This is a genomic window from Pontibacter beigongshangensis (assembly GCF_014332515.1).
Lineage (GTDB): Bacteria > Bacteroidota > Bacteroidia > Cytophagales > Hymenobacteraceae > Pontibacter > Pontibacter beigongshangensis.
The window spans coordinates 1-115,343 of record NZ_VFSD01000006.1; the positions used below are offsets into that span (position 1 = coordinate 1).

Consider the following 115,343-nt stretch of genomic DNA (forward strand, 5'->3'; position numbering starts at 1 on the left):
TCTTTATTTTATACAGACTTAAATCATACAGAATGAGAAAAATACTACTATTGTTGCTTGCCTCTTCCTTGGCAGTGAGCCTGACAAGTTGCGATAAAGAAGAAGCTGTTTCACCCAATATTTTCCCTTCTGAGGAGCAGTATCAAACCTTCCTGAGTAGAGAGGAACCATCTTTTAGCGGTACCATGGATGAAAAAATGTTCAATTGGACATATGGCCATCGTAACTTTGAATTTGGTGGGACCTTTGTCAAAGGTACTCTAATGTGTGATGTCGGCACTGATAGAAAGCGGGGCTTCAGTTTGAGTTCATCAGAAGCAGGAAAGTCTTTTACCCTTCATTTTCCTTCCTATAACTACAACTCAACAGAGGAAATTGACTGGGTATTTGAAGTTGGCAAAAAGCAGTTCGGCCACCGAACAGAGGATTTTAGCCTTGTGATAGAAACTGATGGCAAATACTACTCTAGCGGTAATGATCCTAAAGCCAATCACATAGAGATAGTGAAGGTCGAGAAGTATGATGAGATCTGGCACGATGCTGAGGGAGTACCGTACGTGAATGATAAAAAATTGCGTATGTGGTTTAAGCTTGAGACTTTGCTCTCATCCTGTGGCAGCTGTTCCGAAAAGGACTCTATTGAGGTGAAGGGGTTAATGATAGTTGAAGTGCCTTCTTTTGAAGGTAGCTGATGTTGACTCTGCAACCGCCGCCCGGAGCGTGTGCAGCAAGCTATACGGATAATTACCATTGTTGTGAACAGAAGGAGCGGGCGTCAATTAAAGTGGTGTTTTCTCTGAAACGGCCTGCTTCTCCGTATACGCCCTAAAACCCTTTCTATGAAACTGACAGAGAAAAATACGTTTTGGCAGGCGATCGGTATGGGAGCCATTGCGGGCATGCGCTCCATGTCGGCCCCTGCCCTTATCAGCCACCACCTGCACAACAAGCCTTCCTACATGCTGGCAGGAAGTCCGCTGCGGTATTTGCAGCACAATTGGGTTGCAGCCGGATTAAAAGTGTTGGCTGCCTCAGAACTGGCCGGCGATAAAATGCCTCAAGCCGCTGACCGGATCATCTGGCCATCGCTGGCAGCACGCGCTGCCTCTGGCGCCTTGGTAGGAGCCACCGTTTTTGCCACCCACAGGCAGAAGCCGCTGGTGGGGGCACTGGTTGGGGCAGCAGCGGCCATAGCAGCCACCTACGCCAGCTTTTACGGTCGAAAAGCCCTGGGCAACCACACCAGCCTGCCCGATGCCGCCTGGGGTGCAGTAGAAGATGTGATCACGATTGGCGCCGGCTGGGCTATCTCGAGAGGGTAGCGGCAGGCTTTGGTTGCGCCATGTGGGCCGGCAGCTTGGCACGAGAGGAGTAAAGCCTGTTTTTGGCACCCAGGCGGCCCTTAGGTTTGCGTGTTCCTATATTTCTGAAACTGATGTGGCCGGTCTTCCGGCATCTGAAAGAAGGGAGGCCGGGCCACAGGCTCCTGAGCTACTTTTTAAATGGAGGTGAGGCGGCAGCTTTTAGGCCTGCCTTGGCGGGCAATCATGCACCAGGCTAATTCCGGAAATTGTGTTGCAGGCTTTATAAACCAGTGTTTCCAGGCAATAATATGGCAGCTTTTATGATTTTTTTCAGTTGTCCTAAACTACTGACCTTTAGTGGGCTAGGCTGCCGGGTGGCAATCTGGCGGATTTTCAGCTCCTGCTTCAGCCAATGGTTGAGGCATTTTTTTTCTATATTTAGCAAATCAAGTACCATCCTGAAACCTCAAAAGGAAACCGAATTCCTTACCCGATACCGCATTTTTAGATAAATCGAATGGAAAACCTGATCAGAATACATGTGCCGATATCTGTCTCCTACCCGGCCCTGGAAGGGGTGCTGAAGCAACAGATGCAAGGAGAATATATTCCGAAACCGCAGCCAGGTGCCACCGAATCGCCTTATGCCCAGATTCTGGATGTGGGTATTGCAGGCAGCAGCGCCGGAGCCAACACGATTATCCTGCATGTAAAGCTGAGAATTCTTCGCACCATTATGAAGCGCGACCAGGTGGACCTGTATACCGTGGCAACTGTTGGCTACGACAACGCCTCACAGCATCTGTTTGTCCGGCAGTTTAAGGTAGAGTCCAAGACCACCAGCAGCTTTTACAATATCGGCCTGGAAACGCTGGTAAACAAGGTGGCCTATAACCAGATTATCCAGCGGACACGCGTGAGCCTGAAAGACATTATCTCGGCGCAACTACAGAAGGCAAATGCGCTGCTGAAAGACGGTCTCAACGTAAAGGGACTGAAACTGCTGGGTGCCGTAGAGCAGGCACTGGTACAGGACATCGCACTCCACACAGATAAAGTGACGCTAACCTTCGAGCTACAAGCCAATGTGGAAGCGGAGGTTTTCGACCTGGTTAGCCTGATGCCTCCTAAGAAAACCCAGGTGAATGAACTGACCTGAGTCGGCCTCAGTGCCAGCACGCTCGGTTGCCAAAGGTCGGTTGCTGGTTGTAAAAAGCTGATCCTTCTTGAAGTTCGCTCCGGTCATTCATTTGCAGATCTTCTCATCTTCAAATCCCCAAATGGAATTATTAGCACATCAGCACAATAATCCATTAGCACATTAACCAAATTATTCGGATGAAAATGCCCTCCCGGAGGCAGATTTCCTGCTGCTGCCCCTGAGCTAAGCCACCGCCTGGAGCCGGGCAGACCTGATGGCCTTGGAAGTCACCAGTTCCTGCAGGCACTCAATCCAGAGCGGGCTGTCGTTCAGGCTCTCCACCAATTGCCAGTGGGTGCCACCATGCGCCTCGAAAAGCTCTTTGTACTCATGGCCAACTTCTATGGTCGTCTCCAGGCAATCGGCTATAAACGAGGGCGCAAATACCAGGGCCTTTTTAATTCCTTTTGCACTAAGATCTTTGATCGTGTCTTCGGTGTAAGGCTGTATCCAGGGCGAGCTGCCGAGCCGCGACTGAAAGCAGACGGTGTAGTTCTTCGCGGCGAGGCCCAACTGGGCGGCCAGCAGGCGGCTGGTTTCGTAGCACTGCGCCCGGTAACAGAACTGGTTGGCCTGGGTAAAGGAGCTCGTGCAGTGGGCCTGGTCGCAGCTGGTTACGCCGTCGTCTTTGTGCAGCTGTCGCACCGGCAGGCCGTGGTAGGTAAACACAACGTGGTCGTAGGTGGCAGCCTCCAGGTATTTTCGGCCCAGGGCAGCAAACGCTTCCGTAAACTTAGGCTCAGACAGAAAGTTGTTCACAAACCGCATCTCCGGAATCTCCTGCCAGCTTTTCACCAGCTCCATCACCTTCTGCTGTACGGAGCCCGTAGTAGCCGAGGCATATTGCGGGTAAAGGGGAAGCACGATGAGCTTCGATACTTTTGCTGCCTTGAACCGCGCCAAAGCATTTTCGATAGACGGGCTCTGGTACCGCATCGCCAGTTGTACGTCATATGCCTCGCCCAGGGCCTTTTGCAGTAGTTCCTCTACACGATACCCATAAACTTTCAGCGGAGAACCCTCCGGAGTCCACAGCTCCTGGTAAATTTTGGCCGATTTAGGTGCCCGCGTAGGCGCGATAACCAGGTTTACCAGCAGCCACCTGTTCAGGTACGGAATATCCATTACCCGTTCATCCATCAGGAATTCGCGGAGGTATTTTCTTACATCCGGCACCGAAGCGCTGTCGGGGGTGCCCTGGTTCACTAATAACACGCCTGTTTTACCTATATGACTCATGGTAGGTTTTTCTGATTTGGGTGCAAAACAAGTTGTTTCGTCGCGAAACCGGAATGAGGCGTGTCAGCCAGGAAAGTGACCTTCGTCATCAGTCCCGTATGCTGGGTGTAACCAGAGCAGGAGCAGCATCAGCAGCTACAGAAGCTCTGGAGGGGCTTTTTCATTAGCATAATTTGGTTGTTGATTGCTGATTGTTAATTTTTGTTGGTTGGGTGGCTGACTTATTTAATGTTGCATGGCTGGTAGAAAAGGGCTCTCTTTTTGCCATATGGTGGAGGACCTGGTGGTCGGGATGCACAGACCCAAAGCTGTGCAGAAATCCCGCTCATCCTTCCATCCTGAAAATCCGGATTCAGACAATAAGACTTTCCATCATGCATTGCCAAAAAACCTCTGGAGGGGGTTTTTCATTAGAATAATTCAGGAGCGGAGCTTGGTTTTAGCTGGTTTCGCTGATGAAGGTCAATAAATTTCCCGCTCATTGTCATTTCTACTGCACGCCATGCTACCGAAATTTGCACTATTCAAAATCGAATACCTTTTTCAACTTAGATAATTGCCGGAGATGGATTTACAGAAAGAAGACTTGATAAGAAAATACAATGTGCCTGCCCCCCGCTACACCAGCTACCCCACCGTGCCTTACTGGGATACCCATGTGCCGGAGGCCAGCCAGTGGATGCAGGTGGTGAAGCGGACATTTTCGGAGTCTAATGCCGAGAAGGGGATTAGCCTGTACCTGCACCTGCCTTTCTGCGAAGTGCTCTGTACCTACTGTGGCTGCAACAAGCGCATCACCAAAAACCACGGAGTAGAAGACCCCTATATCAAGGCCATTTTGAGTGAGTGGCGGCTTTACCTGGCGCAGTTTCCAGAGAAGCCCATCATCCGGGAGCTCCACCTGGGCGGGGGCACGCCCACGTTTTTCAGTCCTGAGAACCTGCGCCTGCTGCTGGAGCAACTCTATGCCGATGCCGAACTGCACCCCGAAAGAGAATTCAGTTTTGAGGGGCATCCCAACAACACCACCACCGAGCACCTGCAAACGCTTTACGACCTGGGCTTCAGGCGGGTGAGCTACGGCATCCAGGATTTCGACCAGAAAGTGCAGCTGACCATAAACCGCATTCAACCTTACGAGAACGTGGAACGCGCCACGCTGGAGGCCCGCCGCATCGGCTACGAATCGGTTAACTTCGACCTGATTTACGGCTTGCCTTACCAGACGCTGAAAAGCGTAGGCGAAACCATCGACAAGGTGGCGCAGCTTATGCCCGACCGGATCGCTTTTTACTCTTATGCCCACGTGCCCTGGGTAAGCCCCGGCCAGCGCAGCTACACCGAAAAAGACCTGCCCGACAATGCCGAGAAACGCGCCCTTTACGAACTTGGCCTGGAGAAATTTAAAACGCTCGGCTACACCGATATCGGCATGGACCACTTTGCGCTGCCGCAGGACTCGCTCACGCTGGCGCTGCAGAACAAAGAGCTGCACCGCAACTTTATGGGCTACACCACCTGCCAGACAGACCTGCTCATTGGCTTGGGCACCTCCTCAATCAGCGATGCCAAATATGCCTACATGCAGAACCTGAAGAAGGTGGAGACTTATAAGGAAAGCGTGTTGAAAGGCGAGATGGCGATTCTGAAGGGCCATTTCTTAACCGACGAAGACCTTACGCTGAAAGAAGCCATACTCGATATCGCCTGCAAAGGAGAGCTACGGCTGACCGAAGAAATACTGCAAACGCTGGATGCGGATGCCTTGGTGGAGCTGGAGAACTTTGAGGCGGAGAAACTCATTTTAAGAACCAATAATCTACTGCAGGTAACAGACCTGGGCAAAGCGTTTATCCGCAACATCTGCAAGGTTTTCGACCGGAAACTGAAGCAGGTGGTAAAAGACAACGAGCAGGTATTCAGCAAAGCCATTTAACCTTTAGCCAAAGTAACAGGACCAGTTTTAAAATTCCTGAATAAACAATGGGTGCGCCGGTTTAAAGACTGGTGCGCCCATTTTTCATCTATCAGGCAAATACAATTAACAAAAGATGGCCGGGAGTAAAAAGGCTCTTCGGATCATGCCTGCAAATTCTCCGGAACAGAATGTCTTCCGGTCTATTACAAGTCCGTAGTTACCCTGCGGAAGACCATAGACAGCAGCCGGGCCTAATCCTTACAAGTATTTTCCCAAATTCTGAAAGTTCTCTGATTCAGTAGATTATGAGGCTGAAATAAGTTGATATATACAAAAGCATTAGCAACATCAGCAGCCATAACTGCTCCGAGGGGGCATTTTTATTAGAATAATTCAAGATGTCCTACACATCCTGAAATCCTGGCAGAGGCAAAATTCCTGAGTCATTCCAAAAAATGATTTATATCACTTTTTAGAATGACATCTGTTCTTCTGCACCCAAAACGCACTTTCTACTTTTGTAAAATAACTTAACGAAAATTGAGATGGAAGCCGCACTCCAAACCAATATTCAGACTTGTTATCATTGCGGGGATTCCTGTAACGATGAGCCGATTGTGGCGCACGACAAGGCCTTCTGCTGCGATGGTTGCAAAACTGTTTACGAACTCCTCGAAGAGAACAACCTCTGCACCTATTACAGCCTGGAGCAGACACCAGGCATTTCCGGTAAGCAACCGCTCGCCGAGTCGCGCTTCGCTTACCTCGACGATGCCGGCGTAGAAACGCAACTGGTAAACTTCCGCAGCGACACCATCAGCAAGCTCACGTTCTATATTCCGCAAATGCACTGCAGCTCCTGTATCTGGCTGCTCGAGAACCTGTTTAAGCTGAACCCCGGCATTTCGGAATCTACCGTTAACTTTATGCGGAAAGAGCTTTCGCTCACCTTCTTCCACCAGCAAACCTCGCTGCGTGAGGTGGTGCAGCTGCTGGCCCGCATAGGCTACGAACCAGCCATTACGCTGGCCGACACCGATGGCAAAAAAACGACCAGGTACAGCCGCACCATCATCTATAAGCTCGGCATCGCCGGTTTCTGCTTCGGAAACGTCATGCTGCTGGCCTTCCCTGATTACCTGGCCGTAACCAACAGCCTGCAGCGCAGCTTTGGCTCCTTCTTCGGATACCTCAGCCTGATTCTGTCTATCCCAGCCATGTTTTACAGCGCCCGTGGCTTTTTCACCTCGGCCATAGAGGGGCTGAGGCAGCGCATGGTCAACATCGACCTGCCGATTGCTACCGGCCTGCTGGCGCTTTTCTTTGTGAGCATTTACCAGATCGTTACAGGCACCGGCCCCGGCTACCTCGATTCCTTTACCGGCCTGGTATTCTTTATGCTGATCGGCAAATATTTCCAGCAGAGAACTTACGATACGCTCTCCTTCGACAGAGATTATACTTCTTACTTCCCGGTATCGGTCACGGTGCTGAAAGACAACCAGGAGGAAGAATCCATACCGGTGCGTAACCTGAAAGTGGGCAACCGCATCCGCATCCGGAACCAGGAACTCATACCGGCCGATGCCATGCTGCTGCGCGGCACCGCCATGATCGACTACAGTTTTGTGTCGGGCGAGTCGGAGCCGGTGGAGAAAGTGGTAGGCGAGATTATTTATGCAGGCGGCCGCCAGGTAGGCGAGAGTGTGGAGTTGGAAGTAGTGAAAGAGGTATCGCAGGGCTACCTGACCCAGCTCTGGAACGACAGCGTGTTCTCGAAGCAGGAGCAGGCGCAGAACGTGGGTACCTACGCCAACGCAGCAGGCAAATGGTTCATTATCGCCATTATGATTATTGCGGCTGGCACGCTGGCTTACTGGGTGCCACGCGACCTAACCATGGCCATGAACGCCTTTACCTCCGTGCTGATTATTGCCTGCCCTTGTGCCTTGTCGCTGGCTACGCCGTTTGTGCACGGCCATACGCTCCGGGTTTTCGGCAAAAACAAGTTCTTCCTCCGCAACACCGCTGTGGTAGAAACACTGGCAAAAATAGATACTGTGGTGTTCGATAAAACCGGCACACTCACCGAGCCGAGCGCTGCCGAAGTCACTTACAAAGGCAAGGCGTTGACTCCGGTGCAGGAGCAAAACATCAAATCTGTACTGAGCCACTCCACGCACCCGCTCAGCCAGCGCATCTTCCAGAGCATGCCCGGCACAACAACTTCTGTGCAGAACTTTAAGGAATATGCGGGCAAAGGCTTGGTAGGGGAGGCGAACGGGCAACTGGTGCGTCTCGGCTCGGCGGCCTACCTGGGAATAAACGCTGCCAATGCGCACGACAACTTGCAAACGGCCGTGTATGTGTCGGTAGATGGTGTGCTCCTGGGCTACTACACTTTTTATAACGTATATCGCGAAGGCCTGACAGATATTCTGGAGGGGCTGCAGGATAAAAAGATTGCGGTGCTCTCCGGCGATAACGACCACGAAACCGAACGCCTGCGGGAGCTGCTGGGAGAGAAAGCCTCGCTCAATTTTAACCAGTCGCCCATGCAGAAGCTGGAGTACATTCAGCAGCTAAAGCAGCAACAGCAACGGGTGCTGATGGTGGGAGATGGCCTTAACGATGCGGGAGCCCTGAAGCAAAGCCACGCCGGCATAGCGCTCACCAACAGTATCACCAACTTTTCGCCGTCCTGCGACGCCATTCTGGATGCCACCGCCTTTAACAAACTGAGCAAATTCCTGGCCTTTTCCCGGAAAACGATGAAGATCATCCTGGCCGCATTTGCGGTGTCGCTTTTCTACAACGTTATTGGTCTGACGTTTGCTGTGCAAGGGCTTTTCACGCCTATTGTCTCGGCCATTATCATGCCTATCAGCACACTCAGTGTAATCGTCTTCGCCTCCCTTTCCGTTAAAATTGCCGCCAAACGCGCCGGCCTATAAACCACACAGACCCTGCAGGAATAATTTTTAACTCTCAACTCTTAACTAAAACGGCCATGTTCATCATCTTTTTATTAATCGGGATAAGTGTGCTGGTGGCTGCCGGCTTCCTGGGCGCTTTTCTGTGGGCTGTCCGCTCAGGCCAGTACGACGACGACTATACACCCGCCGTGCGGATGCTGTTCGAAAACGAGGTCGGTGGCAGCAACAAGCCTGCAGGCAATAAACCACCAGCCAGGCATACCTGATGCTGCTGATGACAATCACCACCAAAGCTGACCTTCGTCATCTTTCAGGAATTCTGATTTTTTCAAATTTGCATGATAATACCAATAGTATTTAAGTAAGAAATCATCAAATCAACACATTATTTCAATCAATTAAATGGAGGACACCGCACATGTCAACTAATGTAGCTGAAGCTTTAGAACAGGATCCGAGGAGTATTTCGCCACCGAAACAGAAAGACCCCGGCAAACCTGACACGTTTTTTTACGACAACAAAATTGTCCGGGACTTTGGGATAGCCACTGTTTTCTGGGGTATTGCCGGTATGCTGATAGGCGTTATCATAGCGTTTCAGCTGGCTAACCCCGATATGAACATGGGTACCCAGTATACTACCTTCGGGCGTGTAAGGCCACTGCACACCAACGCCGTTATTTTCGCCTTTGTGGGCAACGCCATCTTTATGGGCGTGTACTACTCGTTGCAGCGCCTTTGCAAAACCCGCATGTACAGCGACCTGCTCAGCAAGATCAACTTCTGGGGCTGGCAGCTGATTATTGTGGCGGCCGTTATTACGCTTCCGTTGGGCATGACAACTTCTAAAGAGTATGCCGAGCTGGAGTGGCCTATAGATATTGCCATCACGCTGATCTGGGTGGTGTTTGGCTGGAACATGTTTGGCACCCTTGCCAAACGACGTGAGCGACACATGTATGTGGCCATCTGGTTCTACATCGCCACGTTCCTGACGGTGGCCGTGCTGCACATCGTAAACTCTTATGAAATTCCGGTAACGTTCTGGAAAAGCTACTCTGGCTACGCCGGGGTGCAGGATGCGCTGGTGCAGTGGTGGTATGGCCACAACGCAGTGGCATTCTTCCTGACAACGCCGTTCCTGGGCCTGATGTACTACTTTCTGCCCAAAGCGGCTAACCGCCCGGTTTATTCGTACCGCCTTTCCATTATCCACTTCTGGTCGCTGATCTTTATCTACATCTGGGCCGGTCCGCACCACTTGCTGTACACTTCGCTGCCTGACTGGGCACAGTCGCTGGGGGTTGTATTCTCTATCATGCTGCTGGCTCCAAGCTGGGGCGGTATGATAAACGGTTTGCTGACCCTGCGCGGCGCCTGGGATAAGGTGCGTGTGGAACCGGTTCTGAAGTTTATGGTCGTAGCGATTACGGCCTACGGTATGGCCACATTCGAAGGCCCCATGCTTTCGCTCAAAAACGTAAACGCCATTGCCCACTTCACCGACTGGATCGTAGCGCACGTGCACGTAGGCGCCCTTGGCTGGAACGGTTTCCTGACTTTTGCCATGCTTTACTGGCTATTCCCACGCCTCTACAATACCAAGCTGTTCTCCAACAAACTGGCTAATACACACTTCTGGCTGGGGACGCTGGGTATTTTGTTCTATGCCATCCCGATGTACTGGGCCGGTTTCACGCAAGGCCTGATGTGGAAACAATTCACAGCAGAAGGCACTCTTCAGTATTCTAACTTCCTGGAAACAGTGCTGCAGATTGTGCCGATGTACTACCTGCGCGGCATAGGTGGTATCCTGTACTTGAGCGGTGTGTTCCTGATGATGTATAACCTGTACAAAACGGCCAAGTCTGGTTCTTTAGTAGCCAACGAGCCGGCTGTTGCACCAGCCAGAGTGAAGGAAGAAAGCCATAATGCCGGCCACTGGCACAGCTGGATCGAGAAGCGCCCTACGCAAATGGCTATCTGGGCAACGGTGGCTATCCTGATTGGCGGTCTGGTAGAGTTTATTCCGGCTTTCGTCATCAAATCGAATGTGCCGACCATTGCCAGTGTAAAACCTTATACTTCGCTGGAGTTGCAGGGGCGCGACCTGTACATTAAAGAAGGTTGTGTGAACTGCCATACCCAGATGGTAAGACCGTTCCGCTCCGAAACAGAGCGCTATGGCGAGTACTCCAAGGCAGGTGAGTTTGTGTACGACCACAACTTCCTGTGGGGCTCCAAGCGTACCGGTCCGGACCTGCACCGTGTGGGTGGCAAGTACCCGCATTCCTGGCACTACCACCACATGCTCGACCCAACCTCTATGTCGCCGGGCTCTATTATGCCTGCTTACCCGTGGTTGTTTGAGCAGGACGTGGATCTGAGCACCACCCAGGATAAACTGAGAGTACTCAAAAAGCTGGGTGTGCCATACGAAGACGAGTACATCGCCAACGCTAACGAGGAGCTGATGAAGCAGGCTGAACAGGTAACAGCAGACCTTGCGAAAGAAGGACTGGAAGTGAGGCCAGAAACCGAAATCGTAGCCCTGATCGCCTACCTGCAACGCCTGGGCACCGACATTAAAGTGAAATCAGAAGAATAGAAGCTAGATACTAGATTGTAGATGTTAGATTATCTGAGAGTATGGGATTTGAAGCTTGTTGAGAGTATCAACCCAAACTTAGTGCCTCCTATTTTCAGAAAGAAACATCTACAATCTAACATCTAGAATCTAACATCTAAAATCTAAAGAAAATGTACAAGAACGTTTTGCAAGCCATTGATGGCATCGAAATATATCCACTAATCTCGTTCACGATCTTCTTTGTGTTCTTCCTGGGCCTGCTACTTTATGTAACCCTGATGGACAAAGGATATGTGCAGGAAATGAGCAGCTTTGCCTGCGCACCCGATGAGGACACAGACGCAACCCTAGGAGTCTCAAAACCATGAATACAGTAGCTAAACTATTAAAGAACAGCAGCCTGGCTTTGGTGGCAGGGCTGCTCCTGCTGGCAGGAACTTCTGCGGAGGCACAGGACGCCATAGAAGGCAAAAAGATTTTCGAAGCCAACTGCGCGGTATGCCACAGCATGGAGGCCGATGTGGTAGGCCCGGCGCTGAAGGATGTGCACAAGCGACGGGGAGAGGATTGGCTGGTAAAGTTCATCAGCAACTCGCAGGAACTGGTGCAGGCCGGTGACCCGGATGCCGTAGCGGTATTTGAGAAATTTAACAAAATGCCGATGCCGGCTTTTGAAGGCTCGCTTTCGGATGCTGACATCACCAATATTATTGCCTACATAACCGAAGCAAGCGAGGCTCCGGCCGCCGTAACGGCAGATGCGCCGGCAGCACCTGCAGCTTCAGCTTCTCAGCCTGCTGCCGCTGAAAGCAGCGTTGCGTTCATGGACCTGCCTCCTGTGGTGTTTTTTGTCATCGGGCTGATCGGGATAATCCTGATATTGGTGGTGGCGCTTATTTATATGCTGGCACGCCTGCTTGTGCCCATGATGGGCGACAGCCTACATGATGAGGACTTCCGTGAGTCGTGGGCCGGACGCCTTATTTTCCTGTTCCGGGGCGACATGGCGCTGATGACCGGTAAGGCTAAAGATGTCATTCACGGGCATCACGATTTTGATGGTATTCAGGAATACGACAACGACCTGCCACCCTGGTGGAAAACCATGTTCTATGCCTCCATCGTGTTTGCGGTGGTGTATATGCTGCACTACCACGTATTTAAGACTGGTGCCCTACAGGCCCAGGAGTACGAGATGGAAGTGGAGCAGGCCGCTCTTTTTGCCGCGCTGCATGCCGATGATCCGAATGCCGTAACAAACTACGAGGCGTTGACCGACCAGGCAGCCCTGGAGGCTGGTAAAACCATCTACGCGCAGAACTGCGCCGCCTGCCACGGACCCGAAGGGCAGGGCACGGTTGGGCCAAACCTTGCCGATGAGTACTGGCTACACGGAGGCGATGTAAATGATATCTTTAAAACCGTGAAATACGGGGTGCCAAGCAAAGGAATGGTGCCATGGCAAGGTAAACTCACCAAAGATCAGATGCTGGAAGTTAGCAGCTATATACTTTCGTTGCAAGGATCTAACCCGCCAAACCCGAAAGAGCCGCAAGGGGAGAAAATGTAATTGAGTAGTTTTAATTAGAAATTCAGGATTAGGAACAGTTTAATAGGTGATTTTGATCATTCTTCTCAAGCACCGCACCTTCTAATTTTGAATTTCTAATTATTCATAGAACCGGCAGGACTAATATCCGCACAAATTAAAACTGCCATGGCAAGTAAAATTAACACAGCACCTGATGAATTCAGGGATCATATCTCTACGGTAGATGCCGACGGGAAACGGGTATGGGTATACCCCAAAAAGCCGAAAGGCAAATTATACGATTATCGCAAATGGGTGAGCTATGCCTTGCTGGCATTTCTGTTTGCAGGGCCATTTATTAAAATAAACGGGCTTCCGCTGCTGATGCTGAATGTGGTGGAGCGCAAGTTCGTGATTTTTGGCGTACTTTTCTGGCCCCAGGATTTCTTTATACTGGTGCTTGCTTTTCTGGCCCTCACGGTGTTTATAATTTTGTTCACTGTCGTGTACGGTCGCATTTTCTGTGGCTGGGTCTGCCCCCAGACTATTTTTCTGGAGATGGTGTTCCGCCGGATCGAGTATGCCATAGAGGGAGATTACACCAAGCAAAAGGCCCTGGACAAAATGCCCTGGAATGGGGAAAAGCTATGGAAAAAAAGTGCTAAGACAGCTGTTTTTCTGCTAATCTCCTTTATCATTGCCAACACTTTTTTAGGCTATATCATCGGAATAGAGGAGTTGCAGAAGATCGTGATGGAAGGCCCGGTTAACCACGCAGTAGGTTTTAGTTCTCTGGTGGTTTTTACAGGCGTTTTCTATTGGGTGTTCGCTTATTTCCGGGAACAGGTTTGTACCATCGTTTGCCCCTATGGCAGGCTGCAGGGTGTTATGCTCGACAAAAAAAGCCTGGTGGTGGCCTACGATTATGGCCGCGGCGAACCACGCGGCAAGCTGCGCAAAGGACAGGAACGCACCGATGGCGACTGTATCGACTGCAACCAATGCGTGCAGGTGTGCCCAACGGGTATCGACATCCGCAACGGAGCGCAGCAGCTGGAGTGCATTAACTGCACGGCCTGCATAGATGCCTGCAACGACATCATGCGCTTGATCGACAAGCCGGAGGGCCTGATCCGGTACGACTCCGAAGAAGCGATTGCTGAAGGGAAGACCTGGACCCTGTTCACGCCTCGTGTACTGGGCTACTCGGCCATTCTGGTGTTGCTGCTATCTGCCCTTTCCGCACTGCTTATTGTCCGCGACGATGCCGAGGCAACCATACTTCGCACGCCGGGGCAGCTGTACCAGAAAACGGAGCAGGGCACGGTTAAGAATCTTTACAATATCTCTGTCATTAATAAGACAAACCTCGAAATGCCGCTTACGCTCAGGTTGCTTACCGGCGAGGGCAGTATTCAGGTGATTGGCAGCGAGCTGGTGTTGCCGGCGCAAGGCATGGCAGAAGGAGTATTCTTTGCTGAAATACCAAAAGATCAGCTGCAGGGCATGAACTCCAAGATAGAAATAGGCGTGTACCATGGCGATGAACTGATCACGACGCAGGATACGAAGTTCCTGGCACCGGCCAAGTGATTTGGGAATGAGTGAATTTTGAATGAGTGAATGGGTGAATGTATACGTGGAAGGCATAGTGAAAATCCGGTTTAAGGCCACTATCGCTTATTTCAGGCAAGTTTTTTAGATAAGAAAAGCATGACGACTTCAGATAATCAACCTAAAAATAAATTTACGCTCTGGCCTTATGCCATTGTGGTGTGTATGGTGCTTTTCATGGGCTACATTGCCTCTTTTGTGTACAAGGCCATGAACCTGGATGTAGACCTGGTGAGCAAAAACTACTATGAGCAGGAAATCGCCTATCAGGAGCACATCGATAAAGTTGGCAGGACAGCCATCATAGGCGATGTAGCTATCACCTACAACGAGCAGGACCACGCGTTGCTGTTGCAATTGCCGGAGACGCTGAGAGGGAAGCAGGTGAGAGGCAGAGTAACGCTTTTCAGGCCTTCTAACGACCAGTTGGACCAAGAGCTGCCTTTGCAGCCGGGAAGAGACATGAGCCAATTAATTGAAACGCAGGATATGGAGCGCGGGCTCTGGAAAGTGCGGGTAAACTTCAGCGAAGGTGAGCATACTTATTATACAGAAAAAACCATCCAACTAAAATAGCCATGATCTGGGCCGGATTTTTATTTGGATTATTAGGCAGTTTCCATTGTGTCGGGATGTGCGGCCCTATAGCAATGGCTCTACCATTTGTCGGGAGTTCCGGCTGGCGTTACTACGCAGGCCGGCTCCTGTACAATGGTGGAAGAATTATTACTTACGCGCTATTAGGCGCTTTGGCCGGTGCCTTCGGGCAGTCGCTGCAGCTGGCAGGATTACAGCAAACTGTTTCTATCGCATCGGGCGTTCTGATTCTGTTGCTGCTGGTGTTGCCAAACGCCCTTAAAAGCAAAACAGCCAGCGCCATCGGTACAGACAAATTGATGAACTGGGTGCGGCACAGGCTGGGATATTATTTTAAGAGGAACTCGCTGGGCTCTCTGTTTATGGTAGGTTCGCTGAACGGGCTGCTGCCTTGCGGGTTCGTATACATTGCGCTGGCCGGGGCCATCAGTGCGCCGGGTGTAGGCGGTGCCATGCTCTATATGACGCTGTTTGGGCTGGGTACTTTTCCGCTCATGTTCCTGGTGTCGTTGTCAGGTAAGCTGATCAGCCTGAAGGTCCGGGCTGGCTTTAACAAAACAGTTCCTTATGTTGGGGCCTGCCTGGCGGTGCTGTTTATTATGCGGGGCTTAGGCCTGGGCATACCCTACTTAAGCCCTAAAGTGGTGGAAACTGAAGATCACAAGACTGAGATGAGCTGCTGCACAAAGCCGGTGGCCTCACAACATCAGGCACAATAAAATAAAGCTCGATTTACATGCCAGGAGTTTTGCCAAATTCAAAACTAGAAATACTAAAAGCTTGCTTTCAGCTTTCTCTGACAGCGGGGAGCACTTTGTTCAACTATTGAATGGCTCAGGCTGATAGAAATAACACTTTGCATATCTAACCTAAACCTTACAGCTATGTGCAACTCAAAGAGAATAAAGCGTGTGCTGGTGCCGGTGCAGGACAATAAGGTTGGCGAAGACTTGCTGCGTTTTGCCGGGAGCCTGGGGGCGGCGCTGGGAGCAGAGCTGCTGTTGCTGCACACCAGCCAGCTGAAAGAACTCACCTTTACCCAGCAGAGCAGGGGCATACAGGCTTTGCGTGCCTTTGGGGAGCGGATTCTGTCGCAGCTCAGGCAGGTGGCTACACCGGTTTCTTTCGACTGTGTGGTGCGGCCCGGCAATCTAAGCGAGTGCGTTACTGCGGTGGTGCAGGATTACCAGATCGACCTGATCTTGATGGAAACATGCCCCCTGCACCAGGAGGAGGAGCAGGCAGACCCGAACCATGCGGCGGTCATTATGGAAATGGTGTCCTGCCCCGTGCTGGTGGTGCCCTGCACAGCCAGGTTTCAGAAACTGGAAAACCTGGTGTTTGCCACCGATTTTACCGACCAGGAGGACCGGGTGCTCAACCAGATTGTAGCTTTTGCAGCACAGGCAGGAGCAACCCTTACGCTGGTGCAGGTCTACGGAAAAGCAGAGCGCCAGCACTTGAGCAGCTACAAAGCGGCCATGCAGGAAACAGAGAAACAGTTGCAGGGGCAGGAGGTGAATTTTTTACTGCTGGAAGAAGAGGACGTACTGGAAGGCATCAGCGATTTTGCTGAAATGGCCCAGGCCGACATGCTCATTCTGGCCACACAGGACAACTACCTGCTCAGTCGGCTATTCAGCAGCAACTACACCAAAACCATGGCCTACCATACCCGTAACCCCATCCTGACTTTCAGGCAGCTCAAGAAAAAGCCTTGCTCCGGCTCCTGCATGAACTGCATGAAGAGCCAGGGTAGCCGGCCGGACATGAACGAGGCGCTGACGTTTGTTATTTAGGGAGTTGCAGGGCTTTCTTGTCTCTTCTTAAGACAGCAGCAGCAGCAGCAGCAGCAGCAGGAAATAGGCCTCTGGAGGGGCAAAATCATTAGCATAATTTGGAGGGATGTCTGTGGTGGAGTACTCTCTGTATAGGCGCTGTTTCGGATCACCTGATCGGAAGCAGCGCTTTTGCTTTTAAATTCAGGGGTAAATGCGCTGGAGTTTCGTAAACCTCGCAGCGTGTGCAGCTCCTGCGAGTGTTTCTGTTGGGAGAGCTGTACTGGCTTCTCAGACGCTCGCAGGAGCTGCGCACGCTGCGAGGTCTTGGCTACTTTAGTTGAAATCAAATCTAACATGGCGCGAGCGTCCTTGCTCGTGACGACTACTCCGCGGCCTCTGGCCGCTTTGGTACTTCAGTAATGATAGAAGCCTCATAAAATAAAGCGCCGGTTAGAATGCTGGCACTATTTAAGCTGGCACAAATGTTCAATTGGGGGAACAACAGAATCACTTTTATGTAAAGGTTCGGAAGCGATTTCCACTCCAGCGTAAAGTGCGGCCTTTGCTATTGCAGCATGCAGGTTTACCTGTCGGGTCTTTAGCAGCAGCAGCAGCAGCAGGAATACCCGCTGGAGGGGCTTTTTAATTAGAATAATTGGTCCGAAACCCGACGAGCCATCTAGTTTCGGGCACAATTCCTTTAATCAACCTTTGCCACATAATACTTCCTGCTGCACCTGCTACTTACTGCACTACCATCGTTAATGTTTATCTGGTACGCAGGCAAGTGCGGCCGGGTCAAAAGAAAAACCACTCCGGCAGTTTAGCCGGAGTGGTTTTCAGGTAACATGTGTAGTAACTAACTATTGCCGGATACTACCTAGCAGCCTTCTTGTCTTTCACGGAAGGATAATCAGCTAACGAAACATCTTCATCTTCTTCCAGCGACCAACCGGTTTTAAGACCGATAATGAACCAGGCGAGGGCCAGTACACCGCCTGCAAAAATAGTGTCGCCAACTACGCGGAGCCAGCGCAGGATGTTCATGGTGTCGGTTTGCAGGAACTCCATGGAGCGGGCGTACCACAGGCCGTACTCCACGCTGGCCCAGGTTTGCATCAGGCCTATCGGCAACACACTGATCAGTACCATCAGCAGCAGGCCTACGTTTATCGACCAGAAGGCGAAGCTGATCACACCGTCTTTCCAGCGGCGACGGGCGGAGAGGCCTTTGAGCACGAATAACATCAAACCGATACCAAGTATGCCATACACACCAAACAGGGCCGTGTGCGCATGAACCGGTGTGGTATTAAGCCCCTGCATGTAGTAGAGCGCAATGGGCGGGTTAATCACGAAACCAAATACACCAGCGCCCAGCATGTTCCAGAAAGCCACCGCTACGAAGCAGTAGATAGGCCATTTGTAGGCTCTGATCCATTGGGTGGAGCGGCTGATCTTCAGGTTGTGGTAAGCCTCGAACCCGATCAGCACCAGCGGCACTACCTCCAGGGCACTAAAAGTAGCGCCGAGGGCCATTACAGCAGTTGGCGTGCCACTAAAGTACAAGTGGTGGAACGTGCCGATAATACCGCCAAATAGGAAGATAATGGTAGAGAAAAGCACGGTGGCGGTGGCCATTTTGGTGTCCAGGAGGCCCATGCGCACAAACAGGAAGGCGATAACCACGGTGGCAAACACTTCGAAGAAGCCTTCTACCCACAGGTGCACTACCCACCAGCGCCAGTACTCGGCAATGGCCAGGTTGGTGTGTTGCCCCCACATCAGGCCGGCGGCATAGAAGAGAGCAATGGCAGCCGAAGAGATCAGGAACATGCCCAGCAGGTGGCGGCCTTCCACATCGTTTCTAAAGGCCGGCCAGATAGCACGCACCATCAGCGCCAGCCACACAAACAAGCCTACCAGCAGGAAAATCTGCCAGAAACGACCAAGATCTACGTATTCGTAGCCCTGGTGGCCGAACCAGAAGTTTTCGGTATAGCCCAGTTTCTGCATAATGCCATACCACTGCCCGGCCAGGGAACCGGCCACAATAATGAGCAGACAGATGAACAGGAAGTTAACGCCCAGCTTCTGGAACTTAGGCTCGTAACCCGAAACGGCCGGGGCAATGTAAAGGCCCGTAGCCAGCCAGGAAGTAGCGATCCAGAAGATGGCCAGCTGCACGTGCCAGGTGCGGGTAATGGAGTAGGGGAGGTAATCGGCGAGCGGGAAACCGTACAGCGCCTGCCCTTCCACACCATAGTGCGCCGTGACCACTCCCAGCGTTACCTGCACCAGGATAAGCGCCGTCACGATCCAGAAATACTTGAGTGTGGCCTTCATAGATGGCGTGGCTTTCAGGCCCAGCAACGGGTCCTGCTTTGGCAGTCTGGAATGGTCAATTTCCTCCTCCTTGTTAGAAGCATAATAATAGGCCAGCATGCCCACGCCGGCAATCAGGATAATCACACTGAAGCCTGTCCAGATAATGAGGTCGCTGCTGGGGCGGTTGGCCACCAGTGTTTCGGCGGGCCAGTTGTTGGTGTAGGTAATCTTTTTGCCGGGGCGCTCGGTTACGCAGGCCCAGGAAGTCCAGAAAAAGAAGGCGTTGAGCTTCTGCATCCGCACCGGATCTTTGACGGTGTTGTCGGCCATGGCATAGGCGTCGCGGTGTTTGGCCAGGGCCGGATCGTCGGTAAACAAGCCAGTGTAGTGCTTGCTCACGTCTGCAATAGCCTCGGCGCGCAGGTCTGAAATGGTTAGCAGGCCTGTTGCCGGGTCGTAGGTATTGGCGCGGATCTGCTTCTGCAGGCGGGCCTGCAGCTGTGCCTGTGTTTCCTCGTCCAGGTTGTCGTAGTTTGTTCCTTTTGCTTCCTGGGCCCAAGTGTCGAGAAAGAACATTGCCTCTTTGTGCAGCCAGTCGGCGCTCCAGTCGGGAGCAACATAGGCACCGTGGCCCCAGATGGAGCCTAACTGCTGCCCACCCGTGGACTGCCAAACGTTTTGCCCGTCTTTGATATCCTGCTCGGTGAAGATTACTTTGCCGGAAGTGGTGACGACCTGTACCGGAATAGGGGGCGCTTCTCTGTAGATCTCGATGCCGTAGTACCCGAGCACGGCAAAGGAGCCAACAATTACGGCTATAAAACCCAGCCATAGATTTCTGTATTTCATAAAAATAGTAGTTAGTGTTTAATAAGTATTAGAAGATTAGTTGCTGAAGAGGTTGTATTAAATGACTCACGTTCACATTTCAAATTTCCTAAGTGAGGCCAACACAAAAAATGATCTAGATCACTAATAGAAGATAAAAGGGTCTTTTATTATTTATTTTGCTTCCTGTCTGTATTTAGCAAGGCAAGCCATGGCAGAGGCAGAATGTCCTCTGGAGGGGGATTTTCATTAGAATAATTTTCATCTGATGCCTTCAGTAACAGATTAGTTCTAGGTATTTATATGGAGGGGAATTTTATTTTTTGTAGTTCCTGCTGTTTCTTATTAGTGGCAGTATGATTCGGAGGTTTCACGCAGGTATGATTTGATAGAGAAGAAGAGGTTGGCAGAGCACTCGAATTATTCTAATCAAAAATGTCCTCCGGAGCTCATCTTATAGGGGAAGATAAGGCTTCTATTTCCTGAATTTTGCGCTAGCGCGAGCTTACAGCTCGTACTTTCATTCCAAGGACTTTTCAGAAGAGGCCAAAGCAGGCTGTTTAGTACAGACGCTTAGAAGGCTGTAGCCTTAAGCAACATTTGGTACGAGCGACAAGCTCGCACCAGCGCCCTGCAGGCTGCTATTCCATACAAGGTGAGCTTTTGAGGACACTTCTGCTGCTGATGATGTTCCAGCTTACAAAAGAGAATGCTGCTCCTGCTGTCACAAATGGCACCATTCTCTTTTCAGTAAGCGGCTAAACAAAAACAAGCCATTCCTGCTGCAGGAATGGCTTGTTTTTAAGGCGTTTGAACGGCGCTTATCAGCGACCAGATGGGTGCGTGGCGGCTAAAGCGCCGATTTCTTCGCTAACCGGATTTTGCAATAGGTGATAGCACTGGCGGGCGATTTCCTGCTCTTCGTTTGTAGGTATCACCAGCACTTTCACCGGCGAATCTTCCTTGTTTATTTCCCTGATCCCTTTGGAGCGGATGCTGTTCTTTTCGCTGTCGAATCGGATGCCCAGGAACTCCATTTGCTGGCATACGCGCTCCCGGATAATGGCATCGTTCTCACCAACGCCAGCAGTGAAGACGATCGCATCGAGGCCATTAAGTACAGCGGCATAAGCACCTATGTATTTTTTGATGCGGTAGGCATACAGATCGTAGGCCAGGGCTGCGTTTGTATCGCCGGCGTCCATTGCTTTAATGATGTCGCGCATGTCGGAGAAGCCGGTGAGGCCCAGCATGCCGCTACGTTTGTTGAGCAGCGTGTTCACCTGGTCCGGATCGTAACCGAGCTGGTTGATCATGTGGAAAATAATGGAAGGGTCGATGTCGCCGGAGCGGGTGCCCATAATCAGGCCGCTGAGCGGACCAAAGCCCATGCTGGTGTCCACAGACTTGCCGGCGTCTACGGCTGCCATGCTGCACCCGTTGCCCAGGTGAATGGTAATCATCTTTGCCTCTGGCTTTGCGAGGTACTCCAGCGCCTGCTCCGTCACATACTTGTGGCTGGTGCCATGGAAGCCATAGGCCCGGATTCCCTGCTCTGTATAGTATGCGTTGGGGATAGCATAACGGAAGGCCTGTTCGGGCATGGTCTGGTGAAAAGCAGTGTCGAACACCACTACCTGCCTGGCTTTGGTAAAGATGCGTTCGGCCACTACTATGCCCATGTAGTTAGACGGGTTGTGCAGCGGGGCCAGCGGGAACAGCTTTTTAATTTCAGATTTCACTTCCTCCGTTACGATGGTGGTAGCGGCAAAGCTCTCGCCCCCATGCACCACCCGGTGCCCCACCACATCGATCTCGTCCGGATTCTGGATCACCCCTATCTTGCTGTCGGTAAGAAGTTTTTCTACTTCGTGCAGGCCTGCTTCGTGGTCGGGCAGGTCCAGGATGAGCTGTACTACCTCTTCTTTATCGCCGGCAAGGATCTTGTGGGTTATAACAGCGTTTTCGAGGCCGATCCGTTCTACCAGGCCGCTGCAAACCGGTTTGTCAGTTGGCATTCTGAAAAGCTGGTATTTTATGGAACTGCTACCGGAGTTTACTACAAATATGTTCATGAGTGGTGAGAGGCTAGTGTGTGGCAAGTAAAGTTGCTTTTTCTTGTTGAGCAGGCTGCTTTTCCTGGCTCTGAATGGCGGTAATCACTACTGTGTTGAAAATGTCTTCTACGGTGCAGCCACGGCTCAGGTCGTTTACCGGTTTGTTGAGCCCCTGCAGCATCGGCCCGATAGCCAGGGCGCCTGTTTCGCGCTGCACGGCCTTGTACGTGTTGTTGCCTGTGTTCAGGTCCGGGAAGATGAGGACGCTGGCGCGGCCTGCTACCTCGGAGTTGGGCAGTTTCTGCTTGCCGGTTACAGGGTCTACGGCGGCATCGTACTGGATCGGGCCCTCCACCTTCAGGTCGGGCCGTTTCTGTTTCACAAGTTCCGTAGCCTTGCGCACTTTGTCCACATCCACGCCTTCGCCGGAGGTGCCGGAAGAGTAGGAGAGCATGGCCACTCTCGGCTCTATGCCGAAGCGCTGGCTGCTGTCGGCAGAGGAGATGGCGATTTCGGCCAGCTGCTCTGCGGTGGGGTTCGGGTTCACGGCGCAGTCGCCGAAAACAGACACCCTGTCGGGCAAGCACATAAAGAACACCGACGAAACAACGGATACCCCCGGTTTGGTTTTGATGAACTGCAGCGCAGGCCGGATGGTATGCAGCGTGGTGTGGGCTGCTCCGGATACCATGCCGTCGGCGTGGCCTTTGTACACCATCATGGTGCCGAAGTAAGAGACATCCGACATCATGTCAGAAGCCATCTGGTATTGCAGGCCTTTGCTCTTGCGCAGCTCCATGAGCGTATACACATAGTCCTCGAAGTGCTCGGACTTAAGCGGGTCCACAATGTTGATGCGGTCCAGGTCCAGGAGCAGGCCCAGGCGTTTAACCGAGGCGGAAACTTCTTGCGGATCGCCCAGGATGGTCAGGTTTACAATATCCTGGTTTATGAGGCGTGCGGCGGCTCTCAGTATACGGTCGTCGTTCCCCTCAGGTAGAACAATGTGCTTTTTGCTGCTCTTGGCCCATTTCACCAGCTGGTACTGGAACATGTGCGGCGTCATGCCCTCTGGCTTGTAGGTGATTATTTTCTGGTCCAGCGCCTCCACGTTTACATACTTTTTAAACGTGTTGATGGCGAGCTGAATCTTTTTGTTGTTGTCTGGTGTAATGCGCGACTTGATGTTGCCGATCATGGTGGCCGTATGGAAGGAGCCAGTCTTCACAGAGATAATGGGTACCGTTACCTGAAGTCCTTCCATGAGCCTCACAATCGGCTCGTCGGGCTCAAACTTGCCGGTAAGCACAATGCCGGCCACCTTCGGGTAATTTACCGACTTGTCGGCTTGCAGCGCGCTCAGAATGATGTCGCCACGGTCGCCGGGCGTTACAATCAGCACGTTTTCTTTGATGTGGTTGAGGAAGTTGGGCACCTGCATGGCACCCATAATAAAGTGGTCGGCCTGGTTAGAGAGCTGCTGCTCCCCAAACATCAGTTTTCCGCCCAGTATCTCGTGCACTTCCTTCATAGTGGGGCTTTTCAGGTCCTTGTCTTCCGGTATCACCCCCAGAATGATCTCGGGGTTCAGGTAGTTCTCCAGGAGCCGGTGCACCTCGGCCGCCTGCTCCGGCAGCACTTTATTGGCGATAACGGCCATTACCTGCACTTCGCGGGCGCGGAAGTTGCGCTTGATGGTTTTTACGGCAGTCAGGATCTGGTTATTGGTTTTGTCTTCCCCCGACACCACAATAATTACCGGGGCGCCAAGGTTCTTGGCGATGGTTACGTTGGCATCGAACTCAAAAGCGGTGCCCTCGCCCAGAAAGTCACTGCCCTCTATGACCGTGAAATCGTAGTTTTCCTCCAGCTTCTTAAACCTGCCGATAATGGTGTCGATGATCTCTCCACGATTGCCAGACTCGATTAATTGCTGGGCCTGCTGCTGCGTATACACGTAGGAGTCGTCGTAGCTCACCGGGAGTCCGAAGTGGCTGATGATGGTGTCGATATGCGCATCCCGCTGTTGGCCGGGGTCGTAGTTGATGATCGGCTTAAAGTACCCAATTTTCTGAGCTTTGCCCAGCAGCACATGTACCAGGCCCAAGGCCACTATCGATTTCCCACTATAGGGTTCTGCGGTGGCTATAAATATTGTCTTTGTCATATTGATTGCACTTTAAACAAAGGTAAAGCAGGCATTTCCCTCGGTGTATGATAAAAGTCATTAAGGAAAAAGACATTTCTACTATAAACTGTTTCTGAAACGGCAGGTTACAATTTTCGATTCTGAATTCCAGCTTCAGGCTTTTTTTAGATGTCGGATTTATTTGTCTGATGATTGTGAATCGTCACCGAGGGCCAGTACCCCAACCATAGGGCGCCTACCCCAGGGGTTTTTAGGACGAAGGATGAGCAGGGTTTCTGCACAGCTTTAGGCAGGAGCTTCTCGCCCACCATATCCTTCGCAGCCTGACAATAAAGAAAATCTTTTTCTGCCAGCCATGCAACCATGTAACAAGTAAGCCATTCAACAACCAACAACCAAATTATTCCAATGAAAATGGCCCTCACGAGGCCTCTGCTGCTGATTCGGCTGCTATGCCTTAGGTATTACGCCCACGTCGTTAATTGACCTTTACCTCTCTGAAGTATTGTTTAAAAATAGCAACAGTTTTATCCAGGAGGGCCTGGGTTGGAGGTTCTACGCCATGCAGCCCGTACTCCATGCCCAACGCCTCCCACTTGTGTACGCCCATTTTATGGTAAGGCTGAATCTCAATTTTTTCGATGGTGGTAAAATCTTTGAACCGCTGCCCCAGCTCATGCAGGTATTCTTCCTGATCAGACCAGCCCGGCACCAGCACGTAGCGCAGCCACATGCGTTTGCCGGTAGACTCGCGGTAGTCGGCCACCTTCAGCGTATTGAAGTTCGATTTGCCGGTGAGCCTGTGATGCCAGTCGTCATTGATATGTTTTACATCCAGCAGCAATACATCGGTTTCGGCCAGCAGCTCTTTCGTCTGTTGGTCTATCAACCTGCCATTAGAATCGAGGGCGGTGTTTATGCCTTCTTCGTGCAAGCGTTGGAACAACTTTTTCAGCACTTTCCGGTGCAGGAGCGGCTCTCCGCCAGATACCGTTACCCCACCTTTTTTGCCAAAGTATGGTTTCTGGCTGATGGCTTTCTGCACGATTTCCTCCACATCCAACCAGTAACCGCCTTTCAGTGCAATGGTATCGGGGTTGGCGCAGTACAGGCACTTGAACTGACAGCCCTGCGTAAATATCACCATCCGGATGCCGGGGCCATCGTGTGTGCCAAAGGTCTCGATGGAATGAACATTCAGCTGGTCTGCTTCCACTTCGGTATGCAGCGGCTTTTCTACTGGTTGTAACAGGGCATCATATGTTTTCATAACTCTTTTTTTAGATAGGTGAGAAAAGGAAAAAGAGGGCAAGACCCTCTTCCTCCACATAAATATACCTCAACTATGATACTACATTCTTTCATGGAAGGTCCGTGCAATCACCTCTAACTGGTGATCTTTAGACAGACGGGTAAAGTTTACCGCATATCCGGAGACCCGTATGGTCAGCTGCGGATAGTTTTCAGGATGGTTATACGCATCCAGCAGGGTGTCGCGGTTGAGCACGTTCACATTCAGGTGATGTGCATTTTTCAGGAAGTATCCGTCCAGCAGCGTTACCAGGTTTTCGACCTGCTCCTCACGGGTAGTAGCCAGCGACTTCGGCACAATGGAGAAGGTGTTGGAAATACCGTCCTGGGCGTATCTGTAATCCAGCTTGGCTACAGAGTTCAGCGAGGCAACAGCGCCGTGTGTGTCGCGTCCATGCATCGGGTTGGCACCTGGTGCAAAGGCCTCGCCAGCCTTACGTCCGTCTGGCGTGGTGCCTGTTTTTTTGCCGTACATCACGTTAGACGTAATGGTGAGCAGCGACATGGTCGGCACCGCATTTTTGTAGCACTTGTGGCTGGCCAGCTCTGAGAAGAAGAAGGCGCTCACCTCTTGTGCAATGGCATCTACACGGTCATCGTCGTTACCGAATTTAGGATACTCTCCTTCTGTTCTGAAGTCTACCGTCAGGCCTTCCTCGTTGCGGATGGCTTTAACGTTGGCGTATTTAATGGCAGACAGTGAGTCGGCAATAATAGAGATGCCGGCTGCACCGTACGCCATGTCTATGCCCGGGTCAGTATCCAAGAAAGCGAACTGGGCTTTCTCGTAATAATACTTATCGTGCATGTAATGGATGATGTTCATGGTTTTGGCGTAAACCCGGGCCACCTCTCTCATGGTGAGTTTAAAGTTCGCCATTACCTCATCATAGTTCAGCTCGTCGCTTGTCAGAGCCGGAATTCCTTTTAGGATCTGTGCGCCGCTGTTCTCTTCACGACCGCCGTTCAGGGCCATCAGCAATGTTTTTGGCAAGTTGGTGCGGGCACCGAAGAACTGGATGCGTTTGCCAATTTCCTGGTAAGACACGCAGCAGGCAATGCCGTAGTCGTCGGAGCCACGTACTGTGCGCATCAGGTCGTCGTTTTCGTACTGAATAGACGAGGTGTCGATAGAAACCTGGGCGCAGAAGTTTTTGAAACCTTCGGGCAGGGCGTTGGACCACAGCACCGTCAGGTTAGGCTCCGGTGACGGACCGATGTTGTACAGGGTCTGCAGGAAGCGGAAAGAAGTTTTGGTTACTTTGGTTCTGCCGTCTTCAAACTGCCCGCCAATCGCTTCAGTCACCCAGGTAGGGTCGCCGCCAAAAATCTCGTCGTAAGCGCCGGGGCGCAGGTGGCGCACCACACGCAGCTTCATCACAAACTGGTCTATCAGTTCCTGCGCTTCTTCTTCTGTAAGAAGGCCTGCTTCCAGGTCTTTCTCAAAATAGATGTCGAGGAAAGTGGAGACGTTACCCAGCGACATGGCGGCACCATCCTGCTCTTTTACGGCAGCCAGGTAGGCCATATATACCCACTGCACAGCCTCCCGGGCATTTTCTGCAGGTCGGCCCAGATTAAGGTTATACAGGTTACCGAGTTTTTTCAGGTCGTGCAGGGCAACTATCTGATCAAACAACTCTTCGCGCAAACGAATTTTGTGCTCGTCCATCTCGCCGTCTATGGCTAGTTTGTCAGCTTCTTTTGCGGCTATCAGTTTATTTAAGCCATACAGGGCCAGGCGGCGATAGTCACCTATTATCCGGCCACGGGCATAGTTGTCGGGCAGGCCGGTGAGGATGCCTTTAGAGCGGAATTCTTTTATTTCGGGATCGTAGGCGGAGAAAACGGCGCTGTTATGATCTTTGGTGTATTTGAAAACATTTTTAACATGCTCGGCCACTTCCTGACCCCGTTCGGCCACGGCGCCCTCTACTACCCTGATGCCACCGAATGGCTTCATGGCTCGTTTCAGGAGCTCATCTGTTTGTAAGCCCACCACTACCTCCAGTTCCTGCGCGATATAGCCAGGACCGTGGCTGGTAATGCTGGAGATTTTTTCTGTATCAATCGCTCTGCAGCCGCCTCTCTCACGTTCTTCCTTCATGGCCAGCAGGCAAAGCTGCCAAAGCTCTTTGGTACGTTCTGTAGCTCCTGCCAGGAAAGATGCATCACCTTCGTAAGGCGTCACATTTTTCCGGACAAAATCTTTTACATCAATGCGATCGTTCCAGTTGCCCTTCACGAAAGAAACGCGGTACTCTTCTGTTAAAGCGCTCATAACTAATTGGTTTAATTGAGTCTGTAGTAGTATGGTAAGGTTTGTTTCGGTATTGTGATCAACTGCTGGCAAAGGCTGGCAGTACATGGGAGTCTTGCATCTAATTTACAGATAAACCTGGAATTGCACTATCCATTCTCCGGCTCTGTCTGATACTGTGTTGTTGTAATACAGGGGCCGGCTGGAGTGTTGCACCGTGATTTTGGCGTGGTGCGCATCCAGGAAAAAGTTTGCCCCGATGTCATAAAAATGACCTGTCTCGTCTAATGCTTCCAGGTTTTTGAGCGTGTAGGCCGCCACAGGCTGCACTCTTACTTTGCTGCAAAAATCTTTGGGGAGCAGCAAGCCTGCCTGCGTATACCATACGTTGCCTGTTCCGAACGAGAAGCGCGCGTTGCCGGCTCCTTCCTGTGCTCGCAGACCTTCAAAGGCCGGATTAGCGACGCCCGTGTTCATGATGCCCGTGGTGCGCATGTAGTTGGGGCCAAAGTCGTAGTTGTACAGCACACTGTAAGTGGTTACCGCCATGTTCTTCGATCCTGGTCCAACGGGCAGGTCTGCAAACACATCCATCGACAGTATATTGATGTCGTGCTTATTGGTAACACCTGTAGCGCTCAGGTTTCTGGTGCCATCCCGGTTGCTGTAGAAACCAGCCCCAATGTTGAGCACTTTCTTGCTCCCCATATAAGTGCCCACCCTGAAGGGCAGCACGTTGGCTTCCTGGTCAAACAACTGAAAGTCGGCATACCCACCGAAAGATGCTTTCGGGTTGCCATTGTTGTCTACGGCGGGGCCATCGGCTATGGGCTGTAGATTGGTGGCGAAGGGCTTGTTGATGTGCCCCTGGTAGTGCAACCTGCCCAGGGCGCCTTTGGCATACAAGCCATATTGCCTTATAAACTGATCCGACATTTCCAGGGTTGGCCAGTTAAAGATCGGGGCATCTACCATCAGAAAGTTGAGCGTGCTCGCCGAGGTCATCCGCGAGATGCCTAACCAGTAATGCAGCCCGGCTCCGGCATACAAGGTGTATTTATTAGCCTCTCCGGTGAGCGGGTTCTTGGCAGGAATAATGGCATATTCGTTCCACACATCATGAAAGAAAATCTGCGGTTTCTTGCCTGCTCCAAATCCCCCTGTTCCTGTCGTACCGTTGGCGCCCCCGTTTATGAAGGTCTGGTTGTTGATGCCCAGATGCGTAAAGATAAGATATCTTGGCGAAAGCTGCGCATAAGCAATGGTGCGTACCCGGCGGGCACCTATGTCAAATGAGTGGTCTGTGGGTTCGTTGCCGATCAGGGTGCCAGGGTTGTTCTGCGTGCTCTTTGCCCATATCTGGCTCCAGAAAATAAACCGCACATATTTAGACCCTTCCTCGTTCAGGTTAATCTTCAGCCCTGAGCCATAGTCTGCCGCCCCCTGCGCGCCAGCCCAGGTAGTGGTAAACATGCTTAGCAGCACAAGCGCCCAAAGTTTGAGGAGTTTCATAGGAGTGGTTGCTTTTTGTTATGGTTAATGATCTGGAGCCGGAATCGCTAGCCCTTCTTAATATTCCTAATTTTGAATTACTAATTTCTAATTTAGCGAGGCCCCTTGCTTAGCTCACAAGTACCAGTTCGGGACTCCGTTTTTCAGCTTCCTGCGCTTTCTGCGCCCGCAGCTTATTAATTTCTGCGCGGATAAGGAAAGAAACAGTGAGCGCCACCACCAACAGTCCTGCAAAGAAATAGAGCGTAAAGTTGTAGTTGTTGGATACGGTGCGGGTCCAGGCGGCGAACAGCGGACCAGCCACACCGGCTGCGGCCCAGGCCGTCAGAATATACCCGTGGATAGCGCCCAGCTGCTTGGTTCCGAACATATCGCCGATGTAGGCTGGTATGGTGGCAAATCCACCGCCGTAGCAGGACAGGATCAGGAAGATCACGGCCTGGAACAGGAAGGCATTGGTAATGCCGGGCAATAGGAAGTACGCTACAATCTGGATGCTGAAGAAGATGGTGAACATGTTCGGACGGCCGATGTAGTCGGAGAACGATGCCCAGCCAATGCGGCCCCCACCATTAAACAAGCCCATAATACCCACCATGGTGGCAGCTGCTATGGCCGATAAGCCTGCATACTCCTGTGCCATGGGCGAGGCAACCGAAATAATGGCAATGCCGCAGGTAATGTTGATGAACAGCATGATCCACAGGTACCAGAACCTTTTGGTTTTTACAGCCTCGTTGGCGGTAAGCTGCGAGAGGTCTTCTGCAACTTTTTTGGTGCCTCCTGCCAGGTTTGCCTGGAAGCCTGCCGGCGCCCAACCCTTAGGAGGAGCAGAGAGGTAGCGGGAAGAACCGAAAATCACGAGGAAGAACACGGAGCCCATGATAAAGAAGGTGTTCGCGATGCCCACTGCTGACAGCAGATACACAATTAAAGGGCTGCTGATAAGCGCGGCAAAGCCGAAACCCATAATGGCCAGACCGGTAGCGAGGCCACGCCGGTCGGGGAACCACTTTACCAGCGACGATACCGGGGTAATGTAACCTACACCCAGGCCAATACCGCCAAACACGCCATAGAACAGGTAAAGCAGGTAAATCGACTCCAGCTTAATGGCCAGACCTGAGCCGGCAATGCCTATGCCAAAGAAGATGGCTGCCAGCAGCCCGGATTTTCTGGGGCCGTGTTTCTCTAGGTAATGGCCCAGAAAGGCGGCCGACAGACCCAGGAAAAAGATGGCGATGCTAAACGTGAACTGAGTTTCTTTCAGGCCCCATCCAAACTGCTCGATCAGTGGTTTGGTGTACACGCTCCAGGCGTAAACTGACCCGATCGAGATATGGATGCCAACGGCAGAGGCGGCAATAAGCCACCTGTTTTTCACTTTTGTCATAACGTGCGTTAATTAATGATGTATCCTACTGGCTGGTTATAAAGTGGTGTTATATGCCGGAATGTATGAATGTCATGCTATCACTAATACCGTTTCTCCGGCAGGCCCCTTGTCTGATTGTCCGGGTCCCGCTCCAGCAGGCTACGACCTTCTTCTTAAGCACGAAATCAACAGGGGGGCTTTTCTGGTTAAGCTAATAGATGCTTGCCGCCTCGCTGCTTTTCATTCAGGTAACAGTACAAAGGAACAACCTGAACACCATAGAAAACATGATGCTGATCATTCAGAATAGGTGTATTTGTCATTTTTGGATAGTATATTTTGGAAGGAAAAAGCAGGATTAATGAAAAGTTTTTATTAGATAAAACCGTAGGTTATTAAATTGCAAATGAATGTTAGTTAAGGTTCGCAGACTGTTTTTCCTGAAACGACCGGGTAAGGCTTCAGCAGTAAGGTGCTCCGGAGGTACCTTTTCATTCAAATAATTACTGTAAGGCAGGCAGTTACCCATACCAGGAAAGTGTTTTTTGAAAAGCAGCGGCACACCTTTGCACCCTGGTAAAAAAGGAAATGAGCAAAGCTAGGCTAAGTTCGGGAAGCAGGTTTAAGATATTCCTGCTCCGGCGAAGTACCCTGGTATTGCTCTCCTGAAAAGAGCGCTGTGCGGGAGGCAACTGCGGTACCTATTGGTGGCAGTGCTTCAGGTAGGGCAGGCCTTCTGGAATTTTTTTGCAGGTTTATCGCCGGTTTATTGCTACTTTGCCGCTAAACTAGCTGGCAGTGCAGCTGCCTCACAGCAATTATTTGAATGAAATAGGCCCTCCGGAGCTCGAAAAGTAAGTGGTCTAATTTCTTGTTCAGAGCACTGATGCGAGTTGGCTGCTTATGTTTGCATCCATCAACCATCAAAAAGAGGCATAACAGGTTGTATAGGACAGATGCTTATATTGCCGTAGCTTTCAGAAAAATTTGGTGCGGCCGGCCAGTTCCGGGAATACTTTGCAGGACCTGCTTATCCCCGAACCGCCAAGCTCCCCAGACCCTATAAAAGTGCAGCAAATGGCGCTGTAAGAAAGGTGATGTATATCATAAAATGACCAGGATCATAAATAAAAGAGATGCAGGTCTTTTATCGTTATTTAAATCCAAGCTACCTTTGAACCGTAGAAGCTTTATAAACCATATGAATAATCCTTACACACAAAATTAACTGTAATGAAAAGACCAAACCAACAAATCACGACCATGCTTAAAATCTCTTTGTTCAAACCCTTGCGTATGAGCGTTATAGCGCTTCTCTGTGGCGGAATGCTGGTTAGTTGCTCCTCCGGCGACAGCGAGAGCAATGCCGGAAACGAAGACGTATCAGGACTAGCCCACAACACCCCTGAATCGCCTGCCGAAGACGATGGAAAAGGAGTAGGTCCTGTAAAAACAGTTGAAATAGGGGAGGGAATTGATGAAGCGCTTGCTACGGAAGGCAAAACCATATTCGACGCCAAATGTACGGCATGTCACCAGCTGAGCGACCAGAAAGTGGTTGGCCCTGGCATGGCCGGCGTAACAGAGCGCCGCAAGCCGGAGTGGATCATGAACATGATCGTGAACCCCGAGGAGATGACTAAAAAAGATCCGGTTGCTAAAAAACTGTTTGCCGAGCACCTTATTCAGATGGTAAACCAGGACGTAGACGAGCAGGATGCCAGAGCGATTCTGGAATATCTGAGACAGAACGATCAGAACAGCTAATTGACAATATAAATAAACCCTTCCTTTTTATGGATACGCTAATCAACCAATTAAAAAGAGTAGCCCCTACAGCAACCCTGGTGATGGCCTTGGCGGCCGGTACTGTGCTGCAGAGCTGCAACAGCACCGGCGGTAATGCCAAAGATGGTGCCGTAGATGCTGATGCTGCCAAAGCAGTATACGTGGCCCCCGGCCAGCACGATGAACTGTATTCTTTCCTGTCAGGCGGTTTCAACGGGCAGGTATCGGTTTACGGTATTCCGTCAGGCAGATTACTAAAAGTTATACCGGTGTTCACCCAGTTTGCGGAGAACGGCTACGGCTACAACGAGGAAACCAAGCCCATGCTGATGACATCGCACGGCTTTGTGCCCTGGGATGACCTGCACCACCCGAAGCTCTCTCGAACAGATGGCATGGCTGACGGCAAGTTCCTCTACGTAAACGGCAACAACACCCCGCGTGTGGCAAAAGTGGACTTAACGACTTTTGAAACCGTGGAGATCATGGAGATCCCGAACTCTGCCGGTAACCACTGCTCGCCCTACCCAACCAACAACAACGAGTATATCCTGGCCGGTACCCGCTTTAGCGTACCGCTCGACCTGGAAAAAGGTGGCATTGCAGACGAGAGCCTGGTAGATTATAAAGACAAGTTCAGAGGGTCTATCTCTTTCATCAAAACAAACGAAGATGATGGCCACATGGAGCTGGACTTCCAGATACTGGTGCCGGGCTTCGACTATGACCTTGCCAACGGGGGCAAAGGGCCCTCTAACGACTGGGTGTTTTTTACAACCTACAACACAGAGAAAGCCGGTACCCTGAAAGAACTGGGAGCCTCCCAGAACGATCGTGACTACCTGGCCGCTGTAAACTGGAAACTGGCCGCTAAGTATGCCGCCGAAGGCAAAACGCATGAGATGCCGGCAAACTACTACCACAATACCCTGGATCATGGATCTCATCAGGCTAAATCTACCGTGAAAAAATCGGTGCGTTACCTGCTGCCGGAAGAGTGCCCGGGCATGATGTACCTGATTCCGGCGCCTAAGTCGCCACACGGCATCGACGTAGATCCAACTGGTGAGTACATGGTGGTAAACGGCAAGCTGGCGTCTTCTCTGCCGGTGTTCTCTTTCTCTAAAATGCAAAAAGCCATCGAGAACAAGGAATTTGATGGCGAGGTAAATGGCATTCCGGTATTCAAATATGAGTCTGTGCTGCACGCTGAAGTGAAAGAGCCGGGCCTGGGTCCGTTGCACACCGAGTTCGACGGCAAAGGCTTTGCCTACTCTACCATGTTCGTTTCTTCTGAGGTAGTGAAATGGAGCCTAGAAGACTTCCAGGTAAAAGACAGAATGGATGTTTACTACTCACCGGGCCACCTAATGATCCCGGGCGGCGACACCAAAGATCCCTACGGCAAGTATATGGTGGTGATGAACAAGATCACCAAAGACCGCTACCTGCCTACCGGTCCCGAGTTGCTGCACTCTGCCCAACTGATAGACATCAGCGGTGATAAGATGAAAATGCTTCTCGACTTCCCGACCCTGGCGGAGCCGCACTATGCGCAGGCCATCCGGGCAGACCTGGTAGCGCCGAACAGCGTGAAATTCTATAAGCTGGATCAGAACACGCATCCTGAAGCAGTTAAAAACGAGAAAGACGTTAGTGTGACTCGCGCTGGCAGGAAAGTGAAGGTGAACATGACCTCTATCCGAAGCCACTTTACCCCGGATAACATTGAAGGCATACAGGTTGGCGACACCGTGATCTTCCATGTAACCAACCTGGAGCAGGACTGGGACGTGCCGCACGGATTTGCCATAATGGGAGCCAATAACGCCGAAACCCTGATTATGCCGGGCGCCACCCAATCGCTGAGGTGGGTGCCTAAGCAGGCCGGTATCTATCCATTTTATTGCACTGACTTCTGCTCTGCCCTTCACCAGGAAATGCAGGGATATGTAAGGGTGTCCCCAAGAGGGTCAAACGTTCCGATCAAGTTCTCTACCGGGGAGAAAAAACCGGTTCCTCCCGCAACAGCCAGCGTTGATTAACACGCCCTGAAACGGAATAAAATAGCGGAGGATGCCCCTAAGGCAACCTCCGCTGTTATTTTATACTTTTTCACCTTAAAACTTTTAAAGGATGAAAGCTTACCATAAGCTACTGATGCTAGTAGCCTCCCTATCCTTGGGCCTGCTGTTTCTTTTCCCGATGTGGAAAATATACCTGGAGGCCCCGCAATACCCTGAAGGCCTGGAACTGCATATCTGGGTAAACAAACTGGCGGGCAGTTCTGAGAGTGTGCTCCAGAACTTTAATATCCTGAACCACTATATCGGCATGGAACCAATACATGCCGAGTCTTTTGCGGAACTCAAAATAATGCCCTACATCGTTATAGCCTTTATGGTAGCCGGAGTTATCATAGCCTTTATCGGCAAGCCACGCCTGGTGCTTTACTGGGTTATAGCCCTGATGATTGCCGGCGCCGTGGGTATTACGGACTTTTATTTGTGGCTGCACAAGTTCGGTACCAACCTCAACCCCGAAGCACCGATAAAGGTACCCGGCATGACCTATATTCCGCCTTTGCTGGGTTCCAAGCAACTGCTAAACTTTCATGCCTTATCTTTGCCTGCCTGGGGAAGCCTCGGAATTCTTCTTGCTGTTGTAATAGCAGGACTCGTATACTTCTTTAGCCGCAAAGTTGAATTATACACTGTAAAACGATAAAACTAAAATACACTGTAATGGAAAAGCTAGCCTTATATGGAAGTAGTTTGTTTGTATTGCTGTGCCTGCTGGCAGGTTGCCAGGTAGAGCCGAAACCGATCGCCTATGGCGAGGCCAGTTGCGCGCACTGCAGCATGACGGTTTCAGACAACAGGTATGGGGCAGAACTTGTAAACGATAAAGGAAAGCCTTTCTTTTTCGACTCGGCCGAGTGCCTGGCCGCCTACGTGAATGAACAGCCGGAGCAGGGGCAGAAAGCAGCCTTTCTGATGGTAACCGATTATACTAAGCCAAATGAGCTGATTAATGCCGCAGATGCCTACTTTCTGCAAAGCGAAGCCCTGCCAAGCCCTATGGGAATGAACCTGACCGCCCTAAGCAACGAGGCTACTGCCAATGAAATGCAGCAGGAACATGGCGGGCGGGTGCTCAACTGGGAGCAGGTACTTTTAGCGGTAAAAAACAATGATAAATTTAAGTAACTATTGTGTCCGGATCATCTGTGTGCTAAGCTTGCTGCTCCTGGGGGCCGAAGCTTCGGCTAAAACACTCAGGGTATGCAAGTCGTGCGCCTACACCTCTGTGAAGCAGGCCGTGCAGCAGGCCGGCGCCGGCGACACGGTGCTGGTGGCTGGCGGGCTGTATCAGGAGTCCGGCATTGAAATAACCAAACCCCTTACCCTGATCGGGCAGAACAACCCCGTGATCGATGGCAACTTTACAGGGCAATTAATTACCATTACTGCCGATAACGTAACCATACAGGGCTTCACGCTTCAGAATGTGGCCACCAGCTACAGGCAAGACGATGCCGCCATCCGGGCAAGGCAGCGAAGCAATATCAGAATTCTTAACAACACCATCCTGAACACTTATTTCGGTGTGTACCTGCAATACTCAAGCAACATCGAAATAACAGGCAACGTGGTGAAAGGGGAGAACAAGGGCAGAACAGAATCATCGCTGGGCAACGCCATCCATTTATATCATACCGACGATGTGGAGATAAATGGCAATGATGTGCAGGGGCACCGCGACGGCATCTACCTGGAGGTGGTAAAGAACAGCAAGGTGCACGAGAACATGAGCCACCAGAACATGCGCTACGGCCTGCACTTTATGTTCTCCGATGGCAACACCTACACGCACAACACCTTCCGGCAAAATGGGGCAGGCGTGGCCGTGATGTATACCCAGAATGTGCGTATGGAGCACAACACCTTCGACGACAACTGGGGCGCGGCCTCTTATGGCCTGCTCCTGAAAGAGATAAGAGACAGCAAGATCTTTAACAACACGTTCCGGCGCAACACTACCGGCATCTATATGGAAAGCTCCAGCCGGCTGGACATCAAGAACAACGATTTTGACCGCAACGGCTGGGCGATTAAGCTAATGACGACCTGTTACGCAGACACGTTCCGGCTCAACAATTTTACGGGAAACTCCTTTGATGTGAGCACCAACGGCAACTCCCGCCAGAACTACTTCGAGAACAACTACTGGGAAAAATACACCGGCTATGACCTGAACAAGGACCAGGTTGGCGATGTGCCTTACCGGCCCGTAAGCCTGTACTCCATGCTGGTGGAAAAGGTGCCGCCCGCCGTGATGATGATGCGCAGCTTTATGGTCGACCTGCTGGACAGCATGGAAAAAGTGCTGCCCAGCATCATTCCCGACCAGCTTATTGATGAATACCCCTTGATGAAGAAAATCGATCATGATAAAGATAGAAAATTTGTACAAGTCCTACGGGAAGCTACAGGTGCTCAATAATGTGAGCGTAGCCCTGGACGTAGGCAAAGTTGTATCTATTATTGGCCCGAACGGAGCAGGCAAAACCACCATGAGTAAATGCATACTCGGCATGGTGCTGCCCGATAGCGGGGATATTCTGATGAATGGCGATAGTGTGCTGAACAAGCATGCCTACCGCAGTCAGATAGGCTACATGCCGCAGATTGGCCGCTACCCCGAAAACATGAAAGTGCGCCAGGTGATCGAGATGATCCGCGACATACGCCTGGATGTGAAGGAGGTGGACGAGGAACTGATTGGCCTGTATGGGCTGCAGGAGATGTACAACAAGCGCATGGGCGCCCTGTCGGGCGGCAACAAGCAGAAGGTAAGCGCTGCCCTGGCCTTTCTGTTCAACCCCAAAGTGCTTATACTCGATGAGCCCACCGCCGGCCTGGACCCCATCTCGGCCGAGATCCTGAAATGCAAAATCCTGAAAGAGAAAAAGAACGGCAAGCTGATTATGATCACCTCCCATATTATGAGCGAGATAGAGGAAGTAGCCGATGAGGTGCTGTGCCTGATGGACGGAAAGGTGAAGTTCCACGAAACTATCACCGGCCTGAAGCAGCAGACAAACGAGGAGCGCCTGAGCCGGGCCATTGCCAAAATTATGAATGAGGAGGACTAAACCATGAGCAAGATCATAAAATATGTGCTCTACGACATCGTAAGGAGCAAAATCGTAATTGCCTACACGCTGTTTCTGCTGCTGCTCTCGGTGGGGCTGTTTAACCTGGGCGGCAGCCCCGACAAAGGCTTGCTCAGCCTGCTGAACCTGGTGCTGCTTACGGTGCCGCTTATCAGCATTGTGTTCGGCACCACACATTTCTACAACTCTTATGAGTTTATAGAGCTGCTGGTGGCGCAGCCGATCAACCGCACAAAAATACTGATGAGCGAGTACCTGGGAGTGGCCCTGTCGCTTTCGGCTGCTTTCCTGATCGGGGTGGGGGTGCCGGTGCTACTGTTCAATGCCAGTGCCACCGGTCTGTACCTGGTGCTGACAGGCGTTTTTATCACTTTCATATTCGTGGCGATGGCCTTCCTGGCCTCCGTGATTACCCGCGACAAGGCCAAAGGCATCGGCATTGCCTTGCTGTTGTGGTTTTACTTCGCCCTGATTTATGACGGTATCGTGCTGTTTATCCTCTACACCTTCGGTGATTACCCGCTCGAGTATGCCACCCTGGTGCTGACTGCCCTTAACCCCATAGATCTGGGCAGGATCGTAGTGCTACTGAACCTCGATGTGTCGGCGCTCATGGGCTACACCGGTGCCTTGTACAAAAGTATTTTTGGGAGTGGCTGGGGCGTGATGCTGTCGTTTGGGTTGCTGCTCCTGTGGGTGTTGCTGCCAGTGCTGGGCTCCAGGCGGATATTCTCGAAACGGGATTTGTAAGAACGCAGGCAAAGGCTGATTTTTTTAACAAGAGCAGGAACCACGAAGGGGCGCCTGCTCTTGTTTTTTTCAGGTATCGGACAATTTCTGCAAAGGCCCCATTGCTGCAGCAAAGCTGCCGGAGGGCTGTTTTGATTAGCATAATTTGCCCCGGCCAGAGTTGCGCGGCCAGGTGCGTGCCCTTCAGTCCTGGGAGAAAGGTTTAGTCTCTGCGCTGGTCTATGGCTCCGGCTGAGGTAACTGTATCCACTTCCAGGGCACTGCTGGTATCCGACTCCAGCTCCAGCTGCGGATTGATCTCGTTTCCAGACCCTATCTCCACGTTTTCATCGGTTGTGGTGGCCTCCCGGTTTGTGTCGGTGCGGTTGCCGTCAGAATTTCCGCAGGCAAAGGCAAAGGTGGCCAGCAATAAAAATAGTAGCTGTTTCATATGCGTCTTTTTAGTACCAGTTTTATAAAACGCTCCTGCAGGCAGTTGGTTACGACTTTAGGTCCGAATCTAACAGACAAACCTATTAATCAGCATAAAGGGCAGCTCCTATGTCAGCAGCGCCAGCAGCAGCGATAAGTGCCTCTGAAGGGCCGGTTTCATTCAAATAATTACCTGCAGAAAGGCAATAGATGATACTCCAGTAGAATTAATTGCGTGCCTATAGCCGGTGACTTCACTTTCCGGAACCATACATAGCATCACCTTGAGAAAAACGATACACGTATCATCCCATTTAATTAGCTGTACAAAAGGTGAAACAAGTTGCTGTCTATCATCTATTCTGGGGTATCGATAGAGTTAGCCATTACCAGTTTCGCTTACCATTGCCTGGCATCAGTCCTGACTATCGAATAAATCCCAGCCCCTGGCTTGAGGTGCATTGTGAAAACCTACCGCAGCTACAGGGCAGATGAGGTTGCCAGGTGCATCGAATCAGAAAAAATGCCAGTAGCCCTTGCCTTAGCCTCTCGCCCACAAGATCTTTGACAGGAGGACAAGATGGGAGAGGGAGGGTGAACGTATGGAAGAGACGAAATGCGATTTAATATATAACGTATGAAACAGCAAACGGCCTTGCCAGGTAAACGATGTTTCCTGACAAGGCCGTTTGCTTGCTTACCGCTGGTCGTAATGTGTTGCCTACAACTCGTCAGATGCGTACCACTCGGCAAAGGAGTTCTGGGTTTCCCAGAGCTTCAGGCTGTGGAGTTCTACGTATACGGGCAGGTAGTTCCGGAGCTTTGATTTAAAGTCGAGCAGCATTTTTTCGCAGGTGGGCTGGTAGGGCGTAAGCACCAGTTTATGGTGCAGCCGCTGTAACGTCTGCACCAACTCTGGCGGACTATCCTCCCGCAGCAGCAGCGCATGATCCACGGCATTCAGCAGGCTTTCCTGCACAACCGATTTCAGGTCATCGAAGTCCATCACCATGCCATATTTGGGATGCTGCGCATCAAATACAGGGGTGCCGATGATGGTGACCTCCAGTTTGTAGGAGTGCCCGTGAATGTTGCGGCAGGCGCCGTCATAATTTTGCAACATATGGGCCGCCTCAAACGTGAAGAGGCGGGTCAGTCTGATCTTGCTTCTGGTTAGACTCATCTTTTTAAACAGCTGGTACTTTTTCTAAACGTGCCAGTATTAACTGGTTTTCTGCTTCCAATAATTCATCGAGCATGATCACGCGCCGCTCCAGTTCCTCCTTGTAAAGTTCCGGCAACTTTTCTTTATAGTACTGGATGCCCTGCTGCAGATTGTCCCAGAAGTTCTGCAGGTATTTGTATTGCTTATCGGTCAGCGTTTCCAGCTGCTCAGTTTTCTTGTTCTTCCAGTAGTCCACATACATTTTCAGCTCGTTAATGAACATGTGGGGGCGGTGGCTTTTATTGAGCGCGTTAAATCTTCCATAAATATGGTCTACCATTTCCTGCAGTTTGAACACCCCAGAGAAATAAGCCAGGTTAGGGCCGGGGCAAATGGTAACAGCTTTTACTGCGGCCTTCTTGCTGTCGGTGAAAACCTGCGTGCCCGAATTTGCCAGCCCGTCGCAGAGGCATTCCTTGGCCAGCACCTTCTGCTCCTCGGCCTGGTATACCTCTGGCGCCAGGTCTTGGGCCTGCAGCTGCTCCAGTTTGCGGCGCTGGTATTTGCGCGAGGCCGTGCAGATGGGTTCGTCTGTAAACTCGGTGTTCGACACCAGGTGCTTCTTAATGCAGGGGCTGCCCGGCTTGCCACGGTCTATCCTGAAATTTTTCAGTTGCTCACTTGAGGTGTTGCGCAAGGCATTAAAAGGCACGCCAAGCGGGGAGATCGGGCTCAGGTACAGGTCTTCTTGTCTGGCGTTTACCAGCTGCTGCAGTGTTTCTTCATCTACCGTAGTCGCCTCCGGCACCAGCAGGAAGGGAGTACCCCAGCCAGTTGCGTCCATGCCATAATGCTCCAGCAGGAAGTTGTGCTCCTGGGCTGTGCCGATACCGCCCTGCACCGTTATTTTCTGCGCAGGTATCTCTATGGGAACATGCAGGCCTTTGCTGGCCATGGCTGAGCTGAACAGGCTGTAAAGCTCCATGCGCAGCGCCTCCCGGTTTTGCTTAAACTCCTCCAGTATAGGCCCTATCAGGTAGCCATCGGTGGCAAAGGCATGGCCGCCACAGTTCAGCCCCGACTCGATGCGGAATTCAGACACCCATAATCCTTTTTTTGCCAGAATCTTGCCCTGCACCATGGCAGACCGGTAATCGCTTACTTTTATGATGATTTTTTTCTGGAACACACCCGCCGTGTTGGGCAGGAAGCACGGAAACTGATCTATGTAGGCAAACAGGCGCATGTTCATGCCTGCCGAAAAAACCACAGAAGACTTTACGGTGCTGTTGGCAAAGCCGCGCAGAGCCGCCAGTGCATCAGAGTATTCCTGGGGTAGCAGCTCACCGTTTTTGTTGTAGTTGGCGCGATCGAGCTTGGTCATTATGTTCACGTCGATACAGCCCGGCACCAGGGCGGTGCGCAGCTCCTCCTGCAGCATTTTCTGCAACCACGGAAAACTGGTTTGCTCCATTTGCCGGTACAGCGCTTTGAGCGGAGAGCTTTCGGGCAGTAAGGCAAAGTATTTTGTAATCTGGCTGTCTGGCGTAAACTCCTCCTGCCGCAGTTCCTCCATCTGTATTTTTACCACCTGATCCACCAGATCGAGGCAGGCCGTAATGCGGCGTGCTCTGTAATCTTCTTCTTTATCGGTGATGGGCGTATAAGGCAACTTATACTGCTGGCTATAGTAAGATCGCATCTGTTCAAGCAAGGCGTCGTCGCTCAGCGAGAGCACCGAAGAAATGCCAAAACGGGCTACTTTAAGAGGAGAGTCTACTGAGAAGGACAGCCCCATAACTGGAATGTGGAAATCGTGCGGAGAGGTATGTAACATTGGTTTGTGCGTTTTACTTAAAATAGTTGATGATGTTTAGTAAGTCTGCTTATTTTTCGATCGTGTGCCAACTGGAGTTTCCGGCCTGAAACAGTGCCTGTAAAAAAAGAAAAGCACCCTGCCCGGAACGCAGGTCCAGTCTTTAAACAGTTGCAAGGTAAGGCAGATATATAGTGGCTGGTATGAGTAGCGTCAGTTGAAAATATGACATCGGTCATATTCCATATCCTGCTGCTCACGGCCCGGGATAAAATGGGGAAGTGGGCTGTAAATGACTGACTTAGGTCATTGGAGGGCGATGTTCTTAGGGCTAATATTGCATGCTGAAACAGGTGGGGCAACACTGCTAAACAGGAAGAAGAATGTCAGCAGGTAGCCAGTGACCCTAACGGTGTTCAGAAGATGTTCAACCTAAATGTATCGACCTCATGAAAGCTATATGTGTCCTTTTGCTTATTGCTGTACTAACTTTTTCCTGCACACACCGCCCAGAGCCTGACCTGCATCGCGAAATAGTGCACACCGTAAAAGCTGACCTGACTCTGAACCTGGGAGATCGCTGGCAGGCAGATTTGGCAACCAACCAGAACATACGTGCCATGCAGCGGCTGGTGCAGGTGCATATGCTGCAACCTGACATAAACACGCCGGAAGCCAACCTGGTGCTAAGCAAAACGCTTCAGGGAGAGCTGAAAAATATATTTGCCACCTGCACCATGGATGGACCCGCTCATAGCATGCTGCATGCCTACCTTACCCCATTGGTGGAGGATGTAGAACAGCTGGAGGCAAAAGAGCTGAAAGAGGCGCTTGCCGCCCGCGACCGCATTTCTGCGCAGTTGGAATTGTATAACACTTATTTTAAATAATGTATAGGATAAAGGCCCTCGTCAGGCGTAAAGAGCAGTGGCATGGCACGCTGGTGCGGGCACGGGTAGCCCTGGGCTATTTTGTGCTGGTAGGGGCGCTGGGGCTGCTGCTGCGCTGGCAGGTAGTACATCCTGTTGAAGGATTAAACTACAAGTATTTTTTGCATGCCCACTCCCATGTGGCTCTGTTGGGCTGGCTTTACTGTGCCCTTTTTGCGGCGCTGCTCTACGCTTACCCCCCGAGTACTGTTAAGCAGCGGAAGTTGTTTAAATGGCAGTTCCTGGTTACGCTACTAGCCGTGAACGGTATGCTGCTGAGCTTTCCGGTGCAGGGCTATGCCCTCTTTTCCATCACGTTCTCCACGCTGCATATCCTGGTAAGCTACTGGTTCGCCTGGAGCTTCTGGAAGCATGTACGGCACGATAATAATCTCTGGCAGAAGCACAGCATATCGCTGCGGTTTATTGGCCTGAGTTTGCTGTTCATGGTGTTGTCGAGCATCGGCCCCTGGGCCATGGGGCCAATTATGGCTACCGGCGGAACAGGCAGTGAGCTTTATTTCTCGGCCATTTATTTCTACCTGCATTTCCAGTACAATGGCTGGTTTGCCTTTGCGGTGCTCGGGCTGTTTTTCTGGTTGCTCGATCAGAAACGGATCCCGTATAGCCAGGTGCAGGCAACGCGTATGCTCTGGCTCCTGGGAGTAGCCTGTGTGCCTGCCGTGGTGCTGTCTTTCTTGTGGACGAAGCCTGCGGCTGTCTGGTACTGGGTTGGAGGGGCCGCTGCAGCGCTGCAGGTGTTCGCCCTGGTGCTGTTCCTGAAGCTGCTGTGGGACATAAGGGGTGAGCTCTTGCACCATTTTTCGACCTGGGTTAGAGGTCTGTTCGGGCTGGCGCTCTTCTGCCTGTCAGTAAAGCTTGTTATGCAAATGGCCTCTGCTTTCCCGGCAGTGGCCGATCTGGCTTACCAGGTGCGCTATTTTATTATTGGCTACCTGCACCTGAGCCTGCTGGGGTTTGCCTCTGTTTTTATGCTGGGCTTTTTCCTGCACCAGAAGCTGTACAGGCTAGGCCGGTATGCAAAGCTTGGACTAAGTTTGCTTCTTCTGTTTTTCCTGATAACCGAGGCGCTCTTGTTTCTGCAGGGCACCCTGCTATGGCTGCAGTTGCCGGCGCTACCAGACTTTAACCTGATCATGTTTCTGATGAGCATCGGCATGCCAGCAGGCCTGCTGCTGGTCTTCTTCAGCCAGAAAGGTCTAGGGCGATCCTGCCAAAAGACAGACTGATCAGAAAATAAAAATTAGAAATTTGAAATTATGGTGGCGCGAGCGTCCTCGCTCGTGACTGCTTTTCCGCAGCTCCTGGCCGATTTGAAATTCCTGTGCCGCCACGTAAATTTTCTGCCAATAAAGTTGGATCAGCACTAACCTGTGGTGAGGAAGGAGGTCAGATCTGATGAATTATTCAAATAAAAAATGACCTCCGGAGTTCTTTGCCGCTCCTGATGCCGCCCCGGCTCCAGGTGAGCTGTATTGTAGCGTATGTACTTAGGTTCGCTATGTAGACTGCGACTTAACTTTCCGGAACTATTCTTGGCATCACCATGAGAGAAACGACGCACGTATCACTACATTTTTATAATGAGTATAAAAGGTGAAACATGTTCCGGTAAGTTGTGTAGCTGACTATAGAATGGCTCCCCGGTTATTTTTGAAATAGGCGATTTTGTGGGCAAACATTTCGGCCATTTTCTCAGCACGCCACTTGGCCTCTGCTGCTTTTTCACCGGTAAATAGCTCGTCTACCGTCTTGTTAAAGATGCGGAGCCAGCGCTCGAAGTGCTCGTCGCCCACCGGTAACCTGATGTGTTTGGTGCCCGGGCTGCCCTGGTAGGTGCGTTCATCGAGCAGCACGGTTTGCCAGAACCGGTACATCGTATCCAGGTGCCTTGCCCAGTTATCCCCGATCTTCTCGTCAAATACAGGGCCCAGCAACTTGTCCTGCCGTACTCTTGTGTAGAAGATGTCTACCAGTTCCTTAATGTCTTCTAAACTGTAAATGTCTCTGCTTTCCGGGTTCTTTTCTGTCATGGCTTCCATCTGTTTTATTTTGTGTATACGTAAAACTTTGCATCCCCTGCGCTTTCCTTCGCTTCCCCGGCAGTTTAACTAAATGCCGGAGGAGCAAAGGAAAGCCGCCAAGGGCGCAAAGAATAATGGTTTGTATGACGAATCCTCCGGAGGGATTTCTAACCTGCTTTGTGTGAACCAGGCTTTACGACATGTAAAAATATGAATAAGAGCAGCCAGACTCTCGCAGTGTGTGCAGCTCCTGCGAGAGTCTGAGGGAAGAGTAGCAGCTCTCCCAAAAGAAACACTCGCAGGAGCTGCGCACACTGCGAGGTTTGAGCCAAACCAAATTATTCTAATGAAATTGGCCCTCCGGAAGCGCTGCTACTGCTGCTGCTCATATTTCTACATCTCCAAATCTCCAAATTTTCAAATTCTGAAAAAGAAGACTCTAGCTGCACCCCAGGCTGTTGCCGCAGTTCAGGCACTTGTAGCAGGTGCCGGAGCGGATGGTAATGTGGCCGCAAACGTTGCAGGCCGGCGCATCGCCCATCATACTGGCCAGTACCTGCTGGGTTTGCTCCATTAACACGGTGCGGCTCTGGCTTGCCACTTTATAGGCCTTTCCGTTGGTGGCTGGCGCAGGCTTGGCTTCGGCTGGTGGGGCAGCAGGTGCTTCGGGCTCGGTTACAGGTTCTTCCCGCTGCACGTGCACCAGGTCGGTGCGGTTCAGGTATTCGTAGCCCAGCAACTTGAACAGGTAATCCAGCACCGAGGTAGCCGATTTTATGTTCGGGTGCTCCACGCGGCCGGCCGGCTCAAAACGGGTAAAGGTAAAGCGGTTCACGAACTCCTCCAGCGGCACGCCATACTGCAACCCAAGCGAAACGGCAATAGCAAAGCAGTTCAGGATAGACCGGAACGAGGCGCCTTCCTTGTACATGTCGATAAAAACTTCCCCAACCGTTCCGTCCGGGTACTCGCCTGTTCTAATGTAAACGGTGTGGCCGTCGATCTTCGCCTTCTGGGTAAACCCGTTGCGCTTGTCCGGCAACTTGCGGCGCTCAACCATACGCGCCAACTGCTGACGAAATACGTCGTTGGCCGATTCTGCGAGGATGGTTTTGGCGGCCTGCAATACTTGTTCCGAATTAAACTTAACGTCTGCTGCTTTCTCTGTTACTGCCTCTTTTTCTGCCACTTCGTCTTCTTTGTCAGACTGGCTGCTTTTGGAGGAGAGCGGCTGGGAGAGTTTGCTGCCGTCGCGGTAAAGCGAGCAGGCCTTCAGCCCCAGTTCCCACGACAGTTCATAGCAATGCGCTACTTCTTCCACGGTGGCCTCGTTGGGCAGGTTTATGGTTTTGGAGATGGCTCCAGAGATAAAAGGCTGCACAGCGGCCATCATGTGGATGTGCCCGGAAGCTTTGATAAAACGCACACCTTTGCTGCCGCAGCGGTTGGCGCAGTCGAACACCGGGTAATGCTCCTCTTTCAGGTAAGGGGCGCCCTCCACGGTCATGGTGCCGCAGATGTAGTCGTTGGCTTCTTCGATCTGTTTGTGGCTGAAACCGAGCGCCTGCAGCAAACTGAAATCCGGGCGCTGGTACTGAGCAGCCGAAAAGCCAAGGCGTTGCAGGCAAGCCTCGCCCAGTGTATAGGCACTGAATAGGTTGCTTACATCGTAGGCGGTAGGCAATGCGGCCTCTAGTTTTTCCAGTTCATCGGGCAGCAGGCCCAGGCTCTGCAAGCTTTTCTGGTTAAGGTGTGGGGCATCTGTAAAGGTGAGGTGCCCTTTGGCATAGTTCACGATGGCCTGCACCTGCTCCTGGCTATAGCCCAGCTTCTGCAGCGCCGCCGGAATAGACTGGTTAATGATCTTGAAATAGCCTCCTCCAGACAGCTTCTTGTATTTCACGAGGGCGTAATCTGGTTCCACACCGGTGGTGTCGCAATCCATGAGCAGACCGATGGTGCCGGTTGGGGCGATAACAGTGGCCTGGGCATTGCGGTAGCCATGCTGCTCGCCCTGTGCCAGCGCCTCATCCCAGGCGCGTTGTGCGGCCTGCAGCAGGTAGCCGGGGCAAAGGTCCTGGTCCAGCCCCTGCGGTTTTATGCTAAGCGCTTCGTATTTGTCCCGCTGGTTATAAGTGGCATAGCGGTGGTTGCGGATCACGCGCAACATGGCCTGGCGGTTTGGCTTGTACTTGGCAAAAGCTCCCATGGCAGCGGCCAGTTCTGCGGATGTTCTGTAGGCTGTTCCGGTCATGAGCGAGGTAATGCCGGCGGCCATGGCACGTGCCTGGGCACTGTCGTAGGGCAGCCCCTGTATCATGAGCAGGGCACCGAGGTTGGCATAGCCCAGCCCGATGGTGCGGTAGTCGTACGAGCGTTGCGCCACTGCCTCCGACGGAAATTGCGCCATCAGCACCGAAATCTCCAGCACCACGGTCCAGAGGCGGCAGGCGTGCTCAAAGGCGGCCACATCGAACTCCTGTTTCTCCTGGTCGAAGAACCTGAACAGGTTGAGCGAGGCCAGGTTGCAGGCGGTATCGTCGAGGAACATGTACTCGGAGCAGGGGTTGGAGCCGTTTATTTTTCCTTCTGCCGGCGAGGTGTGCCAGTCGTTGATCGTGGTGTCGAACTGCACGCCTGGGTCTGCACAGGCCCAGGCGGCATCGGCTACCTGCTGCCACAGCTTTCGGGCGGGCACCGACCGAAGCACGCTTCCGTCTGTGCGGGCTTTCAGGTTCCAGTTGCCATTGGCATGCAGGGCCTCAAAAAAAGTGTTGGGCACCCGCACCGAGTTGTTGGAGTTCTGGCCCGATACTGTTTGGTAGGCTTCTCCCTCGTAATCGGAGGCGTAGCCGGCGGCAATCAGCGCAGCTACTTTTTTCTCCTCGTCTTTTTTCCAGTTAATGAATTCTTCGATCTCCGGATGGTCCAGGTCGAGGCTCACCATTTTGGCAGCGCGGCGTGTGGTGCCCCCCGATTTGATGGCCCCGGCAGCCCGGTCGCTCACTTTCAGGAAAGACATGAGGCCGGAGGAGGAGCCACCGCCCGTGAGCGGCTCGTTTTTGCCCCGCACAGAGGAGAAGTTGGTGCCCACCCCGGAGCCATATTTAAAGATGCGGGCCTCCTGCACCAGCAGGTCCATCACGCCACCTTTGCCTGCCAGGTCGTCTTTTACGGACAGGATAAAGCAGGCATGCGGCTGCGGCCGCTCAAAAGCCGAGGTAGACTCTTTAAGTTCTTCGGTTTCGGGGTCTACATAAAAGTGGCCCTGCGCCTTGCCTGCAATGCCATACGAGGCATGCAGGCCCGTGTTGAACCATTGGGGGGAGTTGGGGGCTGTGTACTGGCCCAGCAGCATGTACACCAGCTCGTCGTAAAATACCTGCCCGTCCTGCTCCGACCTGAAGTAGCCGTAGCGGCTGCCCCATTGCTGCCAGCAGTTTACCATGCGGTGCACCACCTGCTTTACCGATGTTTCTGCACCTGTGCTGCCGTCGGGTTGGGGCACACCGGCTCTGCGCAGGTACTTCTGGGCCAGAATATCGGTAGCTATCTGCGACCATTGCGCCGGCGCCTCCACATTGTTTATTTCTGCCACCACATCTCCTTCCGGGTTCCGGATGGTAGAGGAGCGCAGTTCATAGTCGAACATGTCGTAAGCACTGGTGCTTTGCCTGGTAAAGAGTCGGGAGAAGGTCAGGCCTTTGCCTCTCGTTTTATTTTCTTTCATAGATAAGCTTTAATGAAGTTCTTTTTCAATCAGGATAGCCCGGGTAGGGCGGAGGCCCAAGGCACCGGTGGCAGTTTTTGCTCCGGAGGGGCATTTTCATTCAAATAATTTGGCTACTGCTTGTTCACTATTGTTTGTAGATTTTAAAAATCAGGAAGATGGAAGGGCAGTAAAGGAGCAGACGAGGCAGAGCATGATAGCCAGCCACTCCTACCGTCCATCTTCCGACTTTTACCTGCCAAACCTCCTGATGCCTATAAAGGAGTCTAACATCTGCAAACTGGCATCTGGTAAGCTGCAAGGGCTGCAATGCCTCCGGAGGGCCTTTTTCATTAGAATAATTGGGGAAAGAGCCGGCAGGAGCAGCAGGGTGGGCCTGGTCGGGCCCGCCCCTTCTCTTATTCACTCACTCACCAATAAGTGGTTCAAAACTGCTGTTTATTCCGGAATAAAATAATGACGAAGATCATTTTAATAAAAGACCTAGATGTCTTTTATTTTCGATCCATCTTTTTACCTTTACATCATCAAATCAACTTAATCATCATTAAAAAAATAAGAAATGGCAACTACGCAAAATCTTGAAGTGCTGAATGTAACTATCATAGAGCCACGGTTTAAGCACCCTACTATTTTTGAGCGATTCGACAAACTGAAAGGTGGCGAAGCTTTTATTATTCACAACGACCACGACCCTAAACCTTTGTACTACCAGCTGATGGGCGAGCGTGGCAACATATTTAAGTGGGAATACCTGTTGCAGGGGCCGGAGATCTGGGAAGTGAAAATTTCGAAACTGACGCCGGTGGAAGGCGAAACAGTGGGTGAGCTTGTGGCAAAAGATTACCGCAAGGCCCAGGTGTTTAAAAAATTCGGCATCGACTTCTGCTGCGGCGGTAAAAAGTCTGTCGCCCAGGTGTGCGAGGAGAAAGGCATCAGCCAGGATGCCGTGGAGCAGGAGCTGCGCGCCACCGACGAGAAAGAAACCAAGCGTCAGGCAGAATACGAGAACTGGACTCCATCCTTCCTGGCCGATTATATTGTGAACATGCACCACACCTATGTGCGCGAGACTATTCCGGCGCTGTATGAGTACACCACCAAAATTGCGCGGGTACATGGCGAGCGCCATCCGGAGCTGATCGAGATTGTGAAGCACTTTACCAATGTGGCCAACGAGCTGGAGTCGCATATGCCGAAAGAGGAGCGTGTGCTGTTCCCTTACATTAAGCAGCTGGACGAGGCCAAGCAGAAAGGTGTTAAAATAGCGCCTGCCGGTTTCGGTTCTATCCAAAACCCGATTAATATGATGGAAATGGAGCATGAGAATGCCGGAGGAGAGCTCGAGAAAATAAGAGAGCTGAGCAACAACTTTACCTTGCCGGCAGATGCCTGCGCTACCTACACCGTAGCCTTTAAAGCGCTGCAGGAGTTTGAAGACGACCTGTTCCGCCACATCCACCTGGAAAACAACGTGCTGTTCCCGAAAGCCCTGGAGCTGGAGAAAGAAGTTGTAGAGTAGATTTTTGGATTTTGAATGAATGAGTAATTTTTTGAATGAGTGAATGAATTTGTGATTTGTAAATTTGAGAATTTGAAGATTTGAAAATGGCCCTAAATTATCTGCCCCATGGCTTTTATGCATCAGCAAGAGACAACAGGCACAGTAGACCAGGGTTCTTGAAATTTTTTCGACTCATTCCGTCACTCATTCACCATTCAAAAAATGCTCATTCCTTTAAAGATGATGTAAAGCACTTTTCTCGATGACTTTACTTCTAAGAACTCTGGCAGCATTTGCGGTACTTGTGTTAAGAAATAATTAAGCCAAATGCCATGAAAAATATAGTTAAACCCCAGAAACGCGATAAAAATTTAGTGCCACTTTCCCGTGAGCATCACTTCGGACTTCTTTTCTGCTGGAAGATCCGGCAGGGGCTGAAACTCGGAGCCGACCTGGAAGTTATGCGTGCCTACGTGCGCTTTTTCTGGGATAACATATTAAAGGCACACTGCGAGGAGGAAGAGTGGTTGCTGAAAAGACTGGTTCCGAAAAGAGATCTGGCAAGAGTGCGGCTGGAAGAGGAGCACAGGCTGTTGAAAGTGCTTGTGGACCTGGTAGCCGACGGCAGCCCGATGAACAAAGACCTCTTCCGGGTGCTGGAGCAGGACCTGGTAGATCATATCCGGTGGGAGGAGCGCGAACTGTTCCCTTACCTGCAGGCAGTGGTGCACTCCGATGACCTGGAACTTGCCTGCAAGCTGCTGGAACACAAACACAGACCAAGAATTGATGATTACACGCCAGAATTCTGGATAGATAAAAACAGGAAATAAGCTACATGATTATTGCCCCCACCACCCGAATCTCGACACTGATAAAAGAGAACCCGGCTTCTATCGAAGCGATTGCCTCTATCAGCAGCCATTTTGAGAAACTTCGCAACCCCTTACTGCGGAAAGTGCTGGCCTCGCGCGTAACCATAGCCGATGCCGCCCGCATTGGGGGTTGCCGGGTGGAGCAGTTTTATGAGAAACTTCTTCCGCTGGGGTTTACCGTGGCAGCCGGTGCAGTAGCAAGTGCCGTTTCTGAAAGCCAGCCTGTAGCCAAACCTGCCGTGCCGGTTCATATGCCTGCCCAGCCCCTGGTGGAGCTGGATGTGCGGGAAGATATTGCTTCGGGCAACGACCCGTTCCGAAAGATTATGAAGGCCATAGAAGAACTGGACCCAAAGCATACCCTGCTGATCATTAACACCTTTGAGCCAACGCCCCTGCTTTCTATTTTAAAAAAGAGAGGCTACAACCATTTTGTGCAGCAAAAAGAGGAAAAACTCGTTTATACCTATTTCTGGCTGCAGGGCGAGGTGGCAGAAGAGCCTGTTGTTGCAACCGGAACCGCCTCAGACTTTGAGTTTTTACTTAGCCGGTTTGGCGGTAACCTCCGGAAAATAGATGTGCGCCACCTGGAGATGCCGCAGCCTATGGTTACTATTCTGACTGAACTGGAGCAACTGCCTGCCACCGAAGCCCTGTATGTAAAACACAGGCGGGTGCCGCAGTTCCTGTTGCCGAAACTGGCCGAGCGGGGCTTCCAGATAGCCATTAAAGAAATTAGCCCTGCCGAAACAGACTTACTTATTTACAGATAAACCATGCCATGAGCACAGCCACTACTTCTAACTCGCCGGGCAAATGGGTCGTGCTGCCGCACTATGCCTTTGCAGCCCTTGCTTTTGTGGCTTTAAGTATCCTGCTGCTTTTCTCTACAGATGCCTTTGGGGGACACTACTTTCATCCTAAGCTCTTAACACTAACCCATGTGGCGGTACTGGGCTGGGCTACTATGCTCATTTTCGGCGCTCTCTACCAGTTGTTGCCGGTGGTGCTGGAATGCAGGCTCTATAGCGAGCGGCTGGCAATAGCTAGCTTTGTTTTGCTGGCCACAGGCACCATTTCCCTGAGCTACGCCTTCTGGACCTTTCAGGTAGGGTGGGTGATGCACCTGGCAGCCTGTGCGCTGTTTTTATCATTTCTGCTTTTCTCTATAAATGTAACCCAAACAGCCCGCAAAGCTCCTGCATGGACCATCGATGCCGACTTTATCGTGACATCGTCTTTCTGGCTGCTGGCCACAGGGTCGGTTGGCCTGCTGATGGCGCTCAACTTTACGATGGCCTTTCTGCCGGCAGACCATTTACATTACCTGCAGCTGCACGCCCACATTGGTATGGCTGGCTGGTTCCTGCTGCTGATTATGGGGGTTGGTGCTAAACTGATTCCGATGTTCCTGCTGGCGCACCCTGAGAGCACCCGAAAACTGAGCCGGGCCTATTACCTGATCAATGCAGGCTTGGTGCTTTTTGTTTTTGACCATCTGTTCTTCCAAACCGGGCTTTTGTTTTTGTACGCCATATTGGTGGTGGCCGGTGTGGTGTTTTTCCTGCTTTACCTGCACGATGCTTATAAAACAAGGCAACGGCAGGACCTGGACCTGGGCATGCAACAAACCTTTGTGGCACTTGTACTGCTACTGCTGCCACTGGTACTTCTTATGATTGTCAGCAGCCGGGCGGCGCTGCCGCAGAACCTGCTGTCGATTATTTACCTGGTATATGGCATCTCTGTCTTCCTGGGGTTTGTGTCGGCCCTTATTCTTGGCCAAACATTTAAGACATTGCCCTTTATTGTGTGGATGCACGCATACGAGAACCATGTAGGGCGCTACAAAACCCCCTTGCCTAAAGACATGTACCGCCATGCCTGGTTACGCTGGCAAAACATCAGTTACCTCCTTGGCTATGTGCTGTTGGTGGCAGGCGTGCTGCTACAGGTGCAGGCGCTTATCCTGGCTGGCGCCATCGGCTTCCTGGTCACCTCGTTGCTTTACACGGCCAACGTGTACCTCATGCTGTTGCACAAAGTTAAAAATCTAAAACCCTTCAGTTATGGAAACGCAAACGCCTGATCTTGGGCATGAGGTGTTCGAGACATTAAAATATATCATAGACCCGGAAATAGGGATAAACATTGTGGACCTGGGGCTTGTCTACAAAGTAAGCCTGGAAAACGGTGTTCTTTCGGTGGAACTGACCCTGACTACCCCCGGCTGCCCTATGAGCAACACCATCGTGACGGCTGTGGAGCAGATACTGCAGCAGCGCTTTCCGGCCATGCAGGTGCAGGTAGAACTGGTGTGGTCACCACCCTGGACTACCGATATGATTTCGGAGGAGGGTGAGCGGCAACTGAACGGAATGTAGTATTTTTGCAATTGTCTGTCTGGCCTGGTTTCCTCAGCGTAAGGAATAAATGGTATATGAACCGGAAAAGCCATCCTTAAATAAATAGTATTCATTCTGAAGTTGCTGAAATATGTTATCAAAAACAGTAGAATATGCCTTGCGTGCCATTGTTTATGTAGCCCTGAACGACTCCAAAGGGCAGAAGGTAGGGATAAAGGAAATTGCAAACGTATTGGAGCTGCCCCTGCACTTTATGGGCAAAATCCTGCAGGACCTCGTCCGGAAAGGAATAATTGCCTCAGTGAAAGGGCCGCACGGCGGGTTTTATATGCACAGGCCGGCCAGCGATGTGGGCATACTGGAAGTAGTAAAAACCATTGATGGCCTGGAGGCCTTCAAGAAGTGTGGTATGGGCATGAAACAATGCTCTGACAGTCACCCTTGCCCACTGCACGACGATATTAAAATGTACCGTGAGAGGCTGTTGAAAGTATTTAAGTCAAAAACAATTCAGGACCTGGTAGATGGGGTGAACACAGGCAAGTATTTCATCACTAATTTACAGCAGGTAGCGCCGATCGCCTAACTATTTATTAACATAATATTTCAACTATTCATGACGAATATTTTAGCAAAAGGAAGTTTTGCAAGCAAACTCCGGATGATGAATCCCAGCGTCCACCCTCAGGAAGTGGCAGCCATGGAGGAGGCCGTTGCGGAGATCTCAGAACTGAAGCGCGAGAAAAATGTGGTCATCCTGTCGCACTATTACATGGGTCCCGAACTGCAGGTAACGGTGCAAGAGGGAGGCATAGCCGATTTTGTGGGCGATTCTCTGGGCTTAAGTGTGGCCGCCAAAACAGCAGATGCAGCGCATATTATCTTTTGTGGGGTAAAGTTCATGGCAGAAACAGCCAAAATCCTGAACCCTGGTAAGCAGGTATGGCTGCCCAGCTTCGAGGCGGGCTGCTCCCTGGCCGAAAGCATAAGCGGAGCCGATGTGCGTGCCCTGAAAGCTCGTTACCCCGGCGTGCCGGTAGTCGCCTATATCAACACCTACGCCGAAACGAAAGCCGAAGCAGATATTTGCTGCACCTCCCGCAATGCCATGGACATTGCCCGTTCATTTGGAGGGGATAAGCTGATCTTTCTGCCTGACGTATTCATGGGCCGTAACCTGCAGACTCGTATCAAGGCCGAGACGGGCAAAGACCTTATTCTCTGGGATGGCAAATGTGAGGTGCATGAGCAGTTTACACCGCAGCGCATCAATGGACTGAAGCTGGTGCATCCAAAAGCTCAGGTGCTGGTGCACTGGGAGGTGCCCGACGATGCCGTGGCAGAAGCCCTGACAGGCGCAGGCGGTGTGGTAGGAAGCACCTCCGACATTATCCGGTTTGTGGGCGAGAGTGCCAACCGGGAGTTTATTCTTGGCTCCGAGTGCGATCTGGGTGCCACGTTGCGGGGTATGTATCCCGAAAAACAGTTTATTGTACCCTGCATAAAGTGCCCGCACATGAAGCAGATAACGCTGCAACGAACCCTGGACACCCTGCGTGCCATCGGAACCGACAAACAGGAAGCCTACCGCATCAGCATGGAGGAGGAGTTACGCCTGCGAGCCCTGAAACCAATAGAACGAATGCTGGAATTTGCCTGATCATGAAATTGCTGTACTACGACTATGTGGTGTTGGGGAGCGGTGTTGCCGGCCTCACATTTGCTCTAAAGGCAGCTGCTCACGGAAAGGTGGCGGTAGTGTGCAAAAGCGGAATCAGCCATACTAACACCTCTCTTGCACAGGGTGGCATTGCGGCTGCCTGCCGTTTGCCAGATTCTGCCGGTCAGCACGTGCAGGATACCCTGGTGGCCGGTGCCGGCCTTTGCAACGAGGCAGCTGTTCAGTATATGGTGGAAAAGGCTCCCGGGGCTATTGCCTGGCTTCAGGAAACAGGCGTGCTGTTTGACAAGGCTGACAACGGCGACGTGGCGCTGGGGCTGGAAGGAGGCCACAGCCGGCACCGGATTCTGCATGTAAAGGACCATACCGGTTTATCGGTGCAGGCGGCGCTGGTGCAGGCGGCCCAACGGCATCCTAATATTACTGTGCTGGAGCACTGCATGGGAGCAGAGCTTCTTGTGCATGCCCACCCGGCCCCATTTTGCCATGGGGTTTCCCTGGTTAGTTTAGAAGATGATACGACTCTGCATATAGAAGCCAAAGCCGTGGCCCTGGCAACGGGTGGTTCCGGGCAGGTTTATCGGCACACCACGAACCCGGCTATCGCCACCGGCGATGGGCTGGCCATGGCGCACCGCGCCGGGGCAGCAGTCAGCAACATGGAGTTTTTCCAGTTTCATCCTACAGCGCTTTACCAGGTAAACCAGCACCACGACACGTTCCTGATTAGCGAGGCTGTGCGCGGTGCCGGGGCAGACCTGGTGCTGCCCGATGGCAGGCAGTTTATGCACGAGTACCACACACTCGGGTCACTGGCACCCCGCGATGTGGTAGCAAGAGCAGTGCTCAACGAAATGAGGCGACTGGACCACCCTTGTCTTTACCTGGATGCCCGTCATCTGCCGGCAGGGCTGCTACAGCAGCAATTTCCCGTTATCTATGCCAAATGCCGAAGCATAGGAATCGATCCGGACAAGGACCTGATTCCTGTTGTGCCGGCTGCGCATTATCAGTGTGGCGGTGTACAGACCGATCTGGAGGGGCGAACTTCTATTTCCGGCCTTTATGCCATCGGCGAGGTGGCCTGCACGGGTGTGCATGGCGCCAACCGGCTGGCAAGCAACTCTTTGCTGGAAGGCGTGGTGTTTGCCATGAGTGCGGCAGCGCATGCCGTGCAGGCACCCGAAAACCAGGCCCAGCAACAGCACAAACAGCCGTTTGGAAAAATACTCTTTAGCCTGACAGACTCTACCGTAGTGGAGCCACAGGTAGAAGCCCTGAAAAAGGAGTTGCAGGAGCTGATGTGGAAGCATGCCGGCATTATCCGGAACAGCGAGGCGCTGGAGCAGGGCAGAAAAGAAGTGAAGGCTCTTGCCAAAAAGCTGGATAAGGTCAGAGCACAGGTTGGCTTTAGCCCTGCTATCCTCGAACTCTACAATTTGCTTACCGTAGCAAAGCTGATTTTAAAAGCATGCCTGCAACGGCACGAAAGCATCGGCGGCCACTTTATAGAACGCGAACAAAATGCAACGCTGGCAGAATAAAAAGGCAAAAGGAGAAAGAGAATTACTTGCCTTTAAAGTAGAGAGAAGAAAGGGCTAACAAAATGCTTTCCGGGTGCAGCAGTAGCAGCAGCAGCAGCAGAGCCTTCCGGAGGCCGGTTTTTATTAGAATAATCGGGGTATACGGCTGGAGGAATGTTGTGTATATGCCTGACAAAACAGGGCCGGCATCTCTGCCTTAAACTGATGGCCGTATCCTTTTCCATCATTTTTCAGGTGCGATGAGATCGGCCATAGCTGCTGCGAATAGGCCTTTTGATGCACTACAAGCAGCTATCTGATTTACCTCTCCGTTCACTGTCGCCCAACAGCGAACCACAGCCCGGCCGGCCATTCCCCATAGCGCATAAGTCCTGGTTCTGTCGGAGAACAGAGCCAGGACTTATGCGCTAATTATTTCTGCTAAAGGAAATAGCATAGAGCTTACAGGAAATGGCAGGGATGCCGGCTCTCGGTTAATTAGGGGGAAGTTCTCAATTAACGATATAGCCTGCGACTTAACTTTCCGGAATCATACAGGGCATCACCTTGAGAAAAACGACACACGTAGCACGATACACGACATGTTACTATTGGTATAAAGGGTGAAAAATATTCCGATAAGTTGATTCGCTGACTGTAATCAGGACTGTGGCTGGGGCAATAGCAAGATCGGAGTAAATTTGGTGTGCAGCAGTTTTAAGGGGGAAGAAAACATCAGGCTGTTCCCATCTGCCGGCAAGAGCATCATGATCAGCTCCGACCTGCTTAATCGCACAAAACCAGCCATGTCTTCCTGAGCCTTATCAACAAATGCCTGATCCGCTCCGATAGTTTGATTCGGCCCTAAGCCCGGTACGGTAGCTTCTGCACCGGCAGGCACCAGGGCCTGTTCTGTCTGCAGGTGTTTCATTAGCCGGAGCTCTTTCTTTGTATCGGCCAGGTGCTTCAGAAAATTCATGCCTGTATAATACACCTCCTGCTCGTTTGGTTCAGCAAGAAGTGCAACCCGGCTATAAGGGCAAAAGCTGGCTTTGGGCGGTACAACAAGGGTGGGTATACAGGCCTGCGTAAGCGCCTGTAAAACAGGATGGCATTTTATGGAGGCAGTGTCTGTACCCAGGCTTCCTGAACTTATAATCACCAGGTCGGCCTTCACCTTCCGGGCAATGTAGGCCGTTTCGTTTTCGGCCATGGCTGGCCTGAGCAGGCGCGTAATGGATAAGCCGGGCACGAGTTTTAGTTTTCTGGTAAGGTTGTCCATTTTTGTTTGTACTGCCCGTTCCTGCGTCATCTCTTCGGCGTTATCATCCTGCTCCCCATTGAATTTTGCAGGCTCGTACCCATGAAAAATAATCAGGCGGGCGCCAACATGCCTGCATAACTCGGCTGCATATAATGCTATATTACTAGCGTTTTTTGTTAGGTCAGTCGAAAAAAGAATATTTTTCATTTAGAGAATCTGTTTAATATTTATGTAGCTTTTCTTCCTAAAGCAACCCCAACAACTATCCGGTGCATAAGACACTCTCCTGTAAATTATCTTCTGAGTAATGATGTAAAATTAGGCGAACCCGCCGAGGGTCTGAATGACAAGCGGCAGCCTCCGGAGTGATAAATGTCATAAAGCCCAGCGTAGCGGCCATAGTTTTTTTGGCAATTGAAGCCGGAATAGCTATTTTTAGCTAAAATTATTTAGAGATTGGAAGATTCCCTGCATACCGAAAACCATAGCGCGGATAATGTATCCCGATTAAAGGCCGTTATTGAAACGGCCATAGATGGTATTATTACAATCGATCGGAGTGGCATCATAGAAACAGTAAACCCTGCGGCTGCCCGTATCTTTGGCTACGAGCCAGGCGAGATCATTGGTCAGAATGTTAGCATCCTGATGCCGGAGCCGGATCGGAGCCAGCACGACCAGTACATCGAGAATTATCACCGGACAGGCGAGGGGCAGATCATTGGCAAAGGCCGTGAGGTGCTGGGCAGAAAAAAGGATGGTACCACTTTTCCTTTTCTGCTGAGCATCAGTGAGGTTAAGCTAAAAGACAAGTTGATCTTTACAGGGATTGTGCACGACATCAGCGGATTAAAAAAAGCTGAGGCCGCCCTGCGCGAAAGTGAGAATAAGATCACCTCTATTATAGAGGGTGCCGTAGATGGCATTATCACCATCAACACACGCGGCATCATAGAGATGGTTAACCCGGCGGCGGCCCGCCAGTTTGGGTATAAGGTGGAGGAACTTCTTGGCAAGAGTGTAAACATGCTGATGCCGGAGCCGGACAGCAGTCTGCATGATGGCTATATGCACCACTACCACAAAACCGGCGAAAAACGCATTATCGGCATTGGCCGCGAAGTGACGGGCATGCGCAAGGACGGCACCATATTTCCTTTCTTTCTGAGCATCAGCGAGGTAAACCTGATGGACCGGAAAGTATATACGGGTTTTGTGCACGACATTACCAGGCAAAAACTGAACGAGGAGCGGTTGCGACGGTATGCGGCAGAGCTGGAAAGAAGCAACCGCGAACTGCAGGACTTTGCCTACGTTTCGTCGCATGACCTGCAGGAGCCCTTGCGTAAAATCCAGGCTTTCGGCGACAGGCTGAAAACCAAGGATTACGAGAAGCTGAGCGAACAGGGGAAAGATTATGTGGACCGCATGCTCAATGCCGCCTCCCGGATGCAAAACCTGATCAACGACCTGCTCAACTTCTCGAGAGTAACCTCCAAGCAAAAGTCTTTTGTGAAGGTGAGCCTGGACAAGATACTGACGGAAGTGATCTCTGATCTGGAAGTAACCATCGAGAAAACCGGTGCCGAGATCATACGGTCTCCCTTGCCCGAGATCGAGGCGGAGCCAACCCAGATGCGGCAGCTCTTCCAGAACCTGCTCAGCAATTCCATAAAGTTCAGAAAGGAAGACGAGAGCCCGATCATAAATATTTATGCCAGGCATTTGCAGCGTACGGCCCACCTAACGGCCACACCAGGCGACGAAGTAGCAGAAATTTATGTGGAAGATAATGGAATAGGTTTCGATGAAAAGTACCTGGACCGGATTTTTAATATCTTTCAGCGGCTCGAGGGCCAGAAGTTTGAAGGTTCCGGCATTGGCCTGGCCGTGTGCCGTAAAATCGCTATCCGCCACGGAGGTGATATTACCGCTACCAGCCAGCCGGGCGTAGGAACGCGCTTTATTATTACATTAGCCATACGACAACCAGAAGATTAAAGAAGATGCCTGAAAAGAAAACAATTGTGATCCTTATAGCCGACGACGATGCCGAAGACCGCATGATGGTAAAGGATGCATTAGAAGAGAGCCGTCTGAAAAACAATATGCACTTTGTGGAGAATGGCGAGGAACTGATGGACTACCTGCATCATCGGGGAAAGTACACCGACAAAACGCAGCACCCTACGCCCGGACTTATCCTGCTTGACCTGAACATGCCCAAGAAGGACGGCAGGGAGGCACTAAAAGAAATAAAGGCAGACGAACACCTGCGCCTGATTCCGGTAGTGGTACTGACCACCTCGAAGGCGGAGGAGGATATCCTGAAAACCTACGACCTGGGCGTGTCTTCTTTTATTGCCAAGCCGGTAACATTTGCGTCTTTAGTAGATGTCATGAAAACGCTCAGCAAATACTGGTTCGAAATAGTGGAGTTGCCAAAACTGTAGCCTAATAGAATTTTGCATGCCCGACAAGATACGCATACTGCTCGTAGATGACGATGAAGATGATTACATCATCACCCGCGATATTATCCATGACATACCCGAGCGGCATTACCTGCTGGAATGGACCAGCTCGTTTCAGGAGGCGCTCGAACTGATTTCCCAGGAGAGGCACCATATTTACCTGGTCGATTACCGGCTGGGTGCTCATGACGGGCTTGAACTGATAAAAGAAGCTGTAAAAGCAGGAAGCGCAGGCCCCTTTATTCTGCTTACCGGGCAGAGCGACCGCGAAACAGATGAAAAAGCCATGCGCGCCGGTGCCCTCGATTACCTGGTAAAGGGAAAAATAAGCCCTAATGAACTGGAGCGGTCTATCCGATACAGCATTGAACATGCCAAAAGCCTGGCCGTGATTCAGCGGCTCAACACGGAGCTGGAGCAGCGCGTAAAAGACCGGACACAAGAGCTGGCAAAGGTTATCCAGAAGCTGGAGCAGACAAACAAAAGCCTGCACGAAGCGGAGCTGGAAGTGCGCAAGGCCCTGCAGAAGGAGAAAGAGCTGCACGAGCTGAAATCACGCTTTGTAACCATTGCCTCCCACGAGTTCAGAACCCCGTTGAGCACGGTGCTTTCTTCGGCCTCGCTTATCGGCAAATACAAAACCGCTGAAACCGACGACAAGCGGGCCAAGCACGTAGAGCGGATCAAATCGGCGGTGAACAACCTGACCAGCATCCTCAATGACTTCCTGTCTATCAGCCGCATAGAAGAAGGCAAGATCTATAACGTGCCTTCCACCTTCGACCTGGAAGCTTTTGCCTCCGAGATATCGGAGGAGGCGCAGGGAGTGTTAAAGACGGGGCAGCAGATAACCTATGTCCACAAGGGAGAGCAGACAGTGGTGCACCTCGACAAGCAGTTGCTGCGCAATATCTTTTTTAACCTGCTGTCGAACGCCAGCAAATATTCCGGCGAGCACAAAACAATTTATTTCGACACGCAGATAACTGATACCCAAATTATTGTAACGGTGCAGGATCAGGGCATAGGCATTCCGGAAAACGACAAGGTACATCTTTTTACGCCTTTTTTCCGGGCCCAGAATGTTACCAATATTCAGGGTACCGGCCTGGGACTGAACATCGTAAAAAAATACGTGGATATTATGGATGGCACCCTGGAGTACGCGAGCGAGCTCGACAATGGAACCACCTTTACCATAACATTTCCTTTAACCTCTGAAAAATGAAAAAAATACTGCTGATAGAAGATAATCAGGAAATACGCGAGAATATTGCGGAGATACTATCGCTTGCCAATTATGAGATACTGGAGGCGGAGAATGGCAAAATAGGGGTAGACCTGGCAAAAAAGGAGCTGCCCGACCTGATCATCTGCGACATTATGATGCCCCAGCTCGATGGCTACGGCGTATTGCACTTGCTGAGCGGTAACACGACAACCTCTGCTATCCCTTTTATCTTCCTGACGGCGAAGTCGGAGAAAGAGGACTTCAGGAAAGGAATGAACCTGGGTGCGGATGATTACCTGATCAAGCCCTTCGACGACCTCGAACTGCTCGATGCGGTGGAGATGCGCCTCCGGAAAAATGAGGCGCTCAAGGCGGGGTTCAAAAAAAATGCCGAGGGTCTGAACGAGTTTATTCAGGAGGCCAAAGGGCAGGAGAATCTCGACAAGCTGACATCTGACAAACAAAAGCTGCAGCGGTTCAAGAAGAAACAGCCCCTTTTCTCAGAAGGCAATTACCCCAACGCCCTTTACTTTATTAACAGTGGAAAAGTAAAGACCTACAAGTCGAATGAGGATGGGCGGGAATATATCACCAACCTGTATAAGGACGGCGACTTTATCGGTTACCTCGACCTGATAGAGGAGAAGGCCTACCGCGAATCTGCCATGGTAATGGAAGACTCTGAGATTTATGTGATCTCTAAAGAAGACTTTTTTTTGCTGCTGCACAACAACAGGCTCGTAGCCAATAAATTCATTAAAATACTCTCTGACAACCTGGCAGAGAGAGAGGAACGCCTCCTGAAACTGGCCTACAACTCTGTACGGAAGCGTGTAGCGGAAGCGCTGCTGTTTGTGGAGAAGCAGTATAAGACCGAAGGAAAAGAAGGAACCCAGGTGGTGATCTCGCGTGAAGACCTGGCCAGCATTGTAGGCGCCTCCAAAGAAACGGTAATCCGAACGCTGGCCGATTTCAAAGATGAGAGACTGATCGAGAGCCAGGGCAGCAAGATCACCATCATCAACAGCGAAAAACTGAGGCGCATGCGCAATTAGGCCTGCAGCACCAGTACCCCAACCTTGCTTTATGAACCAGTGGCGTAGCCTCGTAGAGGGCTGAGCCGCTGGTTCATTTTTGTTTGAAAAAGCTTCGGCTCATCTTCCCTTAATTCAAATTTCTGGTTTATAAATTCAACAGAAGAATTCTTGCCAGAAAGCAAAAAGCTGCTGCCAACCTGCGGGTAACTTCCCTGCCGGCCCTGTTTATGTAAAGGTATCGGGTAAAGGAGGTTGCCAGCTAGCAGCAGACTGGCCGCGCTGGCAATCGGGACATTTTAGGAAAACCAATTTAATCCACTTCTCATTTTCTCCGTACAATCAACTTCCTTAATAAGTAGTTATATCTGAACCTGAAGAATCAGGCAAAAAATACGGAACCATGAAAGAAGCTCAGTTAAAACACCTTTGGTGGCAGGAAGGGGTCATCTACCAGATTTACCCACGGTCTTTTCAGGATAGCAATGGCGATGGCGTTGGCGATTTGCAGGGCATTATCTCGCGCCTCGATTACCTGGAGTGGCTCGGCATAGATGCCATCTGGATATCTCCCATCTTTTCGTCGCCCATGGCTGATTTCGGCTACGACATTTCTGATTATCAGGGCATCCATCAGCTGTTTGGCACCATGGAGGATTTCGACAAACTCCTGGAGGAAGTGCACCGGCGGGGAATGAAGCTTATCCTGGACCTGGTTCCCAACCACACCTCCTACCAGCATCCCTGGTTTCTGGAGTCCAGGTCCTCGCGCGACAACCCGAAGCGCGACTGGTACATCTGGCACGATGCACTGCCTGACGGATCGGAGCCAAACAACTGGCTCAGTGTTTTTGGCGGCAGCGGCTGGGAATGGGACGAGACCACCCAACAATACTATTACCACGCCTTCCTGAAGGAGCAACCGGACCTGAACTGGCGCAACCCCGAAGTACAGGAGGCCATGATGAACGTGATGCGGTTCTGGCTCGACAAAGGTGTGGACGGCTTCCGGGTAGACGTTATGTGGCACATGGTAAAAGACAACCAGTTCCGCGATAACCCGCCAAACCCGAACTATGAGCCTCACATGGCCACCTACGAGCAGCTTATTCCGGCCTATTCCACCGACCAGCCCGAAGTACACGACATTGTGCGGAAAATGCGGGCCGTGCTTGATGAGTACGACGAGCGCATGATGATCGGCGAGATTTACCTGCCCATCCAAAAGCTAATGACCTATTACGGCAACGAGAACAACGGAGCGCATCTGCCTTTCAACTTTTTGCTGCTCTCGCTGCAGTGGGAGGCCCAGCTTATAGCTTCTAACATAGATATGTATGAGGGCGCGCTGCCCGAGGGCGGCTGGCCAAACTGGGTGCTGGGCAACCACGACCAGCCCCGCATCACCAGCCGGGTGGGCGCTGCACAGGCCAGGGTGGCCGCTATGCTCCTGCTGACGCTGCGCGGCACCCCTACCGTATACTATGGCGATGAGATTGGCATGCGCGATGTGCCTATTCCGCCAGAAGAAGTACAGGATCCGCAGGGCCTGAATATGCCAGACCTGCACCTGAGCCGCGACCCTTCCCGCACTCCCATGCAGTGGGAAGACAGCAGCAATGCAGGCTTTACCGAAGGCAAGCCCTGGCTCCGGCTCCCCGACTACTTCAGAAGAATAAATGTGAAAGTGCAGCAGGATGATCCCTTTTCGATGCTTACCCTGTACCGGCGCCTCATCAAGCTGCGCCACGAGGAACCGGCCCTGAGCATTGGCGACTATATTCCGCTGTACTCCGACCACCAGGTGCTGGCTTTTATCCGCAAGTCAGGCGAACAGCGCTTTCTGGTGGTGCTGAACCTGAGCCACAGGCCGTGCTACTTTAAGCCGAAGCATCACACGTTTACAGGCACAGTGGTACTTGCCACTTTCCCGGAGCGCGAAAATACCACCATAACCGAAAGCATAAGCCTGGGTGGCGACGAAGGTATTCTGGTGAGGCTGGATTCTTAACAGGAGCAGGGGCGGGCTGCCTGCGGTCTGGTGCCTTAGCTTACCTAGGCATAATGGCTGGTGCAGCACCAACGCTGCGCAAGGTCCTTTTTTATTCAAATAATTCAGGGGCTAGCCGCAGCTCTCTTGCAACTGGTGCCCTTCTAAGGCAGGAGCAGATAGCTCGTGAGGGGCCTTTTGATTAGAATAATTGACCAGCAGCGGCAACTCTCTTATCAGAATACCATCTTCACCTTATAGAGAACCAACAAAAGGGGGCAATCTTTTAAAAGAAAAATTAAACTAAAATATAGGTTGATGACGCATATTGGTGCAGCATATTTAGGAAATAATAATTGTGTGTTTACGGTATGGGCGCCTGAAAAAGAGGCCATGACCCTGCACCTGCTGTCTCCCATAAACCGCAAGGTGAAAATGCAACGGCATGAATGGGGGTATTTCAGAGCAGAGGTGAAAGACGTAAACCCTGGTGCCCACTATTATTTTATGCCAGACGGCGAAAAGGACTTTCCCGACCCAGCCTCCCATTTTCAGCCTGAAGGTGTACACGGTCCTTCAGAGGTAGTGGATCACCAGGCCTATGTGTGGCAGGACATTACCTGGCGCGGGCTGCCGTTTAAAGACCTGATTCTGTACGAGCTGCATGTGGGCACGTTTACGCCTGAAGGTACTTTCGAAGCCATCATCCCCCGCCTCGACAGCCTGGTAGAGACAGGCATCAACGCCCTCGAGCTAATGCCCGTCTCCCAGTTTCCGGGTGAGCGCAACTGGGGGTACGATGGCGTGTACCCCTACGCCGTACAGAACTCCTATGGTGGCCCAAACGGCTTGAAAAAACTCGTGGACGCCTGCCATGCCCGTGGCATGGCGGTTTTTCTGGATGTGGTTTATAACCACCTGGGCCCCGAAGGCAATTATTTTGGGCAGTTCGCTCCTTACTTTACCGACAAATACAGCACCCCCTGGGGCGAGGCCATCAACTTCGATGATGCCTGGTCGGATGGCGTGCGCGACTATTTCTCCAACAACCCCTTGCACTGGTTTGAGCATTACCACATCGATGGATTGCGGCTGGATGCCATTCATACTGTATTCGACAAAAAGGCTATTAATTTCTGGGAGTTAACCTATTATAAGGTGAAGTTGCTGGAGCAGAAGCTTGGCCGAAGCCTCTACATGACTGCCGAAAGCGACTACAACAGCCCCAAGGTCATGAAGTCGCCGGAGGTAGGCGGGTTCGGGTTCCAGGCGCAGTGGCTCGACGATTTCCATCATTCGCTTTATGTTCTGCTGAATGAGGACGGTAAAAAGTACTACGAAGATTTCGGGCAGGTGGAGCAGCTGGCAAAGGCGTACTCCGAAGGCTTTGTGCACAGTGGGGAGTTTGTGAAATTCCGGAAGCAGCGCCACGGCGCATCTTCGGCCGGCATTTCTGGCGACAAGTTCATAGCCTTTATCCAGAACCACGACCAGGTTGGCAACCATGTGGGCAGCCTGCGCCTGTCGGCTATTATAGATTTTGAGCGGCTCAAGCTGGCTGCTGCTGCCGTTATGCTGGCCCCTTATGTGCCCCTGTTGTTTATGGGCGAAGAATATGCCGAAGATGCTCCTTTTTACTACTTTGTGCACCACAGCGACGAGTCGTTGATCAAAGCCGTGCAGAAAGGACGTGAAGAAGAGTTTGCAGACTTTAACTGGGAAGCGGTGCCACCAAATCCACAGGCGGAGCAGACTTTTTCGGATTCGACGCTGCGCTGGGAGAAGCGGGAAAGAGGAAGGCACAAAACCATGCTGCACTGGCACCAGGAGCTGATCCGGCTGCGCCGCACCGAGGCGGCCCTGCAATGCTTCGACAAGAACCGCATACAGGTCTATACCATGGGGCAGGAAGGGCTGGCTATGGTAAGGAAAAGCGAAGATGAGCAGCAGCAACTGCTTTGCCTGTTTAACCTGTCTGACGAAACCCTTCCATACACCTTTCCTTCCTCAGCGGCTGATACCTGGAAAAAGGTGCTGGACTCCCGCCAAAGCAAATGGCAGACAGGCAAAGACAAAATTCCAGCCTCACTTCCGGCACAGGCAGCAGGAGGTGAAGATTGCCAGATACCGCCACTAACCGTAACCGTTTATAAGTCAGTAAATAAAATATGAGCCCTGTGCAGTCTGAGCTGAACAGGCGCTGATGCGGCACCATACCGCTATATATAATATAGGGCGCTGCGATTTGTTCTCAGAACCTTCACCTGGCTGGTTGCGCTGTACAACGCCCGTTGAAAGCCTTCGGCTGATGCTGCGGCAGATGGGCCGGTTTCCCGTTTAGGGGTTGCCAGGTAGCGCGTGATCCGGTTTCTCCATCCCTCCATTTACAATTTTCTATGTGCAGGCAGGCTTTCATCTTCGGTGGATGCCTGCCTCTCATAGCTTATTAGCCGGAGCATCAGGCAAGATCTGTTGCATTTTGGACTTTTTTGTTAGGCCTGTTTTTGCTACGCTAAATTATTCAAATGAAAACAGGCCTCCCTGGGTCGTACTGCTCCTGCTGCTCCTCCTTCTTTTCAGAATTCCTCTTTTTCACACCAGCGAGTTGATATTTGCCGATGTCGTAACCGGTCATCACTTTTCATGCATTTACTTGAGCTTTCTTGAAGTAATAGGGTTAGGTGCGATTGTTAACATTAAAAAACTATCAGTTATTAGTTGTCAATTCGGTTTTCTGCTAAGTCTTTTATTATGTAATCTTAAAAATTTTAGAGTAATGATTAAAAAAAACTTATTATGTTATTTTTTGTGTTTTAACCTTAATCATATGAAGATCAAAAAAGTAAACAACATCCTTTATTTAGATAAAAACCTGATAATCAGCAATTTGTAGGATTTGCAAAGCTGTTTTTGACATTTGTATTACTAATGATAATGACCAATAATTTAGTTAATAAGCAGATAATCAATGGGTTAAGAAATAATTGGCAAGGCAGATAAAAATGAAATAAATTTTTATGCGTAAAAAATAAAACATTGATAATCAGTGGTTTAATTAAATGGCTTTGATTGCTGTTAATTCAATAATTCCGTGTGTAAATTTAAAAATCGTTAATTTAACAGAAGATATTGTGTCTTATTTTCAATAAGCATACTTGTATAGTAAAAAATTATTTACTACCTTTTCAACCGCCTTTTGACCAAAGGACAAGAAACAATAGCTTTTTAATAGATGATTCAAACAGACAGACTAAAGCGAGGACTTTATACGCCCGAGTTAGAGCATGACTCCTGCGGTGTTGGATGCGTAGTAGAATTGGATGGAACCAAGACCCATGCCACGGTAAAGGACGCACTCACCATGCTGGAGAACATGGAGCACCGCGGTGCCACCGGAAGCGACCCTGAAACAGGAGACGGAGCGGGAATTTCAGTACAGATACCTCACGATTTTTTTGTGAAGGAACTGGAAGAATTTGCCATTAAGCTGCCAGAACCCGGAGCGTATGGTGTAGGCATGGTTTTTTTTCCTACGCTATACCAGGTTAGGGAAAAATGCCGGAAAGCCTTGAACCTGGGCATCAGGGCGCAAGGCTTTGAACTGCTGGGCTACCGACTGGTGCCGGTTAACGGACAGGTGCCGGGGCACGAATCCAAAGCTGTGGAACCGTATATCGAGCAGGTTTTTGTGAAACCGGCCGACCCGAACCTGCGAGGGGAAGATCTGGAGCGGAAACTGTTTGTGTTGCGTCAATCTGTTTCTCATGAGATCAAAAGAACAGTGGCAGGCGAAAACGGCACCTTCTTTATGGCCAGTTTTTCGGCTCGCACCATTATATATAAAGGGCAGCTCAAAACAGATCAGCTCGGCCGGTATTATCACGACCTGAGCGACCCTGATTTTAAATCAGCGCTGGCCATTGTGCACTCCCGCTTCTCTACCAACACGTTTGCCAACTGGAAGCTAGCCCAGCCTTTCCGGTTTATTGCCCACAACGGAGAGATCAACACCATTAAAGGGAACGTGAACAAGATGAAGTCGAAGGAGGCTTTGATGTCGTCTCCGCTGTTCACCGACGCGGAAATGCAATCGCTGCTGCCCGTTACGAACCCTGAATTTTCTGACTCGGCTAACCTCGATGCCATGGTGGAACTGCTGACACTGGCCGGCAGACCGCTTCCGCATGTGATGATGATGCTCGTGCCGGAAGCCTGGCAGGATAACAAGTTCATGGACAAGCGCCGCAAGGCTTTCTATAAATTCCATGCCTCGCTGATGGAGCCCTGGGATGGACCGGCGGCCCTTTTCTTTACAGACGGCACCCAGATCGGCGCCACCCTCGACAGAAACGGTCTGCGCCCGGTGCGCTACTGCATCACCAAGTCTGGTCGCCTGATCATGGCTTCCGAAACGGGTGCCCTGCCCGTAGATCCGAAGGATGTAATTAAGCGCGGCAGGTTACAGCCCGGCAAGATGCTCCTGGCCGACACCTCCAAAAACAGAATCTACCACGACGAGGAGATCAAGGAAATAGTTTGTAACGACAAGCCATATATGGAGTGGATCGAGCAGAACCGTATCCGGTTACCGCGCATTCCTGACCCACGGGTACCCGTTACAACCGTAAGACCGGAAGCCATACGCCAGACGCAGAAAGCGTTTGGTTATACAGCGGAAGACCTGCGCATGCTTATCCTGCCCATGGCTGTTACAGGCAAGGAGCCTGTTGGCAGTATGGGGTCTGATGCGCCGCTGGCCGTGCTGTCGCGCCAGAGCCAGCATGTGGCCAACTACTTTAAGCAGCACTTTGCCCAGGTAAGTAATCCGCCCATCGACCCGATCCGCGAGCGACTGGTAATGTCGCTTTTCACCAGGGTAGGAGAATCGCTGAACATACTAGACGAGACACCGGCGCACACACGCCAGGTGCATATCCGTCAGCCTGTGCTGAGAAGAGAAGATTACCACAAGCTGCCTTACCTCAAAAAGCAGGGCTTCGAATACCAGATCATCGATGCCACTTTTAATACAAGAGAGAAGGGCTCGCTGCAAAAAGCGCTGGATCTGATTTGTGCCGAAGCAGAAGAGGCTGTCCGTAATGGCAAAAAGGTGTTGGTTATCTCTAATAAAGCCATTAAGACGCAGCGTGCTGCCATTCCTTCGTTGCTGGCTGTTGGTGCCATCCATCATCACCTGATCGAGAAGCGCATCCGTACGAAAACGGGTCTGGTGGTAGAAGCCGGAGATGCCTGGGAAACCCATCACTTCGCCACCATTATTGGTTACGGTGCCAGCGCGGTGTACCCTTACATGGTGTACGATACCATCCAAAGCCTGTATGAGCAGGAAAAGCTTGACAACTCAAAGCCGCTGTCTTTCTATTTCAAGAATTTTATTGAAGCGATCGGAAACGGCCTGCTCAAGATTCTTTCTAAAATGGGCATCAGTACCCTGCAGTCTTACCAAAGCTCTCAGATTTTCGAGATTCTTGGATTCGGGCAGGAAGTGGTACAGAAATGCTTTAAAGGAACGACCAGCCGCCTGGAGGGTCTGAACTTCGAAGACCTGGAGAAAGAGTGCCTTACAAAGCACTTCTCCGCTTTCCAGAACAAAAACGGCATCCTGGAAATGGGTGGCTTTTACCAGTGGAAGAGAACTGGCGAAACACACCTGCTCCAGCCACAGGTTATTCACCTGCTCCAGAAATCATCACGCCTGGGCGACTTTATGTTGTTCAGGGAGTACTCTAAACTCATACGCGAGCATCAGCAGAAAACAGTTACCCTGCGGAATCTGTTCGAGTTCCGTAAGCGCCAGTCGGTTCCGCTAGACGAAGTGGAGCCCGTTGAAAACATCCTGAAGCGCTTTGCCACAGGGGCCATGTCGTTCGGTTCTATCTCGCATGAGGCGCATGCCACGCTGGCCATTGCCATGAACCGCATCGGTGGCAAGAGCAACAGCGGCGAAGGCGGCGAAGACGAGGCTCGTTTCAATCCGAAACCAAACGGCGACTCCGAACGATCTGCCGTGAAGCAGGTGGCTTCCGGCCGCTTTGGGGTAACCAGCCATTACCTGGCCAATGCCGATGAGATTCAGATTAAAATCGCTCAGGGTGCCAAGCCTGGTGAAGGTGGTCAGTTGCCAGGGCATAAAGTAGATCACTGGATTGCTCGTGTGCGTCATTCAACACCAGGGGTAGGCCTGATCTCTCCTCCTCCGCACCACGACATCTATTCTATTGAGGATTTAAAGCAGCTGATCTACGATCTGAAAAATGCCAATCCGAATGCCAGAATAAACGTGAAGCTGGTAGCTGAGGCAGGCGTAGGAACCATTGCCTCCGGGGTGGCCAAAGCGAAAGCCGATGCCATTATGATTTCCGGAGCCGACGGTGGTACCGGAGCCAGCCCGCTGAGCTCTATCCGCCATGCTGGTCTGCCATGGGAACTTGGCCTGGCAGAGGCGCACCAGACGCTTATTAAAAACAACCTGCGCAGCCGCGTGGTACTGCAAACCGATGGTAAACTGATGACCGGCTATGACCTGGCAGTAGCTACCTTGCTGGGTGCAGAAGAATATGGCGTGGCCACGGCAGCCCTGATCGTGGAAGGCTGTATTATGATGCGCAAGTGCCACATGAACACCTGCCCGGTTGGCATTGCCACCCAGAATCCGGAGCTCCGCCAGCTGTTTACCGGCGACCCAGCCCACCTGGTGAACTTCTTCACCTTTATGGCGATGGAACTCCGGCAGGTAATGGCGCAACTGGGCTTCCGGACTATCAACGAAATGGTAGGCCAGTCGCAGGTGCTGAAGGTTAGAACCGACCTGGACCACTGGAAACTGAAAAACCTGGACCTCTCGCCAATACTGTACCAGGAGTATGTTGGTAATAACGTGGGCACTTACCACCAGATTTCGCAGGATCACGAGATTGAGCATGTGCTCGACAGAGAACTGATCCGCGATTTTGAAGCTGGCAAAACGGGTGTGATGGAGTACAAGATCAAGAACGTAGACCGGTCGGTGGGTGCCATGCTATCTTACGAGGTATCGAAGAAATACGGCAAGGCGGGCTTGCCGGAAGACAGCTTCACTGCTGAGTTCCATGGCTCGGCCGGCCAGACCTTCGGCGCATTCCTGGCACCCGGTATCACGTTCAAACTGGTAGGTGAAGCCAACGACTATATCGGCAAGGGCCTTTCCGGCGGAAAACTGATCATCAAACCCTTCAAAGAGTCTAACTATGTAGCGCATGAGCATATTATAACCGGCAACGTGGCCTTTTATGGCGCCACAGCCGGACACGCCTACATTAATGGAATGGCAGGGGAAAGGTTCTGTGTACGAAACTCAGGTGTAGAGGCTGTAGTGGAAGGCATAGGCGACCATGGTTGCGAATACATGACAGGTGGCAAAGTGCTGGTGCTGGGCGAGGTTGGCAGAAACTTTGCCGCCGGCATGAGCGGCGGCATGGCCTTCGTGTTCGATTGCAACAGCACCTTCAACGACCAGTGCAACCTCGACATGGTAGACCTGGAGCAGCCAGATGCATCGGACCTGGCCTGGATCGAGCAGAAGCTGATAGAGCATTACAACTACACCGGCAGCGCGCTGGCGCAAAGGCTGCTGGATAACTGGGAAGAACAGCAGAGCATCTTCCGGAAAGTAATGCCGCACGACCTGAAAAAAGCCATGCAAGTAAGTATAAACGAATCTTTAAAAGTAGTAGCCTGATGGGAAAAGCAGACGGTTTTTTAATATTTGATCGTGAGTTACCTTCATACCGCGATCCGAAAGAAAGAATAAACGACTCGAAAGAAATATACCTGGAGTTTCCGGTACTTAAAACACAGGAGCAGGCGGCGCGCTGCATGGATTGCGGCGTTCCTTTCTGCCACAGTGGCTGCCCCCTGGGCAACCTGATTCCTGACTTTAATGATGCCGTGTACGAGGGCGAGTGGGAACGAGCCGCCGAGATATTGTACGCCACCAACAACTTCCCGGAGTTTACAGGCCGAATCTGCCCTGCTCCGTGTGAGTCCAGCTGCGTGCTCTCTATCAACAAGCCGCCCGTTACCATTGAGCACATCGAGAAATCGATCGCGGAGAAGTCGTTTGAGCTTGGGCTGGTAACGCCGGAACCTCCTAAAAAGAGAACAGGCAAGAAGGTGGCTGTGGTTGGTTCCGGTCCTGCCGGGCTGGCAGCTGCCGCTCAACTTAACAGAGCCGGCCACCTGGTTACGGTCTATGACAAAGCAGAGAAAGCGGGCGGCTTGCTTCGCTACGGCATTCCGGACTTTAAGCTGGAGAAATGGACGATAGACCGCCGGTTGGAGATACTGGAGCAGGAAGGAATCAAGTTTGAGCTGGGCGTGGAGATTGGCAAAGATGTGACGCTGAAGAAGCTGCACAAAAAGTACGACGCCGTTATTCTCTGTATTGGCTCTTCCAAGCCACGTGCGCTCACCATTCCGGGCAACCACCTGAAAGGAATACATTTTGCCATGGATTTCCTGACGCTGCAGAACAGAAAAGTGGCCGGAGAAACCATACCGGCAGACCAGGACATTGATGCCCGCGATAAGCACGTGATCGTGATTGGCGGTGGCGACACCGGCTCCGACTGTGTGGGAACATCTAACCGCCAGTTCGCCAAGTCTATTACGCAGCTGCAATACCGCAACATGCCTTCTACGCAGCGCCTGCCTTCTAATCCGTGGCCGGAGCTCCCGATGGTATTTACGGCCTCAAGCTCCCACGAAGAGGGTTGCGAGCGTAGCTGGGGCTGGCTGAACAAAGAGTTTATTGCCGACGAGAACGGGTATGTAAAAGGCTTGAAAGTGGTGGAGCTGGAGTGGAGAAACCACAGAGAGTACACCGAGAAGCCCGGCAGCGAAAGAATTCTGCCCTGTGACCTTGCCTTTATCGCCATTGGTTATGAGCGCCCTGAGCACGACGCCTTCCACGCTAACTTCGATTTTGAGTACGACAACAGAGGCAACTTTAAGCTGCACAACTGGCAGACCAGTGTGCCGGGCGTGTTCTCGGCCGGCGATGCCTACCGGGGGCAGTCGCTGGTGGTTTGGGCCATTTCCGATGGCCGCGAAGCCGCCCGCGCCATCGATATCTACCTGATGGGAGAATCAAACCTGCCATCTAAAGAGATCTCCAAGTTAGAGCTGGCTTAGTTCCGGATCTGAGATGTAGGATTCTGTTTCACTTCATACTTTTCATACAAAAGACTCCTGTCGCTCATGTGGCAGGAGTCTTTTTTGGGTATAATACCACTTTTGATTCATTTGTTCGCCTTTATCCCCAATGCTGTCCCCTGTCAGCACCTTCTTTGCATGAAGCAGACTAATTGCTGACTTACCCAAAGTTCGTTGTCAGGGGACAGCGAACGGAAACCTGAAGCGATTAAACCAATTAATAGTGATATAAAGGAAGAGCAGCAGCAGCAGCAAAGCCTCCGGAAGAGCAATTTCATTGGAATAATTTGATCGGAGCTCTGTTTGTGTCCCCGAAATGCTCCGGCAACCAGGATTTTCAGGATAAGCCTGGAGAGAAGCTAAGGCGTAGCCTGTACGTGGTATGGAAACCTGCGGAGCAGGCTCCGTTTTGTTTAGAAGGTACTCTTTTCTGTAGCCAGCGAGGAGGAGCCTGGCTGCATCTCATCTTTAATAATGACATTTATCATCTTTCCTCTCCCACCATTTTCTGAATTTTGCGGGTATATCCACTTCAACCAAAATGCAAAACCAGTTCAAAGTCCTTACTTTATCTTATAAGAATGCACCGATAGCAGTTCGCGAGGCTGTGGCACTCAACGAGATTGCCTGCCGGAACCTGCTGGACAAGGTGAAGGAGTTTACGGGAGCAAGTGATGTATTGGTATTGTCTACCTGCAACCGCACAGAAATTTACTATGCTGCAGACAAAGCATTTGACCAGGAATTGATAAAGCTGATCGCGCTGGAAAAAGGCATGGTGGTGACGCCAGCCATTGCCTCTTGCTTTCTGCACCTCACAGACCACGATGCTGCCGTCAGGCACCTGTTTCATGTAGCCCTGGGGCTGGAGTCGCAGGTGGTTGGGGATGTGCAGATCCTGAATCAGGTAAAAAATGCTTACCAGTGGTCGGCAGATGCAGGTATGGCCGGTCCTTTTCTGCACCGGCTGCTGCACACGATCTTTAATGTGAACAAGCAGGTGGTAAATGAAACCGCTTTCCGCACCGGGGCTGCGTCTGTGTCTTATGCCACCCTGGAACTGGTAGAGGAGCTTACCCAGCACAACAGCAACCCCCGGGTGCTCATAATTGGGGTAGGGGACATGGGAAGGGAAGTCTGCCTTAATTTTCAGAAGTCAGAAATAAGCAATCTGGTAGTTATAAACAGAACCCATCACAAAGCTGTGGAGCTGGCGCAAAAGGCAGGTGCTCGTGCCGTGTACTGGGAAAACGTGTGGCAGGAGATAGAGCAGGCAGATGTTGTGATTTCGGCCGTGCCAGGCGATTGCTTCTTTATTTCGAAAGAGCAGGTAGCGCAGATGGCCACCCACAGGAACCGGTTCTTTATCGATATGTCGATGCCACGGAGCGTAGACAGTGAGCTCGAATCGCTGCCGGGTGCTTACGTTTATAACATCGACAATATCCGGAATCGCACCTCAGAGGCGCTGGAGAAACGTTTGGCGGCCATTCCGCAGATACACCAACTCATTTCAGAGGCTGTGGCAGAGTTCGATTCATGGACACGCGAAATGGTTATGTCTCCGGCCTTGCAGCAATTCAAAAATTCTCTGGAGCAGATCAGGCAGCAGGAAATAGCCCGCTACACTAAAAAGCTTGGTGCCGACGAGAAAGCGATGGTAGAAGCCATCACAAAAAACATCCTGAACAAGATCGTGAAACTTCCTGCCCTGGAGCTGAAAGCAGCCTGTCAGCGAGGTGAGGCTGAAGCACTGCTAGGCAGCCTGGCTATTCTTTTTGATCTGGAAAAGGAATCGGCCTAAAATAGTAGGAGGTATTAAGGTCTCAAATTCTGAATATCTAAGGAAGCTTCTGCTAAGCATCAGGCCACCATAGGGCCGTGCCGCTAGGCTATTTCCTGTCTGGCATATCCAGCTGTAGCGATCGTTTTAGCTTTAGACCAAAACCAACGCTAAGTACATGCAGGTAAAACCTATGCTTGTCCAAATTAAAAATTAGAAATTATGGTTGATATACTTTTGGATAGCTAAATAAGTATCAAACCTTTCTAAAAATCAAATTGGAGAAGTATTAGTCGTATAAAAACAGGAGCAGCAGCAGAGGGAGCGGCTTCTGGAGGGCATTTTTGATTGGAATAATTCGGGTGTCCTGACAGGCTTTTCTATTCTATTGAACTCGATACTACTAACATGAATGTACCTAATGCAGTTTGGGCACTACTGCTCCAACTAAGTTGAAAACTCAAGATCCACAGAATCCCTCACCCGGAGAACATTACCCTGCCTGCTTCAGGATGGTGTAATCAGGAGGTCGAATTACTAGAGGCCAAATTGCCTTAAATGATGGTCAGAGTGTTTATAAACTAAAATGCCAATCTGCTCCTTCGTCATTTTCCCAAAGAAATCGTGTATAAAGCCTGGATTATCATAGTTTTCATAAGCCTTCGTTAACGAAATCCATTTCAATTTCTCTGCTTCCAGGTCACCGTTTATTTGTTTTACTTTGAATTGGGCGGAGGTAGGAATATTCTTGTCAAACGGTTTTTCATCCTTGATCATTCTCCGCAAGGCTATTTTCCCGAATACTTTACCCAGAAAGGCCTGCTGATAGGTGTGATCCTCCTTTCCCAAGATCCAGCCGTTCCAATAGGTATTGTGCCTGGCCATTTGAAAAACGTTCATGTGGCCCCACTGTAGGTTGCTGTCTTCGCTTAGTAAAGTAATTCTCTCTATCAGTTCTTCTCTGGTAGCTTTGTCAAAGACTGTCTTCATGATGCTTGATTTTTTTTGATCGATGTACGCCCTGATGAGATCAACCAAGGTGGCAAAGATTTTCTATGCAAATTAGGGATAAGTCGAGCGAATAAAGGGGTGTGAAGCAGACAATTTCAGGGGCGAATGCGCCAGTGTTTCCCCTTGTTTGATCCTGAAGAGCGCTGTTGTCGGATAATTATTGGCACCTTTCCCTGCAAAAATGCTTTTAGCAGGGCTTTACAAAATATTCCGCCAGGCTCCTGTATTTTCAATTCCAATCAGAGACATTTTTCAAGCCTCTACTACATAGAAATCTAATTAAAAACACTCCAGTATTAATTATGGTTTTGCTGGATAGTATTGATGCAGGTAATACCATCTGGTATGAAGGAGGTTCCATATGGCATTGGCTGATTGGATAAAAAAAACTACAGGAGCTACCAGGCAGATGAGGTTGCCAGGTGCACCGATTGACGATTTTTTGTTTGAGCGTTCAGCGAGTGGGGGAAGGGGCCCTCGACAAACAAAATCGTCTTGATTTTTTTGGTTCTTTTTGTATCAAGGCAAAAAGAACAAAGACACGGGCAATAAAACAAGCTGCCGCCGCAGACAGGTAAATAAGTGGCTATGCTAACTTAAACTCCCTAGCCAGTAGCCATTGCGTTAGGCTCTCGCCCACAAGATCCCTCCTGGATGACAAAAGGAGGCTATATGGTGAGAATATGGAAGCAACTAAATACGATTTGGTATAACCCAGTACAGAGTAGCCACTTTCATTTTCTTAAATCAAAAAAGCCTTTAAACAAAACCGCCACCCCTGCAGCAGCAAAGGTGGCGAGTTGTATTAACTTATGGCAGCACTAGTGGCGGCAGGAGCATTGTTCTCCGGCTATGCCCACAGCATGGGCATCCGCGTTTTCGTGCCAGCTGAAGGGGCTGGCGTAGCGGTTGTTTTCCCAGTAGAACTTGCCGGGCTTGCGGTCGTAGTTGCCGATTTCAGCCATAGTGGCGGCATCGTAGAGGCGGCCGTTTACCATGGTGTAGCGCACGTGTTCCGTGTTCTGGATGTTCTCGAGCGGGTTCTGGTCCAGCACGATCAGGTCAGCTAGCTTGCCAACCTCCAGAGAGCCTATTTCTTTGCTCATGCCCAAGTATTCGGCCCCGTTAAGCGTGGCAGCACGTAAGGCTTCTAGGTTGGTCATGCCACCTTGCTGCAGCATCCAGAGCTCCCAATGGGCACCCAGGCCCTGTAGCTGCCCGTGGGCGCCGAGGTTTACTTTCACGCCGGCATCTGTCAGTTTCTTGCAGGCTTCCGATACCTTTATATAGCCGTTTTCATACTCCTCGTCCGGCACCTGCGTCACGTGGCGCGAGCGGCTGTCGATGACGGATCGTGGGGTGAAGCGGAGGAGACGTTCTTTCTCCCACACCTTGGTTTTCTGGTACCAGTAGTATTCGCCATTCACAGCACCGTAGTTCACGATCAGGGTAGGGGTGTAGCCGGTGCCACTGGCGCTCCACAGTTTTACCACATCGTTGTAAAGCGGCGCTATCGGAATGTTGTGCTCTATGCCGGTGTGGCCATCCAGGATCATGCTCATGTTGTGGAAGAAGGTAGAGCCACCTTCGGGCACCACGGTCATGTCGAGTTCGCGGGCTGCCTGTATTACCTGCTGGCGCTGCTCGCGGCGTGGCTGGTTGTAGCTCTTTACAGAGAAACCACCCATAGCCTTGATGCGCCGCAGGTGCGAGCGAGCATCGTCGAGGTTGTTTACGACGGCCTTAAAGTTTCCATCGGCACCATAAAGTACCGTGCCCGTGGAATAAATGCGCGGCCCAACCATTGTGCCCGCCTTTACGGCTTCCGATTGGCTGAACACCATTTCGCTGTTGGAGGAGGGGTCGTGGGTGGTGGTAACGCCGTAGGCCAGGTTGGCATAATAGGACCACTGCTTCTGCGGACTCATACCCAGCCTGAAAGTGCCCATGTGCGCATGCACATCCACCAGACCCGGCATAATGGTTTTACCGGCTGCGTCTATTACTTTGGCTCCTGCCGGCACCTGCACGTTGGCTCCAATAGCTACGATCTTGTTGCCATCTACCACCACGGTGCCACGCTCAATTACTTCATCGCCTTTCATGGTTATGATGCGGGCATTGGTAAAGGCTACTTTGCCTTGTGGTATATCGGTGGGGAGCACCAGCCCAATTTTTGTGCCGGTGGTATCGATGGCCGGCAGTGTGTCAGGCGCGCCTTCTACAAACTTAAAGCGGGATTTGAGATCGTTCGAGAAATACTCATCGCCGGTCACCCAGTTTAATTTTTTGCTGTCGGCAGACCAGTGGATGCTGGTGCCGAGGTCGCGGGTGAAGCGCGATACAGGTACCGCCTTTGTTTCGGCGCTCAGATCCAACGCCCCGCCATGGGGGGTGAAGGGAGCAACAAAGCCGTTGAAGAGTTCTACAAAGGCAATCCATTTGTTGTCGGGGCTCGGGTAAAACTCCGTGGCGTATTTAGAGGTGTAATGCGTTCGTTCTTCGGTACCCTGCAGGCTAATGCTCTTAAAGGCCGTGTTGCCCTCTTGTCTGCCGGTAAAGAAAACCCGGTCGGAAGTTGCGTTAAATTGCGGGGCTGTTCCTTGCTCTGTTAGTTTTACGGCAGCTCCGCCTTTGGCTGGCATATAATAAATGCCGGGCTCTTTGCTGAAGGCATGGCCCAGGTGGTTGTTGCCGCTTTCGCGCGTGTACACGATCAGCCTGCCATCGGGGGAGAAGGAGGCGCTGGTATAGTAGCCTTTCTCTGTGGTCAGTTTGGTTGGCTTCGGGTTTCGCTTGCTGATGTCGAGTTTGTGCAGCGCGCCCAGGTGCTCGTCGTTCCAGGTGGCGTACACAATTGTTTTGCCATCGGGGGCGAAGGCCGGGTAAAACTCAAAATCCTGGCCGTTGGTGATGCGCTCCGGCTTTCCGTTGGGCAGGGCTTTTTTATACAAATAGCCAGCTGCGTTAAATACCAGTGTTTTACCATCTGGCGAGGTAACCGCATGGCGAATGGCTTTGGCAGTGAACTGGCTCGGTGAAAGACCGTTTTTGCTGTGGTCGTGGCGTACCGCTTCTGCAATGGCATGTGTGGCAGTAGCCTCAAAGGGAATAACAGAAGCCTTAAACGTAGCGATATCTACTTTGTTGATCTTGCCGTTGGCCCAGAAGATCAGGTTTTTGTTATCCGGGGTCCAGGCGAAGTTGGGATACACGCCAAAAATAGCCCAGGCTTCCTGCTGGTCGTGGCTCAGGTTATCGTACACGGGCCATTCTTCGCCGGATTTAAGATCGTGCAGTAACAGCACCGATTTGGTGCGGACTCTTCTTACAAAAGCCAGATACCTGCCATCCGGCGAAACAACCGGCCGTACGGCACCGCCTGCCCCGCCTGTCACGTTTGTTATTTCGCCTGTGTTGCGGTCAACCCGGCGAATCATATAGATCTGCGTATTCGGGTCTTTGTTATACTGAAAGGTAGTGCCGCCGCTCATGTCTTCGGAAAAGTACACATAACGGCCATCCGGCGATACCCAGGGCTCGCCTGCGTCCTGCTGGTCGTTTTTGCGTTTGGTGAGTTGCACGCCGCTGCCGCCCGCTCGGTGGTATAGCCACATTTCGCCGGCACCCAGCGAGCGGGTAGCCGTAAAATGCTTGCGGGCAACCAGGAACTCACTGTCCGGGGTCCAGACAGCATTGTTGAGCAGCCGGAAATTTTCGTTGGTTACCTGTTTCGGATCAGAGCCGTCGCGGTTCACGATCCAGATGTTGTCGCCACCGGCGCGGTCGGAGGTAAAGGAGATGTATTTGCCGTTGGGGCTATAACGTGGCTGCACCTCGTAGGCCGGGCCGCCGGAAAGCAATGTCGCTTTGCCACCCGAAACGGGCATGGTATAAATATCGCCGAGCAGGTCGAACACAATTTCCTTTCCGTCCGGACTCACGTCCAGGCTCATCCAGGTGCCTTCGTCGGTGGTGATGGTTATTTCTTTTTGAGGTCCGCGGGGCTCATCCACTTTCCATTTGGGGGGCTCTTTCTTTTCCTGGGCAATGGCTACCCCAGCCGGTAAGGCCAGGGCAGCCGCCAGAAACAAGCTTAAAAAAGCGTGTTTAGACATTGGTAAAAGGTAGATGTGGTTTTTTCCAGAGCCCAAAGATACAAAAATTTTGGATTTTATAGAGCAAAAGAAGCTGGAGATTAGAAATAAGTTTGTTTGGTAAAACCGCCCGCCCCCTTGTTAAACCTGAAATCCGGTGAAATAGCCGCTATCTAATAACAAATGTTTCTTTGAAAACTGACGAAATTGGTATCCGCTGCAGTAGATGAAATAGGCATGGGGAGGATCGTTGTTAGATTCGTAAAATATAAAAAATAAGAGATAATCAGTAGTGAATAAAATGGTTGGGTGCTGTATTTTTGAAATATTCATAATTTATACAACCTTTTATTTGAGCCAAATTAGGAAGTCCTTTAGCAGTTCAGAAATGATCTAGGAGAGTCTGGCGGTTCCCAGGCGGTTCTGGTAAACTCCTGTTTTGTGTAGTCTGAAGAATATAGCTAACCCGGTGCTCAGACGGCTAACACCAGATAGATGAGCTTTCTCTAGTAAAGAAGCAGCGGTGGGTAGGCTAAGTACACTGAAGTAAGATCTGCCGGATAAACAGCAGCAGCAGCAGCAGAGGTCTCCGAAGGGTGGTTTTGATTAGCATAATTCCGAACGAGAGACTGCTTTCGCTTCTCAAGCAGACCCAACTGTATTTACTTGAATGTAGTTGGGGTGCCTGCATTAGATTAATTACCAGGGTTATACATTCTAAAAAATGAATATAACAGCTTTTGTATATAAACAAATGTTAGTTATATTTACTTGTTGTTGCAGCTTAGTTTACTTATGAAGCATTTAGGAAAATTTACAATTATGCTCCTGCCTTTCCTTTTTGCTTCCTGCAAGAAGAATGAAATTAAATCACTTCCACCTATCACTACAACAGGCGCTAACACGATGGGAGCCATTGTGGACGGAAAGGCCTGGGTGGCCAATGGTGGTACCGGCTTCCAACCTCCTAAACCTGTAGAGGGTGGTTATCAGGCAGTAAGACCTTATGACGAAACTAGAAATAATATATATATATAAGATTTTACAAAAAAGATCAGACTAAAATCCAGCTTTACCTCAGAGATGTGTCAAAACCTGGGGATTATGTTCTAAACTCCACCACTAACCTGTTTGGTGGAGAACTGAGGCAGCCTCAAAATTACGGAGTATACATTATTCCCGGTAAAGTGTACATGACCACCAGCAGGTACACGGGAGTAGTGACCATTACCAGGGCCGATACCGTGAACAAGGTCGTATCCGGTGTGTTCCGCTTCAGAGCCGTGCATGGGCAGGACTCGGTGCTGGTCAGCAGCGGCAGGTTCGATGTGGGCAGGCGCTGAAGCCATTCTCTGAAAATATTTCTTGAACCATAACCTGTCACATGTATGAAACAAATTTACTTGCTTCTCCTGCTTGTCTTACTGGGATTAAGAGCTTACGGGCAGGCGCACCCCGTCGAGAAGAGCGATTTTCAGGCAGAGATTGCCAGCATCATTTACAACCTGAATAAGAGTTACCCCTCCAGTGGTATTCTTTATAATAGCTTGTCCTTCAAACCCTAGCATTAAAAGTACACTTTGGAGCAATAGGCAAAAAGAAAAATATATACAATAAAACTTTAACAGAACATGCTATGAAACACTTAATAAAATTTACATTCCTGCTCCTTGCCTTGCTGTTCGCCTCCTGCAAGAAGAACGAGCTGGATCTGCTGCCTGCTGCCACAGCAACAGGCGCTAACACGATGGGAGCCATTGTAAATGGCAAAGCTTGGGTAGCCAATGGCGGTACAGGGTTTCAGCCTCCTAAACCAGTAGAGGGTGGATACACCTCAACACCCTATGATGAAACAGGAAATAATGTCTATATCCAAGCCTACAAAAAAGATAAGACACAAATACATATTTATCTCAGAAACGTCTCTAAGACAGGAGAATATCTACTGGATTCATATACTAAAGTATTTGGTGGGGAGCCAAAACAGCCTCAAAACTATGGCATTTATTACATACCAGGTAAAGTATATATGACCACCAGCGAACACACAGGAAAAGTCATTATCACTAGAGCAGATACTACTAATGGAATAATATCTGGAGTTTTTCATTTCACCGCAGTTCATGGAGCAGAAACCACCACTGTCACGAATGGCCGCTTCGACATGAAATTCTAACCCTTAAATTCTTCTTTATTATGAAACGAACAAGTATGCTCCTGCTTTTGCCGCTCTGCCTGCTGCTGGCCTTCTCCTGCAAAAAGAAAGATGTAGCTCCCATCGACCAGTTGCCCGCCGCCACGCAGGAAGGAAAAATGACCATGGGTTGCCTAGTAAATGGTAAGGCCTGGACGCCGAAGGGCAATAACGGCACACTGAGACTTGGCTTTATCTACGAGCCGGGTTATGCAAACGGTTCCTTTAGCTTGGGAGCATATAGATTATTATCAGATACTGACCAAGAGTTTCTGACTATAGGAGGAAGTAACCTGAACAGCCAACGGGAGTTTTCCCTGGATGGTTCAGATGTTTCCTTGGCTAGTTATATGCGCCTGACTGCGGGAGGTGTATGCTTCTACTACAGGGAAAGCGAAGTCTACCGTGAAGGTAAACTTGTCATTACCAGGCTTGATGTACCCAACCATATTATTGCTGGTACCTTCGAGTTTACCCTGGCCAGGCCGGGCTGTGATACCATCCGGGTCACCGACGGTCGCTTCGACATGAAATTCTAACCCTTAAATTCTTCTTTATTATGAAACGAACAAGTATGCTACTGCTTTTCGCAGTAGCATGGCAATGCGCTATTGCCCAAACCTCTCCGCTGCAAGACAAACTCAACCACGTCTTCGCCAACATCGACAAGAGCCAGATTCCAACAGGTTTTCTGGAAGAGTATGGCGTACCGCTGGTGCCGCTGGATGTCTTTAATGGTATTCTCTCAGATAGCAATAAGGTTACGATGGATATCTGGCGGCAGGCTTATACTACCCTCTATACTTCCCGCATCAATGGTTATAACCCGCTTGATGAAGTTTCATTTGTGAATTCAGACCTGGAACATTTTAATTATATTGATCCAACAGTAGTGCCTGTACCAATGGTGCTGGCCAATTATAATAGCTTGCGCCCCGACGCCTTATCTGCCAATCTGCTTTATGTACATAGCGACCAGCTGTATGATATACCCGGGCGCACCCAAAGCCCCTATAACACCAGTACAATTTTTGCGGCTACTCCTGTGGCAAACCATGCCAGAACGGGCAGCGTTTCGATAGTTTTTGAGCCTGGGATATTTTATAACACAACCGGTAAAACACTCAGCACTATTCAAATAGATTTCGGAGATGGCAGGGGCTACTTGTCCGCCTCGTGGTATAACCCCATCACTTCAAATTACACTTCAACAGGCACGAAGCAACTAAAAATTAAAGTAACCTTTACCGATAACACAACAGCCGAATGCTATTCCGTTATGGATGTACAGGAACTCGGTTCTGTTGCTGTAGCCCGCTATACGCCTATAACCAGCATACCACCCGTCATTTTTGCCCCTACAGCAAACCATTCCGGAGGCACAGTATCTGTACGCTACAGTATCAATAACACTACAAACCAGATACAAAAGCCACTGATAGTAGCCGAAGGTGTTGATTACTCCTTCAGAGCGCCTAAGATACAAGGTAACTATTCCTTCTTACATTTTATAAATGACATAAACAGGCCTGCTGCATATGATTTTAACTTTCAGCTTGACAATTTGGCAAGCTATGACCTTATTTTTCTGGATTATCGCGATGGCGCTGACGACATTGTTCGCAATGCAGCTCTGCTACAGGAGGTAATTTCCTGGGTAAACAACCAGAAAGCGCCCGGCAGTCCGCATCAGAACGTGGTGTTGGGCATTAGTATGGGTGGCCTGGTGGCACGCTATGCCCTGGCCAACATGACCAAGCAAAACATACCTACCCAAACCCGCCTGCTGTTAACCCACGATACGCCCCACCGCGGCGCAAATACTCCACTGGGCGTGCAGGCGCTTACCCTGGCAGCCAACGATGTGCTGCTTGTGCAGGGGCTGCACCTTTTTAATATTATACCACAGGTGGAGCAGGCAGAAGCAACACTTCTAGCTCCTGCCAGCCAGCAAATGCTTATCCTAAGAGCCACCAACGGTACTGGTGGCGTGACCAATAACACGTTCCTGGATGGGGCCTACCGCACCATGGTCACATTTTCGCCATCCGGTCCGCAGCCAACCTACCAGTTTAAGGCCACCAGCCTGGGGTCGCAATGCGGTATCGGTTCCTTAGCGCCCGGCACGGAACTGGCAAAAATAGAGGGTAATTTTTTTCTTTCTCCTATTCCCTGGGTAAGAAGGAGATCTTTTAACACAGAAATAGAAGTAAAGGCTCTTCCTGCTTACGGCACCACTACACAAATTTCAAAGCTTCGTATCTGGGTTAATTATAGGATACTGAGTTTTATAAGCATTAATATAAATCTTACCAATAAAACGGCGAACTCCCCTGCCGGTGCCCTGACCTGGGATGGCGCTCCCGGCAGCACACAAAGTATACGGGCTCAGGCAGGCAGCGAGCTGCCTGATTTTGAGTTCAGCTTTTTTTCTTTCCTTAACATGAGCATTAGCAATAGCCTGGCCGATTATTTTTGCTTCGTTCCCACAGTTAGCGCTCTCGATATCGATAATATCACGCAGAGTAGTTTATACGGCGTTTATGCCAATGCTACTACCCCGCCCGCTACTGCCTCAAGAGCCGCCAACTTTATAGCACAAGAAAGGTTTAGGTTTGCAGGTAACCCTGCAGCGCAGTCTAATATGATACATCCATGGTTTACGGCACGCAACGCCGAGTGGCTGTTCAGGGAAATGGAAAACCCTTTAGGAAATAATTTAAATTGTACACAGGATTGTGGCAATACGTATTATACAATGCAGGGCCCCTCCATCGTTTGCACCAGCCAGGCTTACCAGATAGATAACCTCCCGACCGGTGCAACGGTAACCTGGAGCGCCAGCGGCTCCATTGCCATAGCGGGGTCCAATACAGCCAATCCGGTAAATGTAACCACAGCAGGTAATGGCGCAGGAGTATTAACAGCTATGATAAATTCCTCCTGTGGATCCGGCACGGTAACAAAGAATGTGCTTGTCGGCCCGCTCTCCAGGAAGACAGGAAACATCATGTGGAACAACGAGCTTATTGCCCAGGGCACCTCCAATACTTTTTATGCCGGTGAGAATATTTGTGCCAGCACTCCTTACCAGGTAGAGCTGGCTTACGCAGACGCTTATGGCAATCAGGCAGGCCCCAACAGTTATGATATATGGTTCGAGGTAGACCAGGGTAACGGCTACATGGTAAGTACCTTGGGCAACAACAGCTTTGAGATCTCCGTCAACAATCCTTCCTATATCGGAACCTTACAGATCCCGGTCCGGATTAGAAACCAGTGCAACGTCGTTGGCGAAACGCTCTATGTGAGTGTGTATGTCCAGCCCTGCTGGGGAGCATATTCCTACACAATCTCTCCAAACCCTGCCGGAGACGAGCTCGTGGTGGCCTATGATCAGGGTGAAGAAGAAACGCTGATGGAGGATGAGAAGGCAAAACCCTTTGCAGTAGTGCTCTACAACGACAAAGGAGAAGTAGTGAGGCAGGCCCACAATGCAGACAAGACGAACAGACTTATCTGCAACACCCGTGATCTGCCAAACGGCACGTACATCCTACACATAACAGACGAGCAGGAGACGATCAAAAAACAGATCCTCATCAAGCATGAGTAGCTTCTGAACTTCCTGATCTGGTTAGGTGGCAGCCGGCAAAAAAGTATAGCAGCTTTTTTGCCGGCTGCTTTACTTTCCGGGGCCCATTACGTTTATGCCCTGCTTTTGCTCAAATGCAAAAGCGCTCCACTTAATCTACCTCAAACGCATAAGGCAGCTGGAAGCTCAGCGGCTGGTTCCGGCTGTGGATCTGCTGCAGGAAGTGGTCCAGTTCCGGTTTATACTCCAGGTGGTAATCTTCGTGCAGGTTTTTGCGGATGAGCTGCGTTGTTTTGAGCAGCAGCCGGGCCGTTGCCGTAAAAAAACTTTTGTAATACCCCTCGAAATTGCCGGTATAGTGCTCAAAGACCAGGCGCAGCGTGTGCAGGTGCAGGTCCACTTCCCCCTTGGCGTCTTTGGTGATGCGCTTAAAACGGGCTATCTCTTTCACCGCTTTTCGCAGGGCCTTGTTGCGGGCTTTGCTCATGTTGCGGCCGCTGGCGTTGTGCAGCAGGTCCGTAATAGTCTCGGCAGCCTGGTTGTACACCTCCTGCAGCGTTACTTCCTCTACCAGTTCGTAAGAGAGCATGTCGTAGAGTTCGGCGTCGCGGCGGGCGGCTTTCAGGATAATGGCTTCTTTCTCTTTGTCGCTCAACTGGCGCACGGCCTGGCGCAGAGCAGGAGATATGGCAGGCATGGCAGCGCTGGAGTTTAGTGGTGCTTTTCAGCAGATACGGTAAAACAGGCCCGGCAGGTTCAACGCTACACAGCAGCAGCAGCAGCAGAGCCTCCGGAGGGGCAATTTCGTTAGAATAATTTAGTAATGTGCTAATTTCTTAAGGTGCTGCTGTGCTGATTTTATTACTTGGCAATGAAAGGATCTGACAACCTGGGAGCTTGAGGAGAGGAGCGCTCGAAATCCCCACAACACATATCCCTTCACCTTTAACACTCGCTTAGCAGGCATCCTGATTCAGGCAAAAAATATAACATCCTCCGCCTGACATCTCCTAAAGGGCCCTTTTTATTTAAATAATTCAGAGAACACCAGGTATTTGTTCGGGGCGGCGATTTACACTGAATTTGTAGGGTAGTGCGATCGGTAATCGGCTAGCTGCCAGCCTGAAAGCAGGGCTATTGGCCTTTACCGACAAACTACGCGCTCTAAATTTCAAAAGCAAATTGCATCAAACTCTCTGATGGACGTATAGTACTGGATATAACTGGCTATAATGGAATTATACCAGAATGAGCTTTGTTTTATTGTACGCTCATTATCAGGGTGCTACACATGCAGCCGTGTGCGAATGTTAGGCCTGAGCTTTATAAAATTTAAAATTATTCGTAAATTCGTGTCATGAAAATTGGAACAGAAATTTTACATCAGGAAGATGTAGCAGTTTTAGAAGAAACTACAGATTTCCGGAACCTGGTTGTCTATAACGATGATGTGAATACCTTTGATCATGTAATTGAGACGCTGATCCGGGTTTGCGGCCATGATGCGGAGCAGGCGGAGCAGTGCACCTTGCTGATCCATTACAAAGGCAAATGCACGGTAAAGGTAGGTTCTTACGAAGAGCTGGAAGGCATGTGCACCGCCCTCCACGACAAAGCCCTTTCTGCCAACATTGAATAACAGGACGGAGGTTTAATGAATTTTCCGTCGAAGCTGATTGAAGGGGCCGTAGAGGAGTTGGCAAAGCTGCCGGGCATTGGCCGGAAAACCGCCCTCCGGCTGGCGCTGCACCTGTTAAAAGAGGAATCTGAAGAGACTTTTCAGCTGGCAGAGGCGCTGGTGAAAATGCGCGCCGAAATCAAGCACTGCCAGCAGTGCCACAACATCTCCGACACCGACATCTGCAGCATCTGTGCCAACCCCCTGCGCGACCGCAGCCTGCTCTGCGTGGTGAGCGATATCCGTGATGTAATTGCCATCGAGAACACGGCCCAGTATAAAGGGCTGTACCATGTGCTGGGTGGTGTTATCTCGCCGATAGAGGGCATTGGCCCCTCGGATCTGCACATCGATTCGCTGCTCGGGCGCCTGCCCAACTCCGAAGTGAAAGAGATTGTACTGGCCATTAGCCCGACCATGGAAGGCGACACCACCGGCTTTTACCTTACCCGCAAACTCCGCGACGCCCAGGTGCGCATTACCACCATTGCCCGTGGCGTTCCGGTTGGAGGAGAGCTCGAATACACCGACGAAATAACACTTGGCCGGAGTATAGTGGAGCGAACCAACTACGGTAAAGTATAAAACGGAGCGCACTTGCTCAGGAGCAGGTTATACGGAATCGTTTAAACACAAACTACCAACTGCTAGTTAAAACAAATATTTTGCCAGTAAAAACTATATTTAGAATTGAATCAGGAAAAAGATAGCGCTTTTCGCGGTATCTTTTTTTATTTTACAGCCACTTTAGCTAATATGCATTAATAAAGTGCCCACCCCGAAACCAGAATTTTTACCGTAGTGGGAAATTAACATTGTCGCATTTTGAAGAAACTATCCGTAATTGTTGTAAGCTACAATGTGCAGTACTTTTTGGAACTGGCGCTGCAGTCGGTTCAGAAGGCACTGGCAGGAATCCCCTCTGAAATTTTTGTTGTCGACAATAACTCCACCGACAACTCGGTGGATATGGTCGCTTCCAGGTTTCCGGAGGTGGTGCTGATCGCCAACAAAAAGAACGTCGGTTTCTCCACGGCTAACAACCAGGCCATCAGGAGGGCCACGGGCCAGTATGTGCTGCTGCTCAACCCCGACACCGTGGTGCAGGAAGACACCTTTTTAAAGTGCCTTCGGTTTATGGATGCCAACCCGGAAGCGGGCGGCCTGGGTGTGAAAATGATCGACGGAACCGGCACTTTCCTCCCCGAGTCGAAGCGTGGCCTGCCCACGCCGTTGGTCGCGTTCTCTAAAATTGCGGGTATCTCGCGGCTGTTCCCAAAATCCAGAGTGTTCGGAAGGTACCACCTGGGCTTCCTGTCGGCCGAGGAGGTGCACGAGGTAGAGGTGCTGTCCGGGGCTTTTATGCTAATGCGCCACGAAACCCTGGACAAGGTCGGCCTGCTGGACGAAAGCTTCTTTATGTACGGTGAGGATGTAGACCTGTCGTACCGGATTATTCTGGGCGGCTATAAGAATTATTACTTCCCCGATACTACCATCATTCATTATAAAGGCGAAAGCACCCATAAAGGCAGCCTGAACTATGTGCTGGTATTTTACAGGGCCATGGCCATTTTCTACAAAAAGCATTTTTCAGGGTCTAATGCCGTGCTGTTCTCCAAATTGATCCTGATTGCCATTTATGCCCGGGCCGGTTTTTCGGTGCTGACCATGTCTTTGAAAAAACTTTTCGGGTTGAAGAGCCACAAGCGCGATCGGCACAAACTGCCCGGCAAGCGCAAGGTGCTGGTGGCAGGGGAGGAGCAGGAGTTCAGCCGGGCCACCAGCATATTGCAGCTGGCAGGGCTTACCAAAGTGCAGATAAAAAGAGCCTCGCCATCCAGCCTGCAGCACAACTGCGTTAGAAGCACGGTGGAGCAGCACCAGGCCGATGAGATTATCTTCTGTGGGAAAGACATGCCTTTTGCCGACATTATGCATGCTATGGAAAGCCTGAAAGGCACAGGTGTTGCCTGCAGCATTTTGCCTGCCGCCTCTGAGTTTGTCATCGGGAGCTACTCCAAAATTGATCGCGGTTATTATTATGCCCCCAGCACCTCGCCCGTAAAAAATGTGCTGACCGCAGTTTTCTGACAGCAGCCCACTCTTGCCGGTATCATTTGTCAGAAATAGCCGGCGACTTAAATCCCGGGAATAGAAGGTGTACGGCCTTCTGCTACAGGACATAAGGCGCAGGGCATAAGATATTTAAGTTGGCGTCAGGATGCCGCTTGTTCATGACTGGTTGTTAAGAGTTGAATGTTTTGAAATATAACCTGTGAAATATAACCTGGTAGTTTTTTTACGGTGTTCTGAATCAACCATGTAGCCATTTAACCATCAGCAACTAACAACCAGCAATCAAATTATTCTAATCAAAAAGCCCCTCCACACCTAATGTCTGCTGTGGCTCCACATACCGATTTATAATAAAAGCACATCATTCCGGGCCGCTGATTTTGTTCCATAGCGGGCACATCCTACAGAAGCTGAAAATTAGGATAGCGGGCCATAAACTTCGTCCGTTCAGGTAAAACCTGGCGCCTAACAGCCGGGTCAGGAGCAGCAGAAATGTTCTCCGGAGGGCGATTTTGATTAGAATAATTCCGGCAGCCAGTCACTTCCCGCCACGGCCATTCTTACCGACAGGTGCTACTGCTCCTTCAATCTTAATTTCAGGAAGATTCAATGCTTGTTAAGCTAGTCAAAAGTACAGCTGCCATACTTCCTAATTTTGCATTTCTAATTTTTAATTCTCAATCTGGAGAGGCATGAATTGGCAAGTCGGGTAGCCTGATTCAAATTTTTTCAAGTTTTCGCGTTTTTCTTTTTAAAATCCATTGCTTCTTCACAATTTACCCGCTTAAATGAAAAGGCTCCTGACGAAGTGCTTGCCGCCGTGTTGGGAAGTCTGTTTTAGAATAAGTACCTTTGGCTTTTATAAATTTTAACCTTATGCATCAGACAGAAGAGGTGAGTATTGCACTATCAGACAGAATAAACGCCCTGGCGGAGTCTCAGACAATCGCTATGGCAAAAAAAGGCCGTGAACTTGCTGCGCAGGGCTTCGATGTTATCAACCTGAGCTTTGGAGAGCCTGATTTCCAGACGCCGCAGTATATCAAAGACGCTGCCAAAAAAGCCATCGACGATGGCTTTACGTTCTACACGCCGGTGCCCGGTTATCCGGAGCTGCGCCAGGCCATCGTAGACAAGTTCAAACGCGATAATAACCTTGACTACAAGCCTGAGAATATTGTGGTCTCTACCGGTGCCAAGCAGTCTATCGCCAACGTGGTGCTGTGCCTGGTAAACCCCGGCGATGAGGTTATCATTTTCTCGCCATACTGGGTATCTTACGAAGAGGTGGTGAAACTGGCCGAAGGTGTTTCGGTGCCGATTATGGGTACCCTTGAAAACGACTTTAAAGTAACGCCGGAGCAGCTGGAGCAGGCAATCACCTCCAATACCAAGCTGATCATGTACTCCTCGCCCTGCAACCCGACCGGTTCTGTGTTCGACGAGGCAGAGCTGGCAGCCCTGGCCAAAGTGCTGGAGAAGCATCCGCAAGTGTATGTAATGGCCGATGAGATTTATGAGTACATCAACTTCGGCGCAAAACATGCCAGCATGGCCAGCTTCGATGCTATAAAAGATCGTGTAATTACTGTAAACGGCTTCTCCAAGGGCTATGCCATGACCGGCTGGCGTGTAGGGTACATTGCTGCGCATAAAGAAATAGCCACTGCCTGCGACAAAATCCAGAGCCAGATGACTTCCGGCACCTGCTCTATTGCCCAGAAAGCCGCTTATGCCGCCCTGCTGGGAGGTAAATCTGCTGCTGAGGAAATGTCGGCGGTGTATCTTCGTCGCCGTGACCTGGTGCTCGACCTGATGCAGGATATCCCTGGGTTTGCCACTAACGTGCCAAACGGCGCTTTCTACCTGTTCCCGGATGTGAGCTACTACTTTGGCAAGAGCGCAGACGGCAAAGAAATAAAAGATTCGTTCGACCTGAGCATGTACCTGCTGACTGATGCCCATGTGGCCCTGGTGAGCGGCGATGCCTTTGGTGCCCCACAATGTATCCGCTTCTCTTATGCCACTTCCGACGAGAAACTGGTAGAAGCTATGGAACGCATTAAGAAAAGCCTGGCGAAACTTCAGTAATGAACCAAATTAATTCTCTGGAGGCTGTTTCGGATGCGTTTAACAGACTGACTGTACTGATAGTGGGCGATGTGATGATCGACTCTTATCTGTGGGGCAAGTCTACCCGAATTTCTCCTGAGGCTCCGGTACCCATCGTGAACGTGGTAAAACGCGAAAAACGGTTGGGTGGAGCCGCCAATGTGGCCCTTAATGTGCAGGCATTAGGGGCCACTCCTTTACTATGCTCCGTAGTGGGCGACGATGCGGACGGAGCCGATTTTCTGCGCCTGCTGGAGGAACGTGGCCTGTCGGTGGCCGGTATGGTGCAAAGCCCGGAGCGGGTCACCACCATCAAGCACCGCATCATTGCCTCCGGGCAGCAACTCCTGCGCGTCGACTCCGAAATTGAAACCAACCTGGCAGATTACGAGGAGCGTTTCCTGGAGGAGCGTTACCGCAAACTCCTGAAACAGGCCGATGTCGTGATTTTTGAAGACTATGACAAGGGCATTTTCTCGCAGCACAACATCCAGACCTTTATCCGGTTGGCGCAGGAGCAGGGCGTACCTACTGTGGTCGACCCTAAGAAGAAGAACTTCCTGAGCTATGTTGGCTGCAGCCTTTTTAAACCCAACCTGAAAGAGCTGAAGGAGGGGCTGGGCACAGATTTTGCCGATGAGAACCAGGCAGCTTTCGAAAAGGCTGTGGCGGATCTGCAGGAGCGACTGGCAACCCAAAAGGTGCTGGTTACCTTATCGGAAAGAGGCGTGTTTGTGGCAGAAGGAGAGGCTAAAACGTATCTGGAAGCGCATAGGAGAGCCATTTCTGATGTTTCTGGCGCAGGCGACACTGTTATCAGTATTGCAGCCTTGTGCATGGCCTTGCAGACATCCTTGTCCTTTATGGCCGGCTTGAGCAATTTGGGCGGGGGCCTTGTTTGTGAGCAGGTAGGGGTGGTGCCCGTTGATAAAGAGCGGCTGTTTAAAGAAGCAAAGCAGATAAGGCTATTCGAGGTACATGAGTACAGAAACGCTTAACAGGTACTTATACGACAGCAAGCTGAAGGCCTATGCCCTCATGCGGCGTACCACCTACGTACTTACTTCTCTCTCAGTAGCTCTCCTTATTTACGCCCATGGCGTGGTGGAGAGCCCTGTGGAGCTACAGGTGCTGTACTATGCCATAGATGCTATTCTGGCTGTTTTTGTTGTTATATACCTGCTTCGCATTCTCTACAATTTTGAGCGGATAAAGTTTATCCGGCGCACCTGGTTCGAGGGGCTGCTGATGGCCCTGATCCTGATAAACCAGGTGGGCACTTACCTGCTCGATTTCCCGGTGGTGTACATCCTTTTTGAGGGGGTGGGAATTCCGTTGTCGGTAGAGCTCTACCGCATTGCCGTGTCACTCTATATGCTGATGCTGCTCCTGATAGAGCTGTTCGAAACCAGGGTGTACCACAAAACACTCCAGTTAAAACCCACCATCACCTTTATTGGGAGCTTTATTATGCTCATACTGGCAGGTGCCTGCCTGCTGATGCTACCCAAAATGACCAATGCCCCGGAAGGTATGCGGCTGGTCGATGCTGTGTTCATGGCCACCAGCGCCTCCTGTATTACCGGCCTTACCGTAGTGGACCCGGGTACTTATTTTACACTTTCCGGCCAGATGGTGCTGCTGATGCTCATGCAGCTCGGCGGCCTGGGTATTCTTACATTTGCCACCTTCTTTGCCTCGCTCATGCGCCAGGGAATAGGTATAAAGCAGCATGTGGCCATGCATAGCCTCATGGAAAGCGAGACACTGTTCTCCACAAAGGGGCTGCTGCGAAAGCTTATCATTCTTACCCTTATCATCGAGGCTATCGGGGCTGTGGTTATTTTTATGACCTGGGGGCCGGAGGCGAAGTTTACCAACCTTGGCAACAAGATATTTTACTCTGTTTTTCATGCCGTGTCGGCATTCTGCAATGCCGGTTTCTCGCTCTACCCCGAAGGGCTGTACACAGTGCCACTACGCAAGTCGTATGTGCTGCACCTGATGGTAGCTATCCTTGTCATAGTAGGAGGTATCGGTTTTCCAACCATCCTGGATGTTTTGTCGCCCAAGGCAATGCGCCAGCGCATGGATGCCCCATGGCAGAATTGGAAGCTACTCTCCCGCATCACTATCTACACTTCGGCGGCGCTGCTTCTTTTTGGCACGGTCTTCTTCTTCCTGCTGGAATACTTCAACACCCTGTCGCACCTGAGCTTTGTGGAGGCGCTTATAACCTCCTTCTTCCAGTCTGTCACTACGCGGTCATCAGGGTTCCATACCGTAGATATGTCTGCCTTATCGGTGCCGACGCTGCTTATTTTCATCATCCTGATGTTCATCGGGGCTTCGCCGGGCTCTACCGGCGGGGGAATCAAGACCACGACCTTTCTGGTAGTGCTGCTCTCGGTGCTGACCACCATCCGCGGCCGCGAAAACCTGGAGGTGGGCCGCCGGACTATTCCGCACTCGGTATCCTACAAGGCTTTTTCGGTGTTCACGTTTGCCGTGCTCATTGATATGAGCTTTATCTTCCTGCTCTCCATCACCGATGCCCAGTTCGATATCATCCGGCTTGCCTTTGAGCAGGTGTCGGCCTTTGCCACCACCGGGCTTAGCACGGGCATTACAGCCGGGCTGTCTGATCCGGGGAAAATGATTATTGTGCTCTCGATGTTCATTGGCAGGGTGGGCACGCTGACGCTGGCGCTTGCCCTCAGTTCCCGCACCAAATCCACCTCTTACAAATACCCGGCCACCCACCTGCCGGTGGGTTAGCACAGGCAGCACCATAGGTTGTTGCTTCGCAATATTTACCTGTCATTAATATTTTATGAAAGGCTATTAGAGGTACATGAGTACAGAGACGCTTAACAGGTACTTATACGACAGCAAACTGAAGGCCTACGCCCTCATGCGGCGGACGACCTATGTACTAACTTTGCTTTCGATAGCCTTGCTCATTTATGCCCATGGCGTGGTGGAGAGCCCGGTGAAGCTACAGATGCTGTACTACGCTATAGATGCTATTCTGACAGTTTTTGTCGTTATTTACCTGCTCCGCATCCTCTACAATTTTGAGCGGATAAAATTTTTGAGGCGCACTTGGTTCGAAGGCATGCTGATGAGTCTGATCCTGGTGAACCAGGTGGGCACCTACCTGCTGGATTTACCGGTAGTATACATCTTTTTTGAACGATTGGATATTCCGCTGTCGGTGGAGCTCTACAGGTTGTCCGTTTCACTCTACATGTTGGTGCTGCTGCTGATTGAGCTATTCGAAACCCGGATTTACCAAAAGGTCGTACTTTTAAAGCCAGCCGTTACATTTATATTAAGCTTTATCGTACTCATCGCGGGTGGAGCGTGCCTGCTGATGCTGCCAAAGATGACCAATGCCCCGGAAGGTATGGGCTTCGTTGATGCTGTATTTATGGCCACCAGCGCCTCCTGTGTTACCGGCCTTGCCGTAGTGGACCCTGGCACGTATTTCACCTTTGCCGGACAGGTGGTGCTGCTGGTGCTGGTGCAGCTCGGGGGGCTGGGTATTCTGACCTTCGCTACTTTTTTTGCCTCGCTCATGCGGCAGGGACTTCACTTTAAGCAGCAGGTGGTGATGTATCAACTGCTGGAAAGTGAATCGCTCTTTTCTACAAAGGGCCTGATGCGCCAGTTGATCTTCCTGACAATCACTATTGAAGCAATCGGGTCCATCCTCATCTTCCTCAGCTGGGGGCCAGGTGTAAAGTTTACTGACCTCGGGAACAAGATTTTTTATTCAATCTTCCATGCTGTTTCTGCCTTCTGTAATGCCGGGTTCTCGCTGTACCCGGAGGGGCTTTATACCGCGCCAGTACGGACTGGCTATGTGCTGCATCTGGTTGTGGCCATGCTGATAATTTTAGGGGGAATTGGTTTCCCAACTATAACGGATGTGCTGTCGCCGAGGGCAATGCGCAGGCGTCTTGACGTGCCGTGGCAGAACTGGAAGCTGCTCTCCCGCATCACCATCTATACCTCGGCGGCGCTTATATTTTCTGGCACAATATTTTTCTTTCTGTTGGAATACTTCAACACCCTATCGCACCTGAGCTTTGTGGAGGCGCTTATCACCTCCTTTTTTCAATCTGTCACCACCCGCACTGCGGGCTTTAACACAGTAGATATTTCTGCGCTGTCGGTGCCTACCTTGCTGGTCTTTCTCGTACTGATGTTCATCGGGGCTTCGCCGGGCTCTACCGGCGGGGGCATCAAGACCACGACCTTTCTGGTAGTGCTGCTCTCGGTGCTGACCACCATCCGTGGCCGCGAAAACCTGGAGGTGGGCCGCCGGACTATTCCGCACTCGGTATCCTACAAGGCTTTTGCGGTGTTCACGTTTGCCGTGCTCATTAATATGAGCTTTATCTTCCTGCTCTCCATCACCGATGCTCAGTTCGATATCATCCGGCTTGCCTTTGAGCAGGTGTCGGCCTTTGCCACTGTGGGGCTTAGCACGGGCATTACAGCCGGGTTGTCTGATCCGGGGAAAATGATTATTGTGCTCTCGATGTTCATTGGCAGGGTGGGCACGCTGACGCTGGCGCTTGCCCTCAGTTCCCGCGCCAAATCCACCTCTTACAAATACCCGGCCACTCACCTGCCGGTGGGTTAAAACAAACGAGCCTCAAATCCTTTGATCAGGTTTGAGGCTCTTGTACTACATGAATTTTAACGGGTTGTTGGCTGTCTAAACGTAGCAGGCGCAAAAACAGCCTGGAGGGCCATTTTTATTTAAATAATTCAAAGCAAGCCTTAGGCCTGTCAATTATTTACAATGCTGCTGTACTCCTTTACTGTCTGGATAAAGCATTTCACCTTCTCAGGGTCTGTATCGGGGTAAACGCCGTGGCCCAGGTTGGCGATATGCCGCTGCGGACCGAATTCCTTCAGCATTTTAATGGTTTCTGCCTGAATGGTCTCAAAGGAGCTGTATAGCAGGCAGGGGTCGAGGTTGCCTTGCAGGGTCTTGCTGCTGCCCACCTGCTCCCGTGATTTTGCGATCTCCATGTTCCAGTCGAGCCCGATCACTTCACAGTTCAGCTTGCTGAAATCTTCTAAGGCAAAAAACGCTCCTTTGGCAAAAACCGTTACAGGTACCTCGGTAATGGCATTGCATATTTCGGTGATGTAAGGCAACGAAAATGCCTTGTAGTGTGTAGGCGGCAGAATACCAGCCCAGGAGTCGAACAGTTGGATCAGGTTAGCGCCTGCCTTTACCTGCGCCTGCAGGTAGGCAATAGTGGTATCTGTGATCATGCGCAGCAACTGGTGCGCCAGCTTCGGGTTGGTGTACAGCAGGCCACGGGCATGCGAAAAGGTTTTGGAGCCGCTGCCTTCCACCATATAGGCCAGAATGGTCCAGGGGGCGCCCGCAAAACCGATGAGGGGTACGCGTCCGTTCAGGGCTCTTTTGGTTACCCTTATGGCTTCGAGCACATAGCCCAGATGTTCCTCAGGGTCTGCCACCCGCAGTCTTTTCAGGTCCTGCTCCGTGCGTACGGTAACCGGGAAGTACGGTCCCCGCTTTTCTACCATCTCGTACGTACAGCCCATCGCCTCCGGCACCACCAGGATATCGGAGAAGATAATGGCAGCATCCACATCCAGTATATCCACTGGCTGAATAGTTACTTCGGCTGCGAACTCCGGCGTTTCCACCAGTTCCTTAAAGCCGCTCAGGCTCTCGCGCACCGCTCTGTATTCAGGTAAAATTCGGCCAGCCTGGCGCATAAGCCAAACAGGAGTGCGCTCTACCACCTCTCCCTTAGCTGCTCTTATTAGCAGATCGTTTTTCAGTTGCATGCCGCAAAGATACTAATTTTTAAGAATTTCGAGTGAGCGGATGAGCAAGTGTAGTTTTGAATTGTGAAGGAGTGATGGAGTGAATGTTTTACTTTAACTGATCCTATAAGCCAGCTGCAGCATCAGGAGCATTAACCATTCGTAAAGGCACTTTTCATTAACATAATTGCCTCCCATGCACAGCTCCGGTTCAAAAGGCAGAATTCTGAACATGCTGTAAATTTCGATTCAGACAAAATTTAAAACTTCACTCACTCATTCAAAATTAAAAAAACAGCGCCGTCAGGGCCGATACAATAAAGTTAACGCCAATAGAGAGCACGATAAAGCCCATGATGCGCGAAAGGGCGGCCAGGCCCGATTTGCCCATAAAGCGCGTGAGTTGGTGCGAGAAGCGCAGGATGACAAAGGTTACCACGGCCAGCAGCAGGATGGCCGCCAGGATCAGGACCATATCCATGATAGAGAGCGATGTGGTGAAAAAGCCGATGCTCACCGCAATGGCACCCGGCCCCGACAGCATGGGCATGGCCAGCGGTGTAAACGAGATGTCTTCTTTCTGCTGCCCCTCTTCCACCACATCGGGCGATATCTTTTTCTTGTTGGCCCCCGGCGTCAGCAAATCAAAGCCTGCTTTCATAATCATCAGGCCGCCGGCTATGCGCAGATCGTGCATCCGGATGCCGAAAAAGTTGAGCACGTATTGCCCGGTCAGGAAAAAGATCACCAGGATGCCGACCATATACACACAAGCCTTGAGCGCCTGCTGGTTGCGGTGGGCCGGCGTATCGTCCTGCGTCAGGGTCAGGAACACGGGCATGGCGCCAAAAGGGTTTACAACAGAGAACAGGGCAGAAAAAGTAGCCAGTAGTATTTCCATAGCGGATCGGTAGCGTATAAAGCAAGGCGATAAATATAGGTTATTCAGGATGTAAAACAAAAGTATAGCCGCCCCGGATGCATAATACCGCGGCAGGGGCAGCAGGGTTTGCAGATTATCCTTAATTTTGAGGAAACATTGCGCTACTGCCGGCTCAGGAGGAGGAGCACCAACAGCAGCAGCAAATTCTAAGGGCCATTTTTATTTAAATAATTTATATGAAAGGAGAAGTAAAGCTGGGGATTCTGGGGGGCGGACAACTGGGGCGGATGCTCATGCAAGCCGGCCTCGATTTTAACCTCTACACCCTGGTGCTCGACCCGGACGAGAATGCTCCCTGCAAAACTATTTGCAACGAGTTTTTTGTAGGCAGCTTCCGCGATTTCGACACGGTGTACGAGTTTGGGAAGAACTGCGATATTCTGACCATCGAGATAGAGCACGTAAACGCCGATGCCCTTCAGAAGCTGGAGGAGGAGGGGGTAAAAGTCTACCCCGACGCCAAGACGGTACGCACCATCCAGGACAAGGGCCTGCAGAAAGAGTTCTTCCAGAAGCATAACATCCCTACGGCTGAGTTCCGGCTTCTGAAAGATGCCTCAGCGCTGGAGGCTAATGCCGATTTCCTGCCCGCTTTCCAGAAACTGCGCCGTGAGGGCTACGACGGCAGAGGGGTAGTAAAACTGGCCGGAAGCAGTGACCTGGGCAAAGGCTTTCAGGAGCCGTCGGTGCTGGAGAAACTGGTAGATTACGAAAAGGAGATCTCGGTGATCGTGGCCCGTAACCCGCAGGGCGAGGTAACGGCTTTCCCGGTGGTGGAGCTGAGCTTCCATCCGGAGCACAACCTCGTCGATTCGTTATTTGCGCCGGCCAATGTGCCGTACAAGCTGCAGCGCCACGCCATCGAGATCGCCAGCCGCGTAATCGAGGCTTTCGGCATGGTAGGTATTCTGGCCGTGGAGATGTTTCTGACCAAGGACGGACAGATACTGGTAAACGAGGTGGCACCACGTCCGCACAACAGCGGGCACCACACCATCAAAGCCAACTTTACTTCGCAATACGAGCAGCACCTGCGGGCTATCCTAAACCTTCCGCTGGGTGCCACCGATATACAAAGTGCCGCCGTTATGCTGAACCTGCTCGGGGAACCCGGCTACGACGGTGAGGCCGCTTACGAGGGCCTGCAGGAGGCGCTGGCCGTGCCGGGCGTGTACATTCACCTGTACGGTAAAAAGTTCACCAGGCCTGCCCGCAAGATGGGGCACATTACCGTGCTGGCCGAAACCATAGAAGAGGCGCAGCAGCGGGCAGAGTCAATCAAAAACGTCATCAAAGTAAAAGCATAAACAATGTCTGAAGAAACGAAACAAACGCAACCGCTCGTGGGCATCATTATGGGTAGCCAGTCTGACCTGAACGTGATGGACGCAGCGGCAGAATTTCTGGAAACCCTCGGTATACCGTTCGACCTCACCATTGTATCGGCGCACCGCACCCCGCACCGCATGGTAGAATACGCCGAGTCGGCTCGCAAAAAAGGTCTGAAAGTGATTATAGCCGGAGCAGGCGGCGCAGCCCATTTGCCGGGCATGGTGGCCTCGCTTACCACACTGCCGGTAATTGGCGTGCCCGTAAAATCGAGCAACTCTATTGATGGCTGGGATTCGGTGCTGTCGATTCTGCAGATGCCGGGTGGCGTGCCGGTGGCTACCGTAGCCCTGAACGGCGGCCTGAATGCAGGCATTCTGGCCGCGCAGATACTGGGCACCACCAACGCTGCCATTGCCGACAAGCTGGAGAAATACAAAACCGGCCTGAAAGACAAGGTGATGCGCTCCGTGGATGAGCTCAGAAGGGGCGACCGACACCTGGATTAAGAAATACATTACCCAACAAAAATAAGTAAGGACTTTGCTGAGTTACAGGCAAAGTCCTTACTTATTTTTGTTGATGTTGTACGGGTCAGCTGAACTGTCTGCTTTGTAAACAGACTGAAGAATTTCGGCAGGTTTATAAAATTTTCCAATTCTGAATTTCTAATTCGCCGAAGCCCCTTAAATATCACATTTAAAATAATCGGTGTCGTAGCCTGGCGCAGGCTTGTCGGCTATGCGCACCAGCTTGCTGACAGGGACCTCCAGGCCTGTGGCTAGCTCCAGGTATTCCTGTCCATTTCTCGTGGCAATTGTTTTTAGCAGCGCTTTTACCGAAAAAAACTCGTTTATATCGCTGTAGTACTGCACACGGACATATGCCTTTTGCCGCACCAGTTCCTCCAGTGTCGTCCTGAATTCCTGTTGTTCTGCAGTTTTATCTGTTGTTCTCATAAATATAACCTAGCGTTTTACTTTTATACGGTAATTAAGGAAAGCAGTGTCATTCCATCCGTACTCTGGCTGGCGCAGGCCCGCCAGATAGAAGCCGCTAGGGCAGCATTCAGGTTTATAGGTCGGGCCTTTAGCAGCGGCAAAGTGCTCTGGAGGGCCTTTTTGATTAGCATAATTTCCCCAAGACTAGATAAACAGTATTTCGTGGAGCCTTCCTCATCCGATAAAGTGTATCAAGCCAATCAGGAAAATCCTTTTAATCAAGGTTCAGACAACCTCTACCTTGCTCACGCCACCTGCCAGCTTCTGTATTTTGATCTGTGTGCTGATCCGCTCCTTCAGCGCCTCTACGTGCGAAATAATGCCGATCATTTTGCCGCCTGCCTGCAGGTTCTCCAGCGTGGAGATGGCGGCATCAAGGGTTTCGGCATCGAGGGTTCCGAAGCCTTCATCAATAAACAGCGAATTAATTTGTGTGCGGCGGCCGGCGAGGTCGGAGAGGCCCAGGGCCAGCGCCAGGCTCACCAGAAAACTTTCGCCGCCCGAGAGTGTGTTCATGGGCCGCACCGCCTCTGCCTGGTAAGTGTCCACAATGAGCAGCTCCAGATCTTCTGAAGATGATTTCTGGATGCGGTAGCGGTCGTTGAGCCTGTGGAGGTGCCGGTTGGCCAGCTCCACCAGCCGCGCCAGGGTAAGCCCCTGCGCAAAGCGGCTGAACTTGTTGCCATCTGCCGACCCGATCAGCTGCGAGAGTTGCTCCCAACGGTGGCAAACCTCCTGCTGTGCCTGCAGCTGCCCGGCCAGTTCGTGGTTTTTTGCGCGCTGCTGTGCATCCTGCTCCAGTAGTTGCTGGTAGCGGGCGCGTTGTTCAATCAGGCTGCGCTGCGCTGTTGTTTTGTGCTGGTACAGCTCTTCCAGTTCTGTTGCGGTTTTAGCTGTTAGTTGTCGTTGCTGCAGTGCCGTAAGTTCATGCTGCACATCTGCCAGACTTTTTCGAAGTTCGGTCAGGTGCTTGTCGGTCTGGGATTTGAGGTTGGCCAGTCGCAGGGCCTCGTCCTTGTCGAGGAGCATCTGGCTCAGGGCCTCAATGGTTTCGATTCCCTGCTGCTGCAGCACCCGCAGCAGCCCGTCGCGCAGGTTATCCAACGCAGATTTGCTCTGCTGGTGCGACTGCTGAATTTCCTGCTGCCGCTGATGGTTTTCGCACAGCTGTTGTTTCAGCTGCAGGTGTTTCGTGCGGGCTTCTTCTGCCTGGTTTCTTTTCGAATTTAGTTCCTGCTGGGCCTGCCGGCGCTCCTTTTGCGGGTCCTTCTCTCCGAATAGCTGCGTGCGCTCTTCTTTTAACTTTGTCAGGTTGATGTGTGTCTGCTTCAGGTGTTCCTGCCTTTCTTGCAGGTCCTGCTGCTTCTCGTCCAGCCGGGTTTTCATGTTTTTTACGTTCTCCTGCAGTTGCTGGAACGGGTCGCGCAGGTCTTCGTAGGCTTTGTGCTGCCGCTGGAACTCCGCTACCTGCGCCTCAAATGTCCGCAGCTGCTCCTCCAGCCTGCTGCTCCCGGCTGGGGCGTCATAGGCGGCAGCAAAAGAGGCAGCCATTTCCTGCTGGTCCTGCTGCTCTTCGATGAGTTCGTGCAGCTGTGCCTGCACTTTCTGGAGCTGCGCCTGCTGCATTTTTCCTGACTGCTCCAGCCTGCTTTGCTGGCCCTGCGCCCGGAGTTGATCTTCCCGTACCTGCTGCAGCTGCTGGTTGAGCTGCTCTGCCATGCGGCCAAGGGTGCGGCCCTCACGTAAGGTGCAGTTCAGTTTTTCAAGTTCCTTTCGTTGCTGTTCCAGGCTGCTTGCCAGTTGATCTGGTGCAGTAATGAGAATGGCAACGCCCTCAGACTGCTGCTGGAAGGCCTGCTGCAGGCGCATTAATTCCCTGTCGGTTTCAGCTTTTTGTTGAAGCGCTGCCTCCTGCTGGTGCTGCAGGGTGTGCAGTTGCAACTGAAGGTTGTTCAGGCTCGTCTCCAGCTCTTTTACCAGGAGTTGCTGCCTGTCGCGGCGCTGCACTTCTTCGGTCAGCGTGGTTTTATAGGCTCCTTCTACAAATGGGTGATGCGCGGAACCACACAGCGGGCAAGGCTCGTTTGGCTGCAGGGCATGGCGGGCCTGCTCCAGCTCCTGAATGCGCTGCTGCTGGGCAACCAGTTGCTGCAGGTCCTGCAGCCGTTCAGTCGCAATGGTGTACTTTTGCCGCGTTGTTTCAAGTTGCGTTTTCTGGCTAATGCTGTTTTGGTGCTGCTTCTCCAGTTGCTGCGCAAGCTCCTCCTGCTTTAGCTGCAGGGCGGTATGTAACCGCGAAAGCTCCAGCAGGCGCTCGTAGCGGTTTAGGCGTTGCTGCTGCTCCTGTGGCTGTGCCTCCAGCTCCTCCAGCTTCCGGCCTTTAAGCTGCTCCTGCAGCTGCACCGACACCTGCTGCTTTTGCTCGGTGAGCTGGGCATAAGCTTCCTGCTGCGCTGCCTGCAGTTTGCTTAAAGCCTCCAGTTGCTGCGTATCCTGCTGCAGTTGCTGTTGCAGCGCCTGTTGCTCCTGCTCCAGCTTTTTCTTGCTTTGGGCTGCCTCCGCCAGACTTTTCACCATCAGCCGGAACTCGGGGAGGTGCTGCTGCAGGTCCTGTAGCCGATGGTTCTGCTGCAGCCAGTTTTTATGGCCAATGGCTTTCTGCGTGAGCCCCTGCAGTTCCTGTTGTTTTTGCTGAAGCAGCATTTGCTCTTGTTTCAGCGAAGCGTCGAACTGCTCGTATAGTTTCTTGTTTTCCTGAAACCGGTCGCGGGTGGTTTGTAGCTGGTGGTCGAGTTGGTCTACTTTCTGCAGCAGCGGCTCCAGTTCCTGCAGCGCTGTTTCCTGTAGCTGCTGCTGTTTACCGGCCTCTTCCGCCTCTTTTCCAGACAGTTCCAGCCCGGTCTCCAATACGGGCAGCTGTTTAACCAATGTTTCGAGCTGGGTCTGTACCAGCACCAGCTGGCCGTTGGCCAGTTCAATGCGGGTTAGCTGCCCTTCATACTGCCGCGCCTGTTCGTGCTGCTCCAGTTTCCGGAAATAGGGTTGAAGCTGCGCCAGTTTCTCCTCCTGTGTATGGAGTGCCTGCTTGTGCTGCTGTTCTTTTGCCTGCAGTTGCTGTACTTGCCGCAGCCATTGCACCTGCTCCTGCAGTGCGGCTGCTTCCTGTCGCAGCTGTACTTCCTGTCCCTGAAGCTCGGCTATGGCCGTTTGGAAGGCCGTCAGCTGTTCCTCCGGCAGCAGTTTGGTGTCCTGCAGGCGGCGTTCCATTTCATCTTTCAGGCTGCGCTCTGCTTTGGCTTTCTCAAAGGCGAAGCGGGAAATGTCGGAGTAAATGCCGGTGTCGGTTATTTTCTCCAGCAGGCTGCTGCGCTCGTTGGGGTTGGCCTTCAGGAAGCGTGCAAAATCGCCCTGCGAGAGCATGACGGAGCGCAGAAACTGGTTGTAGTCGAGACCGCAAAGTTCAGCTACTTTGTCGGGAACCTGGCTTGGCTTCAGGTCGAAATTCTTTTCGTCGGCCAGGTCGCATAGCTCCATGTGCACTGCCTGCATGTTGCCATCTGCTTTGCCCCGGCTCCGCCTGATGTGCCATTTGGAGCGGTAACGCCTGCCATTGGCTTCGAACTCCACCTCCGCGGAACTCTCGGCGGTGTGGCGCGTCATGAGCTCCAGCGGTTTGTCGTTGCTGTGGCGGTGTACCAGCCCGTAAAGTCCCACGGTTATCGCATCCAGAATGGTGGTCTTGCCTGCACCCGTTGGCCCGGTTATGGCGAATAAGCCTGCCTCTGCCAGCGGTGCCCGGTCGAAACGGATCTCGTGTTGCCCTTTAAGTGAGTTCAGGTTCTGGAAACGGACAGCAAGGATTTTCATGGGTGGTTTTTTTTAAGACTCAAGTATCTTTAGAGATACAGGTATCAGGATACAGGTTATAAGATTTTTATTATCGGGTAAACCTCACAGTTTCCTTTCAGACCCGTGAGTGTTTGAGCGCTAAAGCATCAGAAGTAGCTTTGGAGGGGCAATTTCATTGGAATAATTCAGATGCCAGAGGTTGCTGCTCTTACCTCCCCACCTTTCTGACTCAGATCAGCTTTCCTTTTCCTGCCCCATCAGTTCCAGCAGCTCCGAGAAGGTAGCCAGGAGTTCCTGGTGATCGCCATCGGGGTACACGCTTTCGCAGCGCTTCAGGAATACCTCTTTTTCCTGAAGCGTGTGCAGGTCGGCTTCCTGCTCCACCTGCTGGTGCAGGGTCTGGCGCTGCGACTGAATGACAGGGGGGCGGTGGATGAGCATTTCGATCTCCGGCTTTAGCTTCAGAACCTCCTCCAGTTGCTGGTTCAGGTCGGGGAGGGGCGTATCGAGTTCTACCTGCACCTCGGCCCAGGCGGTAAGGGAGTATTCGCTGTTATCGTACACGGCCAGCTGCTGTTTCACCTTCTCTAGCGCGCCTTTAATCCGGATCAGTTTGCGGCTGCAGGGCACCTCCAGCTCCAGCAGGTTTGCCAGTTTACCATGTTCAAAATCAAGGATATAGACCAGTTTTCTGTCTGTGACCTCGCTGAAGCTGAGCGGAATAGGGGAGCCGGAGTAGCGGATGTGATGGGTTTTGTTTACCTGCTGCGGCCGGTGCAGGTGCCCGAGGGCCACGTAGTCGAACTCTTTCGGGAACTGATCCGCGCCAATCTGGCCCAGGTTGCCCACATGTATTTCTTTCTCGCTTTCGGAGGCGGTACCGCCGGCTGCAAACAGGTGGCCCATGGCTACCACCGGCACCTGCTGCTCCTTGTAAGGCTGCAGGTGAGGCACAAAAGCCTGGTAATGGGCGGCAATGCCCTGTTTAATGCGCTGCTCCCGCTCTTCGTAGGTCTCGCCGGCCACCGACAGCCGCACATCGCGGTCGCGCAGGAAAGGCACTGCGCACACCACCAGCTGCAGCTTGCCGTTAGTGTCGTGCAGCTCGATCAGCTCGTCCAGCAGGTTTTCGGTGGCACCGCCTATTACTTTGATGTGCAGGCAGTCGAGCAGTTCTTTGGGCGCGTTGAGGGTGGAGACGGAGTCGTGGTTGCCGCCTGTGATGATGACGTGGCGGCAGCAGGTGGAGCAGATTTTGGTCAGGAAACCGTAGTATTGCTTCAGCGCGGTGTTGGAGGGGGCGCCCGTATCGAACACATCGCCGGATATGAGCAGCACCTCTACCTGCTCCTGCTCGATGGTCTGCAGCAGCCAGTCCAGAAAGCATTGGTGTTCTTCTGTGCGTTCGAGGTTAACGAGTCGCTGGCCAAGATGCCAGTCGGAGGTGTGTAATATGCGCATGATCCCGGGTTCCTTTCTCCAATACAACTCCAAGATACAGCAGCAGGACGGAACATGGCAAGCGAAGCCCGTAAAAATTAGTTTTTTGTTTTGTTAATTGCGCCTGCACCTCTAGAGAATTGCGCCTGCTCCATCAAAATAAAACAGATGGACACTCCAAAAATGCAGCGATCGGCAAGCAGCAATTAACAATCAAACCAATTATTCTAATGAAAATGGCCCTCCGGAGCTACTGCTACTGTTTCTGCGGCGGCTCAATAACCGGCAAGCCGGCTTCTTTCAGCTCTTTAAAGCCGCCGATGTTGTAAACCTTTTTAAAACCGGCTTCCTCCATTAGTTTGGCAGCTTTGCCGCTGCGGTTGCCGGTGGCGCAATAGAGGTAGTAGGTTTTAGACTTGTCCCAGTTTTGCATCCGGCTATGAAGCTCCCCGCTCAGGAAGTCGGCGTTTTGGGCTTCCTTGAGGTGTCCTTCCTCAAACTCAGCAGGAGTCCGAACATCAACCAACACAGCATTTTTCTTTTTCGCATGGCTTTCTTTATATGTTTGGGCTGATATCCGTGTAGTTGTAGCCACGGCCGGGTTCTGCTGCTGCGGCGGAGGCGAGCACGACAGCACGATCACCAGAAAACTTATCAGCAATAATCTCATAGAAACAAAGTAGCAGATCTGGGTTCTGAATAAATGCTTTGCCTGGATCTTTTTATAACACAATACCTTAAGCCTGTTCTCTGCCACCCCTCCGGATGATAAAAAAGGATAGCTTCACCCTCTCACTCACTCATTCAAAATTCAAAGTCAACCTCCCGGATAAAACCGGACATCCACGGGCGAGTCGAAAGCGAGGTTCAGCGATTCGGAGGCGTTGCCCTTGTTTATGCCGATGCAGAGCTGGTCCAGGCTGTTGTAGATGCAGCAGGTATCGCCCTCGTCGGCCTGGTTGTAGTTGGCCAGAATTTTGGCGATGGTCTCACGTCCGAAATGGATGGTGTAGGTACGGCCGTGGGAGATGGTCTCGATGCTGTCGCGGGTAATGTTGGTGACCAGGTTGCCGTACTGATCCACGTGTATAACATGGCCTGTAATGGAGTGGTCGTTGAGGCGGAGCTGCCGGTTGAGCAGGTGCCTGAAATTAAAGGTAGGCTCTCCCAGCACCTCTATGTCGCCGCCTTTGGCCAGAAAAACGGCAGCAGGAGCCAGCAGCTCTTTTGCCGGGAACGAGTAAACCTGGCCATGCGTAGCTATTTCCACCACTTTGTCGGGTTTGTCGTCGGTCAGGAGCGAGAGCAGGCCATTGTCGGCCATCAGGAAGTAATGCCCCTTGTAGGAGGCGGCATGGTAGCGCACCTGCTTGCTGCCGTGCGTGTCAACGCCCACCAGGTGCACCGTTCCCTGCGGAAATTCGTGGTATACTGAGCCCAGCACGTACTCTGCCTGCGGTATATTGTAGGGTTCCACGGCATGCGAAATATCCACGATCTGCGCCTGGGCATCGTGGGTGAGAATTCTGGCTTTTACAGCCGCCACGTAGTGGTCAGCGTATCCAAAATCGGAGGTGAACGTAATTACCGCCATATCACGAACTATAATTTGAGCAGATTTGTATTTATTATGTGACAAATTTATTTAATTTAAGCAAAAAATTACCATCGAACTATTTTTAAAAGGAAGCATTTGGTAGAGAAAGTAATAACGCTGGAGAACATCTCCCTTGTAGACTTCCTGGGGACAGGAAATCAAAACATAAAACAGCTTGCCGCCGCATTCCCAAGCAGCAAGATCATTTCCCGCGGGAACGAGATAAAAATTCAGGGTCAGACCCCCGAGATCATTAAAATTCACGACATCCTTTCTTCTCTTATCGATCATTACCACAAGTTTGGTAAGCTTACGCAGAATAGCGTGAACAGATACCTTTCTACTGACCCTTTGTTGGATGATGAAGAAGTAATTACCGCACCAGACGTGATCGTGTATGGCGTAAAGGGCGGTATGATCAAGGCGAAGACCCCTAACCAGCAGAAACTGGTAGATGCCGTAGCCAAAAACGACCTGGTGTTTGCCCTGGGGCCTGCCGGTACCGGCAAAACCTATATCTCGGTGGCCATGGCGGTGCGGGCCCTCAAGAACAAGGAGGTTAAGAAAATTATTATTTCGAGGCCCGTGGTAGAAGCAGGCGAAAGCCTCGGCTTTTTGCCCGGCGACATGAAGGACAAGGTAGACCCCTACCTGCGCCCGATCTACGATGCACTCGAAGACATGATTCCCATTGAGAAGCTCAAATATTACCAGGAGAACAAGATCATCGAGATTGCTCCCCTGGCGTATATGCGCGGCCGAACGCTGAACAATGCCTTTGTGCTGCTCGATGAGGCGCAGAACACCACGCCTGCCCAGATCAAGATGTTCCTGACGCGGATGGGGCCAACAGCCAAGGTGCTGGTAAACGGCGACCGCTCTCAGATAGACCTCCCGCGCAACCAGCGTTCCGGGCTGATGGAGGCCCTGCATATTCTGAAGGACATCAATGGCATCGGCTTCGTGGAGATGACTGCGGAAGACGTAGTGCGCCACCGCCTGGTACGCGACATTGTGAATGCCTACACCAAGCTGGATGAAGAAAGGCGGGCCGCTAAAGAAGAGGAACTGGCGCCGGATGGAGAGCAGCCGCGAGGTTACGGACGACGCAAAACGTTTGAGACTGTTTCTTAGAACTAATGCTAAAGTTGCAGCATTGTACTTTTGTATTTATCAAAAGGCTCCCCGCAAAGGGAGCCTTTTTTGTAGAGAGGAGCAGGTGCAGCAGGAGCCGTAATAGGGTCAGGAGGGGCGGTTTGATTAGAATAATCGGGGCAGGAGGGTAGCCAGAGAATCTGTAATTTTAAGTCAGGAAAAGCAACCCAGACCATCGGTCTTGTTCGTATAATTGTTTTTCAAGCCAGCGATATATTGCCTGTCATACATAGTAGAAAAAATTTATGCTCAAACAAAAGGTAGAGGCGTCTGAAGCAATAACTGATGTCATCAGAATAGAAAATGAAAAGGATCTGCGCCTGGCAATGGGGGTGAGGCAACAGGTCTTTGTGCAGGAACAGGGAGTGCCTGCAGAGGCCGAATATGATTTATTTGAAGACAGCGCCGTGCATTACCTGGTAACCTCCGCAGGCGTTCCGGTGGGTGCGGCCCGCTGGCGCCTGACAGCCAAGGGAGTTAAGCTGGAGCGGTTTGCCGTGCTGGCAGCTTATAGAAACAAAGGTATTGGCGAGAAACTGCTGGCCGCAGTTGTGCGGGATGTACAGGCCCGGCACCCGGAAAATAAAATCTACCTGCATGCGCAACTGCCTGCCGTGCGGTTCTACAGCCGCCACGGCTTCTTGCCGGAGGGCGAAAAGTTTAGCGAGTGCGACATCGAACACTATAAAATGTACTACAAAGGCCAATGAAGCTGCCCTGGGCACCATACCCGTTTGTGCGTATCACGCTATGTTTCATAGCAGGCATTCTGATTTATATTTCTACAGGCAAGGAATTCAGGCATAGCCAGGAGTTCCTTCTTCTTTTTATGGCAGTCTTTGTGCTGGCCTGGCTGGTGAGCAGATACCTTAAAACGGCGCGTGCCACGGCAGTAGCCGGCACACTGGGGCTGCTCTGTTTTGTAGCAGGCGGCACCTGGCTCACGCACGCGCACACCGCTTCGCACCGGCCCGACCATCTGCTGCAGCTGCCAGCCCAGCCTTCTGCTTACGTAGGCGTGGTAGATGATTTTGTGGTGCAGAAACCAGGCTACCAAAGCACAGTGCTCCGGGTGGAGCAGGTCCGAACTGCTAGCGGATGGCACCAGGTAACAGCCAACGTACAGCTATCGGTGCCACATGATTCTGAGAACAAATACGAGGTGCGGTATGGTGACAGGCTCCTCATACGGGGTGCTCCACAGGGCGTGCCACCACCAGCCAACCCCAACCAGTTCGATTACCGGCAGTACCTGGCCAACAAGAACATTTACCACCGGCATTTCCTGCAGCCACAACAGTACCGGGTACTCGGCTCCGAACCTGCAAACCTGGTGAAATTCTACAGCATTATGCTGCGCCGGAAACTGGATGCGCTTCTGCAGGAGTCGATACAGGAGCGGCGGGAATATGGCATCTCAGCAGCCCTGATCCTGGGTGTTAAAGATGATATGGACAATGCGATCCGCTCTGCTTATGCCAGCACCGGCACCATGCATGTGCTGGCGGTGTCGGGGCTGCATGTCGGCATGATTTACCTGCCTTTGTCGCTCCTGTTTAAGCATTTTCGGCGGAATAAAAGCCAGCGTATTCTGGGGGCTGCGGCCATTGTTGCCGTGCTGGTACTGTATGCTTTTCTGACGGGGCTTTCGCCCTCCGTGCTGCGCGCAGTGCTCATGTTCTCGCTCGTAACCGTGGCACAGGCTATGCGGCGCAAAACGAACAGTTACAACACGCTGGCTATCGCTGCCTTCGTACTCCTGGTTCTAAATCCGTATTATTTGGTGGAGGTAGGGTTCCAACTCTCGTTTCTGGCGGTATTGGGTATTGTATACCTGCAACCCAGGTTATCAAGGCTGTTTGATTTTTCCGGCTTACAGCCACAGTCTTTTAATCTTAAAGAAACCACGAAAGCTCCCTGGCTGATAGCTAAAAATATGGTCTTTGGTATGCCACAGGCAGTATGGGGGCTATTTACCGTGTCGGTGGCGGCACAGCTGGCCACTTCCCCGCTCGGAATTTTCTATTTCTACCAATTTCCGGTTTATTTCTGGTTTGCAAACCTGCTTGTCGTGCCGCTGGCCATGCTGGTGCTGTATGTGGGGGTGGCGGCCTTGTTTCTTTCGTGGGTGCCGCTACTGGGCGGGGCCTTGTTCCGGCTGCATTCTGGGCTGATCTGGTGCATGAATGAGTTTAACTTATGGGTGGAGCGGCTGCCAAATGCCGTTGTACAGGGTATCGACATAAATGCGCTGCAGACCTGGCTGCTTTATGGCATCCTGCTGCTATTATTCTTTTTCATGGCCTACAGGCGTCTCAGTTACCTTGCCTTAGCTGTATTGGTTACGGCGGTGCTGGCCTTTCAGCAGATGCAGAAAAGCAGCCAGCAATTCCGGCAAAAGCGGCTCGCTGTTTATAACCTGCGCGGCAACACGGCCTTTTCGCTTGTACATGGAAAGGAGGCGGCCGTTGTAAGCAATGCTGCGCTGCACCAGGCTGCGCCAGACTTCACATTCAATATGCAGCCGCACCTGTGGCAGCAAGGGGTCCTGAAGCCCGATTTCATTCAAATAAATTCATCAGTACGCCCGGCGGGAGCAGCTTACGCTTTACTGCCCGACAGCAACAGCATGTATCAGTGGCAGGGCTTGCGCCTGCTGGTACTCACCAAGCCGCTGAAGGTGCAGCCACCGGAACTGCTAAACCCCGATTTTGTGCTGCTTACTAATAATGCCCGTGTTGTGCCGGAGGACCTGCAGGCACTTCAGTTCAAAAAACTTATTCTCGATGCTTCGAACAGCCCCTGGTACCTGGAGCGCCTGAAACCTCAGCTGCTTGCCCTCCGGATTCCTTTTCATGATGTAAATGTGGACGGCGCTTTTTTGCTAGATATGGAGTAGCCTTGCTATTCGTTTAACTCCCAGGCGCAGGGAACAGAAAAGGCCTCCGGAGGGGCATTTTCATTTGAATAATTTGGTGATTAGTGGTTAACGCCGTAGGCTGAGCCGTTCAATAACTGAATAATTGGAGTGCATTAAAAGTCCCGCCTCCTGCCCCTTGTGTCCGTTTACTTAAATGCCTTACCTTTGTACCTGTACAAGCAGCAATTACCATGAGCAACATGACTCCTTTAAGCGAACTAGGCGAATTTGGCTTAATCAAACTGATAAAAGATAAAGTAACCATTCAGCAGGGCTCTACCATCAAAGGCATCGGTGACGATGCCGCCGTGCTGGAGCCAACCGAAAGGCAAGTGGTTGTGTCGAGCGATATGCTGTTGGAAGGGGTGCATTTCGACCTGATGTTCTGTCCGCTGAAGCACCTGGGTTATAAGGCTGTGGCCGTGAATGTGTCGGATATCGCCGCCATGAATGCCAGGCCGACCCAGATAACAGTGAACATCGCCTTGGGCGCCAAGTTTACGGTAGAGGCGGTGGAGGAACTCTACGAAGGCATCCGGCTGGCCTGCGAAAACTACAAAGTAGACCTGGTCGGCGGCGACACCACTTCTTCCAGAACAGGACTGGTGATTAGCGTGACGGCCATTGGTGAAGTAGCAAAAGGCGAGGCGGTTTTACGCAGCGGTGCTAAAGAAAATGACCTGATCTGCGTGACCGGCGACCTGGGTGCGGCCTACCTGGGCCTTCAGATTCTGGAGCGCGAAAAGCAGGCCTTCCTGGCCAACCCCGACATGCAGCCTGAACTCGAGGAAAGGCAGTACATAATCGGCCGACAGCTACGCCCCGAAGCCCGCATGGACGTGGTGTATGACCTGAAGGAGCGGGGCATAAAGCCTACCGCTATGATCGATGTGTCGGATGGGCTGGCCTCAGAGCTGTTTCATATCTGTGCCCAATCGGGGGTGGGAGCCACTATTTACAAAGATAACCTGCCCGTAGATGAGCAGGCACTGGAGGCGGCCATGGAGTTTAAGCTCGACCCGATCACTTGCATCCTGAACGGTGGGGAAGATTACGAACTGCTCTTTACGGTGCCGCTGGCAGACTACGACAAAGTGAAGAACCACCCGGATATTTCCATCATCGGGAAAATTACGGCAAAGGGCGACGGTATTAACCTGGCAAACAAGCACGGGCAGTCGTTCCCGTTGCAGGCCCAAGGCTGGAAGCACTTTTAGGCGCTTCGCGCTCAATTAAAAATTCAAAATTAGAAATGTAAAAATACGAGATATGGCATTCCTTCTGGGGGCAACGTACGCTATAATCGGTTATCAGAGGGTACTCACTAGCCTTTCAGACAGCAGGAAATCAGCAACACCTCCTACATCACTTTTAATTTCTAATTTTGAATTTTTAATTCAGGCGAAGCCTATTACCGGTACTGGCAGAGGTAAGAAGTAGGTGCCGCTACCCGTACTTTGAAAGAAACATGAGCCGGCACTTCAAATTTCTGGCCCTGGCCAAACACCTGCCACTCCTGCGCGCCGGGTAACAGCACAGTCAGTTCACCTTCTACTATCAGCACGGTTTCATGCTCGGAGGTGCCAAACTCAAATTCACCTTTGTCCATTACGCCAACGGTAGACCTGCCGGCCTCCGTGTTATAGCCCAGCGACTTTACAGCACCATCAAAATATTCGTTTACCTTAATCATGTGATCTTGTTGGTTTGGTTGATTCAGGCTGCTAAGTAAGGGTTTTTTTAGCATCAACTCCAAACAACTTTTTGCGGGCTTACAACTTTACGCGTTGCCTGGTACGCGCTGATTTATAGATGGCCTCCACTATCCGGATATCGCGCATACCTTCTTCGCCTGGCACCAGCATGGGCTTGTTCTGCATAATCGAGAGAGCGTCGTTGTCCATCTGGTTGGCCTGCTGCCAGGGCACTTCATAGGTGTGGTGTATTTCGCCTAATGGGCTGCTGCCTTTTATGCCGCCGTAACTCTGGAATGGGTCCAGTTTTATGTCTCCTTTCTGGCAGGAGATGTTCAGGTAGTTGATGCTCTCGCCGAAGCTGGTTTTAATGTTGGCCATCACGCCGCCCGGAAACTCCAGAATGGCCGTCGTGGTCTCGTCGAGGCCGTCTTTATAGATTTCGGGCCGGGTAGTGGAGGTTTCGGCCGATACCACGGCAATCGGTTCCATGTTGGTGCCAAGACGGGCTCCTTGAATAGAATACACCCCCATGTCGTAGAGCGCGCCTCCGCCCATCTCCTTTTTCTGTTTCCAGTGGTCGGTGCGCCGGTCGCGGTAGCCGGCTCCGCAGGTTACCTGCTGCACATTTCCGAGCAGCTTCTCCTTTACAAGGCGCTGAAACTCCTGCGTGTTCGGCTCGTGCTGCATGCGGTAGCCAATGGCCAGCGACTTTTTGTTTTTGTTGCAGGCATCAATCATTGTTTTACACTCCTGGGCCGTCATGGCCATGGGTTTTTCGCACCAGGCATGCTTGCCCGCGTTGGCTGCCCGCACCACATACTCGCGGTGCATCGACGGCGGCAGCACCACATACACCACATCAATGTCGGGGTTGTTGGCTATCTGGTCAAAGTTGTCGTAGTTGTAGATGTTCTTATCGGGGATGTTGTATTTCTGTTTCCAGGCTTCGGCTTTGGCAGGTGTGCCGGTTACGATTCCGGCCAGGTAACAATGTTTGGTCTGCTGCAGGGCCGGGGCGAGCAGATCGGTGCTGTAGTGGCCGAGGCCCACGAGCGCCACGCCAAGCTGGGTTTTCTGTGGCCGCGTGGCAGAAAGAAGCGTATGGGGCGAGAATAAGACGGCGGCACTGCCCAAGGCCAGGCTCTTCAGGAGGTTTCTGCGGGAAAAACTGGTCATAGATTCCGGAAATTAATGGTTGATAGGACAGGTTAACTCAACGTTATACTTTCTATTGTTGCATTCTGTTGTAGAAGAAGCGGCGGCACCCGTAAAAATACTTGTTTCATGGCCCATGCTCCACTAACCGATTAGCCCGGGCGCAGGTCCACTGTCCGCAAAAGGAGCAGGATGTGTTGCCCTTTGCCATCTTGTTTCCGCTCGTGCCAAGCCAGCTCCGGAAGGCCATTTTGATTCGAATAATTGCTGCGAGATCCTTTATGACCTGCATTCTGTCTTTCTCAGGCCTGCACGGGCAGCTTTACTCCGGCAAGCGCTTCTATGATGTACTCAGCTATCGAAGCCTGGTGCTTGCTGCGGATGGT

General features: G+C 51.4%; 85 protein-coding genes (1 of these 85 running past the window's edge). 58 read left to right on the top strand and 27 right to left on the bottom strand.

The window, feature by feature from the left end:
* The first annotated feature begins 32 nt into the window (after positions 1-32).
* The 3 genes from FJM74_RS06870 to FJM74_RS06880 all read left to right on the top strand — a co-directional run bounded on the left by FJM74_RS06870 (position 33) and on the right by FJM74_RS06880 (position 2,463).
* Complete coding sequence (locus tag FJM74_RS06870; RefSeq protein WP_187261842.1) at positions 33-692, top strand: hypothetical protein; 660 nt, start codon at positions 33-35, stop codon at positions 690-692.
* Positions 693-839: 147 nt separating this feature from the next.
* A complete protein-coding gene (locus tag FJM74_RS06875; RefSeq protein ID WP_187261843.1) occupies positions 840-1,322 on the top strand; it encodes a DUF4126 family protein in 483 nt (160 codons plus the stop codon).
* A gap of 499 nt (positions 1,323-1,821) precedes the next feature.
* A complete protein-coding gene (locus tag FJM74_RS06880) occupies positions 1,822-2,463 on the top strand; it encodes a DUF4403 family protein (RefSeq protein WP_187261844.1) in 642 nt (213 codons plus the stop codon).
* 225 nt (positions 2,464-2,688) lie between these two features.
* On the opposite strand, the gene hemH is transcribed toward FJM74_RS06880, so the two are convergent.
* Positions 2,689-3,744 (bottom strand): ferrochelatase, encoded by a 1,056-nt coding sequence (gene hemH / locus FJM74_RS06885; protein ID WP_187261845.1) that lies wholly within the window; start codon positions 3,742-3,744, stop codon positions 2,689-2,691.
* Positions 3,745-4,309: 565 nt separating this feature from the next.
* Between hemH and hemN the strand changes: the two genes are divergently transcribed.
* The 10 genes from hemN to FJM74_RS06935 all read left to right on the top strand — a co-directional run bounded on the left by hemN (position 4,310) and on the right by FJM74_RS06935 (position 16,729).
* Entirely contained in the window at positions 4,310-5,680 is a 1,371-nt protein-coding gene (hemN, locus tag FJM74_RS06890; RefSeq protein WP_187261847.1) for an oxygen-independent coproporphyrinogen III oxidase, read from the top strand.
* A 527-nt stretch (positions 5,681-6,207) separates the two neighbouring features.
* Positions 6,208-8,616, top strand: a complete 2,409-nt coding sequence (locus FJM74_RS06895; protein ID WP_187261849.1) for a heavy metal translocating P-type ATPase — start codon at positions 6,208-6,210, stop codon at positions 8,614-8,616.
* A 56-nt stretch (positions 8,617-8,672) separates the two neighbouring features.
* Positions 8,673-8,864, top strand: coding sequence for a cbb3-type cytochrome oxidase assembly protein CcoS (gene ccoS, locus FJM74_RS06900; RefSeq protein WP_187261851.1), 192 nt, complete (start codon positions 8,673-8,675; stop codon positions 8,862-8,864).
* 152 nt (positions 8,865-9,016) lie between these two features.
* The gene (gene ccoN / locus FJM74_RS06905; RefSeq protein WP_194349958.1) at positions 9,017-11,206 is read left to right on the top strand and encodes a cytochrome-c oxidase, cbb3-type subunit I; all 2,190 of its coding nucleotides are present in this window, start codon (positions 9,017-9,019) and stop codon (positions 11,204-11,206) included.
* Between the two features lie 152 nt (positions 11,207-11,358).
* On the top strand, positions 11,359-11,556 hold the full coding sequence (locus tag FJM74_RS06910; RefSeq protein ID WP_187261852.1) for a hypothetical protein: 198 nt from the start codon (positions 11,359-11,361) through the stop codon (positions 11,554-11,556).
* Positions 11,553-12,758 (top strand): c-type cytochrome, encoded by a 1,206-nt coding sequence (locus FJM74_RS06915; protein WP_187261854.1) that lies wholly within the window; start codon positions 11,553-11,555, stop codon positions 12,756-12,758. Before FJM74_RS06910 ends, FJM74_RS06915 begins: the two co-directional genes overlap by 4 nt.
* 147 nt (positions 12,759-12,905) lie before the next feature.
* Positions 12,906-14,312 (top strand): cytochrome c oxidase accessory protein CcoG, encoded by a 1,407-nt coding sequence (ccoG, locus tag FJM74_RS06920; protein ID WP_187261856.1) that lies wholly within the window; start codon positions 12,906-12,908, stop codon positions 14,310-14,312.
* A gap of 120 nt (positions 14,313-14,432) precedes the next feature.
* On the top strand, positions 14,433-14,909 hold the full coding sequence (locus tag FJM74_RS06925; RefSeq protein ID WP_187261858.1) for a FixH family protein: 477 nt from the start codon (positions 14,433-14,435) through the stop codon (positions 14,907-14,909).
* Positions 14,910-14,911: 2 nt separating this feature from the next.
* Complete coding sequence (locus tag FJM74_RS06930; protein ID WP_187261860.1) at positions 14,912-15,649, top strand: sulfite exporter TauE/SafE family protein; 738 nt, start codon at positions 14,912-14,914, stop codon at positions 15,647-15,649.
* A 165-nt stretch (positions 15,650-15,814) separates the two neighbouring features.
* Positions 15,815-16,729 carry a universal stress protein gene (locus tag FJM74_RS06935; protein ID WP_187261861.1) on the top strand — a complete coding sequence of 305 codons (915 nt, stop codon included), beginning with the start codon at positions 15,815-15,817 and terminating at the stop codon, positions 16,727-16,729.
* A gap of 858 nt (positions 16,730-17,587) precedes the next feature.
* Here the strand turns inward: FJM74_RS06935 and FJM74_RS06940 are convergent.
* The 7 genes from FJM74_RS06940 to FJM74_RS06970 form a co-directional block, all read right to left on the bottom strand.
* Positions 17,588-19,888, bottom strand: a complete 2,301-nt coding sequence (locus FJM74_RS06940) for a nitric-oxide reductase large subunit (RefSeq protein WP_187261862.1) — start codon at positions 19,886-19,888, stop codon at positions 17,588-17,590.
* Between the two features lie 803 nt (positions 19,889-20,691).
* Positions 20,692-21,942, bottom strand: coding sequence for an acetate/propionate family kinase (locus FJM74_RS06945; RefSeq protein ID WP_187261863.1), 1,251 nt, complete (start codon positions 21,940-21,942; stop codon positions 20,692-20,694).
* Positions 21,943-21,955: 13 nt separating this feature from the next.
* Positions 21,956-24,091 carry a phosphate acetyltransferase gene (pta, locus tag FJM74_RS06950; RefSeq protein WP_187261864.1) on the bottom strand — a complete coding sequence of 712 codons (2,136 nt, stop codon included), beginning with the start codon at positions 24,089-24,091 and terminating at the stop codon, positions 21,956-21,958.
* 460 nt (positions 24,092-24,551) lie between these two features.
* Positions 24,552-25,343 carry a pyruvate formate-lyase-activating protein gene (gene pflA, locus FJM74_RS06955; RefSeq protein WP_187261865.1) on the bottom strand — a complete coding sequence of 264 codons (792 nt, stop codon included), beginning with the start codon at positions 25,341-25,343 and terminating at the stop codon, positions 24,552-24,554.
* An 81-nt stretch (positions 25,344-25,424) separates the two neighbouring features.
* Positions 25,425-27,665, bottom strand: coding sequence for a formate C-acetyltransferase (gene pflB, locus FJM74_RS06960; protein ID WP_187261866.1), 2,241 nt, complete (start codon positions 27,663-27,665; stop codon positions 25,425-25,427).
* Between the two features lie 105 nt (positions 27,666-27,770).
* The gene (locus tag FJM74_RS06965) at positions 27,771-29,156 is read right to left on the bottom strand and encodes a porin (protein WP_187261867.1); all 1,386 of its coding nucleotides are present in this window, start codon (positions 29,154-29,156) and stop codon (positions 27,771-27,773) included.
* 109 nt (positions 29,157-29,265) lie between these two features.
* Complete coding sequence (locus tag FJM74_RS06970) at positions 29,266-30,549, bottom strand: L-lactate MFS transporter (protein WP_187261868.1); 1,284 nt, start codon at positions 30,547-30,549, stop codon at positions 29,266-29,268.
* Between the two features lie 1,215 nt (positions 30,550-31,764).
* On the opposite strand from FJM74_RS06970, the gene FJM74_RS06975 reads away from it, so the two are divergent.
* From FJM74_RS06975 to FJM74_RS07005, 7 genes are all read left to right on the top strand, one after another.
* On the top strand, positions 31,765-32,298 hold the full coding sequence (locus FJM74_RS06975; protein ID WP_241738983.1) for a c-type cytochrome: 534 nt from the start codon (positions 31,765-31,767) through the stop codon (positions 32,296-32,298).
* Positions 32,299-32,327: 29 nt separating this feature from the next.
* A complete protein-coding gene (gene nosZ / locus FJM74_RS06980) occupies positions 32,328-34,364 on the top strand; it encodes a Sec-dependent nitrous-oxide reductase (protein ID WP_187261869.1) in 2,037 nt (678 codons plus the stop codon).
* A 91-nt stretch (positions 34,365-34,455) separates the two neighbouring features.
* A complete protein-coding gene (locus tag FJM74_RS06985; RefSeq protein WP_187261870.1) occupies positions 34,456-35,046 on the top strand; it encodes a hypothetical protein in 591 nt (196 codons plus the stop codon).
* 17 nt (positions 35,047-35,063) lie between these two features.
* Positions 35,064-35,528 (top strand): nitrous oxide reductase accessory protein NosL, encoded by a 465-nt coding sequence (locus tag FJM74_RS06990; protein WP_187261871.1) that lies wholly within the window; start codon positions 35,064-35,066, stop codon positions 35,526-35,528.
* Positions 35,512-36,825 (top strand): nitrous oxide reductase family maturation protein NosD, encoded by a 1,314-nt coding sequence (locus FJM74_RS06995; RefSeq protein ID WP_187261872.1) that lies wholly within the window; start codon positions 35,512-35,514, stop codon positions 36,823-36,825. Before FJM74_RS06990 ends, FJM74_RS06995 begins: the two co-directional genes overlap by 17 nt.
* A complete protein-coding gene (locus FJM74_RS07000) occupies positions 36,770-37,477 on the top strand; it encodes an ABC transporter ATP-binding protein (protein ID WP_187261873.1) in 708 nt (235 codons plus the stop codon). The genes FJM74_RS06995 and FJM74_RS07000 overlap by 56 nt, the downstream gene beginning before the upstream one ends.
* A 3-nt stretch (positions 37,478-37,480) precedes the next feature.
* Complete coding sequence (locus FJM74_RS07005) at positions 37,481-38,248, top strand: ABC transporter permease subunit (RefSeq protein ID WP_187261874.1); 768 nt, start codon at positions 37,481-37,483, stop codon at positions 38,246-38,248.
* A 202-nt stretch (positions 38,249-38,450) separates the two neighbouring features.
* Here FJM74_RS07005 and FJM74_RS07010 read toward each other — a convergent pair whose 3' ends face one another.
* The 3 genes from FJM74_RS07010 to FJM74_RS07020 form a co-directional block, all read right to left on the bottom strand.
* Positions 38,451-38,678 carry a hypothetical protein gene (locus FJM74_RS07010; protein WP_187261875.1) on the bottom strand — a complete coding sequence of 76 codons (228 nt, stop codon included), beginning with the start codon at positions 38,676-38,678 and terminating at the stop codon, positions 38,451-38,453.
* Positions 38,679-39,380: 702 nt separating this feature from the next.
* Complete coding sequence (locus FJM74_RS07015) at positions 39,381-39,842, bottom strand: 6-pyruvoyl trahydropterin synthase family protein (RefSeq protein WP_187261876.1); 462 nt, start codon at positions 39,840-39,842, stop codon at positions 39,381-39,383.
* A 4-nt stretch (positions 39,843-39,846) separates the two neighbouring features.
* The gene (locus FJM74_RS07020; protein ID WP_187261877.1) at positions 39,847-41,661 is read right to left on the bottom strand and encodes a nitronate monooxygenase family protein; all 1,815 of its coding nucleotides are present in this window, start codon (positions 41,659-41,661) and stop codon (positions 39,847-39,849) included.
* A 428-nt stretch (positions 41,662-42,089) separates the two neighbouring features.
* On the opposite strand from FJM74_RS07020, the gene FJM74_RS07025 reads away from it, so the two are divergent.
* Both FJM74_RS07025 and FJM74_RS07030 read left to right on the top strand, forming a co-directional pair.
* On the top strand, positions 42,090-42,530 hold the full coding sequence (locus FJM74_RS07025) for a hypothetical protein (RefSeq protein ID WP_187261878.1): 441 nt from the start codon (positions 42,090-42,092) through the stop codon (positions 42,528-42,530).
* Positions 42,530-43,819, top strand: a complete 1,290-nt coding sequence (locus FJM74_RS07030) for a hypothetical protein (protein WP_187261879.1) — start codon at positions 42,530-42,532, stop codon at positions 43,817-43,819. Before FJM74_RS07025 ends, FJM74_RS07030 begins: the two co-directional genes overlap by 1 nt.
* A 399-nt stretch (positions 43,820-44,218) precedes the next feature.
* Here the strand turns inward: FJM74_RS07030 and FJM74_RS07035 are convergent, their stop codons facing one another.
* Positions 44,219-44,623 (bottom strand): group III truncated hemoglobin, encoded by a 405-nt coding sequence (locus tag FJM74_RS07035; protein WP_187261880.1) that lies wholly within the window; start codon positions 44,621-44,623, stop codon positions 44,219-44,221.
* A gap of 430 nt (positions 44,624-45,053) precedes the next feature.
* Complete coding sequence (locus FJM74_RS07040; RefSeq protein WP_187261881.1) at positions 45,054-48,344, bottom strand: vitamin B12-dependent ribonucleotide reductase; 3,291 nt, start codon at positions 48,342-48,344, stop codon at positions 45,054-45,056.
* Positions 48,345-48,906: 562 nt separating this feature from the next.
* Between FJM74_RS07040 and ric the strand changes: the two genes are divergently transcribed.
* The 8 genes from ric to nadB all read left to right on the top strand — a co-directional run bounded on the left by ric (position 48,907) and on the right by nadB (position 56,314).
* Positions 48,907-49,866: an iron-sulfur cluster repair di-iron protein gene (ric, locus tag FJM74_RS07045; protein ID WP_187261882.1), complete on the top strand. Its 960-nt coding sequence runs from the start codon at positions 48,907-48,909 to the stop codon at positions 49,864-49,866.
* 314 nt (positions 49,867-50,180) lie between these two features.
* The gene (locus FJM74_RS07050) at positions 50,181-50,681 is read left to right on the top strand and encodes a hemerythrin domain-containing protein (protein ID WP_187261883.1); all 501 of its coding nucleotides are present in this window, start codon (positions 50,181-50,183) and stop codon (positions 50,679-50,681) included.
* Between the two features lie 5 nt (positions 50,682-50,686).
* Positions 50,687-51,496, top strand: a complete 810-nt coding sequence (locus FJM74_RS07055) for a DUF2249 domain-containing protein (protein ID WP_187261884.1) — start codon at positions 50,687-50,689, stop codon at positions 51,494-51,496.
* 8 nt (positions 51,497-51,504) lie between these two features.
* On the top strand, positions 51,505-52,812 hold the full coding sequence (locus FJM74_RS07060; RefSeq protein WP_187261885.1) for a hypothetical protein: 1,308 nt from the start codon (positions 51,505-51,507) through the stop codon (positions 52,810-52,812).
* Positions 52,793-53,107, top strand: coding sequence for a metal-sulfur cluster assembly factor (locus tag FJM74_RS07065; protein WP_187261886.1), 315 nt, complete (start codon positions 52,793-52,795; stop codon positions 53,105-53,107). Before FJM74_RS07060 ends, FJM74_RS07065 begins: the two co-directional genes overlap by 20 nt.
* 112 nt (positions 53,108-53,219) lie before the next feature.
* Entirely contained in the window at positions 53,220-53,675 is a 456-nt protein-coding gene (locus FJM74_RS07070) for an RrF2 family transcriptional regulator (RefSeq protein WP_187261887.1), read from the top strand.
* A 30-nt stretch (positions 53,676-53,705) separates the two neighbouring features.
* Positions 53,706-54,749, top strand: coding sequence for a quinolinate synthase NadA (nadA, locus tag FJM74_RS07075; protein WP_187261888.1), 1,044 nt, complete (start codon positions 53,706-53,708; stop codon positions 54,747-54,749).
* A 2-nt stretch (positions 54,750-54,751) separates the two neighbouring features.
* A complete protein-coding gene (nadB, locus tag FJM74_RS07080; protein ID WP_187261889.1) occupies positions 54,752-56,314 on the top strand; it encodes an L-aspartate oxidase in 1,563 nt (520 codons plus the stop codon).
* 640 nt (positions 56,315-56,954) lie between these two features.
* Here nadB and FJM74_RS07085 read toward each other — a convergent pair.
* Positions 56,955-57,764 (bottom strand): universal stress protein, encoded by an 810-nt coding sequence (locus FJM74_RS07085; RefSeq protein ID WP_187261890.1) that lies wholly within the window; start codon positions 57,762-57,764, stop codon positions 56,955-56,957.
* 249 nt (positions 57,765-58,013) lie between these two features.
* On the opposite strand from FJM74_RS07085, the gene FJM74_RS07090 reads away from it, so the two are divergent.
* The 9 genes from FJM74_RS07090 (at position 58,014) to hemA (ending at position 75,303) form a co-directional block, all read left to right on the top strand.
* Positions 58,014-59,558, top strand: a complete 1,545-nt coding sequence (locus FJM74_RS07090) for a sensor histidine kinase (RefSeq protein ID WP_187261891.1) — start codon at positions 58,014-58,016, stop codon at positions 59,556-59,558.
* Between the two features lie 5 nt (positions 59,559-59,563).
* On the top strand, positions 59,564-60,010 hold the full coding sequence (locus FJM74_RS07095; protein ID WP_187261892.1) for a response regulator: 447 nt from the start codon (positions 59,564-59,566) through the stop codon (positions 60,008-60,010).
* Positions 60,011-60,026: 16 nt separating this feature from the next.
* The gene (locus FJM74_RS07100; protein ID WP_187261893.1) at positions 60,027-61,259 is read left to right on the top strand and encodes a hybrid sensor histidine kinase/response regulator; all 1,233 of its coding nucleotides are present in this window, start codon (positions 60,027-60,029) and stop codon (positions 61,257-61,259) included.
* Positions 61,256-62,317, top strand: a complete 1,062-nt coding sequence (locus FJM74_RS07105; protein ID WP_187261894.1) for a response regulator — start codon at positions 61,256-61,258, stop codon at positions 62,315-62,317. Before FJM74_RS07100 ends, FJM74_RS07105 begins: the two co-directional genes overlap by 4 nt.
* 382 nt (positions 62,318-62,699) lie before the next feature.
* The gene (locus tag FJM74_RS07110; protein ID WP_187261895.1) at positions 62,700-64,307 is read left to right on the top strand and encodes an alpha-amylase family glycosyl hydrolase; all 1,608 of its coding nucleotides are present in this window, start codon (positions 62,700-62,702) and stop codon (positions 64,305-64,307) included.
* A 297-nt stretch (positions 64,308-64,604) separates the two neighbouring features.
* Positions 64,605-66,458 carry a malto-oligosyltrehalose trehalohydrolase gene (treZ, locus tag FJM74_RS07115; RefSeq protein ID WP_187261896.1) on the top strand — a complete coding sequence of 618 codons (1,854 nt, stop codon included), beginning with the start codon at positions 64,605-64,607 and terminating at the stop codon, positions 66,456-66,458.
* Positions 66,459-67,518: 1,060 nt separating this feature from the next.
* Positions 67,519-72,024, top strand: a complete 4,506-nt coding sequence (gene gltB, locus FJM74_RS07120) for a glutamate synthase large subunit (protein WP_187261897.1) — start codon at positions 67,519-67,521, stop codon at positions 72,022-72,024.
* A complete protein-coding gene (locus FJM74_RS07125; protein ID WP_187261898.1) occupies positions 72,024-73,478 on the top strand; it encodes a glutamate synthase subunit beta in 1,455 nt (484 codons plus the stop codon). Before gltB ends, FJM74_RS07125 begins: the two co-directional genes overlap by 1 nt.
* 562 nt (positions 73,479-74,040) lie before the next feature.
* Entirely contained in the window at positions 74,041-75,303 is a 1,263-nt protein-coding gene (gene hemA, locus FJM74_RS07130; RefSeq protein ID WP_187261899.1) for a glutamyl-tRNA reductase, read from the top strand.
* Positions 75,304-75,819: 516 nt separating this feature from the next.
* Here hemA and FJM74_RS07135 read toward each other — a convergent pair.
* Together FJM74_RS07135 and FJM74_RS07140 are read right to left on the bottom strand one after the other, a co-directional pair.
* Complete coding sequence (locus tag FJM74_RS07135; RefSeq protein WP_187261900.1) at positions 75,820-76,272, bottom strand: DUF1569 domain-containing protein; 453 nt, start codon at positions 76,270-76,272, stop codon at positions 75,820-75,822.
* An 842-nt stretch (positions 76,273-77,114) separates the two neighbouring features.
* Positions 77,115-80,411: an amidohydrolase family protein gene (locus FJM74_RS07140; RefSeq protein WP_187261901.1), complete on the bottom strand. Its 3,297-nt coding sequence runs from the start codon at positions 80,409-80,411 to the stop codon at positions 77,115-77,117.
* A 774-nt stretch (positions 80,412-81,185) separates the two neighbouring features.
* Between FJM74_RS07140 and FJM74_RS07145 the strand changes: the two genes are divergently transcribed.
* The 6 genes from FJM74_RS07145 to FJM74_RS07170 all read left to right on the top strand — a co-directional run bounded on the left by FJM74_RS07145 (position 81,186) and on the right by FJM74_RS07170 (position 86,200).
* Positions 81,186-81,428: a hypothetical protein gene (locus tag FJM74_RS07145; protein ID WP_187261902.1), complete on the top strand. Its 243-nt coding sequence runs from the start codon at positions 81,186-81,188 to the stop codon at positions 81,426-81,428.
* 26 nt (positions 81,429-81,454) lie between these two features.
* On the top strand, positions 81,455-81,733 hold the full coding sequence (locus FJM74_RS07150; RefSeq protein WP_317175542.1) for a DUF6252 family protein: 279 nt from the start codon (positions 81,455-81,457) through the stop codon (positions 81,731-81,733).
* A 45-nt stretch (positions 81,734-81,778) separates the two neighbouring features.
* Positions 81,779-81,955, top strand: a complete 177-nt coding sequence (locus FJM74_RS07155) for a hypothetical protein (protein WP_187261904.1) — start codon at positions 81,779-81,781, stop codon at positions 81,953-81,955.
* Between the two features lie 71 nt (positions 81,956-82,026).
* Positions 82,027-82,566 (top strand): DUF6252 family protein, encoded by a 540-nt coding sequence (locus tag FJM74_RS07160; protein ID WP_187261905.1) that lies wholly within the window; start codon positions 82,027-82,029, stop codon positions 82,564-82,566.
* A gap of 20 nt (positions 82,567-82,586) precedes the next feature.
* On the top strand, positions 82,587-83,123 hold the full coding sequence (locus tag FJM74_RS07165; RefSeq protein ID WP_187261906.1) for a hypothetical protein: 537 nt from the start codon (positions 82,587-82,589) through the stop codon (positions 83,121-83,123).
* 20 nt (positions 83,124-83,143) lie between these two features.
* Positions 83,144-86,200, top strand: coding sequence for a T9SS type A sorting domain-containing protein (locus tag FJM74_RS07170; RefSeq protein WP_187261907.1), 3,057 nt, complete (start codon positions 83,144-83,146; stop codon positions 86,198-86,200).
* A gap of 130 nt (positions 86,201-86,330) precedes the next feature.
* Here FJM74_RS07170 and FJM74_RS07175 read toward each other — a convergent pair whose 3' ends face one another.
* On the bottom strand, positions 86,331-86,876 hold the full coding sequence (locus FJM74_RS07175) for a hypothetical protein (RefSeq protein ID WP_187261908.1): 546 nt from the start codon (positions 86,874-86,876) through the stop codon (positions 86,331-86,333).
* A 660-nt stretch (positions 86,877-87,536) separates the two neighbouring features.
* On the opposite strand from FJM74_RS07175, the gene FJM74_RS07180 reads away from it, so the two are divergent.
* The 7 genes from FJM74_RS07180 to FJM74_RS07210 all read left to right on the top strand — a co-directional run bounded on the left by FJM74_RS07180 (position 87,537) and on the right by FJM74_RS07210 (position 96,702).
* Entirely contained in the window at positions 87,537-87,818 is a 282-nt protein-coding gene (locus FJM74_RS07180; RefSeq protein WP_187261909.1) for an ATP-dependent Clp protease adaptor ClpS, read from the top strand.
* Between the two features lie 15 nt (positions 87,819-87,833).
* Positions 87,834-88,442: a recombination mediator RecR gene (recR, locus tag FJM74_RS07185; protein ID WP_187261910.1), complete on the top strand. Its 609-nt coding sequence runs from the start codon at positions 87,834-87,836 to the stop codon at positions 88,440-88,442.
* A 240-nt stretch (positions 88,443-88,682) separates the two neighbouring features.
* On the top strand, positions 88,683-89,951 hold the full coding sequence (locus tag FJM74_RS07190; protein ID WP_187261911.1) for a glycosyltransferase family 2 protein: 1,269 nt from the start codon (positions 88,683-88,685) through the stop codon (positions 89,949-89,951).
* 861 nt (positions 89,952-90,812) lie between these two features.
* A complete protein-coding gene (locus FJM74_RS07195; protein WP_187261912.1) occupies positions 90,813-92,027 on the top strand; it encodes a pyridoxal phosphate-dependent aminotransferase in 1,215 nt (404 codons plus the stop codon).
* A complete protein-coding gene (locus FJM74_RS07200; protein WP_187261913.1) occupies positions 92,027-93,046 on the top strand; it encodes a bifunctional heptose 7-phosphate kinase/heptose 1-phosphate adenyltransferase in 1,020 nt (339 codons plus the stop codon). The genes FJM74_RS07195 and FJM74_RS07200 overlap by 1 nt, the downstream gene beginning before the upstream one ends.
* On the top strand, positions 93,027-94,826 hold the full coding sequence (locus FJM74_RS07205) for a TrkH family potassium uptake protein (RefSeq protein WP_187261914.1): 1,800 nt from the start codon (positions 93,027-93,029) through the stop codon (positions 94,824-94,826). Before FJM74_RS07200 ends, FJM74_RS07205 begins: the two co-directional genes overlap by 20 nt.
* Positions 94,827-94,902: 76 nt before the next feature.
* Positions 94,903-96,702 carry a TrkH family potassium uptake protein gene (locus tag FJM74_RS07210; RefSeq protein ID WP_187261915.1) on the top strand — a complete coding sequence of 600 codons (1,800 nt, stop codon included), beginning with the start codon at positions 94,903-94,905 and terminating at the stop codon, positions 96,700-96,702.
* Between the two features lie 149 nt (positions 96,703-96,851).
* Here FJM74_RS07210 and hemE read toward each other — a convergent pair whose 3' ends face one another.
* Together hemE and FJM74_RS07220 are read right to left on the bottom strand one after the other, a co-directional pair.
* A complete protein-coding gene (hemE, locus tag FJM74_RS07215; protein ID WP_187261916.1) occupies positions 96,852-97,892 on the bottom strand; it encodes a uroporphyrinogen decarboxylase in 1,041 nt (346 codons plus the stop codon).
* A gap of 265 nt (positions 97,893-98,157) precedes the next feature.
* The gene (locus tag FJM74_RS07220) at positions 98,158-98,772 is read right to left on the bottom strand and encodes a MarC family NAAT transporter (protein ID WP_187261917.1); all 615 of its coding nucleotides are present in this window, start codon (positions 98,770-98,772) and stop codon (positions 98,158-98,160) included.
* 218 nt (positions 98,773-98,990) lie between these two features.
* On the opposite strand from FJM74_RS07220, the gene FJM74_RS07225 reads away from it, so the two are divergent.
* Both FJM74_RS07225 and purE read left to right on the top strand, forming a co-directional pair.
* A complete protein-coding gene (locus FJM74_RS07225) occupies positions 98,991-100,121 on the top strand; it encodes a 5-(carboxyamino)imidazole ribonucleotide synthase (protein ID WP_187261918.1) in 1,131 nt (376 codons plus the stop codon).
* Between the two features lie 3 nt (positions 100,122-100,124).
* Complete coding sequence (gene purE / locus FJM74_RS07230) at positions 100,125-100,652, top strand: 5-(carboxyamino)imidazole ribonucleotide mutase (RefSeq protein WP_187261919.1); 528 nt, start codon at positions 100,125-100,127, stop codon at positions 100,650-100,652.
* A gap of 177 nt (positions 100,653-100,829) precedes the next feature.
* On the opposite strand, the gene FJM74_RS07235 is transcribed toward purE, so the two are convergent.
* From FJM74_RS07235 to FJM74_RS07255, 5 genes are all read right to left on the bottom strand, one after another.
* Positions 100,830-101,102 (bottom strand): hypothetical protein, encoded by a 273-nt coding sequence (locus FJM74_RS07235; protein ID WP_187261920.1) that lies wholly within the window; start codon positions 101,100-101,102, stop codon positions 100,830-100,832.
* Positions 101,103-101,369: 267 nt separating this feature from the next.
* Positions 101,370-105,011: an SbcC/MukB-like Walker B domain-containing protein gene (locus FJM74_RS07240; protein ID WP_187261921.1), complete on the bottom strand. Its 3,642-nt coding sequence runs from the start codon at positions 105,009-105,011 to the stop codon at positions 101,370-101,372.
* A 216-nt stretch (positions 105,012-105,227) separates the two neighbouring features.
* On the bottom strand, positions 105,228-106,454 hold the full coding sequence (locus FJM74_RS07245; protein ID WP_187261922.1) for an exonuclease SbcCD subunit D C-terminal domain-containing protein: 1,227 nt from the start codon (positions 106,452-106,454) through the stop codon (positions 105,228-105,230).
* Between the two features lie 235 nt (positions 106,455-106,689).
* Entirely contained in the window at positions 106,690-107,103 is a 414-nt protein-coding gene (locus tag FJM74_RS07250; RefSeq protein WP_187261923.1) for a rhodanese-like domain-containing protein, read from the bottom strand.
* 147 nt (positions 107,104-107,250) lie between these two features.
* Positions 107,251-108,027, bottom strand: a complete 777-nt coding sequence (locus FJM74_RS07255; protein ID WP_187261924.1) for an SAM hydrolase/SAM-dependent halogenase family protein — start codon at positions 108,025-108,027, stop codon at positions 107,251-107,253.
* A gap of 99 nt (positions 108,028-108,126) precedes the next feature.
* On the opposite strand from FJM74_RS07255, the gene FJM74_RS07260 reads away from it, so the two are divergent.
* The 4 genes from FJM74_RS07260 to thiL all read left to right on the top strand — a co-directional run bounded on the left by FJM74_RS07260 (position 108,127) and on the right by thiL (position 113,322).
* On the top strand, positions 108,127-109,164 hold the full coding sequence (locus FJM74_RS07260) for a PhoH family protein (protein ID WP_187261925.1): 1,038 nt from the start codon (positions 108,127-108,129) through the stop codon (positions 109,162-109,164).
* Between the two features lie 266 nt (positions 109,165-109,430).
* Positions 109,431-109,895: a GNAT family N-acetyltransferase gene (locus tag FJM74_RS07265; RefSeq protein ID WP_187261926.1), complete on the top strand. Its 465-nt coding sequence runs from the start codon at positions 109,431-109,433 to the stop codon at positions 109,893-109,895.
* Positions 109,892-112,084: a ComEC/Rec2 family competence protein gene (locus tag FJM74_RS07270; RefSeq protein WP_187261927.1), complete on the top strand. Its 2,193-nt coding sequence runs from the start codon at positions 109,892-109,894 to the stop codon at positions 112,082-112,084. Before FJM74_RS07265 ends, FJM74_RS07270 begins: the two co-directional genes overlap by 4 nt.
* A 212-nt stretch (positions 112,085-112,296) precedes the next feature.
* Positions 112,297-113,322 (top strand): thiamine-phosphate kinase, encoded by a 1,026-nt coding sequence (gene thiL, locus FJM74_RS07275; RefSeq protein ID WP_187261928.1) that lies wholly within the window; start codon positions 112,297-112,299, stop codon positions 113,320-113,322.
* Positions 113,323-113,516: 194 nt separating this feature from the next.
* Here the strand turns inward: thiL and ppnP are convergent, their stop codons facing one another.
* The 3 genes from ppnP to FJM74_RS07290 form a co-directional block, all read right to left on the bottom strand.
* Positions 113,517-113,798 carry a pyrimidine/purine nucleoside phosphorylase gene (ppnP, locus tag FJM74_RS07280; protein ID WP_187261929.1) on the bottom strand — a complete coding sequence of 94 codons (282 nt, stop codon included), beginning with the start codon at positions 113,796-113,798 and terminating at the stop codon, positions 113,517-113,519.
* Positions 113,799-113,877: 79 nt separating this feature from the next.
* The gene (locus FJM74_RS07285; RefSeq protein ID WP_187261930.1) at positions 113,878-114,978 is read right to left on the bottom strand and encodes a Gfo/Idh/MocA family protein; all 1,101 of its coding nucleotides are present in this window, start codon (positions 114,976-114,978) and stop codon (positions 113,878-113,880) included.
* Between the two features lie 281 nt (positions 114,979-115,259).
* Positions 115,260-115,343, bottom strand: partial view of a hypothetical protein gene (locus FJM74_RS07290; protein WP_187261931.1) — the 3' end only. Its footprint extends 282 nt past the window's final position; the window shows 84 of its 366 coding nt (coding positions 283-366); the start codon falls outside the window, past its right edge; its stop codon occupies positions 115,260-115,262.

Excerpts from the sequence above, each read along its gene's own strand:
- FJM74_RS06870 (WP_187261842.1), top strand. The coding sequence starts at position 33 with ATGAGAAAAATACTACTATTGTTGCTTGCCTCTTCCTTGGCAGTGAGC.
- FJM74_RS06875 (WP_187261843.1), top strand. The coding sequence starts at position 840 with ATGAAACTGACAGAGAAAAATACGTTTTGGCAGGCGATCGGTATGGGA.
- FJM74_RS06880 (WP_187261844.1), top strand. The coding sequence starts at position 1,822 with ATGGAAAACCTGATCAGAATACATGTGCCGATATCTGTCTCCTACCCG.
- hemH (WP_187261845.1), bottom strand. The coding sequence starts at position 3,744 with ATGAGTCATATAGGTAAAACAGGCGTGTTATTAGTGAACCAGGGCACC.
- hemN (WP_187261847.1), top strand. The coding sequence starts at position 4,310 with ATGGATTTACAGAAAGAAGACTTGATAAGAAAATACAATGTGCCTGCC.
- FJM74_RS06895 (WP_187261849.1), top strand. The coding sequence starts at position 6,208 with ATGGAAGCCGCACTCCAAACCAATATTCAGACTTGTTATCATTGCGGG.
- ccoS (WP_187261851.1), top strand. The coding sequence starts at position 8,673 with ATGTTCATCATCTTTTTATTAATCGGGATAAGTGTGCTGGTGGCTGCC.
- ccoN (WP_194349958.1), top strand. The coding sequence starts at position 9,017 with ATGTCAACTAATGTAGCTGAAGCTTTAGAACAGGATCCGAGGAGTATT.
- FJM74_RS06910 (WP_187261852.1), top strand. The coding sequence starts at position 11,359 with ATGTACAAGAACGTTTTGCAAGCCATTGATGGCATCGAAATATATCCA.
- FJM74_RS06915 (WP_187261854.1), top strand. The coding sequence starts at position 11,553 with ATGAATACAGTAGCTAAACTATTAAAGAACAGCAGCCTGGCTTTGGTG.
- ccoG (WP_187261856.1), top strand. The coding sequence starts at position 12,906 with ATGGCAAGTAAAATTAACACAGCACCTGATGAATTCAGGGATCATATC.
- FJM74_RS06925 (WP_187261858.1), top strand. The coding sequence starts at position 14,433 with ATGACGACTTCAGATAATCAACCTAAAAATAAATTTACGCTCTGGCCT.
- FJM74_RS06930 (WP_187261860.1), top strand. The coding sequence starts at position 14,912 with ATGATCTGGGCCGGATTTTTATTTGGATTATTAGGCAGTTTCCATTGT.
- FJM74_RS06935 (WP_187261861.1), top strand. The coding sequence starts at position 15,815 with ATGTGCAACTCAAAGAGAATAAAGCGTGTGCTGGTGCCGGTGCAGGAC.
- FJM74_RS06940 (WP_187261862.1), bottom strand. The coding sequence starts at position 19,888 with ATGAAATACAGAAATCTATGGCTGGGTTTTATAGCCGTAATTGTTGGC.
- FJM74_RS06945 (WP_187261863.1), bottom strand. The coding sequence starts at position 21,942 with ATGAACATATTTGTAGTAAACTCCGGTAGCAGTTCCATAAAATACCAG.
- pta (WP_187261864.1), bottom strand. The coding sequence starts at position 24,091 with ATGACAAAGACAATATTTATAGCCACCGCAGAACCCTATAGTGGGAAA.
- pflA (WP_187261865.1), bottom strand. The coding sequence starts at position 25,343 with ATGAAAACATATGATGCCCTGTTACAACCAGTAGAAAAGCCGCTGCAT.
- pflB (WP_187261866.1), bottom strand. The coding sequence starts at position 27,665 with ATGAGCGCTTTAACAGAAGAGTACCGCGTTTCTTTCGTGAAGGGCAAC.
- FJM74_RS06965 (WP_187261867.1), bottom strand. The coding sequence starts at position 29,156 with ATGAAACTCCTCAAACTTTGGGCGCTTGTGCTGCTAAGCATGTTTACC.
- FJM74_RS06970 (WP_187261868.1), bottom strand. The coding sequence starts at position 30,549 with ATGACAAAAGTGAAAAACAGGTGGCTTATTGCCGCCTCTGCCGTTGGC.
- FJM74_RS06975 (WP_241738983.1), top strand. The coding sequence starts at position 31,765 with ATGAAAAGACCAAACCAACAAATCACGACCATGCTTAAAATCTCTTTG.
- nosZ (WP_187261869.1), top strand. The coding sequence starts at position 32,328 with ATGGATACGCTAATCAACCAATTAAAAAGAGTAGCCCCTACAGCAACC.
- FJM74_RS06985 (WP_187261870.1), top strand. The coding sequence starts at position 34,456 with ATGAAAGCTTACCATAAGCTACTGATGCTAGTAGCCTCCCTATCCTTG.
- FJM74_RS06990 (WP_187261871.1), top strand. The coding sequence starts at position 35,064 with ATGGAAAAGCTAGCCTTATATGGAAGTAGTTTGTTTGTATTGCTGTGC.
- FJM74_RS06995 (WP_187261872.1), top strand. The coding sequence starts at position 35,512 with ATGATAAATTTAAGTAACTATTGTGTCCGGATCATCTGTGTGCTAAGC.
- FJM74_RS07000 (WP_187261873.1), top strand. The coding sequence starts at position 36,770 with ATGATAAAGATAGAAAATTTGTACAAGTCCTACGGGAAGCTACAGGTG.
- FJM74_RS07005 (WP_187261874.1), top strand. The coding sequence starts at position 37,481 with ATGAGCAAGATCATAAAATATGTGCTCTACGACATCGTAAGGAGCAAA.
- FJM74_RS07010 (WP_187261875.1), bottom strand. The coding sequence starts at position 38,678 with ATGAAACAGCTACTATTTTTATTGCTGGCCACCTTTGCCTTTGCCTGC.
- FJM74_RS07015 (WP_187261876.1), bottom strand. The coding sequence starts at position 39,842 with ATGAGTCTAACCAGAAGCAAGATCAGACTGACCCGCCTCTTCACGTTT.
- FJM74_RS07020 (WP_187261877.1), bottom strand. The coding sequence starts at position 41,661 with ATGTTACATACCTCTCCGCACGATTTCCACATTCCAGTTATGGGGCTG.
- FJM74_RS07025 (WP_187261878.1), top strand. The coding sequence starts at position 42,090 with ATGAAAGCTATATGTGTCCTTTTGCTTATTGCTGTACTAACTTTTTCC.
- FJM74_RS07030 (WP_187261879.1), top strand. The coding sequence starts at position 42,530 with ATGTATAGGATAAAGGCCCTCGTCAGGCGTAAAGAGCAGTGGCATGGC.
- FJM74_RS07035 (WP_187261880.1), bottom strand. The coding sequence starts at position 44,623 with ATGACAGAAAAGAACCCGGAAAGCAGAGACATTTACAGTTTAGAAGAC.
- FJM74_RS07040 (WP_187261881.1), bottom strand. The coding sequence starts at position 48,344 with ATGAAAGAAAATAAAACGAGAGGCAAAGGCCTGACCTTCTCCCGACTC.
- ric (WP_187261882.1), top strand. The coding sequence starts at position 48,907 with ATGGCAACTACGCAAAATCTTGAAGTGCTGAATGTAACTATCATAGAG.
- FJM74_RS07050 (WP_187261883.1), top strand. The coding sequence starts at position 50,181 with ATGAAAAATATAGTTAAACCCCAGAAACGCGATAAAAATTTAGTGCCA.
- FJM74_RS07055 (WP_187261884.1), top strand. The coding sequence starts at position 50,687 with ATGATTATTGCCCCCACCACCCGAATCTCGACACTGATAAAAGAGAAC.
- FJM74_RS07060 (WP_187261885.1), top strand. The coding sequence starts at position 51,505 with ATGAGCACAGCCACTACTTCTAACTCGCCGGGCAAATGGGTCGTGCTG.
- FJM74_RS07065 (WP_187261886.1), top strand. The coding sequence starts at position 52,793 with ATGGAAACGCAAACGCCTGATCTTGGGCATGAGGTGTTCGAGACATTA.
- FJM74_RS07070 (WP_187261887.1), top strand. The coding sequence starts at position 53,220 with ATGTTATCAAAAACAGTAGAATATGCCTTGCGTGCCATTGTTTATGTA.
- nadA (WP_187261888.1), top strand. The coding sequence starts at position 53,706 with ATGACGAATATTTTAGCAAAAGGAAGTTTTGCAAGCAAACTCCGGATG.
- nadB (WP_187261889.1), top strand. The coding sequence starts at position 54,752 with ATGAAATTGCTGTACTACGACTATGTGGTGTTGGGGAGCGGTGTTGCC.
- FJM74_RS07085 (WP_187261890.1), bottom strand. The coding sequence starts at position 57,764 with ATGAAAAATATTCTTTTTTCGACTGACCTAACAAAAAACGCTAGTAAT.
- FJM74_RS07095 (WP_187261892.1), top strand. The coding sequence starts at position 59,564 with ATGCCTGAAAAGAAAACAATTGTGATCCTTATAGCCGACGACGATGCC.
- FJM74_RS07100 (WP_187261893.1), top strand. The coding sequence starts at position 60,027 with ATGCCCGACAAGATACGCATACTGCTCGTAGATGACGATGAAGATGAT.
- FJM74_RS07105 (WP_187261894.1), top strand. The coding sequence starts at position 61,256 with ATGAAAAAAATACTGCTGATAGAAGATAATCAGGAAATACGCGAGAAT.
- FJM74_RS07110 (WP_187261895.1), top strand. The coding sequence starts at position 62,700 with ATGAAAGAAGCTCAGTTAAAACACCTTTGGTGGCAGGAAGGGGTCATC.
- treZ (WP_187261896.1), top strand. The coding sequence starts at position 64,605 with ATGACGCATATTGGTGCAGCATATTTAGGAAATAATAATTGTGTGTTT.
- gltB (WP_187261897.1), top strand. The coding sequence starts at position 67,519 with ATGATTCAAACAGACAGACTAAAGCGAGGACTTTATACGCCCGAGTTA.
- FJM74_RS07125 (WP_187261898.1), top strand. The coding sequence starts at position 72,024 with ATGGGAAAAGCAGACGGTTTTTTAATATTTGATCGTGAGTTACCTTCA.
- hemA (WP_187261899.1), top strand. The coding sequence starts at position 74,041 with ATGCAAAACCAGTTCAAAGTCCTTACTTTATCTTATAAGAATGCACCG.
- FJM74_RS07135 (WP_187261900.1), bottom strand. The coding sequence starts at position 76,272 with ATGAAGACAGTCTTTGACAAAGCTACCAGAGAAGAACTGATAGAGAGA.
- FJM74_RS07140 (WP_187261901.1), bottom strand. The coding sequence starts at position 80,411 with ATGTCTAAACACGCTTTTTTAAGCTTGTTTCTGGCGGCTGCCCTGGCC.
- FJM74_RS07145 (WP_187261902.1), top strand. The coding sequence starts at position 81,186 with ATGAAGCATTTAGGAAAATTTACAATTATGCTCCTGCCTTTCCTTTTT.
- FJM74_RS07155 (WP_187261904.1), top strand. The coding sequence starts at position 81,779 with ATGAAACAAATTTACTTGCTTCTCCTGCTTGTCTTACTGGGATTAAGA.
- FJM74_RS07160 (WP_187261905.1), top strand. The coding sequence starts at position 82,027 with ATGAAACACTTAATAAAATTTACATTCCTGCTCCTTGCCTTGCTGTTC.
- FJM74_RS07165 (WP_187261906.1), top strand. The coding sequence starts at position 82,587 with ATGAAACGAACAAGTATGCTCCTGCTTTTGCCGCTCTGCCTGCTGCTG.
- FJM74_RS07170 (WP_187261907.1), top strand. The coding sequence starts at position 83,144 with ATGAAACGAACAAGTATGCTACTGCTTTTCGCAGTAGCATGGCAATGC.
- FJM74_RS07175 (WP_187261908.1), bottom strand. The coding sequence starts at position 86,876 with ATGCCTGCCATATCTCCTGCTCTGCGCCAGGCCGTGCGCCAGTTGAGC.
- FJM74_RS07180 (WP_187261909.1), top strand. The coding sequence starts at position 87,537 with ATGAAAATTGGAACAGAAATTTTACATCAGGAAGATGTAGCAGTTTTA.
- recR (WP_187261910.1), top strand. The coding sequence starts at position 87,834 with ATGAATTTTCCGTCGAAGCTGATTGAAGGGGCCGTAGAGGAGTTGGCA.
- FJM74_RS07195 (WP_187261912.1), top strand. The coding sequence starts at position 90,813 with ATGCATCAGACAGAAGAGGTGAGTATTGCACTATCAGACAGAATAAAC.
- FJM74_RS07200 (WP_187261913.1), top strand. The coding sequence starts at position 92,027 with ATGAACCAAATTAATTCTCTGGAGGCTGTTTCGGATGCGTTTAACAGA.
- FJM74_RS07205 (WP_187261914.1), top strand. The coding sequence starts at position 93,027 with ATGAGTACAGAAACGCTTAACAGGTACTTATACGACAGCAAGCTGAAG.
- FJM74_RS07210 (WP_187261915.1), top strand. The coding sequence starts at position 94,903 with ATGAGTACAGAGACGCTTAACAGGTACTTATACGACAGCAAACTGAAG.
- hemE (WP_187261916.1), bottom strand. The coding sequence starts at position 97,892 with ATGCAACTGAAAAACGATCTGCTAATAAGAGCAGCTAAGGGAGAGGTG.
- FJM74_RS07220 (WP_187261917.1), bottom strand. The coding sequence starts at position 98,772 with ATGGAAATACTACTGGCTACTTTTTCTGCCCTGTTCTCTGTTGTAAAC.
- FJM74_RS07225 (WP_187261918.1), top strand. The coding sequence starts at position 98,991 with ATGAAAGGAGAAGTAAAGCTGGGGATTCTGGGGGGCGGACAACTGGGG.
- purE (WP_187261919.1), top strand. The coding sequence starts at position 100,125 with ATGTCTGAAGAAACGAAACAAACGCAACCGCTCGTGGGCATCATTATG.
- FJM74_RS07235 (WP_187261920.1), bottom strand. The coding sequence starts at position 101,102 with ATGAGAACAACAGATAAAACTGCAGAACAACAGGAATTCAGGACGACA.
- FJM74_RS07240 (WP_187261921.1), bottom strand. The coding sequence starts at position 105,011 with ATGAAAATCCTTGCTGTCCGTTTCCAGAACCTGAACTCACTTAAAGGG.
- FJM74_RS07245 (WP_187261922.1), bottom strand. The coding sequence starts at position 106,454 with ATGCGCATATTACACACCTCCGACTGGCATCTTGGCCAGCGACTCGTT.
- FJM74_RS07250 (WP_187261923.1), bottom strand. The coding sequence starts at position 107,103 with ATGAGATTATTGCTGATAAGTTTTCTGGTGATCGTGCTGTCGTGCTCG.
- FJM74_RS07255 (WP_187261924.1), bottom strand. The coding sequence starts at position 108,027 with ATGGCGGTAATTACGTTCACCTCCGATTTTGGATACGCTGACCACTAC.
- FJM74_RS07265 (WP_187261926.1), top strand. The coding sequence starts at position 109,431 with ATGCTCAAACAAAAGGTAGAGGCGTCTGAAGCAATAACTGATGTCATC.
- FJM74_RS07270 (WP_187261927.1), top strand. The coding sequence starts at position 109,892 with ATGAAGCTGCCCTGGGCACCATACCCGTTTGTGCGTATCACGCTATGT.
- thiL (WP_187261928.1), top strand. The coding sequence starts at position 112,297 with ATGAGCAACATGACTCCTTTAAGCGAACTAGGCGAATTTGGCTTAATC.
- ppnP (WP_187261929.1), bottom strand. The coding sequence starts at position 113,798 with ATGATTAAGGTAAACGAATATTTTGATGGTGCTGTAAAGTCGCTGGGC.
- FJM74_RS07285 (WP_187261930.1), bottom strand. The coding sequence starts at position 114,978 with ATGACCAGTTTTTCCCGCAGAAACCTCCTGAAGAGCCTGGCCTTGGGC.